Source organism: Streptomyces sp. NPDC098781, assembly GCF_044759995.1.
Lineage (GTDB): Bacteria > Actinomycetota > Actinomycetes > Streptomycetales > Streptomycetaceae > Streptomyces.
The window spans coordinates 113,747-213,060 of record NZ_JBIWAK010000012.1 but is presented as its reverse complement, the minus strand read 5'-3'; the positions used below and the strand labels follow the sequence as shown (position 1 = coordinate 213,060).

General features: G+C 71.0%; 88 protein-coding genes, 2 tRNA genes and 1 pseudogene (1 of these 91 cut by a window edge). 50 read left to right on the top strand and 41 right to left on the bottom strand.

Annotated elements, in window-relative coordinates:
- Window positions 1-140: 140 nt before the first annotated feature.
- Window positions 141-755, bottom strand: a complete 615-nt coding sequence (locus ACIQWG_RS37745; protein WP_404104631.1) for a 5-formyltetrahydrofolate cyclo-ligase — start codon at window positions 753-755, stop codon at window positions 141-143.
- Window positions 756-849: 94 nt separating this feature from the next.
- Here ACIQWG_RS37745 and galU point away from each other — a divergent pair, with 94 nt between their 5' ends.
- The 8 genes from galU (at window position 850) to ACIQWG_RS37705 (ending at window position 7,851) form a co-directional block, all read left to right on the top strand.
- Window positions 850-1,752, top strand: a complete 903-nt coding sequence (gene galU / locus ACIQWG_RS37740; RefSeq protein ID WP_404104629.1) for a UTP--glucose-1-phosphate uridylyltransferase GalU — start codon at window positions 850-852, stop codon at window positions 1,750-1,752.
- 4 nt (window positions 1,753-1,756) lie between these two features.
- Window positions 1,757-3,079 carry a gephyrin-like molybdotransferase Glp gene (glp, locus tag ACIQWG_RS37735; RefSeq protein WP_404104626.1) on the top strand — a complete coding sequence of 441 codons (1,323 nt, stop codon included), beginning with the start codon at window positions 1,757-1,759 and terminating at the stop codon, window positions 3,077-3,079.
- A gap of 86 nt (window positions 3,080-3,165) precedes the next feature.
- Window positions 3,166-3,660 carry a cyclic pyranopterin monophosphate synthase MoaC gene (moaC, locus tag ACIQWG_RS37730; RefSeq protein WP_404104624.1) on the top strand — a complete coding sequence of 165 codons (495 nt, stop codon included), beginning with the start codon at window positions 3,166-3,168 and terminating at the stop codon, window positions 3,658-3,660.
- The gene (locus tag ACIQWG_RS37725; RefSeq protein ID WP_404104621.1) at window positions 3,657-4,157 is read left to right on the top strand and encodes a molybdenum cofactor biosynthesis protein B; all 501 of its coding nucleotides are present in this window, start codon (window positions 3,657-3,659) and stop codon (window positions 4,155-4,157) included. Before moaC ends, ACIQWG_RS37725 begins: the two co-directional genes overlap by 4 nt.
- A gap of 20 nt (window positions 4,158-4,177) precedes the next feature.
- Window positions 4,178-4,825 carry a GNAT family N-acetyltransferase gene (locus tag ACIQWG_RS37720; protein WP_404104618.1) on the top strand — a complete coding sequence of 216 codons (648 nt, stop codon included), beginning with the start codon at window positions 4,178-4,180 and terminating at the stop codon, window positions 4,823-4,825.
- A gap of 217 nt (window positions 4,826-5,042) precedes the next feature.
- Window positions 5,043-6,305: a gephyrin-like molybdotransferase receptor GlpR gene (gene glpR / locus ACIQWG_RS37715; protein ID WP_404104615.1), complete on the top strand. Its 1,263-nt coding sequence runs from the start codon at window positions 5,043-5,045 to the stop codon at window positions 6,303-6,305.
- A 102-nt stretch (window positions 6,306-6,407) separates the two neighbouring features.
- A tRNA-Ala gene (locus ACIQWG_RS37710) sits at window positions 6,408-6,481 on the top strand.
- 140 nt (window positions 6,482-6,621) lie between these two features.
- Entirely contained in the window at window positions 6,622-7,851 is a 1,230-nt protein-coding gene (locus ACIQWG_RS37705) for an MFS transporter (RefSeq protein WP_404104613.1), read from the top strand.
- Between the two features lie 4 nt (window positions 7,852-7,855).
- Here ACIQWG_RS37705 and ACIQWG_RS37700 read toward each other — a convergent pair whose 3' ends face one another.
- A complete protein-coding gene (locus tag ACIQWG_RS37700; RefSeq protein ID WP_404104610.1) occupies window positions 7,856-8,332 on the bottom strand; it encodes a GNAT family N-acetyltransferase in 477 nt (158 codons plus the stop codon).
- 77 nt (window positions 8,333-8,409) lie between these two features.
- On the opposite strand from ACIQWG_RS37700, the gene ACIQWG_RS37695 reads away from it, so the two are divergent.
- Entirely contained in the window at window positions 8,410-9,213 is an 804-nt protein-coding gene (locus ACIQWG_RS37695) for an exodeoxyribonuclease III (protein ID WP_404104607.1), read from the top strand.
- Between the two features lie 50 nt (window positions 9,214-9,263).
- Here ACIQWG_RS37695 and ACIQWG_RS37690 read toward each other — a convergent pair whose 3' ends face one another.
- Window positions 9,264-10,613, bottom strand: coding sequence for a recombinase family protein (locus tag ACIQWG_RS37690; RefSeq protein ID WP_404104605.1), 1,350 nt, complete (start codon window positions 10,611-10,613; stop codon window positions 9,264-9,266).
- 200 nt (window positions 10,614-10,813) lie between these two features.
- Entirely contained in the window at window positions 10,814-11,455 is a 642-nt protein-coding gene (locus tag ACIQWG_RS37685; protein ID WP_404104602.1) for a MerR family transcriptional regulator, read from the bottom strand.
- A 149-nt stretch (window positions 11,456-11,604) separates the two neighbouring features.
- Here ACIQWG_RS37685 and ACIQWG_RS37680 point away from each other — a divergent pair, with 149 nt between their 5' ends.
- The 4 genes from ACIQWG_RS37680 (at window position 11,605) to ACIQWG_RS37665 (ending at window position 15,236) form a co-directional block, all read left to right on the top strand.
- Window positions 11,605-13,116 carry a flavin-containing monooxygenase gene (locus tag ACIQWG_RS37680; protein ID WP_404104599.1) on the top strand — a complete coding sequence of 504 codons (1,512 nt, stop codon included), beginning with the start codon at window positions 11,605-11,607 and terminating at the stop codon, window positions 13,114-13,116.
- A complete protein-coding gene (locus ACIQWG_RS37675) occupies window positions 13,113-14,048 on the top strand; it encodes an alpha/beta fold hydrolase (protein WP_404104596.1) in 936 nt (311 codons plus the stop codon). The genes ACIQWG_RS37680 and ACIQWG_RS37675 overlap by 4 nt, the downstream gene beginning before the upstream one ends.
- Window positions 14,045-14,929 (top strand): SDR family oxidoreductase, encoded by an 885-nt coding sequence (locus ACIQWG_RS37670; protein ID WP_404104594.1) that lies wholly within the window; start codon window positions 14,045-14,047, stop codon window positions 14,927-14,929. Before ACIQWG_RS37675 ends, ACIQWG_RS37670 begins: the two co-directional genes overlap by 4 nt.
- A gap of 88 nt (window positions 14,930-15,017) precedes the next feature.
- Window positions 15,018-15,236, top strand: a complete 219-nt coding sequence (locus ACIQWG_RS37665; protein WP_404104591.1) for a hypothetical protein — start codon at window positions 15,018-15,020, stop codon at window positions 15,234-15,236.
- A 175-nt stretch (window positions 15,237-15,411) separates the two neighbouring features.
- Here ACIQWG_RS37665 and ACIQWG_RS37660 read toward each other — a convergent pair whose 3' ends face one another.
- Entirely contained in the window at window positions 15,412-18,687 is a 3,276-nt protein-coding gene (locus ACIQWG_RS37660; protein WP_404104589.1) for a S41 family peptidase, read from the bottom strand.
- Window positions 18,688-18,853: 166 nt separating this feature from the next.
- On the opposite strand from ACIQWG_RS37660, the gene ACIQWG_RS37655 reads away from it, so the two are divergent.
- From ACIQWG_RS37655 to ACIQWG_RS37640, 4 genes are all read left to right on the top strand, one after another.
- Window positions 18,854-19,453: a TetR/AcrR family transcriptional regulator gene (locus tag ACIQWG_RS37655; protein WP_404104587.1), complete on the top strand. Its 600-nt coding sequence runs from the start codon at window positions 18,854-18,856 to the stop codon at window positions 19,451-19,453.
- 103 nt (window positions 19,454-19,556) lie between these two features.
- Window positions 19,557-21,761 carry an MMPL family transporter gene (locus tag ACIQWG_RS37650; protein ID WP_404104584.1) on the top strand — a complete coding sequence of 735 codons (2,205 nt, stop codon included), beginning with the start codon at window positions 19,557-19,559 and terminating at the stop codon, window positions 21,759-21,761.
- Window positions 21,762-21,873: 112 nt separating this feature from the next.
- Window positions 21,874-22,515, top strand: coding sequence for a hypothetical protein (locus ACIQWG_RS37645; RefSeq protein WP_404104581.1), 642 nt, complete (start codon window positions 21,874-21,876; stop codon window positions 22,513-22,515).
- 81 nt (window positions 22,516-22,596) lie between these two features.
- On the top strand, window positions 22,597-22,815 hold the full coding sequence (locus tag ACIQWG_RS37640) for a hypothetical protein (protein WP_404104579.1): 219 nt from the start codon (window positions 22,597-22,599) through the stop codon (window positions 22,813-22,815).
- A gap of 17 nt (window positions 22,816-22,832) precedes the next feature.
- Here ACIQWG_RS37640 and ACIQWG_RS37635 read toward each other — a convergent pair whose 3' ends face one another.
- Both ACIQWG_RS37635 and ACIQWG_RS37630 read right to left on the bottom strand, forming a co-directional pair.
- On the bottom strand, window positions 22,833-24,107 hold the full coding sequence (locus tag ACIQWG_RS37635) for an MFS transporter (RefSeq protein WP_404104658.1): 1,275 nt from the start codon (window positions 24,105-24,107) through the stop codon (window positions 22,833-22,835).
- Window positions 24,108-24,124: 17 nt separating this feature from the next.
- The gene (locus ACIQWG_RS37630; protein WP_404104577.1) at window positions 24,125-24,661 is read right to left on the bottom strand and encodes an ArsR/SmtB family transcription factor; all 537 of its coding nucleotides are present in this window, start codon (window positions 24,659-24,661) and stop codon (window positions 24,125-24,127) included.
- A gap of 211 nt (window positions 24,662-24,872) precedes the next feature.
- Between ACIQWG_RS37630 and ACIQWG_RS37625 the strand changes: the two genes are divergently transcribed.
- Genes ACIQWG_RS37625 through ACIQWG_RS37615 form a run of 3 tightly spaced genes read left to right on the top strand, consistent with a single transcriptional unit; the run spans window position 24,873 to window position 26,399 of the window.
- Window positions 24,873-25,040, top strand: a complete 168-nt coding sequence (locus ACIQWG_RS37625; RefSeq protein WP_404104575.1) for a DUF397 domain-containing protein — start codon at window positions 24,873-24,875, stop codon at window positions 25,038-25,040.
- Window positions 25,041-25,050: 10 nt separating this feature from the next.
- Window positions 25,051-25,557: a YbaK/EbsC family protein gene (locus ACIQWG_RS37620; RefSeq protein ID WP_404104572.1), complete on the top strand. Its 507-nt coding sequence runs from the start codon at window positions 25,051-25,053 to the stop codon at window positions 25,555-25,557.
- Entirely contained in the window at window positions 25,554-26,399 is an 846-nt protein-coding gene (locus ACIQWG_RS37615) for an EamA family transporter (protein ID WP_404104570.1), read from the top strand. Before ACIQWG_RS37620 ends, ACIQWG_RS37615 begins: the two co-directional genes overlap by 4 nt.
- On the opposite strand, the gene ACIQWG_RS37610 is transcribed toward ACIQWG_RS37615, so the two are convergent.
- Entirely contained in the window at window positions 26,396-27,112 is a 717-nt protein-coding gene (locus ACIQWG_RS37610) for a class I SAM-dependent methyltransferase (protein WP_404104567.1), read from the bottom strand. The genes ACIQWG_RS37615 and ACIQWG_RS37610 overlap by 4 nt on opposite strands.
- Before the next feature lie 36 nt (window positions 27,113-27,148).
- Entirely contained in the window at window positions 27,149-28,624 is a 1,476-nt protein-coding gene (locus ACIQWG_RS37605; protein WP_404104564.1) for a metallophosphoesterase, read from the bottom strand.
- A gap of 238 nt (window positions 28,625-28,862) precedes the next feature.
- On the opposite strand from ACIQWG_RS37605, the gene ACIQWG_RS37600 reads away from it, so the two are divergent.
- Window positions 28,863-29,138 (top strand): DUF1876 domain-containing protein, encoded by a 276-nt coding sequence (locus tag ACIQWG_RS37600; RefSeq protein WP_383413419.1) that lies wholly within the window; start codon window positions 28,863-28,865, stop codon window positions 29,136-29,138.
- 18 nt (window positions 29,139-29,156) lie between these two features.
- Here the strand turns inward: ACIQWG_RS37600 and ACIQWG_RS37595 are convergent, their stop codons facing one another.
- From ACIQWG_RS37595 to ACIQWG_RS37570, 6 genes are all read right to left on the bottom strand, one after another.
- The gene (locus tag ACIQWG_RS37595; RefSeq protein ID WP_404104562.1) at window positions 29,157-30,317 is read right to left on the bottom strand and encodes a serine hydrolase domain-containing protein; all 1,161 of its coding nucleotides are present in this window, start codon (window positions 30,315-30,317) and stop codon (window positions 29,157-29,159) included.
- Window positions 30,318-30,352: 35 nt separating this feature from the next.
- On the bottom strand, window positions 30,353-30,802 hold the full coding sequence (locus ACIQWG_RS37590; protein ID WP_404104559.1) for an organic hydroperoxide resistance protein: 450 nt from the start codon (window positions 30,800-30,802) through the stop codon (window positions 30,353-30,355).
- Between the two features lie 121 nt (window positions 30,803-30,923).
- On the bottom strand, window positions 30,924-31,385 hold the full coding sequence (locus tag ACIQWG_RS37585) for a MarR family winged helix-turn-helix transcriptional regulator (protein WP_404104557.1): 462 nt from the start codon (window positions 31,383-31,385) through the stop codon (window positions 30,924-30,926).
- Window positions 31,382-32,185: an energy-coupling factor ABC transporter ATP-binding protein gene (locus ACIQWG_RS37580; RefSeq protein WP_404104554.1), complete on the bottom strand. Its 804-nt coding sequence runs from the start codon at window positions 32,183-32,185 to the stop codon at window positions 31,382-31,384. The genes ACIQWG_RS37585 and ACIQWG_RS37580 overlap by 4 nt, the downstream gene beginning before the upstream one ends.
- A complete protein-coding gene (gene cbiQ, locus ACIQWG_RS37575) occupies window positions 32,173-32,934 on the bottom strand; it encodes a cobalt ECF transporter T component CbiQ (protein WP_404104551.1) in 762 nt (253 codons plus the stop codon). The genes ACIQWG_RS37580 and cbiQ overlap by 13 nt, the downstream gene beginning before the upstream one ends.
- A 2-nt stretch (window positions 32,935-32,936) precedes the next feature.
- Window positions 32,937-33,995 (bottom strand): energy-coupling factor ABC transporter permease, encoded by a 1,059-nt coding sequence (locus ACIQWG_RS37570; RefSeq protein ID WP_404104548.1) that lies wholly within the window; start codon window positions 33,993-33,995, stop codon window positions 32,937-32,939.
- A gap of 166 nt (window positions 33,996-34,161) precedes the next feature.
- Here ACIQWG_RS37570 and ACIQWG_RS37565 point away from each other — a divergent pair, with 166 nt between their 5' ends.
- Entirely contained in the window at window positions 34,162-34,536 is a 375-nt protein-coding gene (locus tag ACIQWG_RS37565) for an SsgA family sporulation/cell division regulator (RefSeq protein ID WP_404104544.1), read from the top strand.
- A gap of 4 nt (window positions 34,537-34,540) precedes the next feature.
- Here ACIQWG_RS37565 and ACIQWG_RS37560 read toward each other — a convergent pair whose 3' ends face one another.
- Window positions 34,541-36,211: a penicillin-binding transpeptidase domain-containing protein gene (locus tag ACIQWG_RS37560; protein WP_404104541.1), complete on the bottom strand. Its 1,671-nt coding sequence runs from the start codon at window positions 36,209-36,211 to the stop codon at window positions 34,541-34,543.
- A gap of 105 nt (window positions 36,212-36,316) precedes the next feature.
- Window positions 36,317-37,954, bottom strand: a complete 1,638-nt coding sequence (locus ACIQWG_RS37555) for a penicillin-binding transpeptidase domain-containing protein (RefSeq protein WP_404104539.1) — start codon at window positions 37,952-37,954, stop codon at window positions 36,317-36,319.
- Window positions 37,955-38,115: 161 nt separating this feature from the next.
- Between ACIQWG_RS37555 and ACIQWG_RS37550 the strand changes: the two genes are divergently transcribed.
- Window positions 38,116-39,063, top strand: a complete 948-nt coding sequence (locus tag ACIQWG_RS37550) for a calcium-binding protein (protein WP_404104536.1) — start codon at window positions 38,116-38,118, stop codon at window positions 39,061-39,063.
- 55 nt (window positions 39,064-39,118) lie between these two features.
- Here ACIQWG_RS37550 and ACIQWG_RS37545 read toward each other — a convergent pair whose 3' ends face one another.
- Window positions 39,119-40,039 carry an NADP-dependent oxidoreductase gene (locus ACIQWG_RS37545; RefSeq protein WP_404104534.1) on the bottom strand — a complete coding sequence of 307 codons (921 nt, stop codon included), beginning with the start codon at window positions 40,037-40,039 and terminating at the stop codon, window positions 39,119-39,121.
- A gap of 132 nt (window positions 40,040-40,171) precedes the next feature.
- Window positions 40,172-41,923 carry a dolichyl-phosphate-mannose--protein mannosyltransferase gene (locus tag ACIQWG_RS37540; protein ID WP_404104532.1) on the bottom strand — a complete coding sequence of 584 codons (1,752 nt, stop codon included), beginning with the start codon at window positions 41,921-41,923 and terminating at the stop codon, window positions 40,172-40,174.
- A 62-nt stretch (window positions 41,924-41,985) separates the two neighbouring features.
- Here ACIQWG_RS37540 and rsmI point away from each other — a divergent pair, with 62 nt between their 5' ends.
- The 11 genes from rsmI (at window position 41,986) to ACIQWG_RS37485 (ending at window position 55,959) form a co-directional block, all read left to right on the top strand.
- A complete protein-coding gene (rsmI, locus tag ACIQWG_RS37535; RefSeq protein ID WP_404104530.1) occupies window positions 41,986-42,834 on the top strand; it encodes a 16S rRNA (cytidine(1402)-2'-O)-methyltransferase in 849 nt (282 codons plus the stop codon).
- Window positions 42,835-43,024: 190 nt separating this feature from the next.
- Window positions 43,025-43,435: a hypothetical protein gene (locus ACIQWG_RS37530; protein WP_404104528.1), complete on the top strand. Its 411-nt coding sequence runs from the start codon at window positions 43,025-43,027 to the stop codon at window positions 43,433-43,435.
- A gap of 47 nt (window positions 43,436-43,482) precedes the next feature.
- Window positions 43,483-44,364, top strand: coding sequence for a TatD family hydrolase (locus ACIQWG_RS37525; protein ID WP_404104526.1), 882 nt, complete (start codon window positions 43,483-43,485; stop codon window positions 44,362-44,364).
- A 139-nt stretch (window positions 44,365-44,503) separates the two neighbouring features.
- Window positions 44,504-45,946: a ubiquitin-like domain-containing protein gene (locus ACIQWG_RS37520; RefSeq protein ID WP_404104523.1), complete on the top strand. Its 1,443-nt coding sequence runs from the start codon at window positions 44,504-44,506 to the stop codon at window positions 45,944-45,946.
- Window positions 45,947-46,007: 61 nt separating this feature from the next.
- Window positions 46,008-46,916: a 16S rRNA (adenine(1518)-N(6)/adenine(1519)-N(6))-dimethyltransferase RsmA gene (gene rsmA, locus ACIQWG_RS37515; RefSeq protein WP_404104521.1), complete on the top strand. Its 909-nt coding sequence runs from the start codon at window positions 46,008-46,010 to the stop codon at window positions 46,914-46,916.
- Window positions 46,917-47,834, top strand: a complete 918-nt coding sequence (locus ACIQWG_RS37510) for a 4-(cytidine 5'-diphospho)-2-C-methyl-D-erythritol kinase (RefSeq protein ID WP_404104518.1) — start codon at window positions 46,917-46,919, stop codon at window positions 47,832-47,834.
- Window positions 47,835-47,999: 165 nt separating this feature from the next.
- Complete coding sequence (locus ACIQWG_RS37505; RefSeq protein WP_404104515.1) at window positions 48,000-49,118, top strand: peptidoglycan recognition family protein; 1,119 nt, start codon at window positions 48,000-48,002, stop codon at window positions 49,116-49,118.
- A 116-nt stretch (window positions 49,119-49,234) separates the two neighbouring features.
- Window positions 49,235-51,046, top strand: coding sequence for an ABC-F family ATP-binding cassette domain-containing protein (locus tag ACIQWG_RS37500; RefSeq protein ID WP_404104512.1), 1,812 nt, complete (start codon window positions 49,235-49,237; stop codon window positions 51,044-51,046).
- Window positions 51,047-51,304: 258 nt separating this feature from the next.
- Window positions 51,305-53,089, top strand: a complete 1,785-nt coding sequence (locus ACIQWG_RS37495; protein WP_404104510.1) for a PQQ-binding-like beta-propeller repeat protein — start codon at window positions 51,305-51,307, stop codon at window positions 53,087-53,089.
- Between the two features lie 65 nt (window positions 53,090-53,154).
- A complete protein-coding gene (locus ACIQWG_RS37490) occupies window positions 53,155-54,957 on the top strand; it encodes a PQQ-binding-like beta-propeller repeat protein (RefSeq protein ID WP_404104507.1) in 1,803 nt (600 codons plus the stop codon).
- Window positions 54,958-55,263: 306 nt separating this feature from the next.
- Window positions 55,264-55,959, top strand: a complete 696-nt coding sequence (locus tag ACIQWG_RS37485; protein ID WP_404104504.1) for a LuxR C-terminal-related transcriptional regulator — start codon at window positions 55,264-55,266, stop codon at window positions 55,957-55,959.
- Window positions 55,960-56,022: 63 nt separating this feature from the next.
- Here the strand turns inward: ACIQWG_RS37485 and ACIQWG_RS37480 are convergent, their stop codons facing one another.
- Window positions 56,023-56,355, bottom strand: coding sequence for a hypothetical protein (locus ACIQWG_RS37480; RefSeq protein ID WP_404104501.1), 333 nt, complete (start codon window positions 56,353-56,355; stop codon window positions 56,023-56,025).
- A 20-nt stretch (window positions 56,356-56,375) separates the two neighbouring features.
- Window positions 56,376-58,067, bottom strand: coding sequence for a sodium:solute symporter family protein (locus ACIQWG_RS37475; RefSeq protein WP_404104498.1), 1,692 nt, complete (start codon window positions 58,065-58,067; stop codon window positions 56,376-56,378).
- Between the two features lie 159 nt (window positions 58,068-58,226).
- Here ACIQWG_RS37475 and galT point away from each other — a divergent pair, with 159 nt between their 5' ends.
- Genes galT through galK form a run of 3 tightly spaced genes read left to right on the top strand, consistent with a single transcriptional unit; the run spans window position 58,227 to window position 61,437 of the window.
- On the top strand, window positions 58,227-59,288 hold the full coding sequence (gene galT, locus ACIQWG_RS37470) for a galactose-1-phosphate uridylyltransferase (protein ID WP_404104495.1): 1,062 nt from the start codon (window positions 58,227-58,229) through the stop codon (window positions 59,286-59,288).
- Entirely contained in the window at window positions 59,285-60,247 is a 963-nt protein-coding gene (gene galE / locus ACIQWG_RS37465; RefSeq protein ID WP_404104494.1) for a UDP-glucose 4-epimerase GalE, read from the top strand. The genes galT and galE overlap by 4 nt, the downstream gene beginning before the upstream one ends.
- A gap of 26 nt (window positions 60,248-60,273) precedes the next feature.
- Window positions 60,274-61,437: a galactokinase gene (gene galK, locus ACIQWG_RS37460; RefSeq protein ID WP_404104492.1), complete on the top strand. Its 1,164-nt coding sequence runs from the start codon at window positions 60,274-60,276 to the stop codon at window positions 61,435-61,437.
- Window positions 61,438-61,514: 77 nt separating this feature from the next.
- On the opposite strand, the gene ACIQWG_RS37455 is transcribed toward galK, so the two are convergent.
- A complete protein-coding gene (locus ACIQWG_RS37455) occupies window positions 61,515-62,423 on the bottom strand; it encodes a sulfotransferase family protein (protein WP_404104490.1) in 909 nt (302 codons plus the stop codon).
- 41 nt (window positions 62,424-62,464) lie between these two features.
- Complete coding sequence (locus ACIQWG_RS37450) at window positions 62,465-62,926, bottom strand: GNAT family N-acetyltransferase (RefSeq protein ID WP_404104655.1); 462 nt, start codon at window positions 62,924-62,926, stop codon at window positions 62,465-62,467.
- A 272-nt stretch (window positions 62,927-63,198) separates the two neighbouring features.
- On the opposite strand from ACIQWG_RS37450, the gene ACIQWG_RS37445 reads away from it, so the two are divergent.
- A complete protein-coding gene (locus ACIQWG_RS37445; protein ID WP_404104488.1) occupies window positions 63,199-63,972 on the top strand; it encodes a LuxR C-terminal-related transcriptional regulator in 774 nt (257 codons plus the stop codon).
- Window positions 63,973-64,088: 116 nt separating this feature from the next.
- Here the strand turns inward: ACIQWG_RS37445 and tamR are convergent, their stop codons facing one another.
- On the bottom strand, window positions 64,089-64,586 hold the full coding sequence (tamR, locus tag ACIQWG_RS37440; RefSeq protein ID WP_059196100.1) for a MarR family transcriptional regulator TamR: 498 nt from the start codon (window positions 64,584-64,586) through the stop codon (window positions 64,089-64,091).
- A 98-nt stretch (window positions 64,587-64,684) separates the two neighbouring features.
- Here tamR and ACIQWG_RS37435 point away from each other — a divergent pair, with 98 nt between their 5' ends.
- The 3 genes from ACIQWG_RS37435 to ACIQWG_RS37425 all read left to right on the top strand — a co-directional run bounded on the left by ACIQWG_RS37435 (window position 64,685) and on the right by ACIQWG_RS37425 (window position 66,097).
- Complete coding sequence (locus tag ACIQWG_RS37435; RefSeq protein ID WP_404104485.1) at window positions 64,685-65,494, top strand: trans-aconitate 2-methyltransferase; 810 nt, start codon at window positions 64,685-64,687, stop codon at window positions 65,492-65,494.
- On the top strand, window positions 65,491-65,859 hold the full coding sequence (locus tag ACIQWG_RS37430; RefSeq protein WP_404104482.1) for a glyoxalase: 369 nt from the start codon (window positions 65,491-65,493) through the stop codon (window positions 65,857-65,859). Before ACIQWG_RS37435 ends, ACIQWG_RS37430 begins: the two co-directional genes overlap by 4 nt.
- A 64-nt stretch (window positions 65,860-65,923) precedes the next feature.
- Complete coding sequence (locus ACIQWG_RS37425; RefSeq protein WP_404104480.1) at window positions 65,924-66,097, top strand: CsbD family protein; 174 nt, start codon at window positions 65,924-65,926, stop codon at window positions 66,095-66,097.
- Window positions 66,098-66,154: 57 nt separating this feature from the next.
- Here the strand turns inward: ACIQWG_RS37425 and ACIQWG_RS37420 are convergent, their stop codons facing one another.
- Window positions 66,155-66,832 (bottom strand): TetR/AcrR family transcriptional regulator, encoded by a 678-nt coding sequence (locus ACIQWG_RS37420; RefSeq protein WP_404104477.1) that lies wholly within the window; start codon window positions 66,830-66,832, stop codon window positions 66,155-66,157.
- Window positions 66,829-67,839, bottom strand: a complete 1,011-nt coding sequence (locus ACIQWG_RS37415) for an acyl-CoA desaturase (RefSeq protein ID WP_404104475.1) — start codon at window positions 67,837-67,839, stop codon at window positions 66,829-66,831. The genes ACIQWG_RS37420 and ACIQWG_RS37415 overlap by 4 nt, the downstream gene beginning before the upstream one ends.
- Before the next feature lie 307 nt (window positions 67,840-68,146).
- Here ACIQWG_RS37415 and ppc point away from each other — a divergent pair, with 307 nt between their 5' ends.
- A complete protein-coding gene (gene ppc, locus ACIQWG_RS37410; RefSeq protein WP_404104472.1) occupies window positions 68,147-70,879 on the top strand; it encodes a phosphoenolpyruvate carboxylase in 2,733 nt (910 codons plus the stop codon).
- Between the two features lie 70 nt (window positions 70,880-70,949).
- Here ppc and ACIQWG_RS37405 read toward each other — a convergent pair.
- From ACIQWG_RS37405 to ACIQWG_RS37370, 8 genes and pseudogenes are all read right to left on the bottom strand, one after another.
- Window positions 70,950-71,093 (bottom strand): annotated as a pseudogene (locus ACIQWG_RS37405) (LPXTG cell wall anchor domain-containing protein); the annotation flags it as partial.
- A 28-nt stretch (window positions 71,094-71,121) separates the two neighbouring features.
- Complete coding sequence (locus tag ACIQWG_RS37400) at window positions 71,122-71,610, bottom strand: hypothetical protein (protein ID WP_404104470.1); 489 nt, start codon at window positions 71,608-71,610, stop codon at window positions 71,122-71,124.
- Between the two features lie 65 nt (window positions 71,611-71,675).
- Entirely contained in the window at window positions 71,676-72,278 is a 603-nt protein-coding gene (pth, locus tag ACIQWG_RS37395) for an aminoacyl-tRNA hydrolase (protein ID WP_404104467.1), read from the bottom strand.
- A gap of 76 nt (window positions 72,279-72,354) precedes the next feature.
- Entirely contained in the window at window positions 72,355-72,951 is a 597-nt protein-coding gene (locus ACIQWG_RS37390) for a 50S ribosomal protein L25/general stress protein Ctc (protein ID WP_404104465.1), read from the bottom strand.
- A 200-nt stretch (window positions 72,952-73,151) separates the two neighbouring features.
- Window positions 73,152-74,132, bottom strand: a complete 981-nt coding sequence (locus ACIQWG_RS37385) for a ribose-phosphate diphosphokinase (protein ID WP_404104462.1) — start codon at window positions 74,130-74,132, stop codon at window positions 73,152-73,154.
- Between the two features lie 77 nt (window positions 74,133-74,209).
- Window positions 74,210-75,661, bottom strand: a complete 1,452-nt coding sequence (gene glmU / locus ACIQWG_RS37380) for a bifunctional UDP-N-acetylglucosamine diphosphorylase/glucosamine-1-phosphate N-acetyltransferase GlmU (RefSeq protein WP_404104460.1) — start codon at window positions 75,659-75,661, stop codon at window positions 74,210-74,212.
- A 124-nt stretch (window positions 75,662-75,785) separates the two neighbouring features.
- Window positions 75,786-75,857: transfer RNA gene (locus ACIQWG_RS37375), tRNA-Gln, on the bottom strand.
- A gap of 27 nt (window positions 75,858-75,884) precedes the next feature.
- Window positions 75,885-76,748 (bottom strand): hypothetical protein, encoded by an 864-nt coding sequence (locus ACIQWG_RS37370; RefSeq protein WP_404104458.1) that lies wholly within the window; start codon window positions 76,746-76,748, stop codon window positions 75,885-75,887.
- A gap of 167 nt (window positions 76,749-76,915) precedes the next feature.
- Here ACIQWG_RS37370 and ACIQWG_RS37365 point away from each other — a divergent pair, with 167 nt between their 5' ends.
- Complete coding sequence (locus ACIQWG_RS37365) at window positions 76,916-78,244, top strand: sensor histidine kinase (RefSeq protein WP_404104455.1); 1,329 nt, start codon at window positions 76,916-76,918, stop codon at window positions 78,242-78,244.
- Window positions 78,245-78,262: 18 nt separating this feature from the next.
- On the opposite strand, the gene ACIQWG_RS37360 is transcribed toward ACIQWG_RS37365, so the two are convergent.
- Window positions 78,263-78,757 carry an SUKH-3 domain-containing protein gene (locus ACIQWG_RS37360; protein ID WP_404104452.1) on the bottom strand — a complete coding sequence of 165 codons (495 nt, stop codon included), beginning with the start codon at window positions 78,755-78,757 and terminating at the stop codon, window positions 78,263-78,265.
- 57 nt (window positions 78,758-78,814) lie between these two features.
- Window positions 78,815-79,333 carry a YwqJ-related putative deaminase gene (locus ACIQWG_RS37355; RefSeq protein ID WP_404104450.1) on the bottom strand — a complete coding sequence of 173 codons (519 nt, stop codon included), beginning with the start codon at window positions 79,331-79,333 and terminating at the stop codon, window positions 78,815-78,817.
- 318 nt (window positions 79,334-79,651) lie between these two features.
- Between ACIQWG_RS37355 and ACIQWG_RS37350 the strand changes: the two genes are divergently transcribed.
- From ACIQWG_RS37350 to ACIQWG_RS37340, 3 genes are all read left to right on the top strand, one after another.
- Window positions 79,652-80,677, top strand: coding sequence for an SMI1/KNR4 family protein (locus ACIQWG_RS37350; RefSeq protein WP_404104448.1), 1,026 nt, complete (start codon window positions 79,652-79,654; stop codon window positions 80,675-80,677).
- Between the two features lie 8 nt (window positions 80,678-80,685).
- On the top strand, window positions 80,686-83,463 hold the full coding sequence (locus tag ACIQWG_RS37345) for an SUKH-4 family immunity protein (RefSeq protein ID WP_404104445.1): 2,778 nt from the start codon (window positions 80,686-80,688) through the stop codon (window positions 83,461-83,463).
- 227 nt (window positions 83,464-83,690) lie between these two features.
- Window positions 83,691-84,578: a cellulose-binding protein gene (locus ACIQWG_RS37340; RefSeq protein ID WP_404104443.1), complete on the top strand. Its 888-nt coding sequence runs from the start codon at window positions 83,691-83,693 to the stop codon at window positions 84,576-84,578.
- A gap of 83 nt (window positions 84,579-84,661) precedes the next feature.
- Here ACIQWG_RS37340 and ACIQWG_RS37335 read toward each other — a convergent pair whose 3' ends face one another.
- The 3 genes from ACIQWG_RS37335 to ACIQWG_RS37325 all read right to left on the bottom strand — a co-directional run bounded on the left by ACIQWG_RS37335 (window position 84,662) and on the right by ACIQWG_RS37325 (window position 87,473).
- On the bottom strand, window positions 84,662-86,272 hold the full coding sequence (locus ACIQWG_RS37335; RefSeq protein ID WP_404104441.1) for a cation acetate symporter: 1,611 nt from the start codon (window positions 86,270-86,272) through the stop codon (window positions 84,662-84,664).
- Window positions 86,269-86,787 (bottom strand): DUF485 domain-containing protein, encoded by a 519-nt coding sequence (locus tag ACIQWG_RS37330; RefSeq protein ID WP_404104438.1) that lies wholly within the window; start codon window positions 86,785-86,787, stop codon window positions 86,269-86,271. Before ACIQWG_RS37330 ends, ACIQWG_RS37335 begins: the two co-directional genes overlap by 4 nt.
- Window positions 86,788-86,960: 173 nt before the next feature.
- Window positions 86,961-87,473 carry a GNAT family N-acetyltransferase gene (locus ACIQWG_RS37325; RefSeq protein WP_404104435.1) on the bottom strand — a complete coding sequence of 171 codons (513 nt, stop codon included), beginning with the start codon at window positions 87,471-87,473 and terminating at the stop codon, window positions 86,961-86,963.
- A 132-nt stretch (window positions 87,474-87,605) separates the two neighbouring features.
- Here ACIQWG_RS37325 and ACIQWG_RS37320 point away from each other — a divergent pair, with 132 nt between their 5' ends.
- Window positions 87,606-88,772: an alpha/beta hydrolase family protein gene (locus ACIQWG_RS37320; protein WP_404104432.1), complete on the top strand. Its 1,167-nt coding sequence runs from the start codon at window positions 87,606-87,608 to the stop codon at window positions 88,770-88,772.
- On the opposite strand, the gene ACIQWG_RS37315 is transcribed toward ACIQWG_RS37320, so the two are convergent.
- Window positions 88,753-90,321, bottom strand: a complete 1,569-nt coding sequence (locus ACIQWG_RS37315; protein WP_404104430.1) for an MFS transporter — start codon at window positions 90,319-90,321, stop codon at window positions 88,753-88,755. The genes ACIQWG_RS37320 and ACIQWG_RS37315 overlap by 20 nt on opposite strands.
- A 392-nt stretch (window positions 90,322-90,713) precedes the next feature.
- Here ACIQWG_RS37315 and ACIQWG_RS37310 point away from each other — a divergent pair, with 392 nt between their 5' ends.
- Both ACIQWG_RS37310 and ACIQWG_RS37305 read left to right on the top strand, forming a co-directional pair.
- Entirely contained in the window at window positions 90,714-91,502 is a 789-nt protein-coding gene (locus tag ACIQWG_RS37310; protein ID WP_404104428.1) for an ABC transporter ATP-binding protein, read from the top strand.
- Window positions 91,499-94,063 (top strand): ABC transporter permease, encoded by a 2,565-nt coding sequence (locus ACIQWG_RS37305; RefSeq protein WP_404104426.1) that lies wholly within the window; start codon window positions 91,499-91,501, stop codon window positions 94,061-94,063. The genes ACIQWG_RS37310 and ACIQWG_RS37305 overlap by 4 nt, the downstream gene beginning before the upstream one ends.
- Before the next feature lie 91 nt (window positions 94,064-94,154).
- Here the strand turns inward: ACIQWG_RS37305 and ACIQWG_RS37300 are convergent, their stop codons facing one another.
- A complete protein-coding gene (locus tag ACIQWG_RS37300) occupies window positions 94,155-95,609 on the bottom strand; it encodes a DUF2079 domain-containing protein (RefSeq protein ID WP_404104423.1) in 1,455 nt (484 codons plus the stop codon).
- A gap of 225 nt (window positions 95,610-95,834) precedes the next feature.
- Between ACIQWG_RS37300 and mfd the strand changes: the two genes are divergently transcribed.
- Window positions 95,835-99,314, top strand: the 5' portion of a protein-coding gene (mfd, locus tag ACIQWG_RS37295; protein WP_404104420.1) for a transcription-repair coupling factor. 51 nt of this gene lie beyond the right edge of the window; the window shows 3,480 of its 3,531 coding nt (coding positions 1-3,480); the start codon lies at window positions 95,835-95,837; its stop codon lies beyond the right edge, outside the window.

Genomic DNA, 99,314 nt, shown 5'->3' with positions numbered 1-99,314 from the left:
TATTCCCCGGGGCCCCCCCCCCCCGGGGGGCGGCCCCCCCCCCCCGCCCCCCCGGCCCCCCCCCCCCCCCCCCCGCCCCGGCCCCCGCCCCCCCCCCCCCCGCGCGGGGCCCCCCCCGCTTCCGTGTCCGGGCGCCGACGTCAGCCGAACCGCTGCACCCCCGAGGGCGTCACCACGGCGTGCACCGGACGGTCGTGCGGCTCCTCGGGGACGCGCTCGACCACCTCGGCGTCGTACAGGAGCACCACGAGCGCGGGATGCGCGCCCGCACGCTCCAGACGCGCGAGGACACGGTCGTACGACCCTCCGCCGCGCCCCAGCCGCAGACCGCGCGCGTCGACCGCCAGACCGGGCAGCAGCACCACGTCGGCGCGGGTCACGGCGTCCGGGCCGAGACGTTCCCCGGAGGGCTCGAAGAGAGCCATCCTCCCGCTGTGCCGGATCTCGGCGAGGGAGTCCGGCCCCGCGTACGCGCCCCAGTCGAGGTCGTTGTCGGGCAGGAGGACGGGCAGCAGGACCTGCACGCCCCGCGCGCGCAGCGCGTCGAGCAGCGCGAGCGTGCCGGGTTCACTCCCCACGGAGACGTACGCCGCCACCACGCGCGCGTCGGCCAGCTCCGGCAGCTCCAGGGCGCGCACGGCCAGCGTGGCCGCCGTTTCCCGCAGGTCACCGTCCGGCAACCTGTTCCTCACCGCGAGGAGTTCTCGCCGCAACGTTCGCTTGTCAGGCTCGGCCGGACGTCCGGCGTGACTCATGGGTCGGTCCCGTTCCCTTCGCAATGTGCTCATATGAGAGCCAAATAACCGGAGCCTCAGATTCCCTCCAAAGGCACCGGATATGGTGTCGGGCATGACTCAGTCCCACCCTCGGATCAGCAAGGCTGTCATCCCCGCAGCAGGCCTCGGCACCCGCTTCCTGCCGGCCACCAAAGCCACTCCCAAGGAGATGCTGCCGGTCGTCGACAAGCCGGCGATCCAGTACGTGGTCGAAGAGGCCGTCTCCGCCGGCCTCGACGACGTCCTCATGATCACCGGCCGCAACAAGCGCCCTCTCGAGGACCACTTCGACCGCAACTACGAGCTGGAGTCCGCCCTTCAGAAGAAGGGTGACGCGGGCCGGCTCGCGAAGGTGCAGGAGTCCAGCGACCTGGCCACCATGCACTACGTCCGCCAGGGCGACCCCAAGGGCCTCGGCCACGCCGTCCTGTGCGCCGCTCCGCACGTCGGCCACGAGCCCTTCGCCGTCCTCCTCGGCGACGACCTGATCGACCCGCGCGACCCGCTGCTCAAGCGGATGGTCGAGGTGCAGGAGCAGCACGGCGGCAGCGTCATCGCGCTGATGGAGGTCGCGCCCGAGCAGATCCACCTCTACGGATGTGCCGCCGTCGACCCCACCGAGGACGCCGACGTGGTCAAGGTGCACGACCTCGTCGAGAAGCCGGCCGCGGCGGACGCCCCGTCGAACTACGCGATCATCGGCCGCTACGTCCTCGACCCGGCCGTCTTCGACGTACTGCGCAAGACCGAGCCGGGCCGCGGCGGCGAGATCCAGCTCACCGACGCCCTCCAGCAGCTCTCGCAGGACGAGAAGGTCGGCGGCCCGGTGCACGGCGTCGTCTTCAAGGGCCGCCGCTATGACACCGGCGACCGCGGCGACTACCTGCGTGCCATTGTCAGACTCGCATGCGAACGTGAAGACCTGGGCCCGGACTTCCGGACCTGGCTTCGCAGTTACGTAGCCGAGGAGATGTAGCGAGTTGAGCACCGCCGCGCCCCGTACCGCCGGTCAGGACCACCTCTGGTCGGTGGACGAGCACCTGGAGGACATCCTCACGACCGTCCGCCCCCTGGAACCCATCGAGCTGCAACTGCTCGACGCCCAGGGCTGCGTCCTGGTCGACGACGTCACGGTGCCGGTCTCCCTGCCACCGTTCGACAACAGCTCCATGGACGGGTACGCGGTACGGGTCGCGGATGTCGAGGGCGCGAGCGAGGAGTTCCCGGCGGTCCTGGAGGTCGTCGGGGACGTCGCGGCGGGCCCGGCCCAGCCGCTCCACGTGGGCCCCGGCCAGGCCGCCCGCATCATGACCGGCGCCCCGCTGCCGTCCGGCGCCGAGACCGTCGTTCCGGTGGAGTGGACCGACGGAGGGCTCGGCGAGGGCCCGGTGACCGGGATGCGGGCCCGCAGCCTCGCCCCCGAGGGCGCGCGCGGCCAGGTGCACATCCACCGGCCGGCCGAGGCCCGCGCGCACGTGCGCGCCAAGGGCAGCGACGTCAAGGCCGGCGACCGGGCGCTCGAAGCGGGCACGGTCCTCGGCCCGTCGCAGATCGCCCTGCTCGCCGCGATCGGCCGCGGCACGGTCCGGGTGCGCCCGCGGCCGCGCGTGGTCGTGATGTCCACCGGCAGCGAACTCGTCCAGCCCGATGAGCAGCTCGCCGACGGCCAGATCTACGACTCCAACAGCTTCAGCCTCACCGCGGCCGCCCGCGACGCCGGTGCCATCGCCTACCGCGTGGGCGCCGTGGCCGACGACGCCGAGACGCTCCGCTCCACCATCGAGGACCAGCTCGTGCGCGCCGACCTCATGGTCACCACGGGCGGCGTGAGCGTGGGGGCGTACGACGTCGTCAAGGAGGCGCTGTCGCACGTCGGCGACGAGGACGAGGCCGGCAGCGGCATCGACTTCCGCAAGCTCGCCATGCAGCCCGGCAAGCCCCAGGGCTTCGGCTCCATCGGCCCCGACCACACCCCGCTGCTCGCCCTGCCGGGCAACCCGGTGTCGTCGTACGTCTCCTTCGAACTGTTCGTGCGCCCCGCGATCCGCACCCTGATGGGCCTGGCCGACGTCCACCGGCCGCGCAGGACCGCGATCCTTGCCGCGGACAAGGCGCTGACCTCGCCGAAGGGCCGCAGACAGTTCCTGCGCGGGACCTTCGCCGACGGCGAGGTGCGGCCGGTGGGCGGCGCCGGATCCCATCTCATCGCCGCCCTCGCGCACGCGAACGCGCTGATCGTCGTCCCCGAGGACGTGGAGAGCGTCGAACCCGGCGCCGAGGTCGAGGTGGTCCTGCTCGGCTGAAGGGCCCTGGTTGGCGGTACCGTGTCGCGCACAGCAGGCCCGTGCGCCGCACCGCGACGGGCCCGGACCGGGAGCGCCACACCAGCATGAGCACGCAGGACCCACCCAGCCAGGACCGCCTGACACACATCGACGAAGCGGGCGCGGCCCGCATGGTCGACGTGTCGCAGAAGGACGTCACCGCCCGCACCGCGCGCGCCGGCGGACGCGTCCTCGTCTCGCCCCGCGTCATCGAGCTGCTGCGCGGGGAGGGGGTCCCCAAGGGTGATGCCCTGGCCACCGCGCGTATCGCGGGCATCATGGGCGCCAAGCGCACGCCGGACCTGATCCCGCTGTGCCACCCGCTCGCGCTCTCCGGTGTGAAACTGGACCTGTCGGTCGCGGACGACGCCGTGGAGATCACGGCCACCGTGAAGACCACGGACCGCACGGGCGTCGAGATGGAGGCCCTCACCGCGGTCTGTGTCGCCGCGCTCACCGTGATCGACATGGTGAAGGCCGTTGACAAGGGAGCGGTCATCACGGACGTACGGGTGGAGGAGAAGACGGGCGGAAAGTCGGGCGACTGGAGCCGGGAATGACATATCGCGCTCTTGTGATCACCGCGTCCAACCGGGCCGCGGCCGGGGTCTACGAGGACAAGGGCGGCCCGTTGATCGCGCACGGCCTCAAGGGCTTCGGCTTCGACGTCGAGGGCCCGCAGGTGGTGCCCGACGGAGACCCGGTCGCCGCCGCCCTGCGCGCCGGTGTCGACGCCGGCTACGACGTCATCGTCACCACCGGCGGCACCGGCATCTCGCCCACCGACCGCACGCCTGAGGCGACCCGTGAGGTGATCGACCACGAGGTGCCGGGCATCGCGGAGGCGATCCGGGCGTTCGGCCGGGAGAAGGTGCCGACGGCGGCGCTCTCCCGGGGCCTGGCCGGAGTCGCGGGGCGCACCCTGATCGTGAACCTGCCCGGGTCCAGCGGCGGGGTGAAGGACGGGCTCGCCGTCCTGGAACCCCTGCTGATCCACGCCGTCGACCAGCTGCGCGGCGGCGACCACCCCAGACCGAGCAGCGGGGGTGCGAGCTGAACAGCCCATCCTGGCCCGTCGTGCTGGGGGACGGCGATGTCGTCCTCCGGCCGATAAAGATGCGCGACCAGCGGGCCTGGCGCGAGGTCAACCGACGCAACCGGGACTGGCTGCGCCCGTGGGAGGCGACGATTCCGCCGCCCACGCCCAGCGGTCCGATCGCGCACCGGCCGACCTACCGTCAGATGGTCCGGCATCTGCGCTCCGAGGCCCACGCGGGACGGATGCTGCCGTTCGTCATCGAGTACCAGGGGCGGCTGGTCGGGCAGTTGACGGTGGCCGGGATCACCTGGGGCTCGATGTGTTCCGGGCATGTCGGTTACTGGGTGGACGAGGCGGTGGCGGGCCGCGGAGTGATGCCGACGGCCGTGGCGCTCGTCGTGGACCACTGTTTCCGGACCGTTGGTCTGCACCGCATCGAGGTCTGCATTCGCCCCGAGAACGGGCCCAGCCGGCGGGTCGTGGAGAAACTCGGATTCCGCGAGGAGGGACTGCGTCCGCGTTATCTCCACATCGACGGAGCCTGGCGCGACCATCTGGTGTTCGCGCTCACCGCGGAAGAGGTCCCGGAGGGGTTGCTCGGCCGTTGGCGGCGGGCGCGCGAAGAGAAGGCGCAGCGCTCGAATCCGCAGAACACCCGGCAGAACTCGCAGGGGAACCCCGCGTAGCGCGGAAGTCGCCGGGGAAGTCGCCCGCGGCAACCTTAGGAATTGAATAAGTGTTCGAAATTGATCGCCGGATGACCGGCTCGGGGCATTAAATTCGCGCCCGGGCGGGATGCTGGTCGCATCGGTCACAAAAAAAGTTCGAAATATCAGCCAGATCGTGCGACACACCGGCTCAATTGGCAGATGGCCTCACGCAAACCCCTCTACCGTGTGAGGCGTGAGCAGCAGCGGCCTCATCTACGCAGTCATTGTCGGGGCCTGGGCCGCCTACTTGGTGCCGATGTGGCTCCGTAGGCAGGACGAGCTGAACGAGGCCCGTCCGACGGAACGCTTCAGCACAGCCATCCGGTTGCTGTCCGGACGGGCGGGGATGGAGCGCCGGTACGCCAAGGACCTGCGCGCGCGCTCCACCGAGGAGGGGGAGTCCAGCGCCGCGGAACCGGGCGGAGTCACCGAGTCGGTGGACGTCCGGGCCTTCGCCGTACCTCCGACCCGTCCGCAGCCCCAGGCGACGGACCGGCCGGCCGACCGGGCGCAGCCGTCCGGGCGCCCGGAGCCGGCCCGGGAACCCGCCCGCGAACCGGTGGCCAAGCAGGCGCCCGAGCGCGTCGGTGTCCCCACCGCCGAACCGGGCGCCGGGGCGGCGGGCAAGGCACGCAAACGCGTTCCCGCGGCCCGGCGTGCCCCTTCCGAGGAGGCGGCCGCGGCGCGGGCCCGGCGTACCAAGGCGCTCGCGCGCCGCAGGCGTACGACCGTCGTGCTCTTCCTCGCCTTCACGCTCGGCGCCGTCGTCGCCGCCGTCGGCGGGCTCGCCTTCCTGTGGGCGCCCGGCATCCCCGCCGTGATGCTCAGCGGGTACATCGCGTATCTGCGTTCCCAGGAGCGCCGCCGCTTCGCCTACCAGATGGACCGGCGCCGTGCCGAGGCCGCCGCGCAGCGGCTGCGCGAGCACGCCCGCCAGTCGCGTCGGCGTGGGACCGCCGAGGCGGGTGCCGGTGCCGCCGAGGCCGACGAGGGGCCCGAACCAGGCACCGATCCCGGGATGTCCGCCCTCGCCGCCGACCGGCGTGCCCTCGTCGAGCAGACCGATCACGCCGAGTGGGTCGACCAGCAGCGTGAGCGGCGGCGCCGACCGGGTCGCGGGGACAGCTGGGACCCGGTCCCGGTGCCCCTGCCCACCTACGTCACCGCGCCGGTCGCGCCACGTGCCTCCGCCGACGTGGACCTCGGGGCGCCGGACGCCTGGAGCTCGGCCCGGTCGAGCCCCGTCGCCCGGGACCGGGAGGCGGGCGACGCGGAGGCGGGCGAGGCGGCTCCCGGGGACGGCAGGGCCGACGGCGGCCGCGTCGGCGACGCCCTGCCCCAGGCCCGGTCGCGCCAGCGCGGGGGGAACCCCTCCCGGCGGGCCCGCGAGCGGGGCCGTACGCCGCTGTTCGACCAGTACGAGGACGGCGAGCGGCCCCGGGCCGCGAACGAGTGACAGCCGTCACCAGGGAACCCTCCCCGGCCGGGCCCCGTCGGCCCGGCCGGGAACGGATTTCCAAGCAGACCGATCGGGGTGCTAAAGTTTCACTCGTTGCAAGGGCCTGTGGCGCAGTCCGGTAGCGCACCTCGTTCGCATCGAGGGGGCCAGGGGTTCAAATCCCCTCAGGTCCACAGCAACGACTTTCCAGAGAACATGGGGAAGTTGGCGAGATCCCGTCCGATCACTGATCGGGCGGGATCTTTCGTTGTGCGGCCGTCGCGCGGCAGTTGTGCGACACACGTGCCCAAGGCGCCCTGGCTCGAGGGGGAGTGTGGAGAAGGCCACCGCACCGTTACCGGCCGGGCATGCGACGCCCCTGCGGAACGCGGCCTTCCGTCGGTTTGTGACCGCCAGTCTCATCTCGGCCACCGGATCAGCGATGGCGCCCCTCGCGCTTGCCTACTCCGTGATCGAGCAGGGCGGTGGAGCCGGGGAGCTCGGTGTGGTGCTCGCCACGAACACCGTTCCGACCGTCGTGTTTCTCCTCATGGGCGGCGTGCTCGCCGACCGGGTGTCCCGCAGTCGGCTGCTCTTCCTCGGCAATCTGCTGGCCGCCGTCGCACAGGGAGCGCTCGCGGTGACCGTCGCCACCGGGCGCGCCACGACCACGTCCATCGCGGTCTGCGGCTTCGTGGCCGGGACGGCGGTGGCCCTTACCGTGCCCGCCACCCAGGGGGCCGTGGCCCAGATCGTGCCCGCGGGGCAGTTGCAGCGGGCCAACGCCCTGCTCAGGCTGCCGACCAACGCCGTCAAGGTGGTCGGACCGGCCGTCGGCGGAGTCGTCGTCGCGTTCAGCGGCCCGGCCTGGGCGCTGAGCTGGGACGCGCTCACCTTCGCCGTCGCCGCCTTCCTGCTGCTCGGGCTGCGCCTGGAGGCGCCGGTCGCCGTGGGCGGCGCGCTGGGCGATCTACGGGACGGCTGGACCGGCTTCTGGTCGCGGACCTGGCTGTGGACCTACACCGTCGCCGGCACGGTCCTCGTCGCTGCCTGGCTGGCCGGGTTCCAGTTGCTCGGGCCCGTCGTCGCCGCCGAGGAGTACGCCGGGGCGCGTGACTGGGGGCTGGTGCAGGGCGCGTTCGCGGCGGGGCTGCTGCTCGGGTCGGTGGTGTGCCTGCGCTGGCGGCCGTACCGCTTGCTCGCGGTGGCGGTCGCCTCCGGTCTGCCCATGGCCCTGCCGCTGCTCGCCATGGGGTGGGGGCTGCCGCTGCCCTGGCTGCTGTTGACCGTCCTGCTCGCGGGCGTCGGGCTGGACGTGGCGATCGTCAGCTGGACGACCACCTTCCAGCTGTATGTGCCGCAGCGGGAGTTGGGGCGCATGAGCGCGTTCAACAGCGTGGGGGAGCGGCTTGCGATCCCGCTCGGCTATCTGCTCACCGCACTCGCGGCGGGCAGGTGGGACAACGGGACGGTGCTGGTGGCGTGCGCCACTCTCCTCGTCGCCGCCGTCGTCCTCAACCTCTGTGTGCCGGACGTGTACCGCGTCACCGCGGCACGGAAGTGACCGCTCACAGCGCCTTGGCGTAGCACAGGCTGAGCTCGTGGAAGCGGTAGTAGCCGAACTTCCGGCACGGCTCGTACCCGCTGGACGTGTACAGCGCCACCGCCTCTGGCTGCTTGGCGCCGGTCTCCAGCACCATGCGGACACGGCCCGCCGCCCGCGCGTCCTCCTCCAGCGCGGCCAGGATGCGTCTGGCGAGACCGCGGCCGCGCATCGACTCCACGACGAACATCCGCTTCAGCTCGGCGTCGCCGTCCTGGTTGCCCTCGCCGTTGTCGTCCTGGGCCCGCCAGCCGCCGGAGGCGACCGGGACGCCGAGCTCGTCGTACGCGATCAGGTACAGGCCGTTCGGCGGATCGAAGTCGGTCGGGGCGAGGGGCGTGGCGTCGCCGTCGTCGCCGTAGCGGACGGCGTACTCGCCCTGTACCTGGTCGTTGAGTTTCACGGCGTCGGGGTGGTCGAAGGAGACGCGGCGTATATGCATGCTAGATACCGTATATCAATTCAAGATCAAGGGGTTCCAGAACCGGACAACGTCCAGTGTGCCGGTAGGGTGCCGGAGTGCTCACTGTGACCTCTGTGAATGTGAACGGGCTGCGGGCCGCCGCGAAGAAGGGCTTCGTGGAGTGGCTCGCCGGCACCGAGGCCGACGTGCTGTGCCTTCAGGAGGTGCGCGCGGAGGAGCAGCAGCTGCCCGAGCACGTCCGTACCCCCGACGGCTGGCACGTCGTGCACGCGCCCGCCGCCGCCAAGGGCCGCGCCGGCGTCCCCCTCTACACCCGCCGCGAGCCCGACCGTGTCCAGGTCGGCTTCGGGTCGGCGGAGTTCGACGGCAGCGGCCGCTATGTCGAGGTCGATCTGCCGGGTGTGACGATCGCCTCGCTCTATCTCCCCTCCGGCGACGTGGGCACCGAGCGCCAGGACGAGAAGATCCGCTTCATGGGCGAGTTCCTGGCCTACCTGAAGGGCCTGCGCGAGCGCGCCGCCGCCGACGGCCGCGAGGTCCTCGTCTGCGGCGACTGGAACATCGCCCACCAGCGGGCCGACCTGAAGAACTGGCGCGGCAACACCAAGAACTCCGGCTTCCTGCCGGAGGAGCGCGAGTGGCTGAGCACCGTCCTCGACCCCGCCGCGGGCGGCTATGTCGACGTCGTGCGGTCGCTGCATCCGGATGTCGAGGGGCCGTACACCTGGTGGTCCTATCGGGGGCGGGCTTTCGACAACGATTCAGGGTGGCGGATTGATCTTGCCGTGGCCACCCCAGGGCTCGCGGAACGGGCCGTCAAGGGCGTGGTGGAGCGAGCGGCGAGCCACGAGGAGCGGTGGTCGGACCATGCCCCAGTGACGGTGGTCTTCGAGATGTGACGCGGGCCGAGCGATCGGGTCGCGTGCCCCGCTCGGCCCGCCCGTCGACCTCAGCGGTTCCGGCGTGCCCCGAGCGGTTCGCCGAGCGTGAAGGTCAGGCGTGAGGTGTCGGGTCCGGCCAGGCGGGCGGGGCCACCGCCGCAGTGGCCTTTGGCGACGACGACGCGGGCGCCGCTTTCGAGGAGAAGCTCTCGTGAGACGGGGATGTCCGTCCCGGTGGCCACTCGGTATCGGTCGGCCGTGTACGCGTCGAGCCAGTCGGACCGAATTCCGGCTGGGGCGGGGCACACGTCACCTCGGGCGGTAGCGCGGCACACGTAGTCGCCGTGCGGATAGCTCTTACGGGCCGCGAAGTACATGCGTCCGTCGCAGCCCGAACAGTGTGCGATGCCGGTGAGCAGCGCTGTCCTCCGACGCCTCGGTCGACGGGTGCCGTTGGAACGTGCTTCAAGGGCGTGTTGCAGTGCTTGAAACTCCTCGTCGGACAGCAGCGGTTGTCCGATCAGCACCGGGTTGCCCACGGTGTCGCGAACCGTCTGGCCCCCATGGGTCCGGTGCCCCATCAGTGCGGGGCTGCGCAGCACCTTGGAGAGGGTCCCTGAAGTCCAGCGGAATCGGTCGAAGTCCCGTCCGTGGCGACGGCCACCAGTCGGGCGGCCTTGCAGTTGGGCATGTCGGTCGCGGGGCACCGGTACATCCGCGTCGTTCAGCTCACGCGCGATGGTGATCAGTGATCGGCCAGCATGTACATGTTCCACGATCAGGCGGACGACTGTGGCGCTCTCGGGATCGGGTGCCAGGCACCACCCGCTGCCCGAGGGATGTGGCGCCTTCCGGTAGCCGAAGGGAATCAGCCCGCCTCCGTAGCGGCCGGCTGCGCGCAGTGCTTCATGACTGCTGGTGAGCCGGGCGGAGATGGTGTGCGTTTCCTGCTCGGCGGCGTGGGCGAGGTCCATGCACCGCCGAAGGGTCGCCCCGTCGGCCTGCGGCGTCACGACGAGCGGATGAGCGTCCTCCGGCATGCAGAAGACCAGTGTCCGGGAGCGCTGTCTGCCCCATGTGATCAACTCGGCCATGTGTGCCACGGAGCGAACAGCGCGATCCACGTGGGACCAAATGACGGCGTCGTATTCGTCGGGTCGCTCCAGCCACGGTGACAGGGAGGGCCTCTTGAACGGTGATGTCCGGCGGGCTGACACCCCGAGGTCAGAGGCCTCGGCGATCAGCGTGAAGCCGAGCCTCTCGGCGTAGAGGCGGATGACGGACCGCTGTCGGCTCGGTGAGGTCGTCGCGCTGGTGACGTTACTGAGGCGCAGTGCGGCAAAGGCTCTCGGCCGCCGCTCGACGGAGGCCGAGTGAGGCGAAACGGACAGGGGTGCTCGGTGACTGCGCTCGGGCACGTCGACGCTCCTTGGCGATGTCGGTCACATCCGGGGGCTGTGGCGCAGCCGCCGGGGCTTTCGGTCTCACTCTCGGAGGGCGAACGCGATTTCGTTTGTGATCGCCTGGAATGTGCCTCTTTATAGTGAAAGCGGGGTAAATGCGAGACTCTCGCGAAGGGTTGAGCTAATCGGCCGACGTGGATCGGCGGCCTCGCCGGCTACGACTGCTTGCGCAACCGCCGGTCCAGCGCCAGTGAAAGCTCCGCCTCCACCACGCTCCGGGCGAGTGGGCGCAGGCGTTGGAGGTCGTTCTCCTGGGCGTGGCGCAGGACCAGGTCGGCGAACATCTCGGCCAGGTCGTCGACGTGTTCGCGGACGCGCTTGCCCGCCGCCAGGACCTCCGCGAGCGGGATGCCCTCGCTGACCAGGATCGAGGAGACGTCCAGCAGGCGGCGGCTGATGTGGACGATCTCGTCGCCGTCGGTGCCGAGGTAGCCGAGGTCCAGGGCGGCGGCGAGGTTCTCGGGGGTGACCTGGCCCTCGAAGCGGGCGGCGAGTTCCTCGGGGGTGAGGCGGACCGGCTCCTCCTCGGTCGGGGTGACGCCGAGGACGTCGGCGACGTCGCGGCCGTGGTCGAGGGCCTCGGCCAGTTCCGCGATGCCGGTCAGGGTGTGGCCGCGCTCCAGCAGTGCCGCGATGGTGCGCAGGCGGGCCAGGTGGTGGTCGTCGTACCAGGCGATGCGGCCCTCGCGGCGAGGTGGCGGGATCAGTTTGCGTTCTCGGTAGAAGCGCAGGGTGCGCACCGTGATGCCGGCCAGCCGGGCGAGCTCCTCCATGCGGTATTCACGCTTCTCGGTCACCCCGGCACCTTAATTCGTACCGGCGGTAACTTTCCTCGCTCCGACCCCTACCGGCCGGTACGCACCTCCTCTACTCTCCCCATTGCGCCAGTGTTCACTGGCGTTGTTCCGGCGAGTCATGGTTCCGGGTGAAGTAGGAGGCACAAGGCATGGCCGAACGCGAGCATGTGCGGGTGGCGGTGGTCGGGTCCGGGTTCGGCGGACTGGGTGCCGCCGTACGGCTGCGGCGCGAAGGGGTCACCGACTTCGTGGTCCTGGAGCGGGCCGACAGCGTCGGTGGCACCTGGCGGGACAACAGTTATCCCGGGTGCGCCTGTGATGTGCCGTCCCATCTGTACTCGTTCTCCTTCGCGCCCAACCCCGACTGGCCGCGCACCTTCTCCGGGCAGGAGCACATCCGCGCCTACCTGGAGCACGTCACGGATGTCTTCGGGCTGCGCCCGCACCTCCGCTTCGGCTCGGAGGTGCAGCGGATGACCTGGAACGGTGAGCGGCTGTGCTGGGACATCGAGACGGCCAGCGGGGAGCTGAGCGCCGACTTCGTCGTCTCCGCCACCGGCCCGCTGTCCGACCCGAAGGTCCCCGCCATCCCGGGGCTCGACACCTTCCCCGGCAAGGTCTTCCACTCCGCCCGCTGGGACCACGACTACGACCTGCGCGGCAAGCGCGTCGCCATGGTCGGCACCGGCGCCTCCGCCATCCAGATCGTCCCGGCCATCCAGCCCGAGGTCTCCCGGCTGACCCTGTTCCAGCGCACCCCGCCCTGGGTCATGCCCCGGGTCGACCGCGCCATCAGCGGCGCCGAGCGCTCCCTGCACCGGGCCCTGCCCTTCACCGCCCAGATGCGCCGCGGACTGCTGTGGGGCCTGCGGGAGTTGCAGGTCCAGGCGTTCACCAAGCACCCGAACGAGCTGGGCTTCATCGAGGCGCTGGCCAAGCGGAACATGGCCCGCGCCATCAAGGACCCGGCCCTGCGCGCCAAGCTCACCCCCGACTACCGCATCGGCTGCAAGCGGATCCTGCTCAGCAGCGAGTACTACCCGGCGCTGGCCCGCCCCAACGTGGACGTCGTCGCGAGCGGGCTGAGCGAGATCCGCGGCTCGACCGTGGTGGCCGCCGACGGCAGCGAGGCCGAGGTCGACGCGATCGTCTTCGGCACCGGCTTCCATGTCACCGACATGCCCATCGCCGAGCGGGTCGTGGGCGCCGAGGGCAAGACCCTCGCCGAGGTGTGGAAGGGCGGCATGGAGGCGCTGCGGGGTGCCTCGGCCGCCGGGTTCCCGAACTGGATGTCCATCATCGGGCCCAACACCGGCCTCGGGAACTCGTCCATGATCCTCATGATCGAGTCCCAGCTGAACTACATGGCCGACTTCGTACGGCAGTTGAACGTCCTGGGCGGCCGGGTGGCCCTCGACGCGCGCTCCAGTGCCGTGCACGCCTGGAACCGGCGGGTGCAGGAGCGGATGAAGCGGACGGTGTGGAACACGGGCGGGTGCACGAGCTGGTACCTGGACGCCAGTGGCCGCAACACCACCATCTGGCCCGGTACGACGAGCGAGTTCCGGCAGGCGACCCGGCGGGTGGACCTCGGCGAGTACGCCGTCCTGCGCGCGTCGGTCAAGGCCGGCGACGACAAGAGCGCGGAGGCCGTCGCATGAGCCGCCTGATGAACGTCGCGTCCGGGCCGTACGCCCCTCCCGCCCCCGCCCGCGAGATCACCGCCGTGTCCGCCGACGGGGCCCGGCTGCACGTCGAGGTGCACGGCGCCGAGGAGGCTCCCGCCGTCGTCCTCGCGCACGGCTGGACCTGCTCGACCGCCTTCTGGGCCGCGCAGATCCGCGAACTGGCCGTCGACCACCGGGTCATCGCCTACGACCAGCGCGGCCACGGACGCAGCCCCGCCAGTCCCGCGTGCAGCGCCGACGCGCTCGCCGACGACCTCGAAGCAGTACTGAGGGCGACGCTCGCGGCCGGCGAGCAGGCCGTGATCGTGGGGCACTCCATGGGCGGCATGACGGTGATGGCCGCCGCCGCCCGCCCGGCCTTCCAGGAGCACGCCGCCGCCGTCCTGCTGTGCAGCACGGGCGCCTCGCGGCTGGTCGCCGAGTCGACGGTCATACCGCTGCGCGCGGGCCGGCTGCGTACCTGGCTGACCGGGCGCGTCCTCGGCTCCCGGGCGCCGCTCGGGCCGGTCACGCCGGTCGCCAGGGCGATCCTCAAGTACGCCACGATGGGCCCCGGTTCGGCCCCGCACATGGTCGAGGCCTGCGCGCGGATCGTGCACGCGTGTCCGCGCAAGGTGCGGCACGCCTGGTCGAAGGTGCTCGATCTGCTCGATCTCGACCACGGGGTCAGCCAGTTGACGGTGCCGGTCGCGGTCGTCGTCGGTACGGCCGACCGGCTGACCCCGGCGGTGCACGCGCGCTCGCTGGCCGCCGCGCTGCCGAACTGCCTCGGCGTCACCGAACTGCCCGGCCTCGGGCACATGACGCCCATCGAGGCGCCGGAGCTGGTGACCGCGAAGATACGCGAACTCGTCACGGCGTATCCGCGGACCACGACGAACACACAGGTGAAGGAGGGCGCATGAGCAGGGTGAGCCTCGAAGGACAGGTCGCCGTCGTCACGGGCGCGGCGCGGGGCGTCGGGGAGCTGCTCGCCCGCAAGCTGTCGGCGCGCGGTGCCGCGGTGGCGCTGGTCGGGCTGGAGCCGGACGCCCTGAAGCAGGTCTCCGAGCGGCTGCACGGCGACAGCGACCACTGGTACGCCGATGTGACGGACCATGAGGCGATGGCACGGGTCGCGCAGGAGGTGAAGGAGCGGTTCGGGAAGGTCGACATCGTCGTCGCCAACGCCGGTGTCGCCACCGGGGGGCCGTTCGTGGACTCCGACCCGGAGGCGTGGCGGCGGGTCATCGAGGTCAATCTGATCGGCTCGGCGGTGACGGCCCGCGCGTTTCTGCCGGTGCTGATGGAGAGCCGGGGTTACCTGCTCCAGATAGCCTCGCTCGCGGCCATCACGCCGGCGCCGATGATGACGGCGTACTGCGCCTCCAAGTCGGGTGTGGAGGCGTACGCGCACAGTCTGCGGGCCGAAGTCGGCTACCGGGGCGTGCGGGTGGGGGTCGGATATCTGTCCTGGACCGACACCGACATGGTGCGCGGGGCCGATCAGGACGACGTCATGCGGGAGTTGAGGCAGCGGCTGCCGTGGCCGTCCAACAAGACGTATCCGCTGGGGCCGGCGGTCGACCGGATCGTGGCCGGGATCGAGCGGCGGTCCAGTCATGTGTACGGCCAGTGGTGGCTGCGCGGGATGCAGGGTGTGCGCGGCTATCTGCCCGGGATCATCGGGACCGTGGGGCAGCGGGAGATGCGGCGGTTCGGGGACCGGCTCCAGGGGGTGCGCGGCGGGCTGGTCGGGGCGGGCGGCGCGGCCGATGAGCAGGAGCGGACTACGCGGCGTAACTGATCGACATGCGCAGGGTTATCGCCCGTGTGAATCTGGTCGAGGCCCCACCGAGGGGCCTACCCCCCACTCACTACGGGAGTGAACCCACATGGGCATGAAGGACCAGTTCAAGGAGAAGTCCGAGCAGCTTCAGGAGCGCGCGCGCCAGCACGGCCAGCAGGACCGGGAGCGTCCGCAGGGCCAGCCGGAGCGGGGGCGTCCGCAGGGGCAGCCGGAGCGGGGTCGTCCGCAGCGGCCGCAGCGGGACGAGGAGTCCGACCGCATGCGTGAGGACGAGGAGCGGTTCGACCACGACTACGACCGGTAGTCAGTCGGTTCGCTGAGCGCGGGGCGCCCACTGTTCTGGTGGGTGCCCCGCGTTTTGGCTTGTGCGGAGGGGTGCGTTGTCGGGTGCGGGCCCGGTGGGGGCTGGTCGCGCCCACGCGGCGGAGCCGCACATCGATACAGCCCCGCGCCCCTGAGGGGGTTGGTGCCGCCGCAGCTCAGGAGCGCCGAGGCAATTTCGGCCTTGAACGGTCCGGTACGTGTGCGTAGTCCGGGGGAGTTGCCGGAGGGTTCGTCTCAAGCAGTTCCAGGGCCAGTTCCACCGCGTCCGTCAGTTGGGCGTGGCGGCCCTCCGCCCAGTCCAGCGGTGTCCGCAGGACCTCGACATCGGGGCTCACGCCCTTGTTCTCGATGCTCCAGCCGTACGCGTCGAACCAGGCCGCGTTCATCGGGACGGTGATCACCGTGCCGTCGCCCAGGCGGTGGCGGCCGGTCATGCCGACCACTCCGCCCCAGGTGCGCTGACCGACCACCGGGCCCAGCCGGAGGAGTTTGAAGGCCGCCGTGATCATGTCGCCGTCGGACGAGGTCGATTCGTCGGCCAGGGCGACGACCGGTCCGCGCGGGGCGTTCGAGGCGTACGACACCGGCTGGGCGTTGCGGGTGAGGTCCCAGCCCAGGATCGTGCGGGTCAGCTTCTCCACCACCAGCTCGCTGATGTGGCCGCCCGCGTTTCCGCGTACGTCGACGATCAGGGCGGGGCGGGACATCTCCATGCGCAGGTCCCGGTTGAACTGGGCCCAGCCCGAGCCGCCCATGTCCGGGATGTGCAGATAGCCGCACCGCCCGCCGCTCAACTCCCGCACCACGGCACGGCGTTTGGCGACCCAGTCCTGGTAGCGCAGGGGGCGTTCGTCGATCAGCGGGACCACGGCCACCCGGCGGGCCCGGCCCGCCTCGCCCTCGGCCGGGGTGAACGTGAGCTCCACCGTCGTACCGCCCGCTCCCGCGAGAAGGGGGTAGGGGCCGGCGACCGGGTCCACCGGGCGGCCGTCGACGTGGGTGAGCACCGCGCCCTCCCGGATGCCGGTTCCGGCCAGCGGGGAGCGGGCCTTGGAGTCGGAGGACTCGCCGGGGAGGATCCGCTTGACCGTCCAGCCGTCGTCGCGGCGGACGAAGTTGGTGCCCAGCAGGCCCTGCCAGCGCTGGTAGTGCGCGGGGCCCTCGTTGCGGCGGGCGGCGGCGACGTAGGCGTGCGAGGTGCCCAGCTCGCCCAGGACCTCACGGAGCAGATCCGCGAACTCGTCGGGCGAGGCCACCCGTTCGACCAGCGGACGGTACTGGTCCAGCACCCCGTCCCAGTCGATGCCGCACATCCCCGGCTCCCAGAAGTACGCCCGGATCAGCCGGCCCGCCTCCTCGTACGACTGCCGCCACTCGGCCGCCGGGTCCGCCTCGTGCAGGATGCGGCGTGCGTCGATCCACACCGTGGAGTCGCCGTCGCCGGACTCGGTGGCGGGGACCGCGCGCAGGTCGCCCTCGTCGACCACGACCAGGCGGGTGCCGTCGCCGCTGACCGTGAACCAGTCGAGGTGGCTGACGAGTTCGGTCTTCTTGGCCTTGCTGATGTTGAAGTGTTCCAGGGTCGGCCGGCCGGTCGTGTCGTCCGGGTTGGCGAACGTCTCGCCCAGCGCCCCGGAGATCGGCCAGCGCAGCCAGACCAGCCCGCAGCCCGAGACGGGGTACAGCGCCGAGTACTTGGAGGCGGCGACCGGGAAGGGGGTGACCCTGCTCTCCAGGCCCTCGACCTCGACGACCGTCGCGCCGCCACCGCCACCACCACCGCCGTCGCCCTCCTCGTCCTCCACCGGGTCCAGGCCCCCGGCGGCCGGGCGGCCCTCGGGGCTCAGGGCGAAGGGGGAGGGCGTCGCGGAGGACAGGGGGACGAGGTAGGGGCGGCAGCCGAGCGGGAAGGACAGGTCGCCGGTGTGGACGTCGTACACGGGGTCGAAGCCCCGCCAGGAGAGGAAGGCAAGGTAGCGGCCGTCCCGGGTGAACACCGGGTTCTCGTCCTCGAAGCGGCCGTTTGTCACGTCGACGATCAGGCTGTCCCTCATGCGGGCCAGTTTGATCTGGCGCAGGGAGCGGCCGATCCCGGGGTGCGACCAGGTCAGCCAGGTCCCGTCGGGGGAGAAGGCCAGGTCGCGCACGGGGCCGTTGACCGACCGGATCAGCTCGGTGACCTCCCCTCCCCCAGACTTCGTCCGGGAGGTGCCCCCAGAGTCCTCGGTCACGTCGAGCAGCAGCAGCCGGCCGTCGTGCGCGGCGATGGCGAGGCGCTCGCCCTTGGGGTCGGCGACCATCTCCAGGACCCGGCCCAGCTCGCCCGAGGCCAGCCGGCGCGGCTCGCGGTCGCCCGTGGCCCGCGGCAGGTAGGCGATCTCGATCGCGTCCTCGCCCTCCGCGTCCGTCACATACGCGACCTGGCCGACCGGGCCGAGCATCTCCGGCAGCCGGACCCGTACGCCCGGGGTGTCGGTGATGGTGCGGGCGGGGCCGTCGCGGTGGGTGAGCCAGTACAGGCTGCCGCGTACGACCACGGCGCTGGCCCGGCCGGTCTCGTCCACGGAGATGCCGTCGACGTGCTGGGCGGCGGGCACCTGGTGGGGGCGCCGGCCGGCCCGCGTCCCGCCGAGCCGTACCTCGAGCCTGCGCGGCTCGGAGTCCGCGGCCAGGTCGTCCACGATCCACAGGTCGCCCGCGCACTGGTACACCACCCGGGTGCCGTCGCTCGCGGCGTGCCGGGCGTAGAAGGCGTCGTGGTCGGTGTGGCGGCGCAGGCCGGTGCCGTCGTAGGCGCACGAGTAGAGGTTGCCGACGCCCTCGTGGTCGGAGAGGAAGGCGATCCGGCCGCCGACGAACATGGGGCAGTCGAGGTGGCCGCCGATGTCCGCGAGCAGGCGTTCGCCGTGCAGCCACAGGCGGCCGGTGGCGCCGCCCCGGTAGCGCTTCCAGGCGGCCGGTTCGTGCGGTGGGGTGCCGGTCAGGAGCAGGCTTCTGCGCTCGCCGTCGAGGTCGGCGACCTGGATGTCGGAGCAGGGTCCCCAGGGCAGTTTGCGGCCGGGGTCGCCGTCGAGGCCCACCTTGTAGGCCCAGGTGAAGTGGGAGAAGGGTTCGCCGTGGGAGGCGACGGCGAGGATCATGCCGTCCGGGGTCCAGCCGCAGACCCGGGTGTCCGCCGACCCCCAGTGCGTGAGCTGCCGGCCCGGTCCGCCGTCCACCGGGACCAGATGGAGCTCGGGGACCAGGCTGCGCCAGCTCGTGTACGCGAGGTGCCGGCCGTCGGGCGAGAAGCGCGGGTGGCCGGTCTTGGCGCGGTCCACGGTGAGCCGCCAGGCGCGGCCCGGGGCGTCGAGAGGGGCGAGCCACAGGTCGTCCTCGGCCACGAAGCAGAGCAGGTCGTCATGGAGGTGCGGGAGGCGCAGATAGCTCACCTCCCCATGCTTTTCCCGTGGACGTACCTGAGCAACTCGTGACAAATCATGGCGCCGAGGGCCCCCGTGAGCCAGAACACGAACGAAACCGTTTCGTTTCGATGGGAAGGTGCGCTATCGTCGTGGTGTACGAAACCGTGTCGTTCGGAGTGGGAAGGTGAGAGCGGTGGCGGAGGTCGCGTCGGCACGTCGCAGCCGTATCACCCCCGAGCGCGAGGCCGAGCTGTACTCGGCCGTGCTCGACCTGCTCCGGGAGGTCGGCTACGACGCCCTCACCATGGACGCCGTGGCGGCCCGCACCCGGTCCAGCAAGGCGACGCTCTACCGCCAGTGGGGCGGCAAGCCGGAGCTGGTGGCGAAGGCGATCCGGCACAACAAGCCGGGCAGCATCTCCGACGTCGACACCGGATCCCTGCGGGGCGACCTGCACACCCTCACCTCGCGTGAGGACGACTGCACCATGCAGCAGAACGCCGCGCTGATGCGGGGTCTGTTCATGGCGGTGCACGGCAACCCGGACCTCCTCGCCGCCTTCAAGGAACTGCTCATCGAGCCCGAGATGGAGGAGTTCCGGCGGCTGGTGCGACGGGCCGTCGACCGCGGCGAGGTCCGCGCCGACTGTCCGGCGCTGGACTACATCGTGCACATGCTGGTCGGCGCGTTCGCGACGCGCACGCTGATCGACGACCAGCCACCGACGCAGACGTTCCTCATGTCGTACATCGACGCCGTGGTCCTCCCCGCCCTCGGCGTTCCCGTCAACTGACGAGTCCCCCTCAGCAAGCCCTCCTCCTGACGTATCCGCTCACGTCGTCGGGCTGATCACCCCTGCCCAGCACCAACCCACGACCTGACCGGGAGTCGCCCTCGTGGCCACGTTCCTCTACAAAGTCGGCCGGCTCGCCTTCCGGCGACGGCACTTCGTCGCCCTGATATGGGTCGCCCTGCTCACCCTCGCCGGGGTGGGCGCGGCCAGCGCGCCCGCGGCGGGCACCACCTCCTTCTCGATCCCCGGCACCGAGGCGCAGAAGGCCTTCGACCTGCTGGAACAGCGCTTCCCCGGGATGAGCGCCGACGGCGCGACCGCCCGCGTCGTCTTCAAGGCGCCGGACGGCCAGAAGATGACCGACCCCGGCAACAAGGCGACCGTCGAGGAGGCCGTCAAGGAGCTGTCCGACGGCTCCGAGGTGGCCTCCGTCGCCGACCCGTACACCGCGAAGGCCGTCAGCAAGGACGGCACGATCGCGTACGCGTCGGTGAAGTACGAGGTCTCCGGCATGGAGCTGAAGGACACCTCGCGTGAGGCCCTGGAGGACTCCGCGCAGGACGCGCGGGACGCGGGGCTGACCGTGGAGGTCGGCGGTGACGCGCTCCAGACGACACCCGAGACCGGCGCCACGGAGATCATCGGCATCGGGGTCGCCGCGGTCGTCCTGGTCATCACCTTCGGCTCGCTGATCGCCGCCGGACTCCCGCTGCTGACCGCCCTGATCGGCGTCGGTATCGGCATCTCCACGATCACGGCGCTGGCGAGCGCGCTGGAGCTGGGCTCCACGACGTCCACGCTGGCGATGATGATCGGCCTCGCGGTCGGCATCGACTACGCCCTGTTCATCGTCTCCCGCTACCGCGCGGAACTGGCCGAGGGCCGCGAGCGCGAGGAAGCGGCCGGCCGGGCCGTCGGCACCGCGGGCTCGGCGGTCGTCTTCGCGGGCCTGACCGTGGTGATCGCGCTGGTGGGCCTGTCGGTGGTCAACATCCCGATGCTGACCAAGATGGGCATCGCGGCGGCCGGCACGGTCGTGATCGCGGTGCTGATCGCGCTGACGATGATCCCGGCGCTGCTCGGGTACGCCGGCAAGAAGGTCCAGCCGGCCGGCCGGAAGAGCCGCTGGATGGGCGGCAACCGGGCCGAGAGGAAGTCCGGCAAGCCGAACATGGGCACGCGCTGGGCCAGCTTCGTCGTACGCCGTCCGATCGCCGTGCTGCTGCTCGGCGTCCTCGGCCTCGGCGCGGCGGCCGTCCCGGCGAGCTCCCTCGAACTGGGTCTGCCCGACGACGGTTCACAGCCGACGTCCACGACCCAGCGGCGCGCCTACGACCTCCTCTCCGAGGGCTTCGGGCCCGGCTTCAACGGTCCGCTGATGGTCGTCGTCGACGCCAAGGGCAGCGACGACCCGGACGCGGTCTTCCAGCAGGTCGGCGATGACATCAAGGGCCTGAAGAACGTCGTGACGGTCACGCCGGCCGCGCCCAACAAGACGGGCGACACGGCGACGATCACGGTCGTCCCGAAGTCCAAGCCCTCCTCGGTGACCACCGAGGACCTGGTGCACTCCATCCGCGACAAGGGCGCGGAGGTGAAGGCCGACACGGACGCGACCGTGCTGGTCACCGGCTCGACGGCGATGAACATCGACGTCTCGCAGAAGCTCAACGACGCACTCCTGCCGTACCTGGCCCTGGTCGTGGGCCTGGCCTTCCTCCTGCTGATCGTGGTCTTCCGCTCGATCCTGGTCCCGCTGAAGGCGGCGCTCGGCTTCCTGCTGAGCGTGATGGCGGCCCTCGGCGCGGTGGTCGCGGTCTTCCAGTGGGGCTGGTTCGCGGGCCTCATGGGCGTGGAGGAGACCGGCCCGGTGATGTCCATGATGCCGATCTTCATGGTCGGCGTGGTCTTCGGACTGGCGATGGACTACGAGGTGTTCCTCGTGACGCGGATGCGCGAGGCGTACGTCCACGGCGAGAAGCCGAGCCAGGCGGTGGTCACCGGCTTCAAGCACGGCGCCCGGGTCGTCAGCGCCGCGGCCGTGATCATGATGGCGGTCTTCGCGGGCTTCATCGGCTCCTCGGAGTCCATGGTCAAGATGATCGGCTTCGGCTTGGCGGTCGCGGTCTTCTTCGACGCCTTCATCGTCCGGATGGCGATCGTCCCGGCGGTCCTGGCGCTGCTCGGTAAGAAGGCCTGGTGGCTGCCGAAGTGGCTGGACCGCGCCCTGCCGAACGTGGACGTGGAGGGCGAGGGTCTGCGGACCCGGGCCGACGAGGACGAGGACCGGGAGCTGGTCCGCGTCTGAGCGACCGGCACTGAGGTGGACCGGCCGGTGAGGGCTCCGTGGGGACGGGCGCCCTCACCGGCTTCCTTTTTCGCTTGGCACCGGTGACGGCAAGCTGTTAGGAACGGGCACCATGGCCAAGGGACGCGTCACCGTCTGTGTATCACCCAGCGCCCCGGAGGACCCCGAGTCGCTGCGCCGGGCGATCGGAGGGGCCATGGCCCCGTACGACTACGACCGGGCCGACATCCCGCATCCGGACTGGGTGGGGGAGTGGGACTACTGGGCTGTCTCCGGCGCCGGGTGTGAGTTCGCCGTGCTGCCCGGACACGAGGACGACCCCCGCCTGGTGAGGCACGACGAGTGGAACGAGCCGCCCGAGGAGCTGCCCCGGTCGCGGTGCCACGGCGGGCCGCGCGGGCTGCTCGACCTCGACACCGACCGGGCGGCGGTGGGCCGGGAGGCCGCACGCCGGGGGGACGACTGGCAGCGATTCGAGGCCCGCCACACCGGTCCGCAGTCGGCGCTGCGGGCCATCTCCAGGGACCCGGAGCTGGAGGAGCGGTTCACCCGCGATCCCTACAACTCGTTCGGCCGGGACCGGGAGGCGTACATCGCCGAACGCGTCGCCGACGTGCTGCCCACCACGGCGCTGCTCACCCTGGACGGCCGCTGGGTCGAGTACGGCGGTCCCGGCTACCGGCAGTGGTTCACCGCCTATCTGCTGGACCTCCCGGCGGACACGATGGTCGTGCGGGTGCTGTACCGCTCCTGACCTCCTCGGCCCCACTCTGTCTCGCACTGTCCGGGCTGTCCCACGCGTTGTACGGGTACGACTGCGCGGTGGAGGTGGGGCATGAACGAGGTTGCGGACGAGGCCGGTTGGGACGTCGAACCCGGGGACGAGATCGAGCCGGTGGTCCAGGCGGTGGGGCGGCTGCTGAAGGTGTGCCGGGAGGCCGCGGGGATGCGGGTTGGCTCTGTTCACGAAAACCGACAGCAGATGTTCACCACTTCGGGAGGCACCTGGGTGCGCCCCGGAATCGAACTGCGTGGGCCTCCTAGTGCGTTGTGACGCCTTCGCGGCAGGCGTCACAACACGTCGAGTGCACTCTCCTGGGCGGGATCCTTCGCTGGCGGGTGATCCGGACCGCCGGCCGGGGCGGCGGCACGCAGCGCCGCTTCGACCCTGCGGTTGCTGGTCATGGATGCTGTGACAGCCGTCATCGCCAGGAGGAGAACGGCGGCGGCGTAGAGCGGGGTGCGGATGTCGTAGGTGGTGGCCAGCCAGCCACCGAGGAAGGCCCCGATGGGTGCGGCGCACATGGCCAGCATGCGGGAGGTGGAGGCAACCCGGCCCATCAGGTTGGCCGGGACGATCGCCTGCCTCAGGGAGGGCCCGAGCACCATCGTGGCGCCCATGCCGGCCCCGCAGACGGCGAGCGCCAGACCGGCCACGTACGGGTTCGGGGCAGCAGCCAGGCCCAGGATGGCAAGCCCCTCAACGGCGGCTGTGCAGGTCAGTGCGGTGCCGGTGCCGAGTCGTCGGCCAAGGTAGGAGGCGATGCCCGCCCCGAGCAGGCCGCCGGCGGCCTCCGCTGTGAGGAGCAGACCGAAGCCGTAGGTGTCGATGCCCAGGCGGTCGTGCGCGAAGAGGGCGAGGACGGTCTCCACAGCGAGGAAGGCGACGTTCCCGACCGCCGGGCGCAGCGCGAGCCCGAGCAGCACCCGGTCCCGGAAGACGTACGAGGCCCCGGCCCGCGCTTGCCGGAGCAGCGACTCACGGACCTCCGGCACGGGCCGGGGCATGGCGGGCAGCGTACGGACGAGCAGCGCGGAGAACAGGAACGACACCGCGTCAGCGAGCAGCGGAACCGCACGCCCGAGCGCGAGCAGCGCACTGCCCGCAGGCGGCCCCGCGAAACCGGACATGGCGGTCTGAGCACCGCGCAGGCGAAAGTTGGCTCGCTCCAGGAGCGCGGGGTCGCGGCCGAGCAGATCCGGCAGATAGGCCGTGGCGGCCGTATCGAAGAACAGCCCGCCGAGGCCGAGCAGGAACGCGACGGCCGCGAGCAGCGCAATACTCAACACGTCGAGTACCGCCGCTGCCGCCGGTATCACGAGCAGCACCGCACGCACCGCGTCCGCGACCCACATCGTGCACCGACGGTCCCAGCGATCCACCAGCGCACCGCCGAGCACCCCGAAGAGCAGCCACGGCAGCGTCCCGGCGGCCGTGACGACGGCGAGCGCCATCGGATCCCGCGTCAACGTCAACGCGAGCAGCGGCAGCGCGGCATGCGACACCCCGTCACCTAGCGACGACACCGTCTGCGCAGTCCACAGCCGTCCGAATCCGGTCGGCAACTTCCCCACACCTGAGGTCACTTGGCGCTCCCCTCGACCTGCTCGCGCGGTGCGGGGTGGAACAGCGCGAAGACGAGTGACGTGTCCGGCAGCGATGGGTCGGACAGCTCTCGGTACTCGTCCGCCAGCGCTTCAAGCCGCGCCCCCAGCTGCGCGAACTGCTCATCGGTGAGCCGCAGATGCGCCATCCGTACGTGCCGCTCATCCACCGGCGACGCCTCCAGGTCCGCCACCGCATGGCGCATCAGCACATCCGGCCCTCCCTCGCCCGGATCCGGCAGCACGATCGCCCGCGCGGCCATCGCGTAGTACCGCTCGGTGACACCCCGCACCTTCCGCGTCCGTACCACCTTCACCAGGCCGGCCCGCTCCAGCAGCCGCACGTGATAGCTGGAACTCCCCTTCGCAAGGCCCACCCGCTCGGCGATCTGCGTAATCGTCGCCGGCTCGAAGCGGATCACGGCCATGATCCGGTGACGCGTGAGATTGGAGACGGCGCGCAGCTGCTCGTCCGTGGTGACGTGAAACGCCTCGGGAACATCGTCGGTAGGCATACGAGTAATGGTCAACGATTCTTGACCATTGCGCAAGGGCATGTCGCGCGGACCTCCAGACGCTGCTGTCCGGCGCGCGAGGCCAGTGGTGAACATCTGCTGTCGGTTCTCGTGAACAAGGCCAGCGGGTGGCCGAGTTCGGCGAAGTCATGGGCTACGGCCATCCAGGTGCTGAAGTTCGCTGACGGGACGGCGATCGGACGTTCCAGCGGTGTTCAAGAGCAGCTACAGCGACAGCAGCGAGCCCAGCGACTGCGTCGAGGTCGCCCCCACCCCCGCCGCCGTCCACATCCGCGACTCCAAGACTCCGCACACCCCGCACCTCACCGTCGCTCCCACCACGTGGAACTCATTCGTGATGCACGTATCCGGCGGCTAACCTGCCGGGCATGACGTCCCCCGAATCCCCCGCAACACACGCCCACCCCCGTTTCGCCGAGGCCCTTCGCGAGCTGGGGCTGACCGATCTGCACAGCCGGATCCGCCGGTTCCCGGACGCCACCCGTACCGCCGCCGAGGCCGCCGCCGCGATCGGGTGCGAGCTCAGTGAGATCTGCAAGTCGCTGATCTTCGCGGCCGACGGGGTGCCGGTGCTGGTGCTCATGGACGGCGCCTCCCGCGTCGATCTGGAGCGGGTGCGGCAGGAGCTCGGGGCCGAGAAGGTGACGCGGGCCAAGGTGGACGTCGTACGGGAGACGACCGGGTACGCCATCGGGGGCGTACCGCCCTTCGGGCACCTGACCCGGACGCGGGTGCTCGCCGACCGGTCGCTGCTGGAGCACGACGTCGTGTGGGCCGCCGCCGGCAACCCGCACGCCGTCTTCCCCATGACGCCCAAGGACCTCGTCGCCCACGCGGGCGCGACGCTGGTGGACGTGCGCGAGCAGACTTCGTGACCCCGCTGGTCACGGCCGCCGTCCTGCTCGCCGCCGTCACGCACGCCGGCTGGAACGCCATCGCCCACAAGATCACCGACAAGCTGGTGGGGTTCACGCTCATCGCGGGCGGCGGGGTGCTGATCGGGCTGGCGCTGATGCCGTTCGGGGCGTTCCCGGCGACGCGGGCATGGCCGTATCTGCTCGCCTCCGCCGCGGTCCACGCCGTCTACTTCGCCCTGCTGATGAAGTCCTTCCGGCTGGGCGACTTCGGACAGGCCTACCCGATCGCACGCGGCACGGCGCCACTGGTGGTCGCCGTACTCGCCGCCGTGTTCGCGCACGAGGTGCCCGACGGCTGGGCGGCCACCGGTATCGCCCTGTCCTGCGTGGGACTCACCGGCGTCGCCGTATGGGGTCTGCGCGGGCGCCGGCCCGACTGGGCCGCGATCGGCGCCGCGCTGGCGACCGGGCTGAGCATCGCCGCGTACACCGTCCTCGACGGACTCGGCGTGCGCGCCTCGGGGTCGTCCCTGGGCTACATCGCCTGGCTGATGGTGGTCGAGGGGCTGGTCATTCCCGCATACGCCGTCTGGCGCTGGCGCGGCGAGACGGTCGCCGTGCTGCGGCCGTTCGCCACGCTCGGCCTGCTCGGCGCCGCCCTGTCCGTCACCGCGTACGCGCTGGTCCTGTGGGCCCAGACCAAGGCGGAACTGGCACCGATCGCGGCGCTGCGCGAGTCCTCGATCATCGTCGGCGCCGCCATCGGGGCGGTGTTCTTCAAGGAGCGCTTCGGGGCACCCCGGATCGCGGCGGCCATGCTGCTCGTGGTCGGTATCGGGATGATGCTGCACACGAGTTAGGCGGCGGGCGCGGGCTTGGTGACCCGGAACGCGAACTGCCCGCAGTACGTCAGCTTCCGCAGGTTCACCAGCGCCGTCTTGCGGCGTTCGCGGCGGCCCCAGGTGTCGATCTCGTCGTTGAGCGGGGACTGCGTGTCCCAGTAGCGGCTGTACTCGGGCGGCCGGCCGAGGTAGCTGCGCATGATCAGGGCGACTCCGTCGAGGGAGGGGCGGATCTCCTCCAGGGTGAGTCCCGCTTCCTCCACCAGCCGCCGGAAGCCGTACGGCGTGTAGTTCCAGAGGCTGAAGGAGTGGTACGGCTCGAACTGGGACGTCGAGCCGATGAAGAGGCCGCCGGGCTTCAGGACGCGGGCGATCTCCGCCAGCAGCTCGCGCGGGTGGGACACGTGCTCGAAGACCTGGTGGGAGTAGACCAGCGGGAGCGCGTCCGAGCCGAGCGGGAGGTGTACGCCGTCGTAGTGGATGACCGGGTCGCCGTTCGGTGTGCGCTGGTCGGACTCCGGTGAGTCACGGATGTCCACGCCGACCCACCGCACCTCGGGGTCGTGCTTGCGGAACAGCCTGGCCGAGGTGCCACGGCCGCAGCCCAGGTCGACGACCAGCCCGGGGGCGCCGGGGGCGGACATCACCTCGTCGACGTAGTAGCGCGAGGTGACCTGCCGGGCGTGGTCGTCGGGGATGCAGTCGCGCATGAGCTCCCACAGGGTCGCCATGTGCCGATGCTACGAACACCCACGGTCACGCGCGATTCACGCGGTGCGAAGGACCCCCACTCCGGACATGTCGTGCACCCGCATGCTGTTGCGGTCCGTGACCGAGCGGCCGAGCGCGTGGTGCGGCCACAGGCCCGCCGCGACCCGCCGGCTGCGCTCGCTCCACTGCCGGGCCGCGGTGGCGCCGGCCTTGTAGTGGTTGAGGGCGTAGCCGCCGGAGTGGATGCGCAGCAGGGTGAAGCCGCCGGGATATTCCTTCGCGGCCGCCACCTCCTGATGGGTGACGTGGGGCGCGCGCAGCAGCAGGGTGCGCTTGTTGCGGTGGGTGTGGCCGGCGTGGTGCAGGAAGACACCGGGCGCGGAGGCGTACGCGGCGACGATCGCGCGGGCCTGGCGGCGGTCGAGTTGCTGGCCGCGGGTCACCGGGAAGATCGAGTCCCGCACGGTCAGCGGATGGTGGCCGAACACCAGCGTCGGCTGGTCGGGCTGCTCCCGCAGCCGCCCCGTGAACCACGCCAGCTGCTCGGGGCCCAGGCCGCCCGCATCGGCGCCGTTGCCGGACTTGGCGTAGGTGTCGAGGCCGATGATCCGCAGTCCGCCCAGGTCACGGGCGAAGTAGCCGGGGCCGTCGGCGACCGGGAAGGCGCTGCGGAAGGTGTCGTTCTCGTGCGAGCGGTCGTGGTTGCCGCGGACGACGAAGTAGTCCTGCCCGTGGGTGCCGAAGCCGTCCAGGATGCGGCGCGCCTCGCCCAGGTCGTGGGCCGACCCGCCGGCCGAGATGTCACCGCCGGCCAGCAGCAGGTCGGCGCCGCGCCGCCGGGCCTCCTCGACCAGGGCCCGGCTCATCAGCTCCGGGTACGGCGCCCGCCCCGGCTGCTGCCCGACCCCGCGCAGCAGCGGCAGGCCGCCGACGAGGCCGGCCGTGGTCTCGCCGAGGTGCAGGTCGTTGCAGAGCGCGATCGACAGCAGGTGCCGGCCGGGCGGGGGCTGCGGGGTGGTGAAGGAGTACGGGCCGCCGCCACAGCCCAGCCCGAAGGCCGTGGTGCCCACCGCGTTGCCGCGGACCAGGTGCAGCGGGGTCGGCGTCGCGGCCACGCCACGGGAGCGGGCCTGGTAGTAGTACGTCTGCCCCGGCTCCAGGCCGGTCAGCTCGACCTGGTGATGGGCGGTCGGCCGGCCCTCGGAGGCGGTGCGGTTGAGACGGCCGGGGTGGGTGCCGTAGACGACCTCGCCCTCGGTGATCGCGGGGAGCGGGTGGCCCAGGCCGTCATCGGTGCCCGGGATGCCGGTGTACCAGCTGACTACGGCGCTGTCCTCGGTCAGCGTGACCAGTTCCAGGTTGACGGCGGACAGGTCGTCGGGGTGCGGGGAGCGGGCCCGGCGCACGGCGGCCGCGGCCGACCGCGCGAGGGCAGGGGCGAGGCGCGCGCCGGAGCGCAGTACCTCGCAGGGGCCGGGGAAGGCCGACAGTGCTGCGAGAGCGGGGAGATGAGCGGAGAAGCAGCAGCGCATGTCCTTGGTGTGGCCCGGGGTGGTTAACGGGGGAGGTGGCCGTGGCGGCGGGGCCAGGTCCGGCGCGCGACATCTCCATGGAAGCAGGCCGCGACCGTCTGTCGTACGGGATGTGCCGAGTGTCACCTGATCCCGAGTTGTGGCCTTCGTCCGGAGTGCGAATGGTTCGGTGGACCCGACTAGGCGAGGGCGCCCCCGGAGGAGCACCCTGGAAGCAGTTCTTCCGGAGGTGATCGTCATGATGCACACCACAGTGGGATGGCATGTCGAGCTGGAGTTCCTGGAGGACGACCAGCACACACGGGCGGTCGCGATGGTGCGCCTTCCCGACGGCACGGAAGTACGGGCCCACGGCCACGCCACCCGGCACCACACCGACTCCCAGCAGCCACGGGTCGGGGAGGAGATCGCCGGCGCACGGGCGCTGAACGAGCTCGCGATGCAGATGCTGACCAAAGCGCACAGCGAGATCGACTCGGCGTCGGGGCGTACGTCTCACCCGATCCACGTCTGAGTCCGGGCGCCGGCGTCTCTAGCCGGCTAGAGACGCCCGCAGTGCCCGTATCAGAGCCTGCGCCCTCGGATCCGCCGTCACCGTCTTGCGGAAGCCGTTCGTCACATAGCCGAACGCGATCCCCGTCTCCGGGTCGGCGAAGCCGAGGGCGCCGCCACGGCCGGGGTGGCCGAAGGAGCCGGGGCCCAGCAGCGGGGACGCGGTGCCGTGGAGCATGTAGCCGAGGCCGAAGCGGGTGTTCACGACCAGGACCCGGTCCGGGCCCGAGGACTGCTCACCGCGCGCCAGCCCCACCGTCGCCGGGTCGAAGAGCCGTACGCCGTCGACCTCGCCGATCAGCGCGGCGTAGACGCGGGCCAGGCCGTCGGCGGTGGCGATGCCGTTCGTCGAGGGGAGGGCGGCGGCGCGGTAGGCGGGGTCGTTCTGGTCCGGGAACGGGGAGATCGCGGCGAACGCGCGGCGGGTGAGGGAGTCCGGGTCCTGGTAGGCCTCGGTGACCGAACGCTTGGGCCGCGAGCGCAGCCCGCCCGCCGGTTCCGGCCCCTCGACCCGGCCCACCCGGCCCACCCGGCCCGCCTCCGCGTCCGGCAGCCCGAGCCACAGATCGGCGCCCAGCGGGCCGGTGACCTCCGCCGTCAGCCACTCGCCGGCCCAGCGGCCCGTGACCCGCCGCACCAGCTCGTCCAGCAGCCAGCCGTACGTCAGCGCGTGATAGCCGTGGTCGGTGCCCGGCTCCCACGCCGGCGTCTGCGCGGCCACCGCGGCCGGTCCGCGGTGCGGGTCCAGCGCCTGCTCGGGGGTGAGCGGGTGGTCCAGGACCGGCAGCCCGGCGCGATGGTTCAGCACGTGCCGCACCAGCAGCCGCTCCTTGCCGTGCGCCTTGAACTCCGGCCAGTACTCGCCGACCGGCGCGTCCAGGTCCAGCATCCCGCGCTGGTGCAGCAGCAGCGGTACGGCCGCGGCGACGCCCTTGGTCGCCGAGCGCACCACCTGCGCGGTGCCGTGCTGCCACGGCCGCGTGCCGTCGACGTCCTTGGTGCCGGCCCACAGATCGACGACCTTGCGCCCGTGGCGGTACACGGCGACCGCCGCGCCCCGCTCCCCGAGCGCCGCGAAGTTGCGTACGAACGCCTCCCTGACCGGCTCGAAGCCCTCGGTCACTGTGCCGTTCGCGTCCACGTCCGTCTCCTCGTCCTGCCTGTGCGGGTGCCCTTCTACCCAAGCAGGATGGTGACGTCGATGTTCCCCCGGGTCGCATTGGAGTACGGGCAGACCTCGTGCGCGGCGTCGACCAGCTTGGCCGCGAGGTCCGCGTCCAGCACGGGCAGCGAGATGCTGAGGGCGACCGCGAGCCCGTAGCCGCGCTGCTTGTTGGGGCCGATGCCGACCTTCGCGGCGACCGTGGACCCGGTGAGGTCGTACCCCTCGCGGTTGCCGACCAGGATCAGCGCGCTGTGGAAGCAGGTGCTGTAACCGGCGGCGAACAGCTGCTCGGGGTTGGTGCCGTTGCCGTCGCCGCCCAGCTGCGGCGGCATCGCGACCTTCAGCTCGATCTGACCGTCCTGGCTGGTGACATAGCCGTCCCGGCCGCCGTGCGCGGTGGCCTCGGCGACGTACATGATCTTCGTAGGACGGCTGTCGACGGGGGCGCCCTCGTCGGTCATGGTTGGCCCTCCACCCTGGGAAACGGCGCGCAGCGGAGCGCGCACAAGTGCATCGCGCACAAGGTACTGGCCGGTAGGTCAGTCGCCGTCACCAGGGGTGGCAACCGGGGGTGACGCGGGTTCAGGGGGAGCGGTCCGCGGCGGCCTGCGCCGTTCGGGCGAGTTGCCACAGCTCCTCGCGCAGGCGCTCGACTCCCGTCATGTCGAGGCCCGTCGCGGTGAGCAGCGCGCCCGGCACGCACGTCGCGCGCTCCCGCAGCTCCTCCCCGCGCCCGGTGACCGCCACGAGCACGGACCGCTCGTCCCGCGCCGAGCGCGCACGGCTCACCAGGCCCGCCGCCTCCAGCCGCTTCAGCAGGGGAGAGACGGTGCCGTAGTCCAGCCGCAGCGCCGCGGCCAGCTCCTTCACCGTCGTCTCGCCGCGCTCCCACAGCACCAGCAGGACGAGGTACTGCGGGTAGGTGAGGCCGAGTTCGTCCAGGAGCGGGCGGTAGGCGGCCGTCACCGCGCGCTGGGCGGCGTACAGCGCGAAGCAGAGCTGGTCGTCCAGGAACAGCGAGCCCGCGTCCTCTTGATGCGTCACGCGCCCTCCCCCACGCTCGAACCGGCTTCGCTCGGCTCGCGCGGGGGCACCCCCATCACGGACCGCGGGTCGAAGCCGAACGGCAACTCCAGCCGGTGGGCGCGCATCAGCTCCTCGTCCGCGAGGAGTTCGCCGGTCTTCCCGTCCGCCGCGATCACGCCCTCGCTGAGGATCAGTGAGCGCGGGCACAGCTCCAGGGCGTACGGCAGGTCGTGCGTGACCATCAGGACGGTGACGTCCAACGAGCGCAGGATGTCGGCGAGTTCACGGCGGGAGGCGGGGTCGAGGTTGGAGGAGGGCTCGTCCAGGACGAGGATCTCCGGCTCCATCGCCAGCACCGTCGCCACCGCGACCCGGCGCCGCTGGCCGAAGGAGAGGTGGTGCGGCGGACGGTCCTTGAACTCCGCCATGCCGACCCGCTCCAGCGCCCGGTCGACGCGCTCCTCCAGCTCCGGTCCCTTCAGCCCGGCCGCCGCCGGTCCGAAGGCGACGTCCTCGCGGACCGTCGGCATGAACAACTGGTCGTCCGGGTCCTGGAACACGATCCCGACCCGGCGCCGGATCTCCGCCATGTGCTCCCGGCCGACGGGCAGCCCGGCGACCTTCACGCTGCCCGTGCCGCCGGTCAGGATGCCGTTCAGGTGCAGCACCAGGGTCGTCTTGCCGGCGCCGTTCGGGCCGAGCAGCGCGACCCGTTCGCCGCGCGCGATCGAGAAGTCCACGCCGAACAGGGCCTGGTGGCCGTCGGGGTAGGCGAAGGCGAGACCGGAGACCTCCAGGGAAGCGTTCACAGCGTCCATCCCAACAGACATACGGCAAGGGCGGCCAGCGGCAGGGCGAGGGCGTACGACCACTGTGCCCGGGACGCGGTCACCTCGTCGATCACCGGCATCGAACCGGCGTACCCGCGGCTGACCATGGCCAGATGCACGCGCTCGCCACGCTCGTAGGACCGGATGAACAGCGCGCCCGCCGACTTCGCGAGCACGCCCCAGTGGCGGACGCCCTTGGCCTCGAAGCCGCGTGACTCGCGGGCGATGCGCATCCGCCGCATCTCGTCCGCGATGACATCGCCGTAGCGGATCATGAAGGACGCGATCTGCACGAGCAGCGGCGGCAGCTTCAGTCGCTGGAGGCCGAGCAGCAGTTCGCGCAGCTCGGTGGTGGAGGCGAGCAGCACGGAGGCGGCGACGCCGAGCGTGCCCTTGGCCAGCACGTTCCACGCGCCCCACAGCCCGCTGACGCTCAGCGACATGCCCAGTACCTCGACCCGCTCGCCCTCCGCCACGAACGGCAGCAGGACCGCGAACGCGACGAAGGGCACCTCGATCAGCAGCCGCTTGAGCAGAAAGCCGGCGGGCACGCGCGCCACGAAGGCGACGACGGCGAGCAGTACGGCGTACCCGCCGAACGCCCACATCGCCTCCCGCGGCGTCGACACCACGACCACCACGAACGCGAACGTCGCGGCGAGCTTGGTGTGCGGCGGCAGACCGTGCACGGGCGAGTGCCCGTGCCGGTAGAGCCGGTGTGCGTGCCCGGCGCCCATGGTCAGACGCCGGCGCTCGTCGGCGAGGTGTCAGCCGATTCGTCCGTACGGCGCCGGCGCACCGCCCAGAAGATGCCGGTGCCCGCGACCACGGTCACACCGACGCCGATCACACCGGCGAGGCCACCGGAGAGACGGGCGTTGTCGACGTCCTTGACGCCGTAGTCGGCGAGCGGGGAGTCGGCGTTGGTGTGCTCCTCGGCGGAGCCGATGAACCCCTTGTCCTCGGCGACCTTCTCCAGGCCGTCGGGGCTGGCCGAGGCGTAGAAGCTGACGAATCCGGCCAGGACGAGGGAGGCGACCAGGCCGCTGATCCACACGGTGCGGTGGGAGGTGCGGGCCGCGACCGGCTGCGCGGCCTCGGGCGCGGGAGCGTCGACGAGCTCGCCACCGACCCGCAGCTTCAGCGGCTGGCGCAGGTCACGGGCGCCGTACACGAGGTCGGGACGTACAGCGAGGACGGCGCCGACCGTCAGCGCGGTGATCGCCGCCTCGCCGATGCCGATCAGGAGGTGGACGCCGCCCATGGCGGCGGCGACCTTGCCGATCGCGACGTCGGTGGTGCCGCCGATCCAGTACAGCAGCGTGAACGCGAGAGCGGCGACCGGCACGGAGACCAGCGCGGCGACGAAGGAGGCGGCGGTGATCGAGCGCCGGGTCTTCGGCAGGACCTTCACCAGGGCGCGGAAGACGGCGTAGGCCACGACCACGCCGACGATCGCCATGTTGGTGATGTTCACACCGAGCGCGGTGAGGCCGCCGTCTGCGAAGAGGACGCCCTGCATGAGCAGGACCACGGAGATGCACAGCACGCCGGTATAGGGGCCGACGAGGATCGCGGCCAGGGCGCCGCCGAGCAGATGGCCGCTGGTTCCGGCGGCCACGGGGAAGTTGAGCATCTGTACGGCGAAGATGAAGGCGGCCACCAGGCCGGCCAACGGGGCCGTCCGCTCGTCGAGCTCTCGGCGTGCGCCGCGCAGGCTCACGGCGACGGCGGCGGCGGCGACCACTCCGGTCACGGCGGAGGTCGGGGCGTCTATGAATCCGTCAGGTACGTGCACCGTTCGATGATGTGGCTTGATGCGAACACTTTGCAAGAGCGTCTCAGTCTCTGTTGTAAATAAGAGATAAGGCGCTCCGGAGGGTGTAAAGCAGGAAATATGGGACATTGGAGAGGTGGCGGATGCACAGCTTCCGCACAGGTGACACACGGTAAGGGGTCGTCCGATGTCCGTAGTCGAGCAGTACGCGCGAGCCCATATCGTCACCGACACCGATGTCCAGGTGCTGGATGAACGGGGAGCGATTCCGGTCGTTCTGCGGTACGACCCGGAAGCCGACCCGCAGGTCGTGAGGATGCGCCTGCCCGGCCCGCACGAGTGGAGCCTGTCCCGGTCACTCCTCGAACAGGGCCTGCGGGCACCCGCCAGCTCCGGTGACGTCCGGGTGTGGCCGTGCGGGCGAGTGCAGGCCGTGGTCGAGTTCCACTCCGCGCAAGGGGTCTCGGTGGTGCAGTTCGACACGAAGGCGCTGATGAGGTTTCTGCGGCGGACCTATCTGGCCGCCGCACCCGTGGAACGCGAGGCCGAGCTGAGGCGCTGAGGGCTCAGCCGCCCGACTTCAGCAGCGTCGCCACGATCGGGCCGGCCGTGCTGCCGCCGTGGCCGCCCTGCTGGACCACGCCCGCCGCCGCCAGGTCGTCGCGGTACGCGGTGAACCAGCCGTTCGGCTGCTTCTGGCCGTCGACCTCCGCCGAGCCGGTCTTGGCGCCGACGTCGCCGGTGACCCCGGACATCGCCTCGGCCGCCGTGCCGTACGCCGCCGTGTAGGCCATCAGTTCGCGCAGCTGGGACAGCGTGGCCGCGGACATGGTGCGCGAGGCCGTCGCGAGCTGCCGTCCGTCGACCTCCGGGGAGACCAGATACGGCTGCTTGAAGGTGCCCGTCTTCACGGTCGCCGAGACCGACGCCATGTTCAGCGGGTTCATCCGCACCCCGCCCTGCCCGATGAGTTCGGCCGCCATCTGGGCCTGCGACTGGACCGGGACGGCGCCGTCGAAGGTGGAGACGCCGACCGACCAGTTGTTGAGGGAGAGTCCGAAGACCTGCTGGGCCTGCTTGGTCAGGCTGTCGTCGTCCAGCTCGGGCGCCTGGCTGATGAAGGCGGTGTTGCAGGAGCGGGCGAAACTCGCCTTGAACGTGCCGCCCTTGATCTCGAACTTGTCGTCGTTCTGGAACTTCCAGTGCCCGTACGTGAAGTACTTCGGGCACGGGTGCGCCTTCTCCGGGGACGCGAGGCCCTTTTCGATCAGCAGCGAGGAGGTGATGACCTTCATCGTGGAGCCGGGCGCGAGGGAACCCTGGAACGCGGTGTTGAAGCCGTGCGAGGAGTTGGCGACCGCCAGGATCTCGCCGGTCGACGGGCGCAGCACGACCACCGACGCCTTCGCCTTCGCGGCGACCTGCTCCTCCGCGGCGGCCTGCATCGCCGGGCTCAGCGTGGTCTTCACGGTGCCCGGTGTGCCCTCGCTCAGCTCCAGCAGGGTCTTGTCGGACAGCTCGGCCTTCTTGGACTCCTTGCCACGGATCACCTGGAGCTCGACGCCCGCCTTGCCGCCGGCCTTCTCCCCGTACTTCTCCCGCAGGCTGTCCAGCACCGAGCCCAGCGAGGGGTACTCCTTCTCCGTCAGCTCGCCGCCGTCCCGGTCGAGCGCCTTGACCGGCGGGGTGCCGGACTCGCCGGTGACGAGGGTGTCGCCGTCCTGGAGGTCGGGGTGGACGACCGCGGAGTGCCACTGGACCAGCGGCTTGCCGTCCTCGGCACGCCGCACGACGGTCAGCGAACTGTCGTACGCCAGGGGCTTGGTGGTGCCCTTGTACGTGACCGTGCCCTTCACGGAGAAGGGGACCTTCGCGCCGGTGCGGGTGCCGGAGGTCAGGGTGACGTCCTTGATGTGGGCGTCCTTGGCGTAGCCGGTCAGCAGGGCCTGGGCGGCGGTGGTGTCGTCCGTGGCGGCGGCGGCCTGGGTGACCTTGCCCTGCTGCCAGGCGGTGAGGAAGCCGTCGGCCGCCGTCTTGACCTCGGTCGCCGACAGCGGCCCGGTCTTGACGGCCTTGGCCTGCCGGCCGGAGCCGGACGAATCGTTCTCGGCGGCGGCCCCGCTGCCGAGCAGGGCGTAGACGCCGAACCCGGCGCCGCCGAGGACCACGGCGATCATCCCGCCCAGTACGGCGGGGTTGGTCTTCCGTCGCTCGGCGACGCGCCTTCTGTTGCCCACTGCTTTCCGTTCCCTCGCGTATTCCAGGAGCCCCCGCCGCCCCGCCGACCTCACGCATACCAACGACGACGACCACCCTAGAGTCCCGCGCCGCGGGGAATGAGTTCAGCCGGCCGCTCGTAGCACGGCTGCGACAATCGGCCCCGCAGCGTCGCCACCATGGCCGCCCTGCTGGGACATGGCCGCCGCGGCCACATCATCACGGAAACCCGTGAACCAGCTGTCCGAAGTGGCCTTCCCGTCGACCTCGGCCGAACCGGTCTTGGCGCCGATGTCCCCGCCGAGCCCGGCCATCGCCGGGGCGGCGGTGCCCTGCGTCGCGGTCAGCCGCATCATCTGCTTCAGCTGGGCGGCGGTGCTCGACGGCAGCCCCTTGGCGGTGGCCAGTCGGCGCCCGTCGAGCTGGGGCGAGATCAGATACGGCTGCCGGAACTCGCCGGTGATCGCGGTCGCCGTCACCGACGCCATGTTCAGCGGGCTCATCTGGACCTGGCCCTGGCCGATCGCGTTGGCCGCGCGGTCCGGGCCGGAGGAGGCCGGGACACTGCCGTCGAAGGAGACGATGCCGGTCTTCCAGTCGTCCCGGCCGAGCCCGAACCGCTCCTGGGCCTCGTTCATCAACGAGGCGTCGGTGAGCGGGTCCTCGTCGACGAGCTTGATGAAGGCGGTGTTGCAGGAACGCAGGAAGCCGTTGGCGAGCGTGGCGTTCGCGCTCTCGTCGGCCTTCAGCCCGTCGAGGTTCTTGAAGGTCTGGCTCTGCCAGGTGGCGGTGGCCGGGCAGGGCGCGGGGCCGTTCATCGTGGTCACGCCGTTGTCGATGAGCATCGCCGCGGTGAGGATCTTCATCGTGGAGCCGGGGGCGACGCGGCCCTCGAAGGCGGCGTTGAAACCGTCCTCGCGGTGGTTGGCCACGGCCAGCACCTCGCCGGTGCTCGGCTTCACGGCGACGACGGAGGACTGCGCGTACTTCTTCACGGCCTTCTCGGCCGCCGCCTGCACGCCCGCGCTCAGCGTCGTCTCCAGCTTGCCGGGCGTGCCCTTGGAGAGGGTCAGCAGCGAGGTGTCCGCCGACTCGTCGGCGTGCCGGATCGACAGCTCGACGCCCGGCTCGCCGCCTGCCTTGTCGCCGTACTTGGCGCGCAGCGCGTCCAGGACCGGGCCGAGCGAGGGGTACTTCTCCTTCGTCAGCACGGTGCCGTCGCGGTCGAGGGCCTCGATGGGCGGGTTCGCGGCCTCGCCGGTGACGAGGGTGTCGTTCCGCTTCAGCTGCGGGTGGACCACGGTGGGCTGCCAGTCGACGAGGGCCCGGCCGGTGGTCTTGCCGCGTACGACGGTGAGTTCGCTCTTGTACGTCAGCGGCTTGGACTTCCCGCCGTAGGACACCTTGGCGCTGACGGTGAAGGGCACGGTGGCGCTCTTCGCGGCGCCGGGCGTGATCTTCACGCCGGTGATGTGGGCGCCCTCGCTGAAGGAGGACAGCACCGTCCGTGCGGCGGCGTCGTTGTTCGTGTACGTCGAGGCCTGTGCCGCCTCGCCCTTCTCCCAGGCCGCGAAGAACTTGCCGGTGGTCTCCTCGACCTCCTCCGAGCTCGGCGGCCCGGTCCGCTCCTCCGCGGGCCCCGCGGAGCCCGTCGCCCCACCGCCGTTCAACGCCGACACGATGTTGTAGGCGCCGTATCCGGCCCCGCCCACCATCACCGCGAACACGCTGCCTATGACGGCGGCCTTGACCCCCTTGGCCATGATCCCCTCCCCGTTAAGTCCTCCGCACTGTAAGTGACATGACGGAAACCTGGGGGAGTTGTTTTCTTTTGTTGTCCAAGCGAGAGGTGGGCAACCAAGCGCCCCGGCCATGGGTCACACGTGTGGCCCGGATCCCCGACCCGGGCCATGGAGGTTGCGCAATGTCCTTTCGGCTCAGCGGGCACCGGGCGCTTCGCGCCGCGGCGGTGCTGACCCTGGCGCTCGGCACGGCCCTTGCCCTTCCGATGGTCCTGACCGCCACGCGCGACAGCCCGGGGCCACCGGCCACGGCAGAAGTGAAGTTCGAGACGCTCCATTACACGGCGGCCCCCGGCCAGAACAACAGGGTGACCGTCGACGCGTCGACGGTCGGCTTCACCTACGCCTATGTGATCGATGACGTCGTCGCCATCGTCCCGGGGACCGGTTGCGCCTACCCCAGCACCGCCGACCACACCAAGGTCTCCTGCCAGGTCCAGATCAATGACATGGCCACGGACCCGATCCGCACGCTGCTGCTCCAGCTCGGCGACGGCGAGGACACCGCCACGGGCGGCCACATCGTCGGCAATTTCAACATGGGCTACACCGAGATCAACCTGGGCTCCGGCAACGACACCTGGAACGGCACCGGGCGCGAGGCCGGGCGTGTCTACGGCGGTCCCGGCGACGACACCATCACCGGGAGCGGCCAAGTGATGATCGAGGGCGGAGCCGACGACGACACCCTCCACAGCGGCGGAGACGTGCTGGGCGGCTCCGGTGACGACGTGATCCAGGGTGAGGGTGGCGCGGACTTCCAGACCCTGTCCGGCCAGCGGGGCGACGACACCATCCACGGCGGTCCCGGCGACGACGTGCTGTTCGGCAACGAGGGCAACGACGTCCTGTACGGCGACGACGGCGACGACCGGATCTGGGGCGAGACGGGCAACGGCTACGAACTGTCGCGGGACGAGAAGCTCGGCAGGAAGCGCGACGACAAGCTGTACGGCGGCCCCGGCACGGACGAGCTCTACGGCGGACCGGGCCCGGACGAACTGTACGGCGGACCCGGCACGGACAAGCTGGACGGGGGGACCAGCCCCAACACGGTCGTCCAGGACTGAACGGCGACCGAGCGGCGGCCCCCCTCCGGTCACGCGGGGCACCGGCGGGGCTCGCTCAGTCCTCGGCGACCCGGATGATCGTCTTGCCGGGCGTGCGCTTGTCCGGCGTGAACGCGGAGGCTGCCTCGGCGAGCGGCCGGACGGCGCCGACGATCGGCTTGAGGCGGCCGTCCCGCAGCCGTTGGGCGAGGTCGGCCAGGCGGGAACGGTCGGGTTCGACGACGAAGAACACGGCTCGCCCGTCGCGGGGGTGGACGGTGACCGGCTCGGCGATGGTGACCAGGGTGCCGCCGGGGCGGACCAGTGCGGTGGAGCGTTCGAGGATCTCGCCGCCGATCACGTCGAACACCACATCGACCTCGCCGATCTCCTCCAGTTTCGCGGCCTGGAGGTCGACGAACGCGTGCGCGCCCAGGCCGAGGGCGGTGTCGCGGTCGCCGGCCCGGCCGGTGCCGATCACCCGGGCGCCGGCCTCGCGGGCCAGCTGCACGGCGATGGAGCCGACGCCGCCCGCGGCGCCGTGGATGAGGACGGTCTGCCCGATGGTCAGGTGGGCGTGGTCGAACAGGCCCTGCCAGGCGGTGAGCCCGGAGATCGGCAGCGCGGCGGCCGTGAGGTGATCGACGTCGGCCGGGAGCGGGGCGAGGTTGCGGGCCTCGACCGCCGTGTACTGGGCCAGCGAGCCGTTGCGGGACCAGTCGGTCACCCCGAACACGCGCTGCCCGACCGTCAGGCCGGTGGTGCCGTAGCCGAGTTCGGCGACCACGCCGGACAGCTCGTGGCCGGGCACGCTCGGGGTCCGGTCACGACCGGCCCGGTCGGCCCAGGTGCCGGGCCAGTCCAGTTCACCCGGGGTGAATCCGGCGGCGTGGACCTCCACGATCACGTCGTTCTCGGCGGCGTGCGGATGGGGCAGCTCGGAGAGGGTCAGACCGCTGACACCGGCGCCGCGGTCCTGGACGGTGATGGCTTGCATGGGGGGTTCCTCCGAGTAGGCAGCGACGGACGGCTGACAGAGCCGTTGTGGTCACGCCTTGAACCCTAGGAGGGAAGCGGCCCAGATGGTTGGGCCACTTGCGTGCACTTTCAGTGGGCCATCGATGCCTGGCTAGACCCAGGTGTCCAGCCACATCCGCGACCGCCAGTCGTCGATCGGGATCGCCGTCCCCGTATAGATCGGCCAGAAGTAGATGAAGTTCCAGGCGATCAGCAGCACCAGCACCCCCGCCCCCGTCGCCCCCGCCACCCGGCGGGTGTCGCTCGATCCCGGTGGGCCGATGATCGCGCCCAGGAGCATCGCGGCGGCCAGGCAGAGGAAGGGGAGGAAGACGACGGCGTAGAAGAAGAAGATGGTGCGTTCCTGGTAGAGGAACCAGGGAAGGTAGCCCGCCACCACGCCGCAGACGATCGCGCCGGCGCGCCAGTCGCGGCGGAAGGCCCAGCGCCACAGGACGTAGAGGGCCGCGAACGCGGCCACCCACCACAGCAGCGGGGTGCCGAGGGCCAGGACCTCGCGGGCGCACTTCTCGCCCGCCTCGACGGGGCAGCCGTCCTTGCCGGGGGTGGGGGACTCGTAGAAGTAGGAGACCGGGCGGCCCAGGACGAGCCAGCTCCACGGGTTGGACTGGTAGGTGTGCGGGGACGACAGGCCGACGTGGAACTCGTACACCTGGTGCTCGTAGTGCCACAGGCTGAGCCACCAGTCGGGGAACAGCCAGGACCAGCTGCTGGAGCGGCCGTTCGCACTGGCCCAGTCGCGGTAGTAGCCGCCGCTGCCGTCGGTCGGGGAGAGGATCCAGCCCGCCCAGGACACGATGTACGTGGCGATCGCCACCGGGACCGTCGCGAGGAACGCCAGGCCCAGGTCCCGCTTGAACACCGCCGTGTACGGGTGACGCGCACCGGCGACCTTGCGGGCGCCGACGTCCCAGAGCACCGTCATCAGGCCGAACGCGACCAGGAAGTACAGGCCGTTCCACTTGGTGCCGATGGCCAGGCCCAGCATCAGGCCGGCCAGCCAGCGGTAGGGGCGCCACCCGAGGCGCAGGGTCTCGGCGATGTGCGCGTCGGGGCGGACCAGGCCGTCGGGGTCGGCCGGCAGCGCGGCGGCGAGTTTCGCGCGGGCCCGGTCCCGGTCCAGGACCAGGCAGCCGAACGCCGCCAGCACGAAGAACATCAGCACCCCGTCGAGCAGCGAGGTGCGCGCCATCACGAAGGCCAGCCCGTCCACCGCCATCAGCGCGCCCGCCAGACAGCCGAGGAAGGTGGAGCGGAAGATCCGGCGGCCGATGCGGCACAGCATCAGCACGGCGAGCGTGCCCAGCAGCGCCGTCATGAAGCGCCAGCCGAACGGATTGAACCCGAACATCAGCTCGCCGAGCCCGATGACGTACTTGCCGACCGGCGGATGCACGACGTACGCCGCGTCCGTAGGGATGGGCACGTCGCCGTTGCTCGACAGGATCAGGTTGTTGACGTTCTTGTCCCAGTTGACCTCGAAGCCGCGGTGCACGAGCGCCCACGCGTCCTTGGCGTAGTACGTCTCGTCGAATATCACCCGCTTCGGGTTGCCCAGGTTCCAGAACCGCAGCACCCCGGCCAGCAGCGTCACCAGCAGCGGACCGCCCCAGCCCGACCAGCGCGCGATCTTCTCGGCGAGCGGGCGCGAGACCCCGATGAACTGCCACATCCGCGGGCTGGGCTGGACGTACGGCGGCACCAGCCGGTCGCGTACGTCGCTTCTGGGCGCCGCCGTGTAGCCGAAACGGCGCAGCCGCTGCTGCCACGACGGCCGCTGTTCGTGCGGTGCCTGGCCCTGCCGGGTGTCCGTGGAGTCCATGGACGACGCTGTACTGGTCACCGCGCCATCGTAGGGAACACGTCTGTGACAGTCGCGTGGATGCGCCCTGCGAGGATGGAAACGTGACAGGAACCCTTGTTTTGGCAGGCACTCCCATCGGCGACGTCAAGGACGCCCCGCCCCGGCTCGCCGAGGAACTGGCCGGCGCGGACGTGGTCGCCGCCGAGGACACCCGGCGGCTCAAGCGCCTCACCCAGGCGCTGGACGTGCAGCCGGCCGGGCGGATCGTGTCGTACTTCGAGGGCAACGAGTCGGCGCGGACACCCGAGCTGGTCGAGGCGCTGCTGGCGGGCTCGCGGGTGCTGCTGGTGACCGACGCCGGGATGCCGTCCGTGTCGGACCCCGGGTACCGGCTGGTCGCGGCGGCCGTCGAGAAGGACATCCGGGTCACCGCCGTCCCCGGGCCGTCCGCCGTGCTCACCGCGCTCGCCCTGTCCGGGCTGCCGGTGGACCGGTTCTGCTTCGAGGGGTTCCTGCCGCGCAAGGCGGGGGAGCGGCTGGGGCGCCTGAAGGAGGTCGCCGGGGAGCGGCGCACGCTCGTCTACTTCGAGGCACCGCACCGGCTCGACGACACGCTCGCCGCGATGGCCGAGGTGTTCGGCGCCGAGCGGCGGGCCGCCGTGTGCCGGGAGCTGACCAAGACGTACGAGGAGGTCCGGCGGGGCGGGCTGGGGGAGCTGGCGGAGTGGGCCGCCGAGGGGGTGCGCGGGGAGATCACCGTCGTGGTGGAGGGGGCCCCCGAGAAGGGCGCCGAGGAGATCGACGCCGCCGAGCTGGTGCGCCGCGTTCGCGTCCGCGAAGAGGCGGGGGAGCGGCGCAAGGAGGCCATCGCGGCTGTCGCGGTGGACGCCGGGGTGCCCAAGAGAGAGGTCTTCGACGCCGTCGTGGCGGCCAAGAACGCGGGGGCGTGAAACGCTTTGTGAGCAGGGCGGATTTCGCATGAGCGCGCGCCCCATGCCGGGGTAAAGCGACCCGGGCCTTTCGGCAAGGAACCTTCAAGTCGGCTCCAACACTGGACAGATCCCGTGCCTTCGCTCCTGCGGAGGAGTCCACTGGGTGGTGGGACGCGAACCGTCCCTCCAGCGGACAACGGGAGCTGGCATGAGCGAGATCACAGGGCAGACCGGCCTTCGCAACGGGGCGACCGCCGTCGTACACGAGTCGTACTCCTTCGCCTGCATGCGCTGCGGGCACGGGTGGGAGCAGTCGTACGAGATAGAGCACCACATGGACGGCGAGGGCCGGGAGTTCGTGATGTACGTGGCGGACGGCCAGGTCGTGCCGTCGCCGCTGAGCCGGCCCACGTGTGCCAACTGCGACAACCACGTCGTACGGATCATGCGGCCGGGGCGGGTGGCGTCGGTGCGCGACGCGGTGCACAGCCGGCGCGCGGTACCGGCCGCGGGCCCGGTGGAGGTGCCGGGCGGCCCGGCCGACGGGGCGGCCCCCGAGGAGCACCACCACTGGCATCTGTCGGATCTGCTGCACGTCTTCCAGCGCAAGGCGAGCTGAGCCGGACGGCCCGCCGCGAAGGCATGCCCCTTTCGTAGGATCGGGGCATGCCTTCGAACGCCGCCGACAAGCACGCCGCCCCGCCCGCGCCGGAACCGCTCCGGGTACCGGTGGCCGACTCGCACACCCACCTCGACATGCAGTCCGGCACCGTGGAGGAGGGCCTCGCGAAGGCGGCCTCGGTCGGAGTGACCACGGTCGTGCAGGTGGGCTGTGACGTACGCGGCTCGCGGTGGGCGGCCGAGACGGCGGAGCGGTACGACGCCGTGCACGCGACCGTCGCCCTGCACCCGAACGAGGCTCCGCGCATCGTGCACGGGGACCCCGACGGCTGGTCCCGGCAGGGCGCGCGCGAGCCGGGTGGTGCGCGGGCGCTCGACGAGGCGCTCGCCGAGATCGACCGCCTGGCCGCGCTCCCGCAGGTCAAGGGCGTCGGCGAGACCGGGCTCGACTACTTCCGCACCGGGCCCGAGGGCAAGGAGGCGCAGGAGGCGTCCTTCCGTGCGCACATCGAGATCGCCAAGCGGCACGGGAAGGCGCTAGTCATCCATGACCGGGACGCTCACGCGGACGTGCTGCGCGTGCTGAAGGAGGAGGGCGCGCCGGAGCGGACCGTCTTCCACTGCTACTCCGGGGACGCCGAGATGGCGCGGGTGTGCGCCCGCGCCGGATACTTCATGTCCTTCGCCGGCAACGTCACCTTCAAGAACGCCCAGAACCTGCGGGACGCGGTCGCCGTGGCCCCGCTGGAGCTGCTCCTGGTGGAGACCGACGCGCCCTTCCTCACGCCGGCGCCGTACCGCGGACGGCCCAACGCGCCGTATCTCATTCCGATCACGGTGCGGGCCATGGCGGCCGTACGGGAGATCGACGAGGACGTGCTGGCGGCGGCCCTGGGGTCGAACACGGCACACGCCTTCGGTTACTGACCGATAACGCCGGGCGACGCTCGCACGGGTTCACGCCGGGCGCTCGTCGCTGTGCGTAGTCGCGTCGCTTTGGCGGGCCACCGACCCTCCGCTAGGTTCTGGGGGCCCGAAACGGACCCCTCCGCTGGAGCGTGTCGTCGTGAGCAACGCGCAGTTCGAGACGTACGGAGCCACCCCGGCCCACGAGCCCTGGGGGTACGGCGGCTTCGACCCGTACAGCGCTCAGACGCTGGCGTACGGCGTGCCCCACCCCTATGAATCGCTTACGGACAGTCACAGAGACGGGTACGGAGACGGGTACGACAGATACGAGGCGCACGGGACGCACGAGACGCACGAGGTCCGCGGGGCGTACGACACCCATGACGCCTACGAGGACACGTACCGGCCCGCCTACGAGCTGAGCGAGGCGGCGCATCCGTCCGTCGCGCGCCCCCGCGGCGGCCGCCGGGCCGCGCACCGGCGCAGGGCGCGCGCGGCCGAGCGGGGCGACGGGACGATGCGCCGGCTCGTCCCGCAGGCGCTGGTCGTGGCGTTCCTCGCGGGCGGCACGAGCGCGTTCGTCGCCAAGGACAAGGCGGTCGAGCTGAACGTCGACGGCAAGCCGCGCACCCTGCACACCTTCGCGGACGACGTCTCCGAGCTGCTCGCCGAGGAGGGCGTCGAGGTGGGTGCGCACGACGTGGTCGCGCCCGCGCACGGCGCGGGGCTCGCCGACGGTGACGCGATCGCCGTGCGCTACGGGCGCCCGGTGCGGCTCACGATCGACGGTCAGCGGCGCGAGGTGTGGACGACGGCGCACACCGTCGAGGAGGCGCTCACCCAGCTGGGGGTGCGAGCGCAGGGCGCGTATCTGTCGACCTCGCGCTCCCGGCGCATCGGGCGGGAGGGGCTCACGCTGGATGTGCGCACAGAGCGCGCGGTGACGGTCATGGCCGACGGACGGGCCCGCACCATCCGCACGAACGCGGCGACCGTCGGCGAGGTCGTCGAGCAGGCCGGCATCACCCTGCGCGGACAGGACGCCACCTCCGTCCCCCTGGACGCCTTCCCGCGCGACGGGCAGACGGTCACCGTGCTGCGGATCACCGGCCGCAAGGAGATCCGCGACGAGGCCCTCCCGTTCGCCGTGGAGCGCATCGAGGATCCCTCGGTCTTCAAGGGCACCGAGGTCGTGGAGCGGGCCGGGCAGGCCGGGCTGCGGCGGATCACGTACTCGCTGCGCACCGTCAACGGCGTCCGGCAGAAGCCGCGGCGGATCAGGACCGAGGTGGTGCGCGAGCCGCAGACGCAGGTGGTGAAGGTCGGCACCAAGCCCCTGCCGAAGTCCGTCAGCGGTGCGGGCCGGCTGAACTGGGAGGGCCTCGCGGCGTGCGAGTCCGGGGGGCAGGCGGACGCGGTGGACTCGTCGGGGACGTACGGCGGGCTGTACCAGTTCGACAAGCAGACCTGGCAGAGCCTCGGCGGCGAGGGGCGCCCGCAGGACGCCCCGGCGGCCGAGCAGACGATGCGCGCGAAGAAGCTGTATGTGCGGCAGGGGTCGAGCCCCTGGCCGCACTGCGGGGGGCGGTTGCACGGGTGAGGTCCCGCTCACGGGTCACGGGCGTACGATCGCGCCCGGCGGCGCCCCGTACCCTTGTCGGGTGAGCAGCCCCACCCCCGACGCCCTCCTGGGCCCCGCCGACGTCCGCGAACTCGCGGCAGCCCTCGGCGTGCGCCCCACCAAACAGCGCGGCCAGAACTTCGTGATCGACGCGAACACGGTCCGCCGCATCGTCCGCACCGCGGAGGTACGGCCCGGCGACGTGGTCGTCGAGGTCGGCCCGGGGCTCGGCTCCCTCACCCTCGGCCTGCTGGAGGTGGCCGACCGCGTCACCGTCGTCGAGATCGACGACGTACTGGCCGCCGCGCTCCCCGCCACCGTCGCGGCCCGCATGCCGGAGCGCGCCGACCGTTTCGCGCTGGTGCACTCCGACGCGATGCACATCACCGAGCTGCCCGGCCCGCCGCCCACCGCGCTGGTCGCCAACCTCCCCTACAACGTGGCCGTCCCGGTCCTGCTGCACATGCTCGCCACCTTCCCGAGCATCGAACGCACCCTCGTCATGGTGCAGGCGGAGGTCGCCGACCGGCTGGCCGCGGCGCCCGGCTCCAAGGTGTACGGCGTGCCGTCCGTGAAGGCCAACTGGTACGCCGAGGTCAAGCGGGCCGGCGCCATCGGCCGCAATGTCTTCTGGCCCGCACCGAACGTCGACAGCGGGCTCGTCTCCCTGACCCGGCGCGCGGAACCGGTCAAGACCACCGCGTCCAAGCGCGAGGTCTTCGCCGTGATCGACGCCGCCTTCGCCCAGCGCCGCAAGACGCTGCGCGCCGCGCTCGCCGGCTGGGCCGGTTCGGCGGCGGCGGCCGAGGCGGCCCTGGTCGCGGCCGGTGTCTCACCGCAGGCCCGCGGCGAGGCCCTGACCGTCGAGGAGTTCACGGCCATCGCGGAACACAAGGAAGCCGCCGCCGAGTCGGCCGGGTCCGCGGCCCAGCACAAGGAGTCCGAGTAAGTGAGCGCGAGCGTCACCGTACGGGTCCCCGCCAAGGTCAACGTCCAGCTCGCGGTGGGCGCCGCCCGGCCGGACGGCTTCCATGACCTGGCCAACGTCTTCCTCGCCGTCGGCCTGTACGACGAGGTCACCGCGACCCCCTCGCCCGAGGGTCTGCGCGTCACCTGCGAGGGCACCGACGCCGACCAGGTCCCGCTGGACCGTACGAACCTCGCCGCCCGCGCCGCCGAGGCGCTCGCCGCGCGCCACGGCCGCACCCCCGACGTGCATCTGCACATCGCCAAGGACATCCCGGTCGCCGGCGGCATGGCGGGCGGCAGCGCGGACGGCGCGGGCGCGCTGCTCGCGTGCGACGCGCTGTGGGGCACCCGTGCCTCCCGCGAGGAACTCCTCGACATCTGCGCCGAGTTGGGCAGCGATGTGCCGTTCAGCCTGGTCGGCGGCGCCGCGCTGGGCACCGGACGGGGTGAGAAGCTCCGTACGCTCGACGTCGGCGGGACCTTCCACTGGGTGTTCGCGATGGCCGGCCGGGGGCTGTCGACGCCCGCCGTCTTCCGGGAGTTCGACCGGCTCGGCGAGGGCACCGACGTCCCCGAACCGGTCGCTTCCCGGCCGCTGCTCGACGCGCTCGTGAAGGGCGACGCCGACGCGCTCGCCGCGGCCGTCTCCAACGACCTCCAGCCCGCCGCGCTCTCCCTCTTCCCGGAGCTCGCCGACACCCTCGCCGCCGGTCTCGCCGCGGGCGCCCTGACGGCGCTGGTCTCCGGTTCGGGTCCGACGACGGCGTTCCTCGCCCGCGATGCCGAGTCGGCCGAGAAGGTGGCCGAGTCCCTGCGGTCGTCCGGCACTTGCCGCGCGGTGCGCACGGCGTCCGGGCCCGCGCGGGGCGCCACTGTCGTGGGCCGAGCCGGGGCGTGACGCCGTACTCGTAAGTAGGCGTTCTTCGCCCGATCTCCACACGGATGTCCCGCGAACGCGGTACACGTGGGGCCGGTGGGACGGTTAGGGTCACTTGACGTTTCAAGCGTCAGGCCCGTGTGTGCCGACGCGCCGTCACGCGCACCTCTGGAAGGGGACACTCCCGTGTCCGAATCCCCCACACCCGACCAGCCGTCCCACCGTAGAAAGCGCTCCCTGTCTCGTCGCGGCATGATCGCCGCCGGCGGTGCGGTGGCCGCCGGAGCCGCGGTCACCCCGATGGTGTTCGCGGCCACCGACTCCGGTGAGCCCGACAACTCCGCCGCCGGCTCCGGCGATTCCGGTACGACGCCGGAGCGGTTCCCCGCCACCCGCACCGAGGCCGCCACCGGCACCGGCGAGGCCACCACCGCCTTCGCCGCCTCCTACGTCGGTGTGCGCTGGTCCGGCGCGAAGACGGGCGCCGCCATCCGGCTCGCGGACGGCGACTGGCTGAACCTGACGAGCGGCTGCGCCGGCGTCGAGAGCGGCGGGACGGCACTGGTCGCCGCCGCCGACGCCACCGCGTACCAGGTGAAGGCCCCGAGCGGCATCGACGGGGTGCGTTCGCTGGCGATCGACACCACCGGCGGACCCGACCGCACCTTCCACGTGCCGAGCGAGCCCACGCGCATGCGGGGCGTGCGCTATCTCTCGCGTCCGGCCTGGGGCGCCGACGAGTCCAAGCGGTACAAGGACGGCAAGGTCAACTCGCCGGAGACGTACTACCCGTTGCAGGTCATCACGGTCCACCACACCGCGACGCCGAACGCCGATCCCGACCCCGCCGCGACGGTCCGCGCGATCTACGAGTACCACGCGATCACCAACGACTGGGGCGACATCGGCTACCACTTCCTCATCGACGAGGCGGGCAACGTCTACGAGGGCCGCTACTCCGGCGCCGACGGCATCCCCGCGTTCGACCCGGCCGGCGACCTCGTCACCGGCTTCCACTCCGTGGGCTACAACTCCGGCGCCCTCGGCATCGCCCTGATCGGCAACCTCGACCAGCAGGCCCCCACGGACGCGGCCAAGGCCTCCCTGATCCTCCTCACCAAGGCGATATGCCGGTTCAAGGGCCTGGACCCCGAGGCGCGGGTGACCTACACCAACCCCGTCAACGGCACGAAGAAGGACACGAACACCGTCGGCGGGCACCGGGACTACTTCGACACCGAGTGTCCCGGCCAGGTCATGTACGACCTGCTGGGCGAGGTCCGCGCGGCGGCCGCCCGCCGCTGACGCCGGCCACGGCGACGCGCCCCGGGGACGACGGGGGATCCCCGGGGCGCGGGTACGGGACTGTCGGCGGGCGCGACTACCCTGGAGGGTCGATCGTCCCCCTGGGCAGGAGAGAAATGGCCGTCAACCTGGTCAATGTCGAGAACGTCAGCAAGGTGTACGGCACCCGTGCCCTGCTCGACGGCGTCTCGCTCGGCGTCTCCGAGGGCGACCGCATCGGCGTCGTGGGTCGCAACGGCGACGGCAAGACGACCATGATCCGCATGCTGGCCAAGCTGGAGGAGCCCGACACCGGCCGGGTCACCCACTCCGGCGGGCTGCGCCTCGGCGTGCTCACCCAGCACGACTCCCTCGACCCCGAGGCGACCGTCCGGCACGAGGTCATCCGCGACCTGGCCGACCACGAGTGGGCCGGCAACGCCAAGATCAGGGACGTGCTGACCGGTCTGTTCGGCGGCCTCGACCTGCCCGGCTTCCCGCAGGGACTCGACACCGTCATCGGTCCGCTGTCCGGTGGCGAGCGGCGCCGGATCGCGCTGGCCAAGCTGCTCATCGACGAGCAGGACCTGATCGTCCTCGACGAGCCCACCAACCACCTCGACGTCGAGGGCATCTCCTGGCTCGCCCGGCACCTGCGGGAGCGGCGCTCGGCGCTCGTGTGCGTCACCCACGACCGCTGGTTCCTCGACCAGGTCTGCACCCGCATGTGGGACGTGCAGCGCGGCGACGTGTTCGAGTACGAGGGCGGCTACTCCGACTACGTGTTCGCGCGGGCCGAGCGCGAGCGCATCGCCGCGACCGAGGAGGTCAAGCGGCAGAACCTGGTCCGCAAGGAGCTGGCCTGGCTGCGCCGCGGCGCGCCCGCGCGCACGTCCAAGCCGCGCTTCCGCGTCGAGGCGGCCAACGAGCTGATCGCCGACGTGCCGCCGCCCCGGGACAGCAGCGAGCTGATGAAGTTCGCCTCGTCCAGGCTCGGCAAGACGGTGTTCGACCTGGAGGACGTCACCGTCCAGGCCGGCCCCAAGGTGCTGCTCAAGCATGTGACCTGGCAGCTCGGACCGGGCGACCGCATCGGTCTCGTGGGGGTCAACGGCGCCGGGAAGACGTCGTTGCTGCGCGCCATGGCCGAGGCCGCGCGGACCGAGGGCGAGACGCAGCCGGCCGGCGGGCGGATCGCGGTCGGAAAGACCGTCAAACTCGCCTATCTGTCCCAGGAGGTCGCCGAGCTCGACCCGAACACGCGGGTGCTGGAGGCCGTTCAGCAGGTGCGCGAGCGCGTGGACCTGGGCAAGGGCCGCGAGATGACCGCCGGGCAGCTGTGCGAGACGTTCGGCTTCGGCAAGGAGAAGCAGTGGACGCCGGTCGGCGACCTCTCCGGCGGTGAGCGGCGCCGGCTCCAGCTCCTGCGGCTGCTGATGGACGAACCCAACGTCCTCTTCCTCGACGAGCCCACCAACGACCTCGACATCGAGACCCTCACGCAGTTGGAGGACGTCCTCGACGGCTGGCCGGGCTCGATGATCGTCATCTCCCACGACCGGTTCTTCGTGGAGCGCACCACGGACCGGGTGTTCGCCCTGCTCGGCGACGCCGCGCTGCGGATGCTGCCGCGCGGCATCGACGAGTACCTGGAGCGCCGCCACCGCATGGAGGCCCAGGTCGCCGCCGCGGCCGCTTCGTCCCCGGCGGCCGAGAAGGCCGTACCGGAGCGCAGCGCGGCCGATCTGCGGGCCGCCAAGAAGGAGTTGCAGAAGATCGAGCGGCAGCTCGACAAGATCTCCGAGCGGGAGACCAAGCTGCACGCCCAGATCGCCGAGAACGCCACCGACTTCGCGAAGGTCGCCGAACTCGACGCGGAACTGCGCGATCTGGCCGGTCAGCGGGACGAACTGGAGCTGCGCTGGCTGGAACTCGCCGAGGAGGCGTAGCGCGGCGACCGCCCCGAGGACGGGCTCCGGGGGGCTCGCGCGAGCCGGAGCGCGCGCCTTGTGAAGGGGGCGTGAAGGTGCATAACGGCGGTATCACGGGCCGGTTCTCCCTTGGGTACAGCGGTGGATACGGCCCGGTGCGCTGTCGGTGGCGGGTGATAGAAAGGGCCGCCTGAGAACAGTCTGAGAAAAGCTGGTGTGGCAAAAACGCGACGGCACAGAACGTGGCACCACACCGGTCTCAAGGGGGAACCGCGCATGAGCCAGCCGCCCAACCAGCCGCCGCAGGGCGGTTTCGGCGCACCACAGGATCCACGGCAGGGCGGCTTCGGCGCGCCGCAGCCCCCGCAGACCCCGCCCCCGCCGCAGGGCCCGCCGCAGACGCCGCCGCCCCCGCAGGGCCCGCCGCCCGGCGCCCCGCAGCCCGGGTACGGCTACCCGCAGCAGCCGCCGGCCCAGCCGGGCCCGTACGCCTCCGGCCCGTACGCCCAACCCCAGCAGCAGCCGGGGCCGTACGGCCATCCGCAGCAGCCCGGCCCCTACGGCCAGCAGCCCGCCCCCGGTTACGGCTACCCGCCCCAGCCGCAGTACCCCGGCGCCCCCGGCATGCCGCCCGGCGGTTCGCGCAACCCCTTCAAGGGCAAGCCCGCCCTCGCCATCGGTGCCGCGGTCGCCGCGCTGATCGTCGTCGGCGCCACCGTGTACGCGGTGACCAGCGGCGACGACAAGGACGACAAGCCGGTCGCGCAGCAGAGCGACGACCCCAAGGGCTCCGACTCCCCGTCCGGCTCCGGCGACGAGAGCGAGGGCGGCGACGACCCGGAGAACCTCAACGCGGGCCGCCAGGCGGGCGAGTCGAAGGTGCTCTGGTACCAGTCGGCCCCCGACGCGCCCAAGTCCGGTGCGGACGCGCCCGGCATGTGGATCACCGACAAGACCGCGGTGAAGGCGGCGTACAAGCAGGTCTTCGCCTACAACGTCGCTGACGGCAAGGCCACTTGGGACCCGATCGCCTTCCCGGAGAAGATCTGCGCGGTCACCCCGCAGAAGTCGTCCGAGGACAAGATCGTCGTCGCGTACATGAACGGCGCCGGTGACCGCGCCAAGTGCAACCAGCTCCAGCAGGTCGACCTCAACACCGGTGAGAAGGGCTGGAAGGGCTCCGTCTCCAACGGCGAGCTGTTCGACAGCACCCTCGACGTCGAACTGTCCATCACGGGCAAGACGCTGCTGGTGGGCCGCTCGCAGTCGGGCACGGCGTACGACATCGACAGCGGCGAGAAGCTGTGGGACAAGAAGCGGTTCGGCGACAAGTGCTTCCCCGACGCGTTCGCGGGCGGTACGAAGCTGATCGCCGTCGCGTCCTGCGACGCCTCCGGCAGCAACGAGCACGACGCCGTCCAGGAGCTGGACCCCGCCACCGGCAAGGTGAAGTGGACCCTCGACTTCGACAAGGGCTGGCGCGTCGCCCGCGTCTTCTCGCTGGACCCGCTGGTCATCTACAGCACCAACGAGGACAAGAAGGCGGGCAACATCTCCGCGTTCACCTCCGGCGGCAAGACCCGCTCGCAGGTCGGCTTCAACATCGACATCGGTGCCGAGTGCGGCTGGGCCATCCTCCAGCGTGACCTCCAGGGGTGCAGCGGAGTGGTCGCCGACGCCGACACGCTCTACATGCCGACCAAGGCGACCGCCAGCGCCAACGAGATCGTGGCGATCAACCTCGCCAACGGCAAGGAGAAGTGGCGGGTGAAGTCCCCGGCGGACGAGTCGATGCTGCCGATCAAGGTCGAGGACGGCAAGCTCGTCGCGTACGTCCAGCCGTCGTACGACGCGGGCGGCCAGGTCGTGGCGATCCCGATCAGCGGGAGCAGCCACGAGCCGACGAAGCTGCTCCAGAACCCGGCGGGCGTCGCGAACATCGAGAACGGCTTCTTCTCCAAGGCGTACGACTGGGTCGACGGGCGTTTCTACCTCTCCAGCACCCGGCTGAGCGGCAACGACGACGCCAAGGAGAAGCTGATGCTCGCCTTCGGCAAGTGAGGCGTGCGCCAGTTGTGCCCTTCGCCGCCGTGTCCGCCGTCCCCCTCCCCTGAGGTACCCACGTCATGACCCAGCCGCCGCCCCCGCCGCCCAACGAGCCCCCGCAGGGCGGGTTCGGCCCGCCGCAGCCCCCCGCGCAGCCGCCCCAGGGCCCGCCCACCCCGCCGGCGCAGCCCGCCTACGGCTATCCCCAGGCGCCGCAACCCCAGCAGCAGCCGCCACAGTCACCACAGGGAACGCCGCCCCCGGCCACTCCGCCCGGGTACGGCTACCCCGCCCAGCAGCCCGCTCCGTACGGCCAGCCGCAGAACCCCTACGGCCAGCCCCAGAACCCGTACACCCAGCCGCCCGGCTACGGCTATCAGCAGCACACCACGCCCATGTACCCGCAGCCGGGGCAGGGCTCCGGTGGCGGCGGCCGGTCCAGCTCGCAGCTGGCGGTCATCGTGGCGGCCGCGGTCGTGGTGATCGCCCTGATCATCGGCGGTGGTGTGTGGCTCGCGCGGTCCGGTGACGAGGGCGGCAAGGACGACACCGCCGGCTCCAGCGGCGGCACCGGCGGCGGTGACGACCAGGGAGGCGGCGGATTCGACGCCCCCGACGGCACGGAGAAGGTGCCCGGCGACACCACCTCCCAGGTCCTCTTCCAGGTCCCGTCGCCCGACGTGGAGGACGACTCCAGCATCGTCGTGGCCGGCTCGTGGCTGACCGACAAGGCGTACGTCAAGAGCGGCGTGGCGGAGATCGTCGGCTACGACCCCGACAAGGGCAGCAAGCTGTGGTCGGTCAAGCTGCCCGGCCCGGTCTGCCAGGCCGCCCGGCACATCAACGAGGACGGCGTGACGGCCGTCGCCTTCGAGCCCGCGATGCCGACCAAGGACAAGCCCTCGCACGGCTGCACCCAGGTCGCGGCGATCGACCTCGACGCCGGCAAGAAGCTGTGGACCAAGACCGCCGAGGGCAAGTACGGCGCGATCCGGTACGACAACATCACGGTCAGCGGGGGCACGGTCGCCGCCGGTGGCACCTCGGGCGGGGCCGCGTGGGACATCGAGTCCGGCAAGCCGCGATGGGTCCCGAAGACCAACGACAGCTGCTTCGACCTCGGGTACGCGGGCGGCCCGAAGATGGTCGCGGTCCGCAAGTGCGGCAGCTACGACCAGCCCCAACTGAACATCCAGACCATCGACCCGACCACCGGGAAGGTGATCTCCGAGTACAAGATGGCCGAGGGCATCGACTACGCCAGCGTGGTGTCCACCGACCCCCTGGTCGTCGCGGCCAAGGTCGGTGATGTCGAGGGCGCCATCGGTATCTCGGACGTCTTCTCGATCGACAACAAGACCGGCAAGCTGCGGGTGCGCATCTCCGTGCCGGCCGATCAGTTCGCGGCCCGCTGCTCCGGCGTCACCACGATCGAGCAGTGCACGGGCGTCGTCGTCGGCAACGACCGGCTCTACGTGGAGACCGAACAGCACGACGGCAGCGGCGAGTACGGCCAGACCAACGAGATCGTCGCCTTCGACCTGGCCACCGGCAAGCAGACCGGGCAGCGGGCCGACGCCGGCGACCGGTACACGATCACTCCGCTGCGCATGGACGGCGGCAACGTGATCGCGTACAAGCGGCCGCCGTACGACAAGGGCGGGCAGATCGTCAGCGTCGACGGCGGAAGCTTCAAGGAGACGAAGCTGCTGGAGAACCCGGCCACGAGGGCGGTACGGGACGTCGAGATGCGGATGTCGCCGGAGTACTCCGAGATCCTCTACTCGCAGGGACATCTGTACATGTCCGCCAGGTTCGCGAGTGAACTGGGCAGTTCCGATCTCCGGAAGTCGCATGTGATCGCGTTCGGTGCGAGCGGCTGACGGACTTCACCCCTCGGTCGTTCGGAACGGCCCCGTCCCTGCTCGGGACGGGGCCGTTCGCGTACCGTCTCATCGGCCTCGAATGCGGGAAAAGCCAGAAAATCCGCCGTTCCGGGGCACTTCTCGCCGGTAGGGGGAGCGCAACGTCGAACAAGCGTGTAGCTTCCGGGGGCATGAAGGGCGGGGGAGCCGGGAGGGGGCTCCTGTCCGCGCGGACCAGTGGGCATCCATGGTGCGACATCCGGACTGGAGTGATCCGTCCTGGGTAGTGATGGGGATCCATTGGGGGGACTGGGGGGTTGCTCGATGGGAGTTCGGCTCATGGTGGTCGACGACCACCGATTGCTCGCCGAGGCGCTGGCCTCGGCACTGAAGCTGCGGGGGCACCGGGTGCTGGCCGCGGCGGCGCCCGCCGCGGGGGCGGCGGAACTGGTGATCACGCGGGCGCCCGAGGTGTGCCTGCTGGGCACGGCGACGCCCGCGGAGCCGGGGATGTTCGACCCGGTGGCGAAGATCAAGCGGGAACGCCCGCAGGTGGCGGTGCTGGTGCTCGGCCCGGTGCCGAGCCCGCGCGGCATAGCGGCGGCGTTCGCGGCCGGGGCCTCCGGCTATGTCCGGCACGACGAACGCATAGAGGGCGTCGAGCGGGCGATCATGAAGGCGCGGGCCGGGGAGGCGGCGGTGGCACCGCAGTTGCTCCAGGGCGCGTTCAGCGAGTTGCTGAACCCCGCGGCCCAGCCGGACGACGAGGGCCAGCGCCTGCTCCAGATGCTCACCCCGCGCGAGGTCGAGGTCCTGGTCCGTGTCGCCGACGGCGAGGACACCCGCCTGATCGCGGCCGGCATGGGCATCGCCCCGTCCACCGCACGCACCCATGTGCAACGGGTGCTGATGAAACTGGGCGTCGGTTCAAGGCTGGAGGCAGCGGCGCTGGCGGCGCGAACGGGGTTGCTGGACCGGGCGGGGCCGATGCCGCAGGGGATGCCGGGGGACGAGCCGTGACTTGTCTTCCGGCCCGTCCGGGGGCGGTGGGGGCGAGAAGGAAACCCCCCGCCCCCACCGGCGTCAGTCCCTGGGCTCCTCCCCGGGCTCCACGGCCGGCGGCGGCGGAGCCACGGGCCGCAGCTTCAGCCAGGCCAGGAAGAAGAGCCCGAGAAGCAGCATTCCCAACCCGGTCCAGAGGTTGATGTTGACGCCCTCGGCCTTGTCGATCGTGGCGTCGTCGTCCGTCAGCCCGACGATCGTGACGATGACGCCGTAGAGCACGAACAGCCCGCCGATGATGCGCCGGATGTCGAAGAGCCGGGCGGCCGTCGTGGACTTCTCCTGAAGCTCGCTGACCTCGTGCTGCACGTCCTTGTCGGAGTATCCGGGGCGTTCGGAGTGGTGGTCGCTCATGGTCTGTCAGTCCTCCGTCGTCAGAACGAGAACGGGATGTAGCAGGCGGCGGCCAGCACGACCGCGCCCCACCCCAGCAGCGCCGGCTTGCGGTACCAGGCGTCGTCCCCCTCGGCCGGCGGCTCGGCCATGCCCGGCGAGCGGGTGCCGTAGACCAGGCCCTTGAGTTCCTCCGCCGGCTTGGGGGCCGTGAAGAGGGAGACGGCCACCATGACGACTCCGCCGGCCACGAAGCCCGCGATCGCGGAGACGAAGTTCGCGCCCTGGTCGGAGGGGATCGAGATGATGTCCTGCTTGTAGAGGACGAAGTAGTTGATCATCGCCGCCGTGGTGCCGGCCAGCAGACCCCAGAAGCCCGACTTCATCGACGCCCGCTTCCAGAACATACCGACGATGAAGACCACGAACATCGGCACGTTGAAGAAGGAGAACAGCGTCTGGAGGTAGCTCATGATGTTCGAGAACGACGAGGCGAGGAACGCCGTGCCGATCGAGGCGAGCACGCCGATCGCCGTGATCAGCCGGCCGAAGCGGACGTAGTAGGAGTCCTCGCGGTCCTTCACCACGTACTTCGCCCAGATGTCGGTGGTGAACACCGTGTTGAAGGACGACACGTTCGCCGCCATGCCCGCCATGAAGGCGGCCAGCAGACCGGTCACCGCGATGCCCAGGACGCCGTTGGGCAGCAGTCCCTCCATGAGGTAGGGGATCGCGTCGTTGTACTGGTAGCCGGACTCCTCCGTGCCGAAGCCGGGGACCAGTGCCGCGGCGGCCAGCCCCGGGATCATCACCAGGAACACGATGAAGATCTTCGGGAACGCCGCGATCAGCGGGGTGCGCTGGGCCGCCGAGAGGTTCTTCGCGGACAGTGCCCGCTGGACCTCCGCGAAGTTCGTCGTCCAGTAGCCGAAGGACAGCACGAAGCCGAGGCCGAGGACGATGGTCAGCCAGTTCGCGCCGAGCGGGTTGGCGTCGCCGATGCCCGTGCCGCCCCAGGCGGTGACGAAGTCGTCGCCGTGGGTCTGGGTCAGCTTGTCCGACAGCCCGTCCCAGCCTCCCACCTTCTTCAGGGACAGCACGGTGATCGGGATCAGCGCGGCCAGGATCACGAAGAACTGGAGGACCTCGTTGTAGATCGCCGACGACAGGCCGCCGAGGGTGATGTACGCGAGGACGAAGAAGCCCGCGACGACGATCGCCACCCATTGAGGCCAGCCCAGCAGGGCCTCGACCACGATCGCCAGGGCGTACAGGTTCACCCCGGCGATCAGGATCGCGGCGAAGGCGAACAGGACCGAGCTGAGCAGATGGGCCCACCGGTCGAAGCGCAGCAGGAGGAACTCGGGCACCGAGCGCACTTTGCTGCCGTAGTAGAAGGGCATCATCACCAGGCCGAGGAACACCATGGCCGGGATGGCGCCGATCCAGTACCAGTGGACGGTGTAGGCACCGTACTGGGCGCTGTTGGCGGCCATGCCGAGGATCTCGGTGGCGGCCAGGTTGGCGGAGATGAAGGCCAGACCGGTGACCCAGGCGGGCAGCGAGCGGCCGGACAGAAAGAAGTCGAGGCTGGTCTTCACCGACTTGCGGGCGGCGAATCCGATGCCCAGCACGACGACGAAGTAGATGCCGAGGAGCGTGTAGTCGAGCCAGTTCGTGGGGAGCCGTAGCTCGGCGGCGAGGTAGGTGGGGGAATCTGTGGGGGTTTGCATGAGTACTCGCTTCGTTGAGCGAACCGATACAGAGCGGAACCTACGCCGCCGTGTTCAGTAATTGAACACGTCTGATGATGCTCTTTGTTTGATTGTGATGTTGACGGAGGTGGTGAGTTGTGTTTCTCTGTGTTTAGTTCTGTTGGATGGGAGCCCGGCGTGAAGAAGACCTCGACCCGACTGGCCGACGGTCGTGAGCTCGTCTATTACGACCTGCGGGACGACACCGTGCGGGACGCGGCCGACCGCCGTCCCCTGGACCCGACCGTCACGTCGTCCGAGGTCCGTCATGACGTGCTGCTCGGGGACGCCGTCGCGGTCGCCTCGCACCGGCAGGGGCGGACCTATCACCCGCCGGCCGACCAGTGCCCGCTGTGCCCCTCGCACGGCGACCGGCTCAGCGAGATCCCCGACTCGTCGTACGACGTCGTCGTGTTCGAGAACCGCTTCCCCTCGCTCGCCGGGGACTCCGGGCGCTGCGAGGTCGTCTGCTTCACCTCCGACCACAACGCGTCCTTCGCCGGCCTGACCGAGGAGCAGGCGCGGCTCGTGCTCGACGCGTGGACCGACCGGACCTCCGAGCTGTCGTCGCTGCCCGCCGTCGAGCAGGTGTTCTGCTTCGAGAACCGCGGCGCCGAGATCGGCGTGACCCTCCAGCACCCCCACGGACAGATCTACGCCTACCCCTTCACCACCCCGCGCACCGCCCTGATGCTGCGCTCCCTCGCCGCCCACAAGGACGCCACCGGCGGGGAGAACCTGTTCGACGCCGTCCTGGAGCGTGAACTCGCCGGTGAGCGGGTCGTCCTGGAGGGTGAACACTGGGCGGCCTTCGTGCCGTACGCCGCGCACTGGCCGTACGAGGTCCACCTGTACCCCAAGCGCCGCGTGCCCGATCTGCTGGCGCTCGACGAGGACGCCCGCTCAGAGTTCCCCCAGGTTTATCTGGAACTCTTGAGGCGCTTCGACCGGATCTTCGGGGAAGGTGAGCCGCCCACGCCGTACATCGCCGCCTGGCACCAGGCGCCGTTCGGCACACTGGACGGGTTCGAGGGTGTGAACAGGGACGACTTCGCTCTTCACCTCGAGCTTTTCACCATCCGCCGCACTTCCGGCAAGCTGAAGTTCCTCGCGGGTTCCGAGTCCGGCATGAGCGTGTTCATCAACGACGTGCCGCCGGAGCGCGCGGCCGAGCGACTGCGAGAGGTAGCGAGTAGATGAGTGGGAAGTTTCTGGTCACCGGTGGCGCGGGTTACGTGGGCAGCGTGGTCGCGCAGCACCTGATCGAGGCCGGGGACGAGGTCGTCGTGCTCGACAACCTCTCCACCGGCTTCCGTGAGGGTGTGCCGTCGGGGGCGTCGTTCATCGAGGGCGACATCCGTGACGCCGCCAAGTGGCTGGACTCCTCCTTCGACGCGGTGCTGCACTTCGCCGCGTTCTCGCAGGTCGGCGAGTCGGTGGTCAAGCCGGAGAAGTACTGGGACAACAACGTCGGCGGCACCATGGCGCTGCTCGGCGCCATGCGCGAGGCGGGCGTGCGCAAGCTGGTCTTCTCCTCCACGGCCGCCACCTACGGCGAGCCGGAGCAGGTGCCGATCGTCGAGTCGGCGCCGACGCGGCCCACGAACCCCTACGGCGCCTCCAAGCTCGCCGTCGACCACATGATCACCGGCGAGGCCGCGGCCCACGGCCTCGGAGCGGTGTCCCTGCGCTACTTCAACGTCGCGGGCGCCTACGGCGAGTACGGCGAGCGCCACGACCCCGAGTCGCACCTGATCCCGCTCGTCCTCCAGGTCGCCCAGGGCAGGCGCGACGCCATCTCCGTCTTCGGCGACGACTACCCGACGCCGGACGGCACCTGCGTGCGCGACTACATCCACGTCGCTGACCTGGCCGACGCCCACCTGCTGGCGCTGAAGGCCGCCACCGCGGGCGAGCACCTCATCTGCAACCTCGGCAACGGCGAGGGCTTCTCCGTCCGCCAGGTCATCGAGACCGTCCGCCAGGTCACCGGGCACCCGATCCCCGAGGTCATGGCCGCGCGCCGGGGCGGCGACCCGGCGGTCCTGGTGGCCGGCGCCGACACCGCCCGCGAGCGGCTCGGCTGGAACCCGTCCCGCGCGGACCTCGCGGGGATCGTCGCGGACGCCTGGGAGTTCGCGCAGCGGCGCGACAAGTAGAACGCAGGAAAGGTCAGGGCCAGGGGATGAGTGTCGACAGGGCAGCCGAGGTCGCCGAGCGGTTCAGGGAGCTGTACGGGGCCGAGCCGGAGGGGGTGTGGGCGGCGCCCGGCCGGGTCAACCTGATCGGCGAGCACACCGACTACAACGACGGCTTCGTCATGCCGTTCGCGCTGCCGCACACCGCGGTCGCGGCGGTCTCACGGCGTGACGACGGCGTACTGCGGCTGCACTCCGCCGATGTCGAGGGCGGTGTCGTGGAACTGCGCGTCGACGACCTGGCCCCCGAGTCGGACCGGAACTGGACCGCGTACCCCTCGGGCGTGGTCTGGGCGCTGCGCCAGGCCGGCCACCCGGTGACCGGCGCCGACATCCACCTGGCCTCGACGGTCCCGGCGGGCGCGGGCCTGTCGTCGTCGGCGGCTCTGGAGGTCGTCGTGGCGCTCGCGCTCAACGACCTGTGCGAACTCGGCCTGAAGGGCTGGCAGCTGGCCCGGCTGTGCCAGCGCGCGGAGAACGTCTACGTCGGCGCCCCCGTCGGGATCATGGACCAGACGGCGTCCGCGTGCTGCGAGGCCGGCCACGCCCTGTTCCTCGACACCCGGGACCTGTCGCAGAAGCAGATCCCCTTCGACCTGGCCGCCGAGGGCATGCGGCTGCTGGTCGTCGACACCCAGGTCAAGCACTCGCACAGCGAGGGCGAGTACGGCAAGCGCCGCGCGGGCTGCGAGAAGGGCGCGGCCCTGCTGGGCGTGGACGCGCTCAGGGACGTCGACTACGACGAGCTGGACGCGGCCCTGGACCGGCTCGGCGACGACGAGGAGGTGCGCCGCCTGGTGCGCCATGTCGTCACCGAGGACCAGCGGGTCGAGCGGGTGGTCTCGCTGCTGGAGTCGGGCCGGACCCGGGCGATCGGCCCGGTCCTGACCGAGGGGCACGCCTCACTGCGGGACGACTTCCGCATCTCCTGCCCGGAGCTGGACCTGGTCGTGGACACCGCGCTGGCCAACGGCGCCCTGGGCGCCCGGATGACGGGCGGCGGCTTCGGCGGCTCGGCGATCGTGCTGGCCGAGGCGACGGACGTCGAGACCGTCACCAAGGCGGTCGAGGAGGCCTTCGCCGCCGCCGGGTTCGTGGCGCCGCGGGTGTTCGAGGCGGTGCCGGCGGCGGGCGCGCGGCGGCTGAGCTGACACCGGGCGAGGTGTGCGGGGGCCGGAGACGGAGGCGCGCCCTCAGCCCCGCCGCCGTCTCCGGCTCGGTCTCGGTCTCAGAGATAACCCCACGCCCGGCACATCGGCCGCAGCACCTCGGCGATCTCGTCCTCGGCCGGTGCGGGGCGGTCCGGCTGCACCCGGCCGGAGCGGATCTTGTCGTTCCAGTCGCCGAAGCCACCGCCCAGCACGGCTCCGTCCAGGCTGCTGCCGTAGTCGAGCATGCCGGGTTCGAAGTCGAGGTCCAGGAAACGGCAGATCGCGCGGAGTTCGCGGGCCGGGTCGGTGGTGAGGTCCTCGTAGCGCAGGATGTGCCCGCCGACCTCGGCGTGCGCCTCCTCCATGGCCTCCATGTACTGAAGCACCCGCTCGGCCGCCTCCTCGCGGGTGCGGTCCGGGACGGCCTCGTGCCAGGAACGGGCCACCGCGGCGGGGTGCCGGCGCAGAAAGAGGAACCGGGCGTCGGGCCAGGCCTCGGCGATGCGCCGCCAGGCGAAGGCGTTGCCCGGGGTCTTCTCCACGACGAACGACTTGCCGGACTTCACCAGTTCCCGGTGCAGGGTGCGGTCCCACAGCAGCGCTTCGAGCTCCTCGTGGCCGAGGCCGAGGGCGCGCATGGACTTCTCGGTGGGGCTGTGGGTCTTGAAGTAGACCTCCAGACCGGTCAGATGCAGCTCGTGCGAGGCGTGCAGCCGGGAGTGCGCGCCCAGCATCATGCGCAGCAGGGTCGACCCGGACCGCACCGAGGTCAGGATGAACACCGGCCGCTTCAGCAGCCGGTCGACGGCCGGATCCACCGGCCTGTGCGCGGCCCCGGTCCCGGCCGTGGGCCGTTCCGGACGCGGGCCGCGCGGTGTGGGGATGGCGCCGAGGTTGCCCGACCGGGCCGGGGGCGGCTGCACCCGCCGTACCTGGTATCCGGTCCTCGCACCGATCTTCGAGTTCAGCTTCCGCAGCATGCTCATGGGGCGGAGGGTAGGAGCCGTGTCTGAGACGACACTGAGACTCAGCTTGATCCCAGATGTTTGGTCAGTGTGAACTCGGTGATCCCCGGCGGATAGTCCGGAATCACACAAACCACCTCATACCCCTGCCTCTTGTAGAACTCCGGCGCCTGGAAGTCCCACGTCTCCAGGCGTACGGCGGTGCAGCCCCGTTCGTCGCGGGCCATGCGCTCCGCGTAGGCGAGCAACTGCGAACCGAGGCTCCGGCCGCGATGGCGTTCGTCGACCCAGAGGTAGGTGACATGGAGCCAGGTGGTCCAGGTGTGACCGACCAGACCGCCGGCCAGGTCGCCGGCGTCGTCCAACACCCAGACGTGGAGCGGAAGTTCTCGTTCACCTGGGGTTCCGCGCAGGGCGCGCAGGATCGGGGAGGCCGCCGTGTTGGCGTCCCGCAGCCGCCGGCGGAGCAGATCCAGCCGTGATTTGTCGACTTCTGTCTCCAGACGAAACATGCGGCTCACCATAAACGCGTCAGCCAACCAGTTCTGCAAATTGCCTTCCGCTCCTGCCACCCGCCCGTACTCTGATGAACGGCACCGGTGGGGGCCGGTGCTGATCAGGGGGCGAGACAGGTCGGGTACGACGCCCGAAGTGGGGGTAGCAGTCTCTGCACGGCGGCGGCCGTGCGGCCATCCGCGCTTCGGGTGTCGTGCTCGCGACGGTGTTCGTCTCCCGGTGTCGTCCTCATGACGATGGGGTATCCCCTGCTCTTCGAGAGCTTGGGGAAGGGGGTTTCGTGGTTCGCATCCGAGTCCTGGTCGTCGACGACCATCGCATCTTCGCCGAGTCGCTCGCCGCCGCCCTGGCCGCAGAGCCCGATGTCGACGTCTCAGCCGCGGGCAGCGGTCCGGCGGCGCTGCGCAGTCTGGAGCGCGCGGCGGCCGAGGGGCGCCGGTTCGACGTGCTGCTCGTCGACGCCGACCTGGGCGGGAGTGTGCCGGGCGTCCGGCCGGCCGTGCCGGTTCAGGAGGTGGGGGAGGACGGGCTGGTCGACGGCATATCGCTGGTCGCCGGGGTCCGCTCGGCGCAGCCCGCCGTACGGATCGTCGTCCTCGCCGAGAAGGACGATCCGCGCCGGGCCGCGCTCGCCCTTCAGGCCGGGGCGTCCGGGTGGGTGGCCAAGGACTGCTCGCTGTCCCGGCTGCTCACCGTCATCCGCGGTGTCCTGCGCGACGAGACGCATCTGCCGCCGGCCCTGCTCACGGGGGTCCTGCGGGAGCTGACGGCCGCGCGCAAGCACCGCACCGAGAGCGAACGGCTGGTGGAGTCCCTGACCCCGCGCGAGCGTGAGGTGCTGCGCTGCATGGTGGCGGGGCTGGGCCGCAAGGCCGTCGCCGAACGCCTGTTCCTCTCCCCGCATACGGTCCGCACCCATATGCAGAACGTCCTCGGCAAGCTGGGCGTCCACTCGACCCTGGCCGCGGTCGCGCTCGCGCGGCGGGCGGGGGTCGGGCCGGTCGACTTGGGCCCGGCAAGCCGGATCCTGCCGGAGGAGAGCAGCAGCGCCTGATCAGCGCCCCTGAGCGGCAGCGCCGCTACAGGGGCGCGGGGCTGTGTCGATCGGCGGCTCCGCCGCATGGGCGCGGCAAGCCACGGCGGCGCCGCGGCCGAACGGTGGCGCCGCGGTCAGCCAGGGATGTTGTCGAACGGCGCTGTCAGCTGCCGCAGCAGCCCTGCCAGTTCACCGCGCTGGGCACGTGACAGCTCGGCGAGGATCGCGCGTTCCTGGTCCAGCAGCCCGGCGAGGGCCTGGTCGGCACGGTCGCGGCCCTCGTCGGTGAGGCGGACGAGTACGCCGCGCCGGTCGCTGGGGTCGGGGAGGCGCTCCACCAGGCCCTTCTTGGCCAGGCGGTCGATGCGGTTCGTCATCGTGCCCGAGGTGACCAGGGTCTGCGTCAGCAGCTGTCCCGGGGAGAGCTGGTACGGCGTCCCCGCGCGCCTGAGCGCGGTCAGCACGTCGAACTCCCAGGGCTCCAGGCTGTGCTCGGAGAAGGCCAGCCGGCGTGCGCGATCCAGGTGCCGGGCCAGTCTGCTCACCCGGCTGAGCACCTCGAGCGGTTCCACGTCGAGGTCCGGGCGCTCCCGGCGCCACGCTGCGACCAGCCGATCGACCTCGTCCTCCATGACGATCAGTGTAGTGGTTGTGTCGACGTGAAGTCTCTTGACGTCAAGATATCTCTCGGGGCAGGCTGGAGGACGACGTAGAGACAGGAGACCCCGCCATGTCCGCCGCCGCTCCCACCTGGGACCCCGCCCAGTACCTGCGCCACGCCGACCACCGCGCCCGCCCCTTCATCGACCTCCTCGCCCGCGTCCCCGACCTCCCCGCCGAGCGCCCCCGCGTCGCCGACCTCGGCTGCGGCCCCGGCAACGTCACCGCCCTGCTCGCCGCACGCTGGCCCACCGCGCACATCACCGGCTACGACAACTCCGCCGAGATGCTCGACCGGGCCCACGTCGAGCACGAGGGCCCGACCGCGGGCGGCGGCCGCCTCGACTTCACCCACGCCGACGTACGGACCTGGACGCCCGAAGAGCCGTACGACCTGATCGTCAGCAACGCCACCCTCCAGTGGGTACCGGCCCACGCCGAGCGCTTCGGCGACTGGATCACCGCCCTGCGGCCCGGCGGCACCTTCGCCTTCCAGGTCCCCGGCAACTTCGACGCCCCCAGCCACCGCCTGATGCGCGAGATCGCACCCCGCCACGGCCTCGCCGACACCCTGCGCCACGACGACGCCGTACTCGACCCGCGGGCCTATCTGAGCAGGCTGGCCGACCTGGGCTGCGCCGCCGACGTCTGGGAGACGACGTACGTCCACCTCCTGACCGGTGCGGATCCGGTGCTGGACTGGGTGAAGGGGACCGGACTGCGTCCCGTCCTGACCGCGCTCGCCGACGAACCCGAGGCACGCGAGGCGTTCCTCGACGAGTACCGGGCCGCCCTGCGCGAGGCCTATCCGCCCGGCGCGCACGGCACCCCGTTCCCGTTCCGCCGCATCTTCGCCGTGGCCCGCAAGGAGGCCCGGTGATCACCGCCGTCGACCACGTCCAGCTCGCGGCCCCACCCGGCTCGCAGGACCTGCTGCGGACGTACTACGTGGACGTCCTCGGCATGACCGAGATCCCCAAGCCACCCGCCCTCGCCGCACGCGGAGGCTGCTGGTTCCAGGCCGGCACCGTCCAGCTGCACCTCGGCATCGAGACGGACTTCCGGCCCGCGAAGAAGGCACACCCCGGGCTGCGCGTCAGCGGGATCGAGGCGTACGGCGCCCGGCTGGCGGCCCACGGCGCTCACGTGGAGTGGGACGACAACCTGCCGGGACACCGGCGCTGCTACTCCTACGACCCCGTCGGGAACCGGCTGGAGTTCCTTGAACCCCGGACCACTGTTTGAGCGGTGCCGCTGAGGGTCACCCGCTCATGGACACCGACGTCGATCCTTGCGAGGAGTGAGGGAAGTGGCGCAGGAAGAGAAGGCCAGGGCCAAGAAGGAACAGCTCAGGGGCAAGGCCAAGGAAGCGATCGGCCGCATGGCCGGCAACGAGCGGATGACCGCCGAGGGCAAGGCCGACCAGGCGAAGGGCGACGCCCGCCAGGCCAAGGAGAAGGGCAAGGACACCTTCCGGCACTGATTCGCCGACTGAGGCTCTGGGGGCGCCGGCTCAGGCGCCCCCACTTCAGTTCCCGCCTCAGCTCTTGCGGTGCCCTATCAGCCGCGGCTTCGGCTCCAGGCCGTCCAGCCCGTGCCAGGCAAGGTTCACCAGATGGGCCGCCACCTCCGCCTTCTTCGGGCGGCGGACGTCCAGCCACCACTGGCCGGTCAGCGCGACCATCCCGACCAGCGCCTGGGCGTAGAGCGGGGCGAGCTTGGGGTCGAAGCCGCGGCTCTTGAACTCACGGCCCAGGATGTCCTCCACCTGGGTGGCGATGTCCGAGATCAGCGAGGCGAAGGACCCCGTCGACTGCGGGATGGGCGAGTCACGGACCAGGATGCGGAAACCGTCCGTGTACTCCTCGATGTAGTCCAGCAGGGCGAAAGCCGCCTGCTCGCACAGCTCACGCGGATGGCCGGCCGTCAGCGAACTGGTCACCATGTCCAGCAGCCGCCGCATCTCACGGTCCACCACCACCGCGTACAGCCCCTCCTTGCCGCCGAAGTGCTCGTACACCACCGGCTTGGACACCCCGGCCTTCGCCGCGATCTCCTCCACCGACGTGCCCTCGAAGCCCTTCGCGGCGAAGAGGGTGCGACCGATCTCCAGCAGCTGCTGGCGGCGCTCCGCACCGGTCATCCGGGTGCGGCGCGTTCGCCGCTGCTTGTCGTTGCCGGTGTTGCTGCTGGAGTCGGTCGCCACGGCGTCAATCATGCCGCCTTCGCGGACTCCTTCCGGCGCCGAGAGCCGCCTTCCTCGTCGTTGCGGCGCGAATCGATACGCGAGCGTGACGGCCAGCGCACGTCGTACGCCCAGCCGAACTGCTCGCACCAGCGGATGATCCGAGCCGAGGAGTCGATCTGCCCGCGCTCCACACCGTGCCGCGCGGACGTCGGGTCGGCGTGGTGCAGGTTGTGCCAGGACTCACCGCACGAGAGCACCGCCAGCCACCACACGTTGCCCGAACGGTCACGCGACTTGAACGGGCGCTTGCCCACCGCGTGGCAGATCGAGTTGATCGACCACGTCACATGGTGCAGCAGCGCGACCCGGACGAGCGAGCCCCAGAAGAAGCCCGTGAAGGCGCCCCACCAGGACATCGTCACCAGACCGCCGATCAGCGCGGGCAGCGCCAGCGACAGCACCGTCCAGTAGATGAACTGACGCGAGATCGTGCGGATCGCGTTGTCCTTGATCAGATCCGGCGCGTACTTGTCCTGCGGAGTCCGCTCCTCGTCGAACATCCAGGCGATGTGGGCCCACCACAGGCCCTTCATCAGCGCCGGGACGGTCTCCCCGTAACGCCACGGGGAGTGCGGGTCACCCTCCGCGTCGGAGAACTTGTGGTGCTTGCGGTGGTCGGCCACCCAGCGGACCAGCGGGCCCTCCACCGCCATCGAGCCCGCGATCGCGAGCGCGATGCGCAGCGGACGCTTCGCCTTGAAGGAACCGTGGGTGAAGTAGCGGTGGTAGCCGATCGTGACGCCGTGGCAGGCGAAGAAGTAGAAGAAGACCAGCAGGCCGAGGTCCAGCCAGCTCACGCCCCAGCCCCAGGCCAGCGGCACCGCCGCGGCGAGCGCCAGGAACGGGACGACGATGAAGAGAAGGAGCGCGAACTGCTCGAGCGACCCCTTCTTCTCGCCGCCGAGCGTGGCCGGGGGAAGGTGGGAGTCGTCGTTGGCCTTCGGGGCGTCATCGATCACATCGGAGCTCGTGGTCATAGGGGCGTCCCCTGTGGGGTCGAGGGTTTTGGCAGGTGCCGGGGTTGCCGGAACCATTCCCGGGTTTCGTTACGAGGGTGCCTACGGTTCCGTAACCTACGGCGACGTAAGTATGGCAGTGCGTTGCCCGGCGGCAAGAGCCCGAGAGACTGCGCGTCCGCGTCGACACCTATCCTGGTGTCGGTCGGACAGCGCGGTCCGCTCTGATTTCTTTCCCGGATGTCAGGAGCCGTATGCGGCGCCCGCCGCGCGGTACCTGCGCCGGGTTCCCTCCGGACGAGCTTCAACACTGCAAGGAGCCGCACCTGTGAGCAGTGCCGACGACCAGACCACGACGACCAGCAGCGAGCTGCGTGCCGACATCCGCCGGCTGGGTGACCTCCTCGGGGAGACCCTGGTCCGCCAGGAAGGCCCGGAGCTGCTGGAACTCGTCGAGAAGGTCCGCCGACTCACCCGCGAGGACGGCGAAGCCGCCGCCGAGCTGCTACGAGGAACGGAGCTGGACACCGCGGCCAAGCTGGTCCGCGCCTTCTCCACCTACTTCCACCTGGCCAACGTCACCGAGCAGGTCCACCGCGGCCGCGAGCTGCGCGCCCGACGCGCCGCCGAGGGCGGACTTCTCGCCCGGACGGCCGACCGGCTGAAGGACGCCGACCCCGAGCACCTGCGCCAGACGGTCCAGCACCTCAACGTGCGCCCCGTCTTCACCGCGCACCCCACCGAGGCCGCCCGCCGCTCGGTCCTCAACAAGCTCAGGCGCATCGCCGCCCTCCTGGAAGTCCCCGTCCTCGAAGGCGACCGGCGCCGGCACGACACCCGACTGGCCGAGAACATCGACCTCGTATGGCAGACCGACGAACTGCGCGTCGTACGCCCCGAGCCCGCCGACGAGGCCCGCAACGCCATCTACTACCTCGACGAACTCCACGCCGGCGCCGTCGGCGACGTCCTGGAGGACCTCACCGCGGAACTGGAACGCGTCGGCCACAAGCTGCCCGACGCCACCCGCCCGCTCACCTTCGGCACCTGGATCGGCGGCGACCGCGACGGCAACCCCAACGTCACCCCCCAGGTGACCTGGGACGTCCTCATCCTCCAGCACGAGCACGGCATCAACGACGCCCTGGAGATGATCGACGAGCTGCGCGGCTTCCTGTCGAACTCCATCCGCTACTCCGGCGCCACCGAGGAACTCCTGGAGTCCCTCAAGGCCGACCTCGACGCCCTGCCCGAGATCAGCCCCCGCTACAAGCGCCTCAACGCCGAGGAGCCCTACCGGCTCAAGGCCACCTGCATCCGGCAGAAGCTGGAGAACACCAAGACCCGCCTCGCCAGGAACATCCCGCACGAGCCCGGCCGCGACTACCTCGGCACCGGCGAACTGCTGCACGACCTCACCCTCATCCAGACCTCGCTGCGCGAGCACCGCGGCGGCCTCTTCGCCGACGGCCGCATGAACCGCACCATCCGCACGCTGTCCGCGTTCGGCCTCCAGCTCGCCACCATGGACGTCCGCGAACACGCCGACGCCCACCACCACGCCCTCGGCCAGCTCTTCGACCGCCTCGGCGAGGAGTCCTGGCGCTACGCCGACATGCCCCGCGAGTACCGCGCCAAGCTGCTCGCCAAGGAACTGCGCTCCCGCCGGCCCCTCGCGCCCACCCCGGCGCCGGTCGACGCGGCCGGCGAGAAGACCCTCGGCGTGTTCGAGACGATCAAGCGGGCCCTGAAGGTCTTCGGACCCGAGGTCATCGAGTCGTACATCATCTCCATGTGCCAGGGCGCCGACGACGTCTTCGCCGCGACCGTCCTCGCCCGCGAGGCCGGCCTGATCGACCTGCACGCCGGCTGGGCCAAGATCGGCATCGTGCCGCTGCTGGAGACCACCGACGAGCTCAAGGCCGCCGACACCATCCTGGAGGACATGCTCTCCGACCCGTCCTACCGGCGCCTCGTCGCGCTGCGGGGCGACGTCCAGGAGGTCATGCTCGGCTACTCCGACTCCTCCAAGTTCGGCGGCATCACCACCTCGCAGTGGGAGATCCACCGCGCCCAGCGCCGCCTGCGCGACGTCGCCCACCGCTACGGCGTCCGGCTGCGCCTCTTCCACGGCCGCGGCGGCACCGTCGGCCGCGGCGGCGGCCCCTCGCACGACGCGATCCTCGCCCAGCCCTGGGGCACCCTCGAAGGCGAGATCAAGGTCACCGAGCAGGGCGAGGTCATCTCCGACAAGTACCTCGTGCCGTCGCTGGCCAGGGAGAACCTGGAGCTGACCGTCGCGGCCACCCTCCAGGCGTCCGCCCTGCACACCGCGCCCCGCCAGTCCGGCGAGGCACTCGCCCGCTGGGACGCCGCCATGGACGTCGTCAGCGACGCCGCCCACGCCGCGTACCGCAAGCTCGTCGAGGACCCCGACCTGCCGACGTACTTCCTCGCGTCGACGCCGGTGGACCAGCTCGCCGACCTGCACCTGGGCTCGCGGCCCTCCCGCCGCCCCGGCTCGGGTGTCTCGCTCGACGGGCTGCGCGCCATCCCGTGGGTGTTCGGCTGGACCCAGTCGCGGCAGATCGTGCCCGGCTGGTTCGGCGTGGGCTCCGGCCTCAAGGCGCTGCGCGAGGCGGGCCTGGACACCGTGCTCGACGAGATGCACGAGCAGTGGCACTTCTTCCGCAACTTCATCTCCAACGTCGAGATGACCCTCGCGAAGACCGACCTGCGCATCGCCCGCCACTACGTCGACACCCTCGTCCCGGACAACCTCAAGCACGTCTTCGACGACATCGTCACCGAGCACGAGCTCACCGTCGCCGAGGTCCTGCGCGTCACCGGGGAGAGCGAACTCCTCGCTGCGCAGCCCGTGTTGAAGCAGACGTTCGCCATCCGCGACGCCTACCTCGACCCGATCTCCTACCTCCAGGTCGCCCTGCTCAAGCGCCAGCGCGAGGCGGCGGCGAGCGACACCGAACCCGACCCGCTGCTCTCCCGCGCCCTGCTCCTGACCGTCAACGGCGTGGCGGCCGGCCTGCGCAACACCGGCTGACCGCACACACGACAGTGCCCCCGCGCTCGGTACGAGCACGGGGGCACCGTTCGTTCACCGGCTCCGCGCGTCAGGCCCTACGACGCCGGAACACCAGGTAGCCGCCCGCGCCCAGCAGCGCGGCCGCCGACAGCAGGCCCACCGGGGCACCGTTGCCGGTCTCGGCGAGGTCGCCCTCGGCGCCGTCCCGCGCCGACGGGGACGAACGCACAGATCCTCACGGGCCAGAAAGCCCCCACACCTCAAACCGCCAGAAAAGCCGCCGTCAGCAAGGCTGTTCCCAACCCCGCCAGCACCCACGCCGACCGCGTCCGCCGCAACCCGCCCGCGACCACCACCGACGCCAGCAACAACGCCCCACCCAACGGCACCCACGCATACAGCACACCCGCCGGACCCGAGCGCACCACAGCATCACTGCCCGGCTTCACGACAACCGTGTACGTCCGCCCCTTGCGCACCGCCACGTTCTTCTCGATCACCACCGACGCACGCGGCTGCGAACCCTCGGAAACCGGCCGGTACGGCCCACTGCACGCATCCTCACCGCACCGCGTCACCTCGATAGTGCCGCGCTCCCGCCCCTTGGTGAGCATCACATGATGAGCGGTGCCCCACGACGCCCAGACCCCCGCGATCAGGATCAACGCCGCGACCGTACCCATCGCCGCGAACCGCCCGAACCGCAGCGCGACGAAAGCACCCCGACTGGAAACAACGGCAGAAGGCATGGCCGCGATCCTTGGCCATGCCCATGCACTCGGTCAACTTCGGCCCGGACGGGCCGACGGACAAGTCACGAGTTGTACGTGCTTTGCGCCCGCTCCAACCCCTCGATCACCAGACACTCCGCCGCGTCCGCCGCCCGGTCCACGAAGTAGTCCAACTCCTTGCGCTCCGCCGACGAGAAATCCTTCAACACGAAATCCGCCACCTGCATACGACCCGGCGGACGCCCGATCCCGAACCGCACCCGGTGATAGTCCGCACCCATCACCTTCGTCATCGACTTCAGCCCGTTGTGCCCGTTGTCCCCACCGCCCGACTTCAACCGCAGCGTGCCGTAATCGATGTCCAACTCGTCATGCACCGCCACGATGTTCCCGACCGGCACCTTGTAAAAGTCACGCAGAGCGTTCACCGGACCGCCCGACAGATTCATGTACGACATCGGCTTCGCCAGGATCACCCGCCGGTTCGCCGGCCCCGGCGGACCGATCCGACCCTCCACCACCTGCGCCTGAGCCTTCCCCGCCCGCTTGAACCGGCCCCCCATCCGCTCCGCCAGCAGATCAGCCACCATGAACCCGACGTTGTGCCGGTTCATGGCGTACTCCGGCCCGGGATTGCCGAGGCCCACGATCAGCCACGGGGCATTGGCGTCGGTCGTCACGTCCATGTCTCCTTGATACGCGTCGGCCGCTGTCCCGCGCGGGAACAGCGGCCGACGAACCGTCGAAAACGATCGGCGAGGATCAGGCCTCGGCGACCTCTTCCTCCTCGGTCTCCTCGCCCTCCGGAGCCTCCTCGGCCTGCGCGGCCAGGACCTGGAGAACCACCGCGTCCTCCTCGACGGCCAGCGTCGTGCCCTTCGGCAGCGTGATGTCCTTCGCCAGGATGGACGCACCCGCCTCCAGACCCTCGACGGAAACCGTCACCGCCTCCGGGATGTGCGTGGCCTCGGCCTCGACCGGCAGCGCGTTCAGCACGTGCTCCAGCAGGTTGCCACCCGCGGCCAGCTCACCCTCGGCGTGCACCGGGATCTCGACCGTGACCTTCTCGCCACGCTTGACCAGCAGCAGGTCCACGTGCTCCAGGAAACCCTTCAGCGGGTCACGCTGCACGGACTTCGGGATCGCCAGCTCGTTGGTCTTGCCGTCGATGTCCAGGGCGATCAGGACGTTCGGCGTACGCAGCGCCAGCAGCAGGTCGTGACCGGGAAGCGTCAGGTGCAGCGGGTCCGAGCCGTGGCCGTACAGCACACCGGGAACCTTGCTGTCACGACGGATACGACGGGCGGCACCCTTGCCGAACTCCGTACGGGTCTCGGCGGAGATCTTTACCTCGGACATGATCACTCCTCGTAGAAATAGGAACGGACGTGGTCACCCGGCCACGAACGGCCTGCTACGAAGAGCGCGTCGATAACGGACCACCGAACCCACAACGGGAACGGCCTCCCTCGCCGAGCAACTGAAGCAGTCTACTCGGACCAGGAGGCCGCACCCAAAAGGATCTCCGCAGGGTCTCCGACAAGACCCCTACGACAAGATCACTGCTCGTCGAACAGGCTCGTCACCGAACCGTCCTCGAACACCTCACGCACCGCGCTCGCAATCGTCGGCGCGATCGACAACACCGTCAGCTTGTCCAGATCACGGGCCAACTCACCCGGCGTCGGCAGCGTGTTCGTGAACACGAACTCACCCACCCGCGAGTTCTTCAACCGGTCCGCCGCCGGACCCGACAGCACACCGTGCGTCGCCGTCACGATGACATCCTCCGCACCGTGCGCGAACAACGCGTCCGCCGCCGCACAGATCGTGCCACCCGTGTCGATCATGTCGTCGACCAGCACACACACCCGGCCCTTGACCTCACCCACGACCTCGTGGACGGTCACCTGGTTCGCCACGTCCTTGTCACGCCGCTTGTGCACGATCGCCAGCGGCGCACCCAACCGGTCACACCAGCGATCCGCCACCCGCACCCGGCCGGCATCCGGAGACACCACCGTCAGCTTCTCCCGGTCCACCTTGGCGCCCACATAGTCCGCCAGCAGCGGAAGAGCGAACAGGTGATCCACCGGACCGTCGAAGAAGCCCTGGATCTGATCCGTGTGCAGATCCATCGTCAGAATGCGATCCGCACCCGCCGTCTTCATCAGATCCGCGATCAGACGCGCCGAAATCGGTTCACGCCCACGGTGCTTCTTGTCCTGACGGGCGTAACCGTAGAACGGCACAATCACCGTGATGGACCGCGCCGACGCCCGCTTCAGAGCGTCGATCATGATCAACTGCTCCATGATCCACTGATTGATCGGAGCCGTATGGCTCTGGATCACAAAACAGTCCGCACCACGGGCCGACTCCTGGTAACGGACGTAGATCTCACCGTTCGCGAAGTCGAAGGCCTTCGTAGGAACGACCCCGACCCCCAACTGCTGGGCGACCTCCTCGGCAAGCTCGGGGTGGGCGCGGCCGGAGAAGAACATCAACTTCTTCTCGCCGGTCGTCTTGATCCCGGTCACAGCACTATCTCCTCAGAGGTATCTCAGCTGGGTGTGCACTTATCACGGTACGCCGTGTTTGACGCGTCCGTTTCCGGTCAGTCCTCGCTCTCGACCTGCCGCGACGCCGCCTCCGCCGCCTTCGCGGCAGCACTGCCCGGACGCTTACGGGCCACCCAACCCTCGATATTCCGCTGCTGACCACGGGCCACAGCCAACGAACCGGGCGGCACATCCTTCGTGATCACGGACCCCGCGGCGGTGTACGCACCATCCCCGACCGTGACAGGCGCCACAAACATGTTGTCCGAACCCGTACGACAGTGAGAGCCCACCGTGGTGTGGTGTTTGTCCTGTCCGTCATAGTTCACGAACACACTCGCGGCACCGATGTTCGTGTACTCACCGATCGTCGCGTCACCCACATACGACAGATGCGGGATCTTCGTCCCCTCACCGATCGAAGCGTTCTTCGTCTCCACGTAGGTGCCGATCTTGCCCTTCGCACCAAGCCGCGTACCAGGACGCAGATAGGCGTACGGCCCCACACTCGCCTGCGCCCCCACCACGGCACCGTCGGACACCGTGTTGTCCACCCGCGCCCCCGCACCCACCCGGGTGTCCTTCAGCCGGCTGTTCGGACCCACGTCCGAGCCCTCACCGAGATGCGTCGCGCCCTGGAGCTGCGTACCCGGCTGGACCACCACGTCCTGCTCGAACGTGACCGTCACATCCACCCACGTCGTCGCCGGGTCGATGACCGTGACCCCGGCGAGCATGGCACGGTGCAGCAACCGGTCGTTCAGGATCCGACGGGCCTCCGCGAGCTGCACACGATTGTTGATCCCGGCGATCTCACGGTGATCGGCAGCCACCGAAGCACCCACCCGATGACCGGCCTCACGCAGAATGCCCAGGACATCCGTCAGGTACTCCTCGCCCTGACTGTTGTCCGTACGCACCTTCCCCAGCGCGTCCGCGAGCAACTGCCCGTCGAAGGCGAACACCCCCGAATTGATCTCCCGGATCGCCCGCTGCGACTCCGTGGCGTCCTTGTGCTCGACGATCGCCGTCACAGCACCCGAAGCACCGTCCCGCACGATCCGCCCGTACCCGGTCGCGTCCGGCACCTCCGCCGTCAGCACCGTCACCGCATTGCCGTCCGCGGAATGCGTGGCGGCCAGGCTCGTCAGCGTCTCGCCGGTGAGGAGCGGAGTGTCGCCGCACACGACGACCACCGTCCCGTCGATCGCACCGCCGCCGAGCTCCTCCAGAGCCATCCGCACAGCGTGCCCGGTGCCGTTCTGCTCCGCCTGCACGGCGGTGCGCACGCCGGGGTCGATCTCGGTGAGATGCGCGGTGACCTGCTCACGGGCGTGCCCGACGACCACGACGAGACTCTCGGGCTGCAACTCGCGTGCGGCGGCGAGCACATGACCGACGAGACTGCGTCCGCAGAGCTCGTGCAGGACCTTGGGTGTGGCCGACTTCATACGGGTGCCCTCACCCGCTGCGAGAACGACGACGGCTGCCGGGCGAATGGCGCTCACGGTTTGCCCTTCGGATGTGGCGGGGGTGGGGTGACATCCGCAGGATACCGGGGTGTTTTGCGGGGGACATGAGAGCGGGCCCTGACTGAGCTGTCAGCAGTCAGGGCCCGAACTTGAGCATGTGCTCCCCCGCCAGGACTCGAACCCGGACAGATGGCACCAAAAGCCACAGTGCTGCCAATTACACCACGGGGGAATTAATTCGGCTAAACCGGACATTTGGTCAGGTCGCCGAATCGGCACTCAACACTATGCCGTACCAAGCACCCTCCATGCGACGGTACAAGTCGGCGCTCCTGGTGACATAGATGACCAAGCAGCCTTGGTAGGAGCCGCTGATGTTCTTGCGAACCGTCTTCGGGTTGTGCTGTTTGAGCGTGGCTGGTTGAAAGGTCGAAGGGTCCACGCCGACCAGGTCGGCCCAGAAAGCTTCGGCCGCGTTCACGTCGGCCGTTTCGTGGATGCTGACGCGGAATCGCATGCGCTCGCGCTCGACGTTCAGCGAGTCCAGCCACCGCAGGTAGAACCGGATGGCGTTCGGGTCGCTGTTGATGAACTGGAGCCTCTCGCGTCGCTCGCGGCTGTACGGCTTGTCCTTGGCTCCTTCTGCCCAGTACAGAACCACTCCCGCCAGGAAGAGCTCCCGTTCTGTCATGGCGCCCACGTCTTGCTTGGCGGTTTCCTTCGTCCGCTGTCGCTCCTCGTCACGGATGCGCGCCTTCGCTTCCCAGCCCCGCCGGGCGATCGCCGCCGCCTCCTCGGAGCTGCGCCTGCGCTCCGGCTTGGGCAGGTCCCGGACCCACAGCGAGATCGAACTCTTCGAGCAGCCCAGCTCGACCTGGATCTGGTCGTACGTCCAGCCCTGTCGCCGTAGCTCGCGTGCCCGGTCCCTCAGGTCGTCCTTCGCGTTCGGTCGCCTCGTCCATTCCGGGGGCGGTTCTCCCTCCAGCAGTCGGTTGAGGATGTCGTTGTTGTCGACGTGCAGTCGGTCGCGGATCTGTCGTCGGCTGAGTCCCGCGCGCCGCAGCGCCACCGCCCGCTCCCGTAGTCCCTCGAAGTCGGTGTATTTGCCTTGTGGATGTGCCATAGGCATACCGTCCGGCCGGAATGATCGCTTCCGGGGTCGAACGGTGTGCGATTCAGCAGTTCGAGGGATATCGGGCGCTTTCGCTTACGTTCGGTCACACAGTGTGGTGTAGGCCAGTCCGAAAAACCCGCCGGAAATGCGGGGCATGCCGCCCGTAGGCTGGAGGCATGACCACGACGGGGGAAGAGCGCGCCGAGGTCCCGCCGCCGGGGGTGGGGCCGTGGTGGTGGGGCAGGACGCGCAGCGCGGTGCTGGACTTGAGTCTGGGTGTCGTGTCGGCGCTGGAGTGCGGGGTCGAGGGGGTTCGGTTCGCGGGGGATGCCGGGATTCCGGTGGCCGCGGGGGTGGTGTTCGGGTTGTTGGCCGGCGCGGTGCTGGTGTTGCGGCGGCGCTGGCCGATCACGGTTGTTCTCGTTTCCATCGCGGTGCTGCCGGCTCAGATGGGATTTCTGTTGGGAATAGTCGGGCTGTACACACTCGCCGCTTCCGAGTTGCCGAGGCGGATCATCGCGTCGCTGGCGGGGATGTCGTTCGTCGGGACGCTGATCGTGACGTTCGTGTGGATGCGGCAGGGGGTGGACCGGGGGGATCTGAGTCTCGGTGACTGGGTGGTTCCGTTCGCGTCGGTGACCACGGCGCTCGGGGTGACCGCGCCTCCGTTGCTGCTGGGCCTGTATGTGGGGGCCCGACGGCGGTTGATGGAGAGCTTGCGGGAGCGTGCGGACAGTCTTGAGCGGGAGCTTCAGTTGCTCGCGGAGCGCGCTGAGGAGCGGGCGGAGTGGGCGCGGGGCGAGGAGCGGACCCGGATCGCGCGGGAGATGCACGATGTGGTGGCGCACCGGGTGAGTCTGATGGTGGTGCATGCGGCGGCGCTTCAGGCGGTGGCCCGTAAGGATCCCGAGAAGGCGGTGAAGAACGCCGCGCTGGTGGGGGACATGGGGCGGCAGGCGTTGACCGAGCTGCGGGAGATGCTCGGGGTGTTGCGCAGTGGGGGTGTGGAGCGGGTTCAGCGGGCGGTTGTGCCGCTGGCGGCGGTGGGGGCGGCGGCTGCGGCTGCGGCTGATCGGGAGCGGGTCGGTGGGGAGGAGCCGGCTGCCGAGGGGCCGTGTCTGTCGGAGTTGGAGGAGTTGATCGGGCAGTCGGCCGCGGCGGGCATGGTGGTGGATCTGTCCGTGGAGGGTGAGTCGCGCTCGTATGCGCCTCAGGTGGAGCAGACGGCGTTCCGGGTGGTGCAGGAGGCGTTGACTAACGTCCACAAGCATGCGGCGGGGGCGAAGACGCATGTGCGGCTCGCGCATCGAGTGTCGGAGATCGCGATGCAGGTGGAGAACGAGCCGCCGCCGGAGTTGTCGTCGGCGTCGGCGGCGCGGTTGCCGTCGGGCGGCAATGGTCTGGTGGGGATGAAGGAGCGGGTCTCGGCGCTCGGTGGGGTGTTTGTGTCGGGGCCGACGGATGCGGGGGGTTTTCGGGTGTCGGCGGTGATTCCGGCGGTGTAGGGGTTGCCGTGCGGGGGGTCAGCCGGCGGTGAGCCGGGCTGGTTCGGTGCCGGTGACGAGGCCGGCGAGGGCGTGGTCGATGTGGGGGCCGAGGTACCAGTCGCCGGTGTGGTCGAGGGCGTAGACGCGGCCTTCGGTGTCGATGGCGAGGAGGGCCTGGGTGTCGGTTTCGGTGCCGAGGGGGCAGACCTCGGTGTCGAGGGCGCGGCCGAGGTCGCCGAGGGTGCGGGCCATGTGCAGGCCGTGCAGGGGGTCGAGGTGGAGGTTGGCGGGGGCGACTTGGCGGCCGGGGCCGGTGGGTGTGATGTGGAGGCCGCCGAATTCGGCCCAGGCTTCGACGGCGGCGGGGAAGACGGCGTGGCGGTGACCGGCGGGTGATGTGTGGTCGCGCAGGGTGTCGGCCCAGACCTCTGCTTGTTTGATGTCCCAGCGTCCGGGTTGCCATCCGGCGGCGCGCAGGGCGGCGTCGACGGGGACGGGGAAGCGGGTGGTGGAGGTGCGGTCGGTGTGCATCTGCCCTTTGTTCGTCGGTGCCGGTGGGACGTGCGGGGGGGTGGGGGTGGGTGCCGGTCAGCTGTCTGCCGTGGTGGCGGGGTCGACGATGCGGACGCCGAAGTGGGCGCTGAGGGCGGTGCAGGCGCGGCAGGGGGTGGCGAAGCTGCCGTGCAGGGGGTCGCCGTCCTCGCGGATGCGGCGGGCGGTGAGTTTGGCCTGCTTGAGGGCTTTGCGGGCTTCGCCGTTGGTCATGGGTTTGCGGGCGGCGCGTTTGCTGCGGGTCGCGTCGCTGCCGGCGATGTGGCGTGAGATGAGGATGGTTTCGGCGCAGCGGCCGGTGAAGCGGTCGCGTTCGCCGCTGGTGAGGGTGTCGAGGAAGTCCTGGACGAGGTGGTGGAGTTCGGGGCGTTGGTCGCCGCGGGCGGCGGTGCCGGTGAGGGTGGTGCCGCGGACGGAGAGGGCGGCGGCGACGGTGGGGAGTATGCCGTCGCGGCGGTGGCGGAGGGCGGGGGCGTGGGGCGTCTCGGTGGCGCTCCAGCCGATGCGGGGGTCGCCGGACCTCGCCGCGTGCGGCCCTGTTTGCGTGGCGTTCATGTGCATCATCCCCTCCTGAGCATCCCCCGGGCATGCTCTCGGACGTCACAGAGTGCCAAATGGCGTGGCGAGTGCGGAAGCTGGGGCGACGCGACACGCCCGGGTTTGGGCGGGCTGTCACGGCGGGGTGACGGCTGGTCACGGAAGCGGAGGGGGGTGTGACCGGCGCCGGTGACCGGTGTCGTCGTACCGCATAGGCTGTCGGCACCGCTTTCCATGCGGTGACGCGTGGACGTGGACGAGACAGTTGATACGTGGCGTTGTGACCGAGAGTGGTCATGGTGGTGCGTATTCAGAACGCCGCAGGGGGCAACCGCCATGACGACAGGTCGGCTCGGGCTGGGGGCACCTCCCGGCCGCCAGGCCGGGGGACAAGCCGTGCCGCCGAACGCGGCCTATGCCGGGCAGGTCGTGCATTTCCCGGATCCGGTACGGGCCTCGCGTCACCCGAGAGGGGTACGGGTCGACGAGCGTGGTTACCCCGATTTCTCGCCGTACGCGCGCGCGGCGGTGGAGATCGCGGAGCCGCCGGAGGGTTTCGGGGTCGACGAGTTGCGGCTGACGGACTATGTGTCGGCGAACGCGGCGTTGTCGGCTTCGGGGCATGACTTGTGGGACACGGTGCCGGCGGTGGCGACGCCGCATGGCTGGACGTGGCATCACGTGGTGGGTTCGCGGCGGCTGGAGTTGGTTCCGGTCGAGGTGAAGGCGTTGTTGCGGCATCACGGTGGGATCGCGACGTCGGTGGTGGATCAGTACAAGCGGGGGACGCGGCCGTTGCAGGAGACGCGGCCGGCGCATTTCCGGCTGCCGAAGTCGGGTGTGGCGGTGACGGAGGCGCAGGCGCTGGGGGTCGAGGAGGATCTCGGGTATCGGCTTCCGGGTGCGTATCGGTCGTTTCTGAAGGCGGCGGGCGGGTGTGCGCCGGTGGGGACGGCGTTGGACGCGGAGTTGGGGTTGCTGATCGACCAGCCGTTGTTCACGGTGCGGGACGAGGCGGCGGTCAATGACCTGGTCTATGTCAACAAGTGTCTGCGTGACCATTTGACCAAGGACTTCCTGGGTGTCGGTTTTGTCCAGGGCGGGTTGCTGGCCGTGAAGGTGAAGGGCGAGCGGATCGGTTCGGTGTGGTTCTGCGCGTACGACGACGCGCGGGATGTGGATCCGTCGTGGCCGCCGGCGGAGCGGGTGGAGCGGTTGCTGGTGCCGTGCGGTGAGGACTTCGACGCGTTCTTGTCCCGGTTGGCGGGTTCTCCGCCGGAGTTGGAGACGGTGGCGAATCTGATGGTGGACGGTGGGTTCGCGCGTGTCGTGCCGGTCGCGCCGGCGGCTGCGGGGGAGTGAGCTTCGCGATGGTGACGTTTGCACAGGCGCAGGAGCGCGCCGAGGAGTGGATCAACGGGGATGTTCCGTCGTACCAGCATCGTGAGGTGCGGGTGCGGGAGTTCGAGCGCGGGTTCGTGGTGTGGGCCGAGGACCGCGCGGACGGGCCGCGTTCGGACGGTGGCGCGCAGCGGCTGGTGATCGCCCGGGACAGCGGTGAGGCCACGTTGTGGCCGGCGTTGCCGGTGGGTGAGGTGATTCGCCGGTACGAGGAGGAGTACGGCCGTCTCGACGCGCCTGTGGCGCCGGTGCCGGCCGCGCCGGCTCGGGTGGACCTGAACCAGACGTCGTTCCTGCTGACTCCGCCGGAGTGGTTGCAGGAGGCGGCGGACCGGTTGGGCGGGTCCGACGGGCGGGACGGCGACGGTCGCACGGGTGCGGGGCAGGGCGCCGGCGCGTCCGGTGCGTCCGGTGCCGGGGCGCTCGCCGAGACGTTGGGCGGGCCCGCGGCGGAGTCGGGTGCGGGCAGCGGCGCGGGTGTGCCTTCGGACGCGCCCGGGGTGCCGGACGGGGCCACTCCGTGGGCGGGGACGGACACCAACGCCGATGCCGGTGAGGACCGTTCGGTGCCGTTGCCGGAGACGGTGTTCGCGCCGCCGTTGAGCGGGGACGACACTGTGCCGCCGGATGCCGCGACGGCGCTGATGTCGGGCGGCAGCCGGCTTCCACCGACGGCTCAGTCGCCGGCGGTGGACGATGGGGACGCGGCGGGTGGTGCGCCGGCGCCGCGTGCTCCGTCATACGGGTATCCGCAGGCTGCGGGTGGGCCGGGTGGCCCGGGTACGCCGCCTCCGCCGCCCGGTGCCGTGCCGCCGCCCGCGCCTTCCTATGGCTACCCGCAGGCCGCGGATGGTCCGGGCCGGCCGCCCGCGCAGCAGGCCGACGACATCGCCGACGCCGCGACGAGCAAGGCGGCGCCTCCTCGGCCTCGGGGTGGGGCGACGCCGCCTCCGCCTCCGCCGCCGGGTGTGCCGGGCGTGCCGGGTGGCAGCACGCCGCCCGTGCCGCCGTCGGCTCCGGGGGCGCCGGATGCCTCGGCCGGCGGGTATGTGCCTACGCAGCTCGTGTCGTCGCTGGGTCCCGAGGGGCCCGGGGCTCCGCAGGGTCCCGGTGCCTCGCACGCGCCAGGCCTTCCGCAGCCGCCCGGGACCCCGGGCGCGCCCGGTATGCCGGGTGCGCCGCAGCCTCCGGGTACGCCCGGCGGTACGCCCTCGGGTGAGGTGCATCATGCGGCGACCGTGCTGGCGGACCCGGGCCGGACGGGGGGTGCGCCGCAGCCTCCGGGTGCGCCGGGGACGCCTGGTGCGCCGGGGACGGCTGGTGCTCCCAACCCGCCCGGCATCCCCAACCCGCCCGGCATCCCCAGCGCGCCGGGCACCCCGGGAGCTCCGGGCATGCCGGGCGCACCGCAGCCTCCGAACCCGCCCGGTGCCCCCGGCGGTCCCGGTGGCGCCGTGCATCACGCCGAGACCGTGCTGTCCGCACCCCCGGTCGGCGGCCCCGGCGTGCCCGCGCCGCCGCCGGCCCCCGGTGCGCCGCAGCCTCCGGGCGCTCCCGGTGTGCCGCCGGCGGGTCCGGGCATGCCACCGGTGGGGCCTCCTGGACCGGCGGGTCCGGGCATGCCGCCTCCCGGTGCCCCGGGTGCCCTCGGTATGCCCGGCGCGCCCCAGCCCCCCATGCCTCCGGGCGCCGTTGCGCCGCCGCACCCCGGGCCCGCCGGACCGGGCCACCCCGGCGCGCCGTCGTACGGATATCCGCCGCAGCCCACCGGTCAGCCGACCGTCGGTCCCGGCTACCAGGCCGTCCTCCGCTACCGGGCGCAGGACGGGTCGGAGCAGCAGCTGATCCGGCGTTCGGCGCCGGGTACGCCGCACCCGGAGTGGCAGATCTTCCATGAGCTGCGCGGTATGAACGTGCCGCCGGACCAGGTCCTGGAGCTGCACACCGAGTTGGAGTCGTGCGAGCTGCCGGGCGCGTACTGCGCGCGGATGATCCGGGAGCAGTGGCCGCAGGCGCGCATCACCTCGATCGCGCCGTACGGCACGGATCACGCGAGCCGGCAGCAGGGCATGCAGCAACTGCTCGCCCACCAGGGTGAGTTGCACGAGGTCGCCGACGGGCCGGCCCGGCCGGCGCCGGTGCGGGCCCCGTTGCCGCAGGTGCACCCGGCGCCGCCGATTCCGCCGGAGGGTGTGGCGCAGGAGCTGGCGGGGGCGTTCGGGCCGGGGCTGTTCCGGTTCGAGCAGGCCGCCGTGTCCCGGCAGGGTGTGCCGCCGGTCGTGGCGCACAGCCTGGTCGTCGGCGGTCTGCCGATGGACATGGGCCCGTTCTTCTGGGCGCAGGCCCAGCCGGGGCGGCCCGTTCCGACGCTGGCGGAGCTGGCGCAGGAGCGCGGGGTGCAGCCGGCGTCGGACGCGGGGTCGTACCTCGTCATGGGCAGCGACTTCGGCAAGGCGATCTGTGTGCAGTACGGGACGGCGAACATCGTGGCCGTTCCGGTGGAGGCGGGGCCGGGCGGTGCGCCCGTTCCGCCGCAGTTCGTGAACACGGGTCTGCCGGAGTTCCAGCGCTGTCTGGCGCTGCTCGGCGGGATGTGGCGGCTTCGCTTCGGTCTCAACCAGGAGCAGGCGGGCCGCTGGACGGTCGACTTCCAGGCGCAGCTCGCGGCCTTCGACCCGGCGGCGCTCGGCTCGCCGGAGAGCTGGTGGTCGGTGCTGCTGGAGGAGATGTGGGACGGATTGTTGTGACGCCGCTCGTCCGCCGCTGACCGCGGCGGGCGGGGTGTGAAGGGGCCGGCTCCTGGTTGTACGACCGGGAGCCGGCCCCTTTGTGTGCCCCCTGTCGTGCCCCTCTGCCCCCTCTTCGGGCTCCCCCGTGCCCGGAGTGTCGCGTTATGAAGCCCTCCACCCGATACATCAAGATGTGCGCTAAATCATCATTTTCGCATTCGTTTCGGCCGAGAGGGGTTCTCAGGATGAGCAGCGCACCGGTCTCGCTCCACGACTTCGTGGTCGTACGAGGGCGTGGCTACCGTCCCGACCAGGTCGACGCCCATGTCGACGCGCTCTTCCGGGACCGGGACGCCGCCTGGGAACGGGCCGCGCGGCTGACCGTGCTCGCGAGGGAGATGGAGACCGAGGCGGAGCGGTTGCGGGAGGCGGTGGCGCAGCTCGGTCCGCAGACGTACGAGTCGTTGGGGGAGGGCGCGCGTCGGCTGTTCGAGTTGGTGCTGGAGGAGGCCGAGGCGGTGCAGGAGGGGGCGCGGGCCGAGGCGCGGCGGCTGATGGACGAGGTGCAGACGTGGGTGAACGGCCTGCGGGACGCGGCGCGGGCGCGTGCCGACGCCCTGGGCGCGGAGGCCGACGAGTACGCCGGTCAGCGGCTGGACGCGGCCCGCGCGGAGGCCGACGAGATCCGGGTCGCCGCACGGCGCGAGGTGCGTGAGGAGCGAGGGCTGGAACTCCTCGCGCTGCGGGAGCTGCGGGCGCGGACCACCCGGATGCTCACCGAGCAGGCCCGGGACCACGGCGAGCGGTGGGCCCGGTTCCAGCGGGAGGCCGAGGAGCGGCTGGCCGCGCAGGAGGCGGCGGAGGAGGAGCGTCAGGCCCGGGCGGAGGCCTCGTTGTCCGAGGCGAAGCAGATCTTCGCGGACGCGGAGGTCTCGGCCCGGCGGGCGCAGGAGGAGGCGGAGGACCGCGCGACCGAACTGGTCGCGCAGGCCCGGGAACGAGCGGAGGAGATCGCCCGGGAGACGGAGCAGGTGCTGCGCGAGCACGGGGAGATGTGGGACGACGTACGGACCCACATCGGCCAGATGCGCAACAGCCTCACCGCTCTCACGGGCCAGGCCGCGCTGGAGTAGCCGGCGGCGCCGTGGGGGGCGCGCGGGCCGCTCCCGCGCCGCCCCTCAGTTCCCCCGGCGCCCCTCAGTTCCCCTGCCGCCCCTCAGTTCCCCCGGCGTACCGCCCCCGCCAGGATCCATCCCTCCACGGCCTCGTACTGCCGCCGCTGCTCCTCGGCCTGCCGCCGTCCCGAGACGACCGTGCCCAGCCAGCCGAACAGGAAGCCGGCCGGGACCGACACCAGTCCGGGGGTGGTGAACGGGAACCAGTTGAAGTCGGCCTCGGGGAAGGCCGCCCCCGGTGAGCCGGAGACCAGATTGGTCCACGGCATCAGCGCCAGCACCACCGCCGAGCCGCCGATCAGGGTCCACAGCAGGCCGGCCCGGGTGTACCGGCGCCAGAACAGGCTGTAGACGAGGGCGGGTGCGATGGCCGAGGCGCCGAGGGTGAAGGACAGCGTCACCAGGGGCTGGAGGCTGCGGTGCTGGACCATCGTCGCCAGCACGATCGCCGGGACGCCCACCGCGAGTGCCGCCAGCCGGGCCAGGGCCATCTCGCGGTGTCCGGACAGCTCCCGCATCCGGGTGGCGAACAGGTCGTGGGCGAGGGAGTTGGCGCAGGCGAGGATCATGCCCGCCACCGAGGCGAGCACGGTCAGGAAGATGGCCGTGGTGACCGCCGTGAACAGCAGGCTCTCCGCGGTCGAGACCTCGGCGCCGAACACGGCCCGGGAGCCCAGCAGATACGCCGTGTTGCCCTGCGGGTCCGCCCCGGCGATGACCTCCCGCCCGATCAGCGCGGTCGCCCCGAAGCCGACCACCGTGATCACCAGCACGAACAGTGCCACGGTGGAGACCGCCCAGGACATCGACCTGCGTACCTGACGGGCGCCGGTCGCCGTGTACATCCGCATGGTGATGTGCGGCAGCACGGCGCCGCCGAGGACGACCGCGAGCTGGGAGCTGATCATGTCGACGCGGGGATACGGGCTGCCCGCGAACTGAAGCCCCGACTCCAGGAACGCCGACCCGACCCCGCTCTGCCGGGCCGCCGCGTCGAACAGCGCGCCCGGATCCCAGTCGAACCGGTTGAGCACCAGGACGGCGACGGCGGCGCCCGACCCGAGCAGCATCACCATCTTCAGGATCTGGATGAGGGCGGTGCCCTTCATGCCGCCGATCGCCGCGTAGCCGATCATGAGCACGCCGAGGCCGATGACGCACCCCGTCTTGAGGGACTCGTTGGTGAACCCCAGGATGAACGCCAGCAGCTGCCCGGTGCCCGCCAACTGCACGAGCATCAGCGGTACCAGCGCGGCCAGCGTGACCGCGCACGCCGCGATCCGCACGCCCCGCCCCGGCATCCGGCGGGCCAGCGCGTCGCCCATCGTGAACCGGCCCGCGTTGCGCAGCGGTTCGGCCAGCAGGAACATCAGCAGCATCAGCGACAGGGTCGTGCTCAGCGCCAGCACGATCCCGTCGTAGCCGCACAGGGCGACCACGCCGGTGGTGCCGAGCACGGTCGCCGCGCTGATGTAGTCGCCGCCGATCGCCAGGCCGTTGCGCATGGGGGACAGGGAGCTGTAGCCCGTGTAGAACTCGTCGAGGTCGTCGCGGTCCGGGCCGGTCATCACGCACAGCAGCAGCGTGACCGTGGCCACGGCACAGAAGGCGACCAGCGACATCGCCTGCGCGTCTCCGCTGAACTCGGTCATCGACCCGCTCCCCTCTTGCCGGCCGCCTCACGCTTGGCGTCCACCGCGGCCTCCTTGCGGATACGGTCCGCGATCGGGTCGACGTGACGGCGGGCGGTGTGCTCGTACAGGCCTATCGCCAGCCAGGTGACGGGCAGTTGCAGCAGCGCGAGCAGCAGCCCGGCGGGCAGCCCGTCGGTGACCGCGCTCGTCATGAACCCGGGCGCGAAGGCGGACAGGATCAGAAACAGCGTGAAGTACCCGAGCGCGGTGAGCGTCGCCACGCGCCGCTGCCACCGGTAGGCGCTGCGCAGGATCCGCAGGTCGCTGTGGTGCCCGAGGGGCGGGTGGTCGGGGACCCGGTGGCGTGGGGGTGCGGCGGGCTCCGACGGGGTGGGCGGCTGCCACGGGTAGGTGGCGTACGACGGGGACGGGGCGTAGGGCGTGGGGGACGGGGGCGGTGGCTCGTACGGGTTGTACGGGTCGTACGGGCGGTGCGGGTTGTACGGGTCGTGCGGGTCGTGCGGGGAGGACATCCCGGTGCTCCTTGCGTGGTTCGGGTCCGGTGCGCCGGACCGCAGGGAGGTGGGGGGCGGGCGAGCCACGCACGTTACTGCTCAGTACCGAAGAGCGCGAGGGTTTGGACAAACTGAGTGGTCGGTATGCGCTTGCTATTCCGGACCGGGCCTGACCTGGGGTGTTACCCGCGTTAACTCAGACCTTTCCTGGCGTCGGCGCCGAGAGCCCGCCGGTACCGGATCCCGGGCTTCCCGCCGATCTCCACGTCCCCCGCGGCGGTGAACGCGTTCCTCTTCAGGACGGCCTGGGAGGCGAGGTTGTCCAAGGTGGTCCGCGCGACCAGTGACGTCAGTGCGTACGCCGTGGCCGCCAGCCGGCACAGCTGCGCCACCGCCGCCGTCGCGACCCCCTTGCCCGCGGCCGACTCGCCCACGCGATAGCCGAGTTCGGCGGAGCCGTCCTCGACGTCGAGCAGGTTGATCCGGCCCACGAGCCGTCCCTCGTCGTCCAGGACGACATGGAAGTGGCAGATCCCGGCGTCCTGTTCGGCCAGCAGCGCCGCGTGCCGGGCCGCGAACCCCTCGGGTTCGAAGTAGGTGTCCCCGCGGTCCGGCACCGTACGGGCGAAGTACTCCCGGTTCTCGCGCTCGAAGGCCAGCAGGGTCTCCGCGTGGTCGGCGCGCAGGCGTTCCAGGGTCAGCATGGGGAAAGGGTAGGTGAGCGTGTCAGGGACATGGTCCCACCGGGGGAGGAGCCCGGGGCCGCCGCTCGGCACCCCTGGCCTACGTCTCCACGGTGACGCCAGGTCACGGGGTCGCGGCATAGCGTCCTGGGCATGACCAGATCACGCCTCTTAGCGGCGGCAGCGGCCACGGCCGCGTCCGTCGCCCTCGTCCTCGGACCCGCTCTGACCCTGCCGGCCACCGCGGCCGATTCGGCGCCCGTCGCCTCCGCCGCGCCCGCCGCCGCCCCGGCCCAACTCCCGCGCCCCACCGGCCCGTACGCCGTCGGCCGCGACACCCTCCACCTCGTCGACGCCGATCGGCCCGATCCCTGGGTTCCGGCCGCCGGGCCGCGTCAGCTGATGGTGTCGATGTACTACCCCGCTCGCCACGGCACGGGCGGGCCGACCGCGCCGTACATGACCCGTGAAGAGGCCCGCCACCTGCTGGAGTTGCGGGTGCCCGACGCCACCGTCCCGCCGGAGACGATCAGTTCCGTCCGTACCTGGGCGCACACCGGAGCGCGCCCCGCGCACGGCAGGTTCCCGATGGTCGTGCTCTCGCCCGGGTTCACCTTCCCGCGCGCCACGCTCACCGGTCTCGCGGAGGATCTCGCCGGCCGTGGGTACGTCGTCGCGCTGGTCGACCATCCGTACGAGAACGCCGGGACGACCCTGCCCGACGGGCAGACCCTGCCGTGCGCCATCTGCGACCGGTTCCCCGAGGTCGGGCCGGCCGTCGTCGAGAGCCGTGCCGTGGACGTCTCGTTCGTGATCGACCGGCTGACCGGCCGTCACCCCGCCTGGCGGCACGCGCGCGTGATCGACGCCGACCGCATCGGCATGAGCGGCCATTCCATCGGCGGGGCGTCCTCCGCCGGCACGATGGCCGCCGACGCACGCGTGCGGGCCGGTGTGAACATGGACGGCACCTTCCAGGCGACGATCCCGGCCTCCGGTCTCGACGGCCGCCCCTTCCTGATGGTCGGGCAGCAGGCCAGGACCCTCGACAAGGACTGGAACACGGCCTGGGCCGACCTGAACGGCTGGAAGCGCTGGCTGACCTTCACCGGAACCGACCACGGCTCCTTCACGGACGTACCGCTCCTGTCCGAACTGGTCGGCATCCCGGACACCGCCGAGATGCCCTACGAGCGTTCGCAGGCCCTCACGCGCGCGTACGTCGCCGCCTTCTTCGACCTGCACCTGAAGGGCGTCCCGCAGCCGTTGCTCGACGGCCCCTCGCCGGACCACCCCGAGGTCATCGTCCGTCTTCCCTGACGGCCTCGGGGACCACCCCGGTGACGCCCTCGTCGGCGGCCTGGTCGCCGGGCTCCTTGAGCACCGGGAACCGTTTCGGCGCCAGCAGCAACAGCACCAGGAAGGCCAGCGCCGCCGCGCACGACGCCCCCAGATACACGGCGTGCACCGCGTCGGCGATGGCCCTCCTGGTGGCCTCCGGGGCCGTACCGCCCGAATCCAGGGCCCGCGTCACCGAGTCCAGGTCGCCCGCGCCGCCGAGCCGCGACGCCAGTACGCCGTTGGCCACCGCGCCGAAGACCGCCGCGCCCACCGTCTGACCCGTCTGCCGGCAGAACAGCACCGAAGCCGTCGTCGTGCCCCGCTCCGACCAGCCGACCGTCGACTGCACGCCGATGATCAGCGGCAGCTGGAACAGGCCCAGGGCCGCGCCCAGCAGCAGCATCAGCAGCGTCGGCTGCCAGGCCTGCCCGGGATACGGCAGGAACAGGAACGCCAGCAGGATCAGCGAGGCCGTGCCGATGCCCAGCATCGCCGTGTTGCGGAAACCGATCCTGCGGTACACGTGCTGGCTGAGCGCCGCCGACACCGGCCAGCTCAACGTCCAGACCGACAGCACGAATCCGGCGGCCACCGGAGCGAGACCGAGGACCGCCTGGGCGTACGTGGGGAGGAACACCGTCGGTGCCACCATCAGCAGGCCCAGCGCGCCGAGCGCCAGGTTCACCGCCGCGATCGTCCGCCGTCGCCACACCCACCCGGGGATGATCGGTTCGGCCGCCCGGCGCTCCACCAGCACCACGACCGCCACCAGGGCCAGACCCGTGCCGAAGAGGGCCAACGACGGTGCCGACAGCCACGGCCACGCCACCCCGCCCTGCACCAGTGCCGTCAGCAGCACGCCCCCGCACGCGAACACCGCCAGCGCGCCCGCCCAGTCGACACGCGCGCGCTTGCCCGTCGTCTCGCGCGCGGGCTCGTGCAGATGACGCGCGATCAGCCACAACGCCACCGCCCCGATGGGCAGGTTGATCAGGAAGATCCAGCGCCAGTCCGCGTACGCCGCCAGCACGCCGCCCAGACCCGGTCCGGCCACCGCCGACACCGCCCACACCGTGGACAGCTTCGACTGGATCTTCGGGCGCTCCTTGAGCGGGTACAGGTCGGCCGCCAGCGTCTGGACGGTGCCCTGAAGGGCGCCGCCGCCCAGCCCCTGCACGATCCGGAACGCGATCAGCGCCCCCATGTTCCAGGCCACCGCGCACAGCAGCGACCCCAGCAGGAACACCACCGCGCCCGCGATCAGCACCGGCTTGCGGCCGAAGGTGTCGGAGAGCTTGCCGTAGAGCGGGAGGGTCACCGTCACGGCGAGCAGATAGCCGGAGAACAGCCAGGAGAAGACGGAGAAGCCGCCGAGGTCCCCGACGATCTGCGGTACGGCCGTGGAGACGATGGTGGCGTCCAGCGCGGCCAGCGCCATCGCGAGCATCAGGGCCGCGACCACGGCTGACCGCCGGTCGGTTCCGGTGCGCCGTGCGGTGTCGCCTATCGCGGGTCTCGTACTGCCCACCGGGTTCCCTCTCCTGTTGCTTTCCCCTTGCACCTATCTGCCGCCGGACAGCTTCCCACTTGAACCTCACGCCGCGGGAGGGTGGAGGCTCGATGGGACCGAGGGCGGAGGCGACCCCGACGCGCGCTCCCCCGAAGGGTGGAGAGCCCCTAGGGGGACCTCCGTACAACGTCTCGGGGAGGGTTGGTACCGCCGGAGGACGAGAGGGCGGGGGTTCCGTCCTTAACCTGGCTTTACGCCGCTGGGGGGCGGTTTTCCGAACCGGCGGGGGTGGGGTTTTCCCCCGTACAAGACGGGGTCCGGCACCAGCGCGCCGGACCCCCTCCCGCCACCAGACTGACCGTCGTAGCGGTCCTCGTGACCGATCTGCTGACCGACTTAGGAGACATACCGTGACATCGGCTGTGACCATTCCCAGGCACGGGGGTACTGGAGGGCGTACGGCCGTTGCCGCGCGGGCGCGGCAGGTCGTCAAGGCATACGGGTCGGGGGAGACCCGGGTCGTCGCCCTGGACCATGTGGACGTGGACATCGCGCGGGGACAGTTCACCGCGATCATGGGTCCCTCGGGGTCCGGCAAGTCCACCTTGATGCACTGCCTCGCCGGCCTCGACACCGTCACCAGCGGCCAGATCCACCTGGACGACACGGAGATCACCGGGCTGAAGGACAAGAAGCTCACGCAGCTGCGCCGGGACCGTATCGGCTTCATCTTCCAGGCGTTCAACCTGCTGCCGACGCTCAACGCCATCGAGAACATCACGCTGCCCATGGACATAGCGGGCCGCAAGCCCGACAAGCAGTGGCTCGCGCGCGTGGTCGACACCGTCGGGCTTTCCGACCGGCTCAAGCACCGGCCGACCCAGCTCTCGGGCGGCCAGCAGCAGCGCGTCGCCGTCGCCCGCGCCCTGGCCGCGCGGCCGGAGATCATCTTCGGTGACGAGCCGACCGGAAACCTCGACTCGCGCGCGGGCGCCGAGGTGCTGGGCTTCCTGCGCAGGTCGGTCGACGAGCTGGGTCAGACCATCGTGATGGTCACCCACGACCCCGTCGCCGCCTCCTACGCCGACCGTGTGCTGTACCTCGCCGACGGCCGGATCGTCGACGAGATGTACAAGCCCACCGCCGACGCGGTCCTCGACCGCATGAAGGACTTCGACGCCCGGGGGCGTACGTCATGACCGTCCTGAGGACCTCCCTGCGCAACTTCTTCGCGCACAAGGGGCGCATGGCGCTGTCGGCGGTGGCGGTGCTGCTGTCGGTGGCCTTCGTGTGCGGCACGCTCGTGTTCACCGACACCATGAACACGACGTTCGACAAGCTCTTCGCGACCACGTCCTCCGACGTGACGGTCTCCCCCAAGGACACCAAGACCGACGAGGCCCCGCAGAACGGTGTGCCCGAGTCGCTGCCCGCCTCGCTGCTCACGCAGGTGGACAAGGCCGACGGCGTCAAGTCCGCCGAGGGCGCGGTCAGTTCGATGAACGTGACCGTCGTCGACAGCGACAACAAGAACATGGGGTCGTCGAACGGGGCGCCCACCATCGCCGGCAACTGGACCAGGAACGACCTCAGGTCCATGGAGATCACCTCCGGACACGCCCCGCGCGGGCCGACCGAGGTGATGGTCGACGCCGACACCGCCGACAAGCACGACCTGAAGGTGGGCGACGAACTGCGCACCATCGCGCAGACCGGTGACTTCACGGCGAAGATCGTCGGCATCGCCACCTTCAAGGTGACCAACCCCGGTGCCGCGATCGTCTACTTCGACACGGCCACCGCACAGCGCGAACTGCTGGGCGCCACCGGCCGGTTCACCCAGTTCAACCTCACCGCCGCGGCGGGCGTCACCGACGCCCAGCTCAAGCAGAACGTGACGCGGGCCCTGGACGGCACGTACAAGGTCCAGACCCAGCAGGAGACCGCGGACGAGAACCGCGAGGGCGTCGGCGAGTTCATGGACGTCATCAAGTACGCCATGCTCGGCTTCGCCGGAATCGCCTTCCTCGTCGGCATCTTCCTGATCATCAACACCTTCTCGATGCTGGTCGCCCAGCGGACCCGCGAGATCGGCCTGATGCGGGCGATCGGTTCGTCCCGCCGGCAGGTCAACCGTTCCGTGCTGGTCGAGGCACTGCTCCTCGGGATCGTCGGCTCCGTCCTCGGCGTCGGCGCCGGTGTCGGCATCGCCGTCGGCCTGATGAAGCTCATGTCGATGGCCGGCATGAACCTCTCCACCGACGACCTCACCGTGAAGATCAGCACGCCGATCGCCGGTGTGGTGCTCGGCGTCGTCGTCACCGTCCTCGCCGCCTACCTGCCCGCCCGCCGGGCCGGCAAGGTCTCGCCGATGGCCGCCCTGCGCGACGCCGGTACTCCGGCCGACGTCAAGGCGGGCTGGATCCGGGGCCTGATCGGCGTGGCGCTCACCGGCGCCGGTGCCTTCGCCCTGTACACGGCCGCCACCGCCGACAAGGCGAGCGACGGCGCGCTGATGCTGGGCGCGGGCGTGGTGCTGTCGCTCATCGGCTTCGTCGTGATCGGTCCGCTGCTGGCGGGCGCGGTCGTCCGGGTGATCAGCGCGGTGCTGCTGCGGGCCTTCGGCCCCGTCGGCCGCATGGCCGAGCGCAACGCGCTGCGCAACCCGCGCCGTACCGGCGCCACCGGCGCGGCCCTGATGATCGGCCTCGCGCTGGTCGCGTGTCTGTCGGTGGTCGGCTCCTCCATGGTCGCCTCGGCCACCAGCGAGCTCGACAGGTCGGTCGGCGCGGACTTCATCGTCCAGGGCAACCAGCGGATCGTGCCGCAGGCCGAGAAGGCGATGGAGCGGACCCCGGGCCTGGCCCACGTCACCAGTTACAAGATGCTGGAGGCCGAGCTGACCACCCCGGACGGCAAGACCGACGACTCCGATCTCACCGCCGCCGACCCGACGTACGCCGAGGACCTGCGCCGCACCACCACGGCGGGCACCCTGTCGGCCGCGTACGGCAAGGACGCCATGTCGGTCGGCTCCGACTACGCCAAGAAGCACGGCGTCCGCGTCGGCGACACCATCACGGTCGCCTTCAAGGGCGGCGAGACGGCGAAGCTGAAGGTCGCCGCCATCACCGACGACGACACCTCCATCGACCAGGGGGCGCGCTACACCAGCATCGAGACGATGCGGAAGTACGTCCCCGCGGACCGGATCCCGCCGAACGAGATCATGTTCGCCAAGGCCGAGGAGGGCAAGCAGGACCAGGCGTACGCCGCGCTGAAGAAGTCACTGGAGCCGTACCCGCAGTACCAGGTGCGCGACCAGACCGACTTCAAGGAGCAGCTCAAGGACCAGGTCGGCCAGTTGCTGAACATGGTCTACGGCCTGCTCGCCCTGGCGATCATCGTCGCGGTCCTGGGCGTCGTGAACACCCTGGCCCTGTCGGTGGTGGAGCGCACGCGGGAGATCGGCCTGATGCGGGCGATCGGCCTGTCCCGCCGGCAGCTGCGCCGCATGATCCGCATGGAGTCGGTCGTGATCGCCCTGTTCGGTGCCCTGCTGGGCCTCGGCCTGGGCATGGGCTGGGGCGCGACGGCCCAGAAGCTGCTCGCCCTGGAGGGCCTGAACGTCCTGGAGATCCCCTGGCCGACGATCATCGGGGTCTTCATCGGCTCGGCGTTCGTGGGACTGTTCGCGGCACTGATCCCGGCGTTCCGGGCGGGCCGGATGAACGTACTGAACGCGATCGCCACCGAATAGCCACCGCATACGGGGGTTGCGGGGGACGGGCCCGGTCCGGAAGGCACTGCCACCTTCCGGACCGGGCCCGGCTGTGTCGGGGGGCCGGTGTTCAGCCGGTGGTCCGCCGCTCCAGGAGTACGACTCCGTAGGCGGTGCCCTTCGTGGTGTACCGGGCGTCCGGGTGCAGGGTCCGGGCGTAGGCCTCGACGTCGCGATAGCGCTTGCGGGAGTTGTCCAGGGCGATGAAGTCGGGTTCGACGCCCTGGGTGTTGCTGACCCAGAAGACCCGGCAGCGGGAGGTGAGCCGGCTGATCGGCGCGATGTTCGCCTCGACGGAGGCACCGTCGGGTACCTCGGCGAGAAGGCGCTCTATCGCGCTCACGCGCGCGGGCTTGCGGTAGATCTCGCTCTCGGCCAGCGCGGACAGCGGCAGCGAGGTGGTCAGCGCCAGCGAGGCGGCCGCCACGGCGGCGGGCAGATGCCGTACGTACGACCGCAGCCACGCGCGCGTGCTGTTCCCGGTGAGGGCGAGGGCGTCGACGAGGGCGAGGGTGACGACCGGCATCAGGACGGCGTTGTAGTGCCAGTCCGTCCCCCAGTACTGCGGATAGGACGACACGAAACGCCAGCCGATCGTGGGCAGGGCGAGAAGCAGGATCGGGGACCTGAGGGCGAGCAGTCCGGTCGTGGGTATCAGGAGCCAGGCGAGCGTCCGCAGCTTGGTGTCGAGGCCGTCGAGGGGCCCGGCGCCGCCCGACTCGTTCACCTTGTTCCAGTAGTCGTAGGTGCCCGCGGAGTTGAAGCCCGGTATCACCACCAGGAGCGTCACCGCGAGGGCCACCACCCCGAGGACGGCGACGCCGAGGGCGTACCGGTACGCGCGCGTGGAGTGCGGGCGGGCCCGCCAGGCGACGACCAGGGCGAGGGCGGTGAGGGTGAACCCCAGGTCCTCCTTCACCAGGACGAGTGGAACGGCCCACAGCAGCGCGGCCCGCCACCGCCGCGCCAGCAGCGCCTCCAGGGAGAAGGCGATCAGCGGCACGGCGAAGCAGATCTCGTGGAAGTCGAAGTCGACGGCCTGCTGAAGGCCCCACGACAAGCCGTACGCGACACCGATCGCCAGCCCGCGCCGCCGCCCGAGCAGCCGGGCCGCGGCGCGCGTGACGGGGACCGCGGACAGGGCGAAGAGCGCGGCCTGCGCGACGAGCAGGGTGACCGGTGAGGGGAAGACCCGGTAGAGGGGCGCGAGCAGGACCGTCACCGGACTGAAGTGATCACCGAGGATGTTGAACCCGGGCCCCTTCAGATCGGCGATCGGCGCCTGAAGGTGCGCGTACGACCGGATGACCTGCTCGAAGATGCCGAGGTCCCAGGAACGCTGGCCCAGATGCCGGTACCGGCCCACGGAGACGATCGCGTAGCCCACGAACAGCGCGGCGGCGAGCAGCCAGGGGTCCCGCCGGGCCGGTCCGGGACGGCCGGGGCCCGGCTCGCTCCGGGTGGGCGCCGGTATGTGGGGGTCCGGAGAGGTGTCCGTCGGGGTGGACGCGGCGGGGGTGGGCATGAGGGGACCCTACGCGGTACGGGACTCGGGAATTCGGCCACCCGTGCGAGTCGGGCGCGTCGGCGGGGGCGGGCGTCTTTCGGGCCGTGCGACCCGGAACACCGGAGAACGGACGTTATCCACAGCCCACGGCACAGGCCCGCGCAGCGACGTACGCTGGAAACCCCCGGCCGCCCAGCGCGTCGGGCCCTTCGTGTTGCCCACCCCGGACGGAAGCGCCCCCGAATGAGCCTGCACGGTCTGCTCGACGCCGTAGTCAAGGACACCGCCCTCGCGGAAGCGATCACGGCGGCCGCCGACGGCAACCGCATGCACGTCGACCTGGTCGGCCCCCCGGCGGCGCGCCCGTTCGCGATCGCCGCCCTGGCGCGCGAGACCGACCGCCCGCTGCTCGCGGTGACGGCGACCGGCCGCGAGGCCGAGGACCTGGCCGCGGCCCTGCGCTCCCTGCTGCCCTCCCAGGGTGTCGTGGAGTACCCGTCCTGGGAGACCCTCCCGCACGAGCGCCTCAGCCCCCGCAGCGACACCGTCGGCCGCCGCCTGGCCGTGCTCCGCCGCCTCGCCCACCCCAGCGACGACGACCCCGAGACCGGCCCGGTCTCCGTCGTCGTGGCCCCCGTGCGCTCCGTCCTCCAGCCGCAGGTCAAGGGCCTCGGCGACCTCGAACCGGTCGCCCTGCGGACCGGCCGGACCGCCGACCTCAACGCCATCGTGGACGCCCTCGGCGCCGCCGCCTACGCGCGCGTGGAGCTCGTCGAGAAGCGCGGCGAGTTCGCCGTGCGTGGCGGCATCCTGGACGTCTTCCCGCCCACCGAGGAACACCCCCTGCGCATCGAGTTCTGGGGCGACGACGTCGAGGAGATCCGCTACTTCAAGGTCGCCGACCAGCGCTCCCTCGAAGTCGCCGAGCACGGCCTGTGGGCCCCGCCCTGCCGGGAACTGCTGCTCACCGACGACGTGCGCGCACGCGCGCGGGCCCTCGCCGAGGAGCACCCCGAGCTCGGTGAACTGCTCGGCAAGATCGCCGAGGGCATCGCGGTCGAGGGCATGGAGTCCCTGGCGCCGGTCCTCGTCGACGACATGGAGCTGCTGCTCGACGTCCTGCCCAAGGGCGCCATGGCGGTCGTCTGCGACCCGGAGCGGGTACGCACGCGTGCCGCCGACCTCGTCGCCACCTCACAGGAGTTCCTCCAGGCGTCCTGGGCCGCCACGGCCGGCGGCGGCGAGGCGCCCATCGACGTCGGCGCGGCCTCCCTGTGGTCCATCGCGGACGTCCGCGACCGCGCGCGCCGGCTGGACATGATGTGGTGGTCGGTGTCGCCCTTCGCGGCCGACGAGACACTCGACGCGGACACCCTCAAGCTCGGCATGCACGCCCCCGAGTCCTACCGCGGCGACACCGCCAAGGCCCTCGCCGACACCAAGGGCTGGCTCGCCGACGGCTGGCGCACGGTCTTCGTGACCGAGGGCCACGGCCCGGCGGCCCGCACGGTCGAGGTGCTCGGCGGCGAGGGAGTAGCCGCGCGCCTGGAGGCCGACCTGGGGGAGATCGCCCCGTCCGTCGTCCACGTCTCCTGCGGCTCGATCGACTACGGCTTCGTGGACCCGGCGCTCAAGCTGGCCGTCCTCACCGAGACCGACCTGTCCGGCCAGAAGGCGGCCGGCAAGGACGGCGCCCGGATGCCGGCCCGGCGCCGCAAGACCATCGACCCGCTCACCCTGGAGGCGGGCGACTACATCGTCCACGAGCAGCACGGCGTCGGCCGGTACATCGAGATGGTGCAGCGCACCGTGCAGGGCGCGACCCGCGAGTACCTGGTCGTCGAGTACGCCCCCGCCAAGCGCGGCCAGCCCGGCGACCGGCTGTACATCCCCACCGACCAGCTGGAGCAGATCACCAAGTACGTCGGTGGCGAGGCGCCCACGCTGCACCGCCTGGGCGGCGCCGACTGGACGAAGACCAAGGCGCGGGCCAAGAAGGCGGTCAAGGAGATCGCCGCCGATCTCATCAAGCTGTACAGCGCGCGTATGGCGGCCCCGGGTCACGCGTTCGGCTCGGACACCCCCTGGCAGCGCGAACTGGAGGACGCCTTCCCGTACGCGGAGACGCCGGACCAGCTGACGACCATCGCCGAGGTCAAGGAGGACATGGAGAAGTCGGTCCCGATGGACCGCCTGATCTGCGGCGACGTCGGCTACGGCAAGACGGAGATCGCGGTGCGGGCCGCCTTCAAGGCGGTGCAGGACGGCAAGCAGGTGGCCGTACTCGTCCCCACCACGCTGCTGGTGCAGCAGCACTTCGGGACGTTCTCCGAGCGGTACTCACAGTTCCCGGTCAATGTGCGCGCCCTGTCCCGCTTCCAGACCGACACCGAGGCGAAAGCGGTCCTGGAGGGGCTGCGCGAGGGCGCGGTGGACATCGTCATCGGCACCCACCGGCTGTTCTCGTCCGAGACCAAGTTCAAGGACCTGGGCCTGGTCATCGTCGACGAGGAGCAGCGCTTCGGCGTCGAGCACAAGGAGCAGCTGAAGAAGCTGCGCGCGAACGTCGACGTCCTGACGATGTCCGCGACCCCCATCCCCAGAACCCTGGAGATGGCGGTCACCGGCATCCGCGAGATGTCCACGATCACCACCCCGCCCGAGGAGCGCCACCCGGTCCTGACCTTCGTCGGCCCCTACGAGGAGAAGCAGATCGGCGCCGCGATCCGCCGCGAACTGCTGCGCGAGGGCCAGGTCTTCTACATCCACAACCGGGTCGAGTCCATCGACCGCGCGGCCGCGCGCCTGCGCGAGATCGTCCCTGAGGCGCGCATCGCGACGGCGCACGGCCAGATGTCGGAGACGGCGCTGGAACAGGTGGTGGTCGACTTCTGGGAGAAGAAGTTCGATGTGCTCGTCTCCACGACGATCGTCGAGTCCGGCATCGACATCTCCAACGCCAACACCCTCATCGTCGAGCGCGGCGACAACTTCGGCCTCTCCCAGCTGCACCAGCTGCGCGGCCGGGTCGGGCGTGGGCGCGAGCGCGGCTACGCGTACTTCCTGTACCCGCCGGAGAAGCCGCTCACCGAGACCGCCCACGAGCGTCTCGCCACCATCGCCCAGCACACCGAGATGGGCGCCGGAATGTACGTCGCCATGAAGGACCTGGAGATCCGGGGCGCCGGCAACCTGCTCGGCGGCGAGCAGTCCGGCCATATCGCGGGCGTCGGCTTCGACCTGTACGTCCGTATGGTCGGCGAGGCGGTCGCGGACTACCGCGCCTCGCTGGAGGGCGGGGTGGAGGAGGAACCGCCGCTGGAGGTCAAGATCGAGCTCCCGGTCGACGCCCACGTCCCGCACGACTACGCCCCCGGCGAGCGGCTCAGGTTGCAGGCCTACCGGGCCATCGCCTCCGCCAACACGGAGGAGGACGTCAAGGCCGTACGCGAGGAACTCGTCGACCGCTACGGCAAGTTGCCCGAGCCGGTCGAGAACCTGCTGCTGGTGGCCGGCCTGCGGATGCTGGCCCGCGCGTGCGGCGTCGGCGAGATCGTCCTCCAGGGCAACAACATCCGCTTCGCGCCGGTGGAGTTGCGGGAGTCCCAGGAGCTGCGGCTCAAGCGCTTGTACCCGGGCACCGTCATCAAGCCGGCCGTGCACCAGGTGCTGGTGCCCCGCCCGAAGACCGCGAAGGTGGGCGGGAAGCCGCTGGTCGGGCGG

Coding starts and splice junctions, on each gene's coding strand:
- ACIQWG_RS37495 (WP_404104510.1), top strand. CDS start 51,305: ATGAGCCAGCCGCCCAACCAGCCGCCGCAGGGCGGTTTCGGCGCACCA.
- galE (WP_404104494.1), top strand. CDS start 59,285: ATGAGTGGGAAGTTTCTGGTCACCGGTGGCGCGGGTTACGTGGGCAGC.
- ACIQWG_RS37320 (WP_404104432.1), top strand. CDS start 87,606: ATGACCAGATCACGCCTCTTAGCGGCGGCAGCGGCCACGGCCGCGTCC.
- galK (WP_404104492.1), top strand. CDS start 60,274: ATGAGTGTCGACAGGGCAGCCGAGGTCGCCGAGCGGTTCAGGGAGCTG.
- ACIQWG_RS37645 (WP_404104581.1), top strand. CDS start 21,874: ATGGCCAAGGGACGCGTCACCGTCTGTGTATCACCCAGCGCCCCGGAG.
- ACIQWG_RS37620 (WP_404104572.1), top strand. CDS start 25,051: ATGACGTCCCCCGAATCCCCCGCAACACACGCCCACCCCCGTTTCGCC.
- ACIQWG_RS37350 (WP_404104448.1), top strand. CDS start 79,652: ATGACGACAGGTCGGCTCGGGCTGGGGGCACCTCCCGGCCGCCAGGCC.
- ACIQWG_RS37475 (WP_404104498.1), bottom strand. CDS start 58,067: ATGCAAACCCCCACAGATTCCCCCACCTACCTCGCCGCCGAGCTACGG.
- ACIQWG_RS37345 (WP_404104445.1), top strand. CDS start 80,686: ATGGTGACGTTTGCACAGGCGCAGGAGCGCGCCGAGGAGTGGATCAAC.
- ACIQWG_RS37365 (WP_404104455.1), top strand. CDS start 76,916: ATGACCACGACGGGGGAAGAGCGCGCCGAGGTCCCGCCGCCGGGGGTG.
- ACIQWG_RS37420 (WP_404104477.1), bottom strand. CDS start 66,832: ATGATTGACGCCGTGGCGACCGACTCCAGCAGCAACACCGGCAACGAC.
- ACIQWG_RS37335 (WP_404104441.1), bottom strand. CDS start 86,272: ATGACCGAGTTCAGCGGAGACGCGCAGGCGATGTCGCTGGTCGCCTTC.
- ACIQWG_RS37745 (WP_404104631.1), bottom strand. CDS start 755: ATGAGTCACGCCGGACGTCCGGCCGAGCCTGACAAGCGAACGTTGCGG.
- ACIQWG_RS37480 (WP_404104501.1), bottom strand. CDS start 56,355: ATGAGCGACCACCACTCCGAACGCCCCGGATACTCCGACAAGGACGTG.
- ACIQWG_RS37725 (WP_404104621.1), top strand. CDS start 3,657: ATGACATATCGCGCTCTTGTGATCACCGCGTCCAACCGGGCCGCGGCC.
- ACIQWG_RS37680 (WP_404104599.1), top strand. CDS start 11,605: ATGGCCGAACGCGAGCATGTGCGGGTGGCGGTGGTCGGGTCCGGGTTC.
- ACIQWG_RS37390 (WP_404104465.1), bottom strand. CDS start 72,951: ATGTCCGAGGTAAAGATCTCCGCCGAGACCCGTACGGAGTTCGGCAAG.
- ACIQWG_RS37415 (WP_404104475.1), bottom strand. CDS start 67,839: ATGACCACGAGCTCCGATGTGATCGATGACGCCCCGAAGGCCAACGAC.
- ACIQWG_RS37360 (WP_404104452.1), bottom strand. CDS start 78,757: ATGCACACCGACCGCACCTCCACCACCCGCTTCCCCGTCCCCGTCGAC.
- ACIQWG_RS37370 (WP_404104458.1), bottom strand. CDS start 76,748: ATGGCACATCCACAAGGCAAATACACCGACTTCGAGGGACTACGGGAG.
- ACIQWG_RS37450 (WP_404104655.1), bottom strand. CDS start 62,926: ATGGTGAGCCGCATGTTTCGTCTGGAGACAGAAGTCGACAAATCACGG.
- tamR (WP_059196100.1), bottom strand. CDS start 64,586: ATGGAGGACGAGGTCGATCGGCTGGTCGCAGCGTGGCGCCGGGAGCGC.
- ACIQWG_RS37675 (WP_404104596.1), top strand. CDS start 13,113: ATGAGCCGCCTGATGAACGTCGCGTCCGGGCCGTACGCCCCTCCCGCC.
- ACIQWG_RS37500 (WP_404104512.1), top strand. CDS start 49,235: ATGGCCGTCAACCTGGTCAATGTCGAGAACGTCAGCAAGGTGTACGGC.
- ACIQWG_RS37550 (WP_404104536.1), top strand. CDS start 38,116: ATGTCCTTTCGGCTCAGCGGGCACCGGGCGCTTCGCGCCGCGGCGGTG.
- ACIQWG_RS37605 (WP_404104564.1), bottom strand. CDS start 28,624: ATGCGCTGCTGCTTCTCCGCTCATCTCCCCGCTCTCGCAGCACTGTCG.
- ACIQWG_RS37435 (WP_404104485.1), top strand. CDS start 64,685: ATGTCCGCCGCCGCTCCCACCTGGGACCCCGCCCAGTACCTGCGCCAC.
- ACIQWG_RS37400 (WP_404104470.1), bottom strand. CDS start 71,610: ATGCCTTCTGCCGTTGTTTCCAGTCGGGGTGCTTTCGTCGCGCTGCGG.
- ACIQWG_RS37590 (WP_404104559.1), bottom strand. CDS start 30,802: ATGACCGACGAGGGCGCCCCCGTCGACAGCCGTCCTACGAAGATCATG.
- ACIQWG_RS37670 (WP_404104594.1), top strand. CDS start 14,045: ATGAGCAGGGTGAGCCTCGAAGGACAGGTCGCCGTCGTCACGGGCGCG.
- ACIQWG_RS37600 (WP_383413419.1), top strand. CDS start 28,863: ATGATGCACACCACAGTGGGATGGCATGTCGAGCTGGAGTTCCTGGAG.
- moaC (WP_404104624.1), top strand. CDS start 3,166: ATGAGCACGCAGGACCCACCCAGCCAGGACCGCCTGACACACATCGAC.
- ACIQWG_RS37485 (WP_404104504.1), top strand. CDS start 55,264: ATGGGAGTTCGGCTCATGGTGGTCGACGACCACCGATTGCTCGCCGAG.
- ACIQWG_RS37555 (WP_404104539.1), bottom strand. CDS start 37,954: ATGGCCAAGGGGGTCAAGGCCGCCGTCATAGGCAGCGTGTTCGCGGTG.
- ACIQWG_RS37665 (WP_404104591.1), top strand. CDS start 15,018: ATGGGCATGAAGGACCAGTTCAAGGAGAAGTCCGAGCAGCTTCAGGAG.
- galU (WP_404104629.1), top strand. CDS start 850: ATGACTCAGTCCCACCCTCGGATCAGCAAGGCTGTCATCCCCGCAGCA.
- ACIQWG_RS37580 (WP_404104554.1), bottom strand. CDS start 32,185: ATGGACGCTGTGAACGCTTCCCTGGAGGTCTCCGGTCTCGCCTTCGCC.
- ACIQWG_RS37700 (WP_404104610.1), bottom strand. CDS start 8,332: ATGCATATACGCCGCGTCTCCTTCGACCACCCCGACGCCGTGAAACTC.
- cbiQ (WP_404104551.1), bottom strand. CDS start 32,934: ATGGGCGCCGGGCACGCACACCGGCTCTACCGGCACGGGCACTCGCCC.
- ACIQWG_RS37330 (WP_404104438.1), bottom strand. CDS start 86,787: ATGTCCTCCCCGCACGACCCGCACGACCCGTACAACCCGCACCGCCCG.
- ACIQWG_RS37640 (WP_404104579.1), top strand. CDS start 22,597: ATGAACGAGGTTGCGGACGAGGCCGGTTGGGACGTCGAACCCGGGGAC.
- ACIQWG_RS37300 (WP_404104423.1), bottom strand. CDS start 95,609: ATGCCCACCCCCGCCGCGTCCACCCCGACGGACACCTCTCCGGACCCC.
- ACIQWG_RS37630 (WP_404104577.1), bottom strand. CDS start 24,661: ATGCCTACCGACGATGTTCCCGAGGCGTTTCACGTCACCACGGACGAG.
- ACIQWG_RS37325 (WP_404104435.1), bottom strand. CDS start 87,473: ATGCTGACCCTGGAACGCCTGCGCGCCGACCACGCGGAGACCCTGCTG.
- ACIQWG_RS37525 (WP_404104526.1), top strand. CDS start 43,483: ATGCCTTCGAACGCCGCCGACAAGCACGCCGCCCCGCCCGCGCCGGAA.
- ACIQWG_RS37530 (WP_404104528.1), top strand. CDS start 43,025: ATGAGCGAGATCACAGGGCAGACCGGCCTTCGCAACGGGGCGACCGCC.
- ACIQWG_RS37545 (WP_404104534.1), bottom strand. CDS start 40,039: ATGCAAGCCATCACCGTCCAGGACCGCGGCGCCGGTGTCAGCGGTCTG.
- ACIQWG_RS37340 (WP_404104443.1), top strand. CDS start 83,691: ATGAGCAGCGCACCGGTCTCGCTCCACGACTTCGTGGTCGTACGAGGG.
- ACIQWG_RS37565 (WP_404104544.1), top strand. CDS start 34,162: ATGTCCGTAGTCGAGCAGTACGCGCGAGCCCATATCGTCACCGACACC.
- ACIQWG_RS37490 (WP_404104507.1), top strand. CDS start 53,155: ATGACCCAGCCGCCGCCCCCGCCGCCCAACGAGCCCCCGCAGGGCGGG.
- ACIQWG_RS37355 (WP_404104450.1), bottom strand. CDS start 79,333: ATGAACGCCACGCAAACAGGGCCGCACGCGGCGAGGTCCGGCGACCCC.
- ACIQWG_RS37305 (WP_404104426.1), top strand. CDS start 91,499: ATGACCGTCCTGAGGACCTCCCTGCGCAACTTCTTCGCGCACAAGGGG.
- ACIQWG_RS37610 (WP_404104567.1), bottom strand. CDS start 27,112: ATGGCGACCCTGTGGGAGCTCATGCGCGACTGCATCCCCGACGACCAC.
- ACIQWG_RS37455 (WP_404104490.1), bottom strand. CDS start 62,423: ATGAGCATGCTGCGGAAGCTGAACTCGAAGATCGGTGCGAGGACCGGA.
- pth (WP_404104467.1), bottom strand. CDS start 72,278: ATGGACGTGACGACCGACGCCAATGCCCCGTGGCTGATCGTGGGCCTC.